Below are 96802 nucleotides of genomic sequence, written 5' to 3' on the forward strand. Positions count from 1 at the left end.
CAAAACATCCCGACAACCACGATCCCGGAAATCCGAAAATGTTGCGGACTTTCGGGATCGTCGCTTTCGGCCAAGTTGGTATTCGGCCCGTTTTTTCGTACCTTTGCAGTTTACGATTGAACGAACAGACAAAGCCTATGAATCATAAACCATTGATATTTATCACCAACGACGACGGAGTCCGCGCCAAAGGACTCCAAAAGCTGATCGAAACGGTCCGACCGCTGGGCCGGATCGTAGCGGTGGCTCCGGAAGAGGGGCAAAGCGGCATGTCGCACGCCATCACGATGACGCGCCCGCTGTACCTGAAAAAGGTGACCGAGCAGGAAGGCTTGACCATATACGGTTGCAACGGCACTCCGGTCGATTGCGTGAAGATCGCTTTCGACTACCTGCTGCAAAACGGCGAAACTCCGGATCTGGTGCTGTCAGGCATCAACCACGGCGCCAACTCGGCCGTTAACGTCCTCTATTCCGGAACGATGGGAGCCGCCATCGAAGGCAGTTTCTACAACATTCCGTCGATCGGCTTCTCGCTGCTCGACCACGACGAGGACGCCGACTTCGGCACCGTGCAGCAGTACATCCTGCCGATCGTGCGAAAAGCCATGACCGAAAACCTCGGACGCCCGTTGTGCCTGAACGTCAACGTACCGAACCTGCCGGCCGAACAAATCCGCGGGATCATGCCCTGCCGCCAGAACCGGGGCTATTGGCGGGAAGTGTTCGAACGCCGCCAGGATCCGCGCGGACACGACTATTACTGGCTCTGCGGTTATTTCGAAAATACCGAGCCCGAAGCGACCGACACGGACGAATGGGCGCTCAAAAACGGGTACGTATCGGTCGTTCCGATCCAGGTGGATCTGACCAATTACGAACAACTGGGGCAGTTAAAAGAGCTGAAATTCGAGTAGAAACAGCTTCCTTACCGCCGTTTCGACCCGTTTTCGGATATCGAGACCCGGTTAAAAACCCGACTAAATTGACCGATCGGGTAAAAAACTTTCAAAAACTGGAAAACTATTTTTGTTTTTCCAGTTTTCTTATTTACATTTGCGACCTGTATAATGCGGTAAAATCGGATTGTGAAAAAATGCCGTAAAAATGGTCGAATCCACATAAAACCGGCATCATACGGGCAATTTATCCGGTGAAAACACGTTAAGAAAAACGAAATAACGTATTATCCGGAGTAAAAAGACTTTACCGAATGCACGGATTAGATTATCGAACGAATATTTGTACTTTTGTCTGTCGGATTTTCGTCGGCAATTCATCCGTTCGTTCGACGTAGGCAAGAAAACATGGTGAAAAATATGGATAGCGGAAAAAACGAAAAAACATGAGCAGAACACGAAACGGGTCGCACCTCATGCAGGCGCACGACAATGGGGAATGCGGTTCCCCCGCACACTACGACATTCGAAAAATAACAAACAAATAGTTAAAGAATATGAAAATTCGAAAATCAATGCTTATTCAGTCTCAACGGTTTTTCTTATTAACCGCATTGGGCGCGACTTTCTTTTCGTGCGGCACGAAACAGCAGGCCGGAATGATGGGCGGCGTACCGGAATACGCCACCATAACGCTCGAGCCGACTTCGATTGAACTGAACAATACCTACCCGGCAGCCGCTATCCGCGGACGCCAGGATATCGAAATCCGCCCGAACGTCAGCGGATTCATCACCAAACTGTGCGTAGACGAAGGCGCGACCGTTAAAAAAGGCCAAACGCTGTTCATCATCGACCCGGTACAATTCGAGGAGGCCGTCAAAGTGGCCGAAGCAAACGTAAACGTAGCCAAGGCAGCCGTAGCGACGGCCCAGTTGACCGCCGACAACAAACGCGAACTGGCCCGCAAAAATATCATCAGCGAGTACGACCTGCAAATGGCCGAAAATACCCTCGCATCGCAGAAAGCGGCCCTCGCACAAGCCGAAGCGCAATTGACCAACGCGAAGAATAACCTCTCCTATACGCAGGTGACCAGCCCGTCAAACGGAGTGGTCGGCGAAATTCCGTACCGTGTCGGAAGTCTCGTAAGTCCGAGCATGGCCACCCCGCTGACCACCGTAGCGGACAATTCGGAAATGTACGTCTACTTCTCGCTGAACGAAAAAGAACTGCTGAAGATGACGACCGACGGATCGCTGAAGAAGATGCCGGAAGTGCAACTGCAGCTCGTCGACGGCTCGATCTACCCGGAAAAGGGCACCGTCGAAACGCTGAGCGGCGTGATCGACCAGACCGCCGGCGGAGCCCGCGTACGCGCCACATTCAAAAATCCGAACCAGGTATTGCGCAGCGGCGGATCGGGCAACATCCTGATTCCGGAAAAACTCGATTCGACGATCGTGATTCCGCAGAGCGCAACGGTCGAAGCCCAGGATAAGATCTTCGCATTCGTCGTAACGGACAGTTCGACGGTAAACCAGACGATGATTCAGGTATTGCCGATCAATAACGGCCAGCAGTATGTCGTAACCGGAGGTCTGAACCCCGGCGACCGGATCGTCGTAGAGGGCGTAGGCTTTATCAAGAACGGTATGCCGATCAAACCGATCACCCCGGAAGAGGCAGCCGCCAAAATGCAACAGGCGACTCAACAGGCAGCCGCTGCCGCAGCAGCCAAAGGTGCAGCAAAATAAACGCCCGGGGAATGAATTTCGCATAAAAAAGCAGAATTATGAAATTAGACAGATTTATAAAACGCCCGGTACTATCCACGGTGATCTCGATTCTTATCGTGATATTGGGTGTGCTGGGATTGGTTTCGCTGCCGGTAACTCAATATCCGGATATCGCGCCGCCGACCGTGCACGTCAGCACGTCGTACACCGGCGCCAACGCCCAAACCGTACTGAACAGTGTGATCGCACCGCTCGAGGAGCAGATCAACGGCGTGGAGAACATGATGTACATGACCTCCACCGCTACCAATACCGGCGATGCGAGCATCGACGTATATTTTAAACAGGGAACCGACCCCGACATGGCCGCGGTGAACGTGCAGAACCGCGTCGCCAAAGCCCAGGGTCTGCTGCCGTCCGAAGTTACGCAGGTCGGCGTGATCACCAGCAAGCGGCAGACCAGTATGCTGCTGGTCGGCACGGTTTTCAGTCCGAACGACGAATACGACCAGAACTTTCTGAAAAACTATGCTCAGATCAACCTGGTTCCCCAGATTCAGCGCGTACCCGGCGTGGGCGACGTGATGATGATGGGCGCCGATTATTCAATGCGTATCTGGCTGAAACCGGATGTGATGGCGCAGTACATGCTGATGCCGACGGACGTTATCAGCGCACTCGCCGAACAGAACATCGAGGCCGCGCCCGGACAGTTCGGCGAAAGCGGCGACCAGTCTTTCCAATATATCATGCGGTACAAGGGACGCCTGGCTACGCCCGAAGAGTTCGAAGATATCGTAATCCGGGCGACCCCGGACGGCAAGGTACTGAGACTCGGCGAAATCGCCCGTGTCGAACTGGGCGGACTTTCGTATGCATTCTCGACCCGTTCGAACGCCCATCCGGGTACCTCGTTCATTATTTACCAGACCGCAGGCTCGAATGCTACGCAGATTATCAACGACGTTAAAAAAATCCTCGAGCAGTCCGCCAAGGATTTCCCTCCGGGAGTGGACTACGAAATCATGATGGATACGAACGATTTCCTGTTCGCCTCCATCAATGAAGTGCTCAAAACGCTGATCGAAGCATTTATTCTGGTGTTCCTCGTGGTGTTCATCTTCCTGCAGGACTTCCGCTCGACGCTGATCCCGGCGATCGCGATCCCGGTAGCTTTGATCGGTACGTTCTTCGTCCTGTACCTGATCGGATTCAGCGTGAACCTGTTGACGCTTTGCGCCCTCGTGCTGGCGATCGCCATCGTGGTCGATGATGCCATCGTGGTCGTCGAGGCGGTACATGCCAAACTGGATCAGGGTTATAAATCGCCGTTGAAAGCGTCTATCGACGCGATGAGCGAAATTTCGGGAGCTATCGTGTCGATCACCCTCGTGATGATGGCCGTGTTCATTCCGGTAAGCTTCATCACCGGTACGTCGGGTACGTTCTACCGCCAGTTCGGTCTGACGATGGCCATCGCCATCGGCCTGTCCGCCATCAACGCGCTGACGCTGAGTCCTGCACTGTGCGCCATGTTCCTGAAACCGCACCAGAAAGAGGAAGAGGGACAGAAAAAACTGAGCCCGATCAAACGGTTCCATAAAGCCTTCAACGTCGCTTACGACGTCACGCTGACCAAGTACAAAAAAGGCGTCAACCTGTTCATCAAACGGAAATGGCTCGCTTTCGGCCTGGTCATCGCTTCGGTGGTCGTTTTGCTCGGCCTGATGAAAATCACTCCGACGGGTATGGTGCCGAACGAAGATACCGGTACTTTCTTCGTCGCCGTGAGCATGCCGCCGGCAACTTCGCTGGAAAAGACACAAGCCGCCATGGCTCGGATAGACAGCCTGCTCGCAGCCACCCCGGGTCTGAAAAGCCGTACCGAAATCGCCGGATACAGTTTCATGGCCGGACAGGGTAGCGCCTACGGTACGTTTATCTGTAAACTCAAGCCGTGGGAAGAACGTACCAAGGAACAGAACGTCGATGCGATCATGGGTATGCTGACCATGCAGACGCGCAACCTGATCAAAGACGCCCAGGTATTTATCTTCGCTCCGCCGATGATCTCGGGTTACAGCGCCTCGAACGGTTTCGAAGTGAACCTGCAGGACAAAACGGGCGGCGACATCAACACGTTCTTCAACATCTCGCAGCAGTTCATCGGCAAGCTGAACCAACGTCCGGAGATCGCAATGGCCTACAGCGCGTTCAACCCGTTCTACCCGCAGTATATGGTCGATATCGACGTAGCCAAATGTAAACAGGCCGGCCTGAGTCCGCAAACGCTGCTCGCCGCCCTGCAAGGCTATTACGGTAGTATCTACGCGTCGAACTTCAACCGTTTCGGCCGCCTGTACCGCGTAATGATCCAGTCCGACGCCGAACTGCGCGTCAATCCGGAAACGCTGAACAGCATCAAGGTGCGCAACGGCAACGAAATGGCGCCGATCACCCAGTTCATTACGCTCAAACGGGTGTACGGCCCGGACAACATCTCGCGTTTCAACATGTTTACCTCGATCAAAGTGAACGGAAACCCGAAACCCGGATACAGTTCGGGACAGGCTATTCAGGCCATCCAGGAAGTCGCCAACGAAACGCTGCCTTCCGGTTACGGATTCGAGTATTCCGGTATGACGCGCGAGGAACAGCAGAGCAGCGGAAGCACCACGGCCATTATCTTTATCCTGTGTCTGGTCTTCGTCTACCTGCTGCTGAGCGCCCAGTACGAAAGTTACATCCTTCCGCTGGTCGTAATCCTTTCGATCCCGGCCGGTCTGATGGGTAGCTTCATCTTCGCGCAATTCATGGGCGTCGAGAACAACATCTACATGCAGATCGCCCTGATCATGCTGATCGGTCTGTTGGCCAAGAACGCCATCCTGATCACCGAGTTCGCCCTCGAACGACGCCAATCCGGCATGAGCATCGTCTCGGCAGCCGTACTCGGAGCGTCGGCCCGTCTGCGCCCGATCCTGATGACCTCGCTGGCCATGGTGATCGGCCTATTGCCGCTGATGTTCGCCAGCGGCGTAGGAGCCAACGGCAACAGCACGCTGGGAACCGGAGCCATCGGCGGTATGTTGATCGGTATGATCTGCCAGATCTTCGTCGTACCGGCGCTGTTCGTCGCCTTCCAGCATCTGCAGGAACGGTTCAAGCCGCTGCACTGGGACGATACCGACAACACCGAAATCGAAGCAGAAATCGAACAATACACGAAATAACGGAGATGAAAAAACAACAGTTCATATATATCGTATGCCTTGCAGCGCTGGTAAGCGGCTGCAACATATACAAGCCTTACAGCCGGCCCGAAATGGACACGAAAGGGTTGTACCGCGATCCCGTCTCGGCAACCGACACGCTGGTTTCGGATACGACCAACATGGGCGACCTGCCGTGGCGCGAAGTATTCACCGATCCGCAGCTCCAGTCCCTGATCCAATTGGGGCTGGAACAGAACACCGACCTGCAGACGGCCATCCTGAAAGTTCAGGAGGCCGAAGCGGGCCTGATGTCGGCGCGCCTGGCCTACACGCCTTCGCTGAACCTGGCCCCCCAGGGCGGCCTGAGCTGGTATGAAAATCACAGGCGGACGTGGACATGGAGCGCCCCGATCGCCGCCAGCTGGGAAATCGACATTTTCGGCAAACTGCTGAACGCCAAACGGGGAGCGAAAGCCGCCGTCCTGCAGAGTCAAGCCTACAAGCAAGCCGTCCAAACCCAGGTGATCGCCGCCGTAGCGAACTACTACTACACGCTGCTGATGCTCGACGAACAGCTCGCCATCACCGAAAATACTTCGGTACTGTGGAAGAAGACCGTCGAGACGATGCGGGCGATGAAAGAGGCCGGCATGGTGAACGAAGCGGCCATCGTGCAGAGCGAAGCGAACAGCTACATGATCGAAGCGTCGATCCCGGAACTCAAACAGCAGATCCGCGAGATCGAGAACGCGCTGTCGCTGATCCTCAAAGAGGCTCCGCAGCAGATCGAACGGGGCAGCCTGAAATCGCAATCGTTCCCCGCGATGATGAACGCCGGCGTTCCGGTACAATTGTTGTCGAACCGTCCGGACGTCAAGGCGGCCGAGATGGCGTTCGCCGGCACGTTCTACAACACGAACGCCGCCCGGTCGGCTTTCTACCCGTCGCTGTCGATCTCGGGAAACTTCGGATGGACGAACCAACTGGGTAGCATGGTGGCGAACCCGGGCAAAATGATCGCATCGGCCCTCGGCTCGCTGACGCAGCCTCTCTTCAACAAAGGCGCCAATACGGCCCGGCTGCGGATCGCAAAGGCCCAGCAGCAGGAAGCGCTGCTGAGTTTCCAGCAGGCAATCCTGAATGCCGGCAGCGAGGTCAGCAACGCGCTGTGCCAGTACCAGTCGGCCGAAGACAAAATCGTTCAGCGGAAAAAACAGATCAATTCCCTGGAAAAATCGGTCGAATATACGCAGGAATTATTAACTTTAGGAACTTCCACCTACCTGGAAGTGCTTACGGCGCAGCAATCGCTCCTCAGCGCTCAGCTGTCGAACGTATCCGACCAGTTCGATCGCATACAGGCCATCGTCAACCTGTACAACGCATTGGGCGGAGGACGCAACGAATAACGATAAAAACACAGCGATATGATCAGTCCATTAGCTCATGTAGACCCCAGTGCGAAAATCGGGAAGAACGTGACCGTCTACCCGTTCGCATACATCGATAAGAATGTCGAAATCGGCGACAACTGTACGATCATGCCTTACGCCAGCGTGCTGGACGGCACCCGGATGGGAACCGGCAACACCGTTTACCAAAGCGCCATCCTGGGCGCCGCCCCGCAGGACTTCAAGTTCAAGGGGGAGGATACCATCCTGGTAATCGGCAACGACAACACGATCCGTGAAAAAGCGATCGTCAACCGGGCTACCTATCCGGACGGCGTCACTTCGATCGGCGACGGGAACTTCCTGCTCGAAGGCGTTCACGTAGCGCACGATACGAAGATCGGCAACAAATGCATTCTCGGGAACGGAGCCAAGACCGCCGGCGAATGCGTCATCGACGACAAGGCGATCCTCGGCAGCGGCGTTATCCTCAAGCACGGCTGCCACATCGGCAGTTGGACGCTACTCCGGGACGGATGCCGGGCCAACAAGGACGTACCGCCCTTCATCGTAGCCGCGCACAACCCGATCGTTTATTATGGAGTGAACGCCGTACTGTTGTCTAAAGTCGGCGAAATTCAGGAAAATATCATCGACGACATCGCAAAGGCTTACCGCCAGATCTACCAATCCGGAACCAGCCTCGAAAACGCGCTGATCCAAATCAAGGAGACCATCCCGATGAGTCCCGAGATACAGTACATCATCGACTTCATCGAGAAATCGGATAAAGGAATCATTGGAATCGCCCAGTTGTAGGCTTCCTCCGTCATTCATAAAAAAGGCCCCTTTCGAGGGGCCTTTTTTATATTGCATCATTACATACTGATAAACAACCTACTACACAGGAGTCGGAACTTTATCCCGGAAAGCCTTGCTGTTTTTTGAAATCTTTTTATTAATTTTAAACTGTCGTATTAGGCTTCCCGTTTAACCGAAAATCCGCAACAAAAAAGGATTTGCATCCTGAATAAACAACAATACTAAAAGCTGCTATTATGGAAAAGACAAAAAGTTACCTGGTCGAATGCGCCCTGCTGGCGATCGGCCTGATCGTAGCGGGATGGATGCTGCGGAGCGGCATCGTACATTTCAAGGACAGCGAACGCGTCGTTTCCGTCAAAGGACTTTCGGAAAAAGAGGTAAAAGCCGACCGGGTGATCTGGCCGCTGGCCTACAAAGAAGTCGGAGACAATCTGATGACACTTTACAATACGCTCGAAACGAGCAATGCGAAAATCGTCGATTTCCTGAAGTCGAACGGCATCACGGACGACGAAATTACGATCGCCCCGGCGGAAATCATCGACATGGACGCCGAACGCTACGGCCCTCAAAGCGTCAAATACCGTTACAACGTAACCAGCGTGTTGACCGTTACGACCGATAAGGTGGATCTGGTGGTCAAACTGATGTCGCGCCAGAGCGACCTACTGAAACAGGGCGTAGCCATCACCGGCGGGGATTACCGTTTCACAACGCAGTTCCTGTACACTTCCACTGCGTTGAACGAGATCAAACCGAAAATGATCGAAGAAGCGACCGAGAACGCCCGCATCGCCGGCGAAAAATTCGCGCACGATTCGAAAAGCAAACTGGGAAAGATCAAATTTGCCAACCAGGGACAGTTCTCGATCTCCGACCGGGACGCCAATACGCCCTATATAAAGACGGTGCGCGTCGTAACGTCCGTCGATTATTACCTGAAAGACTAATAACGGGATGCGGAGGAAAAATCCCTCCGCATCGTTTACGCAATACTTAACTTAATCTTCAAAAAATACCAAACTTATGAAAAGAAGGGATTTCCTGAAAACGTTCGCAGGAATGGCCGCCCTGACCATCGTTCCCCGTCACGTACTCGGCGGAACGCGATACACGGCTCCGAGCGATCAGCTCACCAAGGGCATCATCGGCGTCGGCGGGATGGGACGCGGTCATTACGGCTACGCCGGCACCCGCCTGGTAGCCATTTGCGACGTGGACAAAAATCATCTGGCGGCCGGCGAGCAACTGGCCAGCGATAAACTGGCCACCTATTCCGACTACAGGAAACTGATCGAAGATCCGAACGTCGATATCGTACACATCGCCACCCCGCCGCACTGGCACGGGATCATGTCGGTCGACGCCGCCCGCGCCGGCAAGGACATCTGGTGCGAGAAACCGATGACGCGGACGATCGGCGAAGGCAAACGGGTGATGGAAGCGGTCAAACAGCACGGCAATATTTTCCGCCTCAACACATGGTTCCGCTTCACCGACACGTTCTACGGTATGAACACGACCGTCGACAAGATCAAAAAACTGGTCGACAGCGGTATGCTCGGATGGCCGTTGAAAGTGACGATCAGCAAGCATACCGGCTTCAACTGGAAATTTTTCTGGGTCGGCAACGAAAAACTCGAAGAACAGAAAGTCCCCGCCGAACTCGACTACGACATGTGGCTCGGCCCGGCTCCTTATAAACCCTACAACGCGCACCGCGTACACGAAACCTTCCGCGGATACTGGGACTACGACGCCGGCGGACTGGGCGATATGGGACAGCACTACATCGACCCGGTGCAATACCTGCTCGGTAAGGACGAAACCAGCCCGATCTCGGTCGAGATCGACGCGCCGCAGCAGCATCCCGACGCGGTGGGTACGTGGCGTAAAATCGAATATACTTACGACGACGGCTGCAAAATCATCCTGTACGGCGAAGACAACGGCAGTCCGAGCGATCCTTACATCGAGGGCCCGAACGGAAAAGTATACCCCAATTTCCAGTGCGACATTCCGGACTGGGAACGCAAACTGGCCGAATTTCCCGACCCGATGCCGCAGCAGACCGATTTCCTGCATTGCGTCAAGAACCGTCAGAAATTCGCCCTGAACGAACAGAACGGGTTCCGCTCGGCGACTATCGTCAATATGGGCGGCGTGGCGCTGCGTCTGGGACGTTCGCTGAAATTCGATCCCGAAAAGCTGCTGTTCGTCGATGACGATGCGGCCAACCGGCTGATCGACCAACCGATGCGCGCCCCCTGGGCCATTTAACGTCTAACCCGATTAACGATAATTATGATGAAAAAGATAGTTTTAGTTCTTTTTGCGTTGTTCGCGTTGGCCGGCAGCAACCTGTCTGCACAGACCAATCCGAACCGCACGTGGAAAACCAAAGTATCGGATGCGCTGGGTCTGATGCCGGCCCCGAACGAAGCCGAATACGACCGGTTGATGAACGATCTGGTTTCGACCGGAGCTGAGGGCGTGGACATGCTGGTATCCATGTTCGACGATACGAACAACGTTCCGGTCAGCTACGCGCTGTCCGGCTGGTCGGCCTTCGTTTCGGGCCCCGACCGTGAACAAGCGCGCAAAGAGTTCGTCAACGGGATTATCCGCGGACTGAAAAAAAGCAACGATGCCGAAATCAAGGCGTTCTACATCCGCCTGCTGCAACAATGCGGCAAAAAGGAGAGCGTCGACGTCCTGGCCGGTCTGATCGGCGATCAACGGCTGGGCGGCCCCGCGCTGACTGCGCTCGTTTCGAACGGAACGCCGGAAGCCGAAACGGCGATCGCCCAGGCGATCGTTGCCGGGACAGGCGATAAAAACGCGCTGGCTCAGGCCGCAGGCGACGCGGGCATCGACAACGAAGGCGTCGAAACGGCTCTGATCGCCTGGGTAGGCAACGATAAAAGCGCCGACAAGTCGATTTATTACGCCCTGTCGAAAATCGGTACGGCCGCATCGCTTCCCGTGCTGAGCGCCGCAGCCGCAAACGCTAACTACGACGGCGACGCGACGGACGCTTATATCTGCCTGATCGAAAAGCTGAAAGCAGACGGACAGGACAAACTGGCCGCTGCGGAAGCCGGTAAACTGTTGAAAAAAGCGGCAGCCGCCGGATCGGAACACGCCCGTATCGCAGCCACCGGAATCCTGCTGTCGCTACAGAAGAGTCCGGTCGCCTATGCGATGAAAGCGATGAAAGATCCCGCACGGGCTTACCGCAACAACGTGTTGCGATTCGCCGCTCCGTATGCGGACGACGCGTTCTACACCGAACTGGGCGCTACGCTCGGCAAACTGAAAGACAACGAAGCCAAAACCGACATTGTCAACTACCTCGGCAACCAGGGAGCGAAAACGGCGTTGCCGGCTATCCTGCCCTATCTGAAAGATGCGGATGCGGAACTTAGCGAAGCCGCTATGTGGGCAGCGACGCAGATCGGCGGATCGGAAGTTCCCGCCGCTCTGAGCGAAGTGATCCTGACGGCGACCGACAGCGAGCACGACCAGGCCCGAGCCAATACGGCTGCCCAATGCCTACTCGCCTATAAAGGGAACGTCAATCCGGTAGCGGCCGAGATCGTTCAAAAGAAAGGAGACGTCCGCGGAATCACGGTACTCGCCGCCCGCCGCGCGCAGGATCAGTCCGGCGTCGTTTTCGATGCGACCCGGAATGCCAATGCCGCCGTCGCACAGGCCGCTTATGCGGCGCTGCCCGCCGTAGCGTCGGCCAAAGACCTCCCCGCCCTGTACACGATGCTCGAAAAACAGCAGTCGGTCAACGACCAAAATACCGAAGCGATTCAGAACGCCATCGTCGCAGCGTTGCGCGAACTGACTCCCGACGAACAGGCCGGAGCGATCGGCGACCGCATCGCCAAAAGCGGAGCCAAGAAATCGCTGTACTACGCCGTTCTGGCGAAAGCAGGGCTGCCGGACGCAATGGAAACTATCTCGAAAGGCTTCGACAGCGGTTCGGCCGTCGACAAGGACAACGCGTTCTATGCGCTACTGAATATCAAGGGAATGGCCGCTGCCGACAAACTGGCCGAAATCGCGGCCGCCGACGATGCCGCCTATGCGGCCAAAGCGCTCGACGTGTACGTACAGCGGATCGCCGCATCGGACAAAACGCCCGAAAACAAGACGCTGCTGCTGTCCGACGTGCTGGATATAGCCGGATCGAACAAAGCCCTATCCGCCGCCGATGCGCGTAAGATCGAAACCAAAGCGCTTCAGGGACTCGAAAACAACAAGACGTTCCAGGGGATGATGCTTGCCGGAAAATACCTCGGCAACGCCGACGCGGACGTTTCTCAGGCCGCTGTGATGGCCGTAATCCGGACGGCTCTGGCCCACAAAGAATTCTACGGCCCGGCCGTTACCGAACTACTGAAAAAGGCTGTGGAACTGAACAAAGACAAGGACAGCAATTACCAGCGCGAAGAGGTGCAAAAACACTTGGCTTCGCTGCCGGCGACGGGCGGTTTCGTCTCGATGTTCAACGGCAAAGACCTGACCGGGTGGAAAGGGCTTGTCGAAAACCCGATCGCCCGCGCCAAGATGAAACCGGCGGAACTGGCCAAGAAACAGGCCGCCGCAGACGAAACGATGCGCAAGGACTGGGTAGTGAACAACGGACTGATGGAATACGTCGGACACGGATTCGACAACATCTGCACCGAAAAACAATACGGCGATTTCGAAATGTACGTCGATTGGAAACTCTATGCCGAAGGTAGCGAGGCCGATGCGGGCATTTACCTGCGCGGTACGCCGCAGGTGCAGATCTGGGATACGGCGCGCCGTAACGTGGGCGCCGAAGTCGGTTCCGGCGGACTCTACAACAACCAGGTCAATCCGAGCAAGCCGTCCAAAGTGGCCGACAATAAGTTGGGAACTTGGAATACATTCTACATCAAGATGGTAGGCGACCGCGTCACCGTACTGCTGAACGGCGAGAAGGTAGTCGACAACGTGATCCTCGAAAACTTCTGGGACCGCAGCCAGGCGATCTTCCCGATCGAACAGATCGAACTGCAGGCGCACGGCACCAAAACCGCTTTCCGCAACCTCTACATCAACGAACTGCCGCAGGTGAAACCGACCGAACTGTCCGCCGAAGAGAAAGCCGAAGGTTTCAAACTGCTGTACGACGGCACGAACATGCACGGTTGGACGGGTAATACGCGCGATTATGTCTCCGAAGACGGAGCGATCGTGCTCTATCCGGGCAACGGCGGCGGCGGCAACCTATATACGGTCGACGAGTACAAAGACTTCGTCTTCCGCTTCGACTTCATGCTGACCGAAGGCGCGAACAACGGGATCGGAATCCGGGCCCCGCTCGAAGGCGATGCCGCTTATGTCGGCATGGAGATTCAGGTGCTCGACAACGAATCCCCGATTTACAGCCAGCTCGAGAAATACCAGTATCACGGTTCGGTGTACGGCGTTATTCCGGCCAAACGCGGTTTCCTGAAACCGGTCGGCGAATGGAACAGCGAAGAGATCCGAATCAAGGGCAACGACATCCGCGTTACGCTGAACGGCGAAGTGATCCTCGAAGGCAACATCGCCGAAGCCAGCAAGAACGGAACGATCGACCACAAGGATCACCCGGGCCTGAAAAACGAAAAGGGCCATATCGGATTCCTCGGTCACGGCTCCCTGGTCAAATTCAAAAACATCCGGGTCAAGGAGTTGTAAAAAACCGTTCAGCGGAATGGCTTCGATCTATTTACGCTGAACGAATAAAAAACAGCGGTTCGCTTTCTCAAGCGAACCGCTGTTTTTTCTATCCGTTTACGAATTACTTCCGGAATACGCGCTCCAACTCCCGACGAGCGTCTTTCTCCTTGATGTACTCCCGCTTGTCGTAGCTCTTACGACCGCGTCCCAAGCCGATCTGCAATTTTGCCAGCCCTTTGTCGTTGATAAAAAGCTTCAATCCTACGATCGTCAGCCCCTTGTCCTGCAATGCGCGCTCCAACTTGGCCAGTTCTCGGCGTTGCAGCAACAATTTGCGGTCGCGTTTGGGCATGTGATTGTTGTAGCTGCCCCAATGGTATTCCGAAATGTTCATCCCCCGGACGAACAATTCATGGTCGTTGAAATAACAATAGCAGTCGGTCAGCGAAGCTTTTCCCAACCGCAGCGACTTGATCTCCGTACCCGACAAAACGATACCCGCAACATAGGTGTCGAGCATCTCGTAATCGTAAGTCGCCCGCTTATTTTTAATGGATATGTTTTTCCCGTCGTTCATGGCCGGTTATTTTCCGTATTGCGATTTTCCGGTACGGCGTTTGCCTCCCTGTTTATTGTTGCCCGCATGACCGTTCGTTTTCCCAGCGGAATGATTTCCCGTCTGAAAATTCTTGCGTGAACGATTGTTCATTCGGGGCTGTTTATAGTCGTTTCGGAGATTATTTAATGCAACTTCATCGATCGTTACCCCATTATCGGACATCGAGCGTATATCTTTCATGATGATCTCATTGCTCGGGTGTTCCTGGTTGTATTCGAACGACTTAGCCCGCATATACTTCGCTATATTATTTACTATCAAAGTCTTCGCCTCCTCGTCGTCGATCGCTTTCAGAGCGGCGAGCGTCCGTTCTATATTTTTGCCGTAGTGCTTGCGGGCAATCTTCCCGCCCGGGTAAGCCATATGATCCGGCCTGGGGTTCAATATCTTAGCCGACGGGATCGGATAGGGCGAATCGACATCCAGCTTAAAATCGGACATGATGAACAGGTGATCCCACAACTTATGTTTGAAATCAGCCGTATCGCGCAGAGTCGGATTCAGGTTTCCCATCACCTCGATCACCGCGTGCGCCTGCTGGTTACGCAGATCTCGGTCATGTATAGACATCAGATAATCAACCATTTGATGCACATGCCTACCATACTCGGGCAGCATGAGTTTCTTCCTTTCGAAATTATAATTTTTATCCATAAAGAATTTTGTGGTCTCCACGACGAGCCGTTCCCGCAAGGATCTACGCTGTAAAACGAAAAATCTAAGAAAAAGTCTGAAAAAATGGTGTTTTACGGTCGATATTCTCAGAATCCTGCTTCGGTCGATCCGGAATGCCGTGTTTTTTTTAAACGGGAGTATTTACTAACTTTCGGACAAAGCTACATGGTTTTTCCCAGAAAACCAAAACCACGCAGCAGAAAATATAGTAACACTCCCATCCTAGTATTTAATATTTTATAAAAAAGTTATGACAAACGTATTGGTAGTAGACAGCGAGCGGAGCATTCGCAACACGTTGAAAGAACGGCTCGAATATGAAGGCTTCCGCGTCGAAACCGCCGAAACGGGCAGCGAGGCGGCCGACAAAACCGAAAAATCAACCTATGACATCGTACTTTGCGACATCAATGTTCCCGACACGGGAGCGTTCGACCTGCTCGACAGCCTGCGGGCAAACGGAAAAAGCCTGCCTTTTATCATGCTGTCGTCGCAAAAAGGGACGGAACCCGTCGTCAATTCGATGCGTCACGGAGCATACGATTACATACTCAAACCGATCAATCTGAATAAATTACTCGAATCGATCCGATCGGCTACCGAACCTAAAAACCAAAATCATGCCACAACCGTCGCGGCGGCTTCTACGGAGACCGTAGCCCGGAAATCGTCAGCAGCTCCGGCATTGCGTGCGAACCGCGGCGCCACGGAACTGATCGGTTCCTCGCGCGCAATGGTTTCCGTCAAACGGCTGATCGAAAAAGTAGCTCCGTCCGATGCGCGGGTACTGATCAGCGGAGCCAACGGAACCGGCAAGGAGCTGGTCGCCCACCGGCTGCACGAACAGAGCCTGCGGGCCGGACAACCGTTCATCGAAGTCAACTGCGCCGCCATTCCGTCGGAGTTGATCGAAAGCGAACTTTTCGGGCACGAGAAGGGGTCGTTCACGTCGGCCAACAAACAGCACAAAGGCAAATTCGAACAGGCCGACGGAGGAACGCTTTTCCTCGACGAAATCGGCGACATGAGCCTTTCGGCGCAGGCCAAAGTATTGCGGGCCCTGCAGGAAAACCGGATCAGCCGGGTCGGAAGCGACAAGGACATCACCGTCAACGTGCGGGTCGTCGCGGCCACCAACAAAAACCTGTTGCACGAAATCGAAATGGGCAATTTCCGGGAAGACCTCTACCACCGGCTGAGCGTGATCATCATTCCGGTTCCGCCGTTGCGCGAACGCCGCGAGGACATTCCTTCGCTGGCCCATCACTTCGTCGAGAAAATATGCGCCGAATACGGCCAGAAACCCAAAGTCATCGAGAAAGATGCGCTCGCCGCACTGTCCCAGATGGAATGGAGCGGAAATATCCGGGAGCTCCGAAACGTGATCGAGCGACTGATCATCCTGTGCGACAACAACATAACGCTCGAAGACGTAAAGACCTACGCACAGGGAGTCCTTTAACCGATTTATTTCTTACAAAAAATTATTTATATCGTTTAAAAAAAGAAATAAATTCCGAAACCGAATCGAAAGCGGCGGCGCCATGTAATAATAAAAAGGCGCCGCCGCTTTTTTTGTACGGAACCGATAAAACCATTACCTTTATTCGAAAATAAAACCTTTTCATCCGTGAAAAAAATCTTCCTTTGCCTTCTGACAAGCCTATGCCTGTCGGGAGTCTCCGCCCAACGAGACTGGGCGCAATTCGCAAAATACGAAGCGGCGAACCGGCGGATCGACTATCCGGTCAAAGCCGTCTTCATGGGCAATTCGATTACCGACAACTGGGCGCTGATGGATTCCGTATTTTTCGCCGAACACCGTTTCGTCGGCCGCGGCATCAGCGGACAGACTTCCGCCGAAATGCTGGTGCGCTTCCGGCAGGACGTCATCGGACTGTCGCCCGAAGCCGTCGTCATCATGGCGGGCACGAACGACCTGGCCCAGAACAACGGTTACATCGCATTGGAAAATATCTTGGGCAACATCGCCTCGATGTGCGAACTGGCCAAGCTCCACAAAATCCGGCCGATCCTCTGTTCCGTACTGCCCGCTTACCGGTTCGGCTGGCGACAGGAAGTTCCGGCGGCCGACCGGATCATCGAGTTGAACGGAATGATCGAGCGGTACGCCCGGGAAAACGGCATCTCTTATGTAGACTACCACTCCGCCCTGAAGGACGGACGGAACGGCCTGCCGGAGAAATACAGCGGCGACGGCGTACACCCCAATCCGGAGTGCTACAAAATCATGGAAGCGATCGTTCTGCCCGTTATCGACAAAAAACCGGCAAAAAAAGTCGCCGTCCGTACCGGCGGCGCGAAAAAGCATAGCTGGGACCGATAACCGGTCGCAAATCCATCGCCCGATGACAACCCGATACATCGAAACGCCCCGGCTGATCCTGCGCGACTGGCAGGACAGCGATCTGCTCCCGTTCACCGAAATGAACGCCGACCCGAAAGTCATGGAATATTTCGTAAAACCGCTGACCGCCGAGGAATCTTCCGCTTTTTTCCTCCGCATCCGGAACGAACTCGCCGATTTCGGTTACGGAGCATATGCCGTCGAACGGAAAACGGACGGAAAGTTCCTTGGCTTTACCGGCCTCCACCGGATTCCGTTCGAAGCGGACTTCACTCCGGGAATCGAGATCGCCTGGAGGCTGATCCGCGAAGCATGGGGCAACGGATATGCGACCGAAGCGGCCGCCGCCTGCCTGGAATATGCGGACAAACGACTCGGTCTCCGGGAAATATACGCTTTCACGACCCTCCAGAACCGCCGGTCGGAGCGAGTCATGCAGAAGACAGGTATGCAACGGATCGGAATATTCGACCATCCGCTGCTCGATACCCGGCATCCGCTACGAAAACATGTGTTGTATAAAATAAACTTTCAGAGTTTACAAAAATAAAAGTTATGCCATCCGGGATAAAAGTACGTTTCCCGGAAACGCCCCCCGGCGAACCGGCCTCCCTGCAACGACATAGCAAATAAAACCCTCCCGATCCAAAACTCTTTCGAATAGATTTCCTATCTTTGCAGGCGGTCGATCCGGAGTAAAACCGTGTAAACCACGCCGAACCGGAATCGGCCGGCGACACGCGTCGCGACAGACCGCAGCATGTGCCGTCCACATCGTCATCCCGCAAAAACAATTTCTAAAAATATGTCTTGCAATAAAAAAGTCAGAGTCCGTTTTGCGCCGAGTCCTACCGGCCCCCTGCATATGGGAGGCGTCCGCACGGCGCTGTACAACTACCTTTTCGCGCGCCAGCACGGCGGCGACTTTATCCTTCGCATCGAAGACACCGATTCGCACCGATTCGTACCGGGAGCGGAGAGCTATATCATGGAGTCGCTCAAATGGTGCGGCATCACGATCGACGAAGGCATCAACGAGGGAGGCCCTCACGCCCCGTACCGCCAGAGCGAGCGCAAAGAGATCTACCTGAAATACGCCTTGCAACTGGTCGGATCGGGCGACGCTTATTACGCTTTCGACACGCCCGACGAACTGAACGCGATCCGCGCGGAAGCCGAAGCAGCCGGCAAAACGTTCGCGTACAATTACGAAGTGCGCACCCGGCTGGCCACGTCGCTGGCCCTGTCGGACGAAGAGGTCAAACGCCGCATCGCCGCGGGCGACCAGTGGGTGATCCGTTTCAAAATGCCCGAAAACGAGGAGGTGCGGATGCACGACCTGATTCGCGGCGACGTGACGGTACACACTTCGACGCTGGACGACAAGGTGCTCTACAAATCGGCCGATGCGCTGCCGACCTACCACCTGGCCAACATCGTCGACGATCACCTGATGGAGATTTCGCATGTGATTCGCGGCGAAGAGTGGCTGCCGTCGCTGCCGTTGCACTACTTGCTGTACCGCGCGCTCGGCTGGAGCGACACGCAGCCCGAATTCGCCCACCTGCCGCTGCTGCTGAAACCTACCGGCGGCGGCAAGCTGAGCAAGCGCGACGGCGACAAGATGGGATTCCCGGTATTCCCGCTGCAATGGACGTCGCCCGAAGGCGAGACCTCGCACGGCTACCGCGAAGACGGGTATTTTCCGGAAGCATTCGTCAACATGCTGGCACTGCTGGGCTGGAATCCGGGAACCGACCAGGAGATCTTCTCGATGGACGAACTGATCGGCGCCTTCTCGCTCGAACGCGTCAGCAAGAGCGGCGCCCGGTTCAACCCGGAAAAAGCGCACTGGTTCAACGCCCAGTACCTGCACGCCAAATCCGATGCGGAACTGGCCGCGCTGTACGCCCCGATCCTGAAGGCGAAAGGGGTGGACGCCCCGGCCGCCAAAACGGCCCGGGTGATCGCGCTGATCAAACAGCGCGCGACATTCGTCAGCGATTTCTGGAATCTAACCTCGTTCATGTTCGTCGCGCCGGAGCAATACGACCCCAAATCGACCGCCAAATTCTGGAAAGGCGAAAATCCGACGCGGATCGCAGCACTGCGGACGCTGCTGGCAGGGATCGACGACTTCTCGAAAGAGAACACCGAAAAAATCGTATTCGAATGGATCGCGCAAAACGAATATCCGATGGGACAGGTGATGAACTCGTTCCGACTGGCCATCGTAGGTACGAGCTCCGGCCCGAGCATCCTCGACATCTGCGAGATCATCGGCAAGGAAGAGACCCTGCGCCGTATCGACAAAGCGCTCGAAACGCTGCGATAACCGACCGTTTTTGATCGTACCGGCAGCGCGTTTCCGTCTCCGGACGATCGGCCGCGCTGCCGCGTAATCCGACCGAAAAATTCCGTTTTCCCAAAAATCGCCGTCCCAACGGACGGCGATTTTTATTTCGGCATCCGGACGATTATTCCCGTTTTATTCATTAAATTGCCGTAAATAACTGCCGAATACCATGAAATTTCCGAAATTTCTCCTGGCGATGACGATCGCTTCCTCGTCCGTTTTCGTTTCGGCGCAACCGCCGGACGAGAACGTCGCCGACCTGTTCAACCGTCAGGATTGGCTTACGCTCGAAAAAATATTTCCCGAAATAAAAGACAGCATCCGGGATCCGTGTCTGCGGTATATGACGCAGTCCTTACTGGACTGCTCTTTCAACCGCCCCCGACAGGCGCTGGGCGCACTCGACACGCTGATGGGCCCCCTGCTGGTAAACATGAGTTTCTCGAATATTCCGAACATGGTGCTTTTCCGCTGCGAAGCGATGCGGCTCAATAAGAAATACGCGGCGGCGGCGGACTATCTCGACAGCTTTTTGCGCTACCTGTCGGCTACGATGGATATCTCCCGATTCCCCGAGCACCTGCAAATGTCCAGAATCCTGAACGGGCTGCGCGACGCCCCGGCGCCGGAGATCGTTCGTCCCGAACGCGACGTACGGCTGCCGCTGGCGATTCGGCCCGTCGTCGTCAAAGGCCGTACTGAAGGAGCCCACTTGTCCGTTCCGGTCGCAATCAACGGCAAAACTTACCCGTTCACGCTCGACACAGGAACCGGGACGACGGCAATTTCGCAACGCCTGGCCGACGAACTCGGACTGCGAACGATCTGCGATTCGATCCGAATCGACGGAATAGGCTCCCGCCTGGGGAGCCTCGCAATCGCCGACAGCCTTTGTGTCGGGAACATCGTATACAAAAACCCCGTGGTCGCCGTACTTCCGCCGAATCCCGCAGTAGACACGCTGCTATACATAGACGCGATCCTGGGACGCGACCTTCTGATAGCGGTCGGAGAGGTGCAGATCTACCCGAAAAAGAAGAAAACCGTTTTCCCGGCCACGCCCACGCCCTCCCCTCTGCCGGAAAAGAACCTCGTATTGATGAACGGAGGAGACCCTTACCTCGAAGCCTGGTCGGGCGACGAGCGGCTGCTGATGCTCTTCGACACGGGAAACTCCACGGGCGGCATGTATCCTTCGTATTATAGGAAACACAAAGAGAGGATAGAGACAGAAGGCGCGCCGGACACCGTGCTGGTCGGCGGCATGGATCTGTACACCGCAACGGTTTACCGCCTGCCCGGATTTCCGTTACGGACGTGCGGTTCGGAGATCGGAATCGACAACATGATTGTGGAAACAGCCGAAAACGGCCCTTCCCGTACGGGACAAAGCGGGGACGGCGTACTCGGCATGGATTTTATCCGGCAATTCCGCAAAGTGACGATCAATTTCAGCCAAATGTACGTAGCCGCGGAGAAATAAGCCCGGTCGAAACCGGCACGCCGTCCGGACACTTCCGGAATCCCCGTCTACTCGTGATGATAAGGCTCGTTGCGGATGATCGTGAAAGCGCGGTAAAGCTGTTCGGCGAAAATCGCGCGGATGATCTGGTGCGAAAAGGTCATCCGCGACAACGATATGCTTTCGTCGGCCCGGTCGTAGACCGTTTTCGAAAAACCGTAAGGGCCGCCGATCACGAAACAAAGCCGACGGACGCCGCTGTTCATCCGCTTTTGCAACCACATCGAAAACTCGACCGATCGCATTTCGGCTCCCTTTTCGTCCAGCAACACCACGTAATCGCCGTCGGCGAACTGCCGCATCAGCAGCTCGCCTTCCTGCCGTTTCTGGCTTTCGGCCGAGATGTTGCGCGTATTTTTCAGGTCGGGCAGCGTGACGAGCGTCACCCGGGTATAAAAATTCAGCCGTTTCAGGTACGTCGCGACAAGGCTCTGTATTTCGGCGGAATCCGTCTTGCCGACCACCAGCAAATCGATGTTCATCGGCGAGCGGCGCTTTTGGGTTTAACGGCCGTTTTGGAACGGGCCGCCGGCGCCGGTGCGGCATCCAGCAGGGTTTTTGCATCCCGCACTTGCGGGAACGGAAAATCGCTGTTCCACTCGCCCTGCACGTCGCGGTAGGTGACATGATGCAACGAATCGGCCCCTTTGAGCCACTGGTAAGCCTTGTACATGTTATAACCGTTGCCGGACATTCCGCCCATCGACAGGGCGATCACCGACGTGTAGTTTTTACTGCGTCCCTGCATACCCGCCACCCGGTCGATGAACTGCGGCAGGAAAGCGGGATCGTTAGCCACCGAACCGCCCACGTTCCGGTCGTCTTTCCTGAACCCGGCGTTGATGTTGGCCTGGTCGATCACGTAAAATCCGATCCGGTCGCACAATTCGTAAAACCAGTGCGGCTGCGGGTAGCTGACGCAAAGCGTATTTACCCGCTGGTTTTTCAGTATCTTCAACTGCCGTTCGGTCGCGGCGGCATCGGCCGCAGCATCGTAATCGACCGCCGACAGTTCGGCCTTCTTATCGTTGATCCACAGTTCGCCGTCGCGCAGTTCCGCGTGATTGAACCCGAATTTCAACGGAATGTATTCGGTGATCCGGCCGTCCCGCCGGGTGTAGAGCATCAGCTTGTACAGGCTCGGCCGTTCGGGCGACCAGGCCGTGCTTTTCCAGATATTTTCGAGCACTTCGCGGCAGGCCAGCGTATCGGTGCTGTTGCCGGGAATCTCCGTATCGATCAGGTTGTAGGTAAGCAGCTTGCCGGTCGGCGAATAAATATCGTAGCCGAACGTGATTTTCTCGGCGCTGCGGTACGAGTTCGACATCACGACGGCGAAATCGACCCAGCCGTGCACTTTCGTCGTATCGCTCTGCGTCCGGATCACGAAATCCTCGATCCGCAGCTTGGGCTGCGAATAGACGTACACCCCGCCGAGACTCCCGGGTTGCAACTGCGGCAGCAGCGTCTCCATCCAGTTGCCGGTCGAATAACCGTAAACTTCGATCCCGATCGTGTTCACCCCGTCGGTAACGGCTTCCGAGATCGGAAATTCGGTCGGCGTACGGCTGTCGTCGCTGTATCCGATGCGCCGGTCGTTGACATACACCGTATAGGCTCCGCCGACCCCTTCCACATGGATGAACATATCCCGGTCGAGCCACAGGTACGGCACGTCGATTACCGCCCGGTACTGCACCAGCGGAATCTCGGCCGGCAGCTGCGGCGGCGTCAGCGCCTCCAGCGGGGAAAGCCCCTGCACGACCGACGTGTTGGGTACGTCGACCTCCTGCCAGGCCGTCGATGTAAAGGCGGGTTTGTAGAAACCGGGCTCGCCGCCCTGCCGCGTAGTCGAAACAATCGCCCGCCACTTGCCGGCGAGCGACACGTAGTGCGGCGCATTGGCCGGATCGCCGGTCTCGCCCGCTTCACGGGTCGGATAACTGATAAACTCGGGGCGCGAATCGGCTTTGCCTTCGCCGCCGACCGACGGATTGTTCCATACAGGCACCTGGGCGGCCAGCGAACAGGCCGCGCAGCAAACTGCCAACAAGCAAACTGATTTTTTCATGAATGCGAACGGTATCATTGGTGAAAATGCCCGCTTTATTTCTGGCGGAAAAAGATCTGGATCGGCACTCCCTCGAAGTCCCATCGTTCGCGGATCTTATTCTCCAGAAAACGGCGGTACCCCTCTTTGATGTACTGAGGCAGGTTGACGAAAAACGCAAACGACGGCGTGGGCGACGCCAACTGCGTAACGTATTTGATCCGGATATATTTCCCTTTGGTAGACGGCGGCGGCGTCTCCTCGATAATCGGCAGCAGGTATTCGTTCAGCGCCGAGGTCGGGATCTTGCGTATCCGCGAATAGTAAACCCGCATGGCCGTTTGCAGCACGTCGAGGATACGCTGTTTGTTCGGCACCGACGTGAAGACGATCGGCACGTCGCTGAACGGGGCGATCCGCCGGCGGATCGCTTCGGCGAACTCCTTCATCGTGTTGCTCTCCTTCTCGATCAGGTCCCACTTGTTGACCACGATCACGCACCCCTTCTTGTTACGGACGACCAGGTTGAAAATATTCAGATCCTGCGCCTCGATACCGGCCGTCGCGTCGAGCATCAAAATGCAGACGTCGGACGATTCGATCGAACGGATCGAACGCAGCACCGAGTAGAATTCGAGATCTTCGGTCACCTTCGCCTTTTTGCGCAGCCCGGCCGTGTCGATCAGGTAAAAATCCATACCGAACTTGTTGTAGCGCGACAAGATCGAATCGCGGGTCGTCCCGGCGACCGGCGTCACGATGTTGCGCTCGGTGTCGAGCAGGGCATTCGTCAGCGACGACTTGCCAACGTTCGGACGCCCGATCACGGCAAACTTCGGCAGGTCGTCCGCCTGCTCCGCCCCGGCATCCTCGGGCAGCGCCGCGATCACCGCATCCATCACTTCGCCGGTTCCGCTGCCGCTCATCGCCGAAATGCAGTACGGGTCGCCGAGTCCCAACGCGTAGAACTCGTGCGAGGAGTATATCTGGTCGTTGTTGTCGATCTTGTTGACCACGAGGATCACTTTTTTCGAAGAGCGCCGAAGCAGGTCGGCCATCACCATATCCAGGTCGGTAATCCCGGTAGACACCTCCACGAGAAACAGGATTACGTCGGCCTCCTCGATCGCCAACACCACCTGCTTGCGGATCTCGGCCTCGAAAATATCCTCTCCCCCCATGGCATACCCGCCGGTGTCGATTACGGAAAACTCGCGGCCGCACCAGTCGGTCGTACCGTAATGCCGGTCGCGCGTGGTGCCCGCCGAATCGTTGACGATCGCTTTGCGCATCCCGACCAAGCGGTTGAAAAGGGTGCTTTTCCCGACGTTGGGACGACCTACTATCGCTACTATACTCATATGCTTCGTAAAAAATTTCCGGATTTGGCCCGTTACCGGCAAAGATAGGTATTTTTTCGGAACTATACTTTCGGTTCGCCGCGCACGGCCCGGAAATCTTCGGCCCGGCGCTCCCCGTCGTCGATCCCGTAGCCGACCGACATGGCCGGGGCGAAATCGCGACCCGCATCCTGTGCGATGGCCGCAGCGAGCGCAGCGCGGTCCCTGGCGCCCTGTTCGACCAGCGACGCGATGTCGTCCGGCGTGATCCGGTCTTCCGACTTATCGAGGAAAACGGCCAGCGCATACAACGCCCACCGCCGCTCGTTCGATCCGTAATCCCGGTCGATACTTTCCAGTTCCCCGACGAAAGCGTCCGTATCGGCCACCGCTCCGGCATCAACCCGGTCGAGCAGCGCTTCGATCCGGCTTTTCGGCGCAATCATCCCCGCCAAATCAATCCATTCCCGCATCGACGGATCGGGCGGCACGTCGCCCCCTTCGGCAAACAGTTCGCCGAGATAGCCGCGCAACGCCTGAGTATAGAGCATCAGTCCCTTCTTCAGCGAATGCATCTTGATCTTCACCCGATTCCACGTCACCACTTCAGCGGTCGGATACCTCTCCATCAGCGCGCGGCACTCGCCGATCGCGTCGAGCACCCGGCCCGCAGTGTAGGGATTCATCAGCTCGTAACGGATGATGTCGTGCGCCACGCCCCGCCGCCGGTCGCGCGACGGCCATTTCCCGATATCCCGCGCAGTACCGTAGCTGCGCAGATTGACCCCCGGCAACAGAATCGAGTCGTCCGCCTCTTCGAGCAGGTACGAAAACGGCATTTTTTCGGTATCGTGATGATTGTAGTGTCGTCCGGTCACAATCGTAAAAACGCCGGTGCTGGCCGGCAGCAGCACATAGGCGTCGCTGCCGAACTTACACCCGCGCAGATGCACGCCCTGATGCACCGGCCCGGACTTATACATGTGGTTGCTCTGATTGGCCCCGCTGCCGGCGTTGAAAAACGAAAAATACCCGGCGATCAGCAGCGTCGCGCGGTGATGCGACACCGTATAAGGCCCGGCGAACACCGCGCACGCTTCGCCGTGATTACAATGGCTGTTGGCGAAAAACAGCGAATTCTCGGCCGAAAAACCGTTCTCGATCACAACCCCTTCGCCGACGAAACAACGGCGCAGCATCGAACCCGTATCGACCCGCGCCGAACACGCCAGGATGAAATCGGACGCCGTCACGCCAGCGCCCACCGTCGACGGCGACTGCGGCGTGCTGTTGACCGTCCCGTTGCGTAGGGACGACGCGCCGTCCACGACGGCGGACTCCCCGACCGCTACGTTGAACAGCGACAGCGTATTGACGATCCGGCTGTCCGCGCCGATCGTCCCGCGCCGCGAAACGCGCCGTTCGGCATAACCGGCGATCATCGCATTCATCCGCCGCACCGTCTGCGGACGGTGACGGTACATCGCGATCACATAGGCGATCTGCGCCGTCAGTCCGTCGAATATCGGCACTTCGCGCCCTCCCGCCTCGTTGACGGCCGCCACTTCCACGCCGTTGCCGAACGCCGTTGCCCCGTCGCAAATCATCTCGCCGACATTCTCGATCACCGCCCGGTCGCCGATATCGTAATTGGCGACGTAACGGCCCACATTGGAGATCAGCGCGTCGTCGCCGACCGTACAGTCGTGCAACGCGGCCCGGTAAACCCCGGAACGGCGCACCACGCCGCCGGGCAACGGGATCTCCGAACCGTTGCCTCCCAGCCGCACGCTTCCGCTGAAATGTACTGTACGAACGAATTCGGGCCGAAACCCGTCCGCCACTTCGACCAGCTCCCAACTCTCCGACGTACACCCCTGGGCCGACAAAACGGAGATTTCGGCCTCCGTCAATTTCCGATAGGATTTACCTTCCATGCAATCTCGTATGCTTTATCATTCGAACCGGACAAATGCCCGGCATTTACCAGAACGGACGGAACCGCTCCAAAAGTACGCAATCCTTTTTATTATTCACAAATTATGTCGTAGCTTTGTCTGCTGGCCGGCGAATGGCCGCCCCCCAAAGTCATGGAACAAAACTCATTCCGAATCCGCCTGCTGCGCGCCGTAAGCGAAGCCATGCGACCCGCCTGGCGGACAGCCGTATGGGTAATCAAAATGGTCGTCCCGATCACGCTGGCCATCTCGATACTGGAGCACCTCGGCGTAATCGGCCGGATCTCGGAATGGATCGCCCCGCTGTTCGGACTGGTCGGACTGCCCGGCGACAGCGGACTCGTATTCCTGACCGCCGCACTGTCGAACAACTACGCCGCGGTGGCCGTCATCGCCACGCTCGGCTTCGATTACCGGAGCGTAGTCATCCTGGCGGTCATGGCATTGGTCTGCCACTGCCTGATCATCGAATCGGCCATCCAGCACAAAACGGGAGCCTCCGGATTGAAGATGACCCTGCTGCGGATCGGCATGGCTTTCATCGCCGCGGCCCTGATGAACCTGATTCTGCCCAAACACATGACGGGCAGGTTGTTTCTGCCCCCGGCCGGAGTATCTCCCGAAACCTGGGCAGAAGCGGGACTGTTGTGGCTGAAAACCATCCTGCCGCTGTCGCTGAAAATCGGGATCATCATCGTCTCGCTGAACATCCTCCAACGCATCCTGCAGGAGTTCCGGCTGCTCGACCTACTGACCGTCCCGCTGCAACCGCTGATGGCCGTGTTCGGACTGCCCCGCTCGACTTCGTTCCTGTGGATCATCAGCAACGTCGTGGGACTGACCTACGGCGGCGCGGCTCTCGTCGACGAAATCCGGCGCGGCGCGATCAGCAGGGAAGATTCGCGGCTGCTGAACGCGCACGTCGCCATCTCGCACAGCCTGCTGGAAGATACCGCTATCTTCTACTCGATCGGGGTAGGGCTTTTCTGGCTGCTTGTGCCCCGTATCATACTGGCGATCTGCACGGTATGGATCATCCGCCTGTTCGTCCGCCTGCGGAACCCCCGCCGCAGCATAGCGCCCGGATAAAATTCGCAAACGCGTCGTGCAACTTTTAGAGAAACAATAACATCTTGTTAGAATACGTTATGTAATTTTGAAAATGAACATAAAACTACGTTAAAAGCACATGAAAAGACTTCTTTTACTCCTGGGATGCGTCGCGGCATTCTCTTCCTGCCTGAAAAACGATAAATTCGAACGCGACATGACCAGCACCGGTTACATCATCTACTCGTCGGCGGCCAAACAAACCCTCGTAGCGCTCGACCCGTTCAACGTCGCTTTCAGGCTGAACATCCTGATCGCCGAAGGAGACGGGGACTTCAACGCTGCGCCGGGCGAGATCCGGCAAAAAATGTTCAGCACGGGAACCGTCATCTCTTACGACGAAACCCGCGCCAACTACAAGCTGGTTTTCAACAGCGGTTCGATCTCCGGCGACTATCCCCGAAAAGGAACGATCACCATCTCGACAAACGGTTACGGCTCGCTGGCAGAAGCGGGTGCGCGCTGGGACATCTACCTTTCGGACTCTTACGCCATGTTCAGCGACAGCAAAGCGATCTACACCTCTTCGGGCACCTATTCGGTCACGAACTCGGGCGATAATACATGGCAGGTAAGCATCCAGCAACTCGTCTCGGTACTGCCCGACGCGGGTATCGTAGAGGGTTCGGACGGTTCCGAAATCGAATTCGAATCCGACTGGACCGCTTCTTACACGATCAAACAAGAGACAGGAACCCAGAAGTTAACGGACGTCCGGAACTCGATTTTCACCGTATCGACCAGCGTATTGAACGGTAAAACGATGTACCTGCCGGCCGATCAGTTGAACGTTTCGACGCCGAAGCCGTTCCAATTCAATCCGGCTTGCTCGGCTTCGGCCCCGGTAGGCAACGGACTGATGACGATCAGCCTCGCCAACGACGACGAAATGATGAGCAACTACACGACCGCCGAAGTGATGGGAGGAGACCAGTTGAACACCTGCTTCCCGAAAATCAAGATCTCGTACGGCGGATACACGACCGAATATTAGTATACGCGCAACTCCCTGAAATAAAACGCCCGCGAAAATCTCAGAATTTTCGCGGGCGTTTTCGTATCCGGGCTTCAATCGCACCGGGCCGACGAATGCCAGGCACAAAAGAACCGCGAACAAGAAACGACACCGTCCGGACACACATATAAGCCTCATAACAAACCTTTTACAATCATCCTCCCTATCCGAAAGCCAGACACAACGCCGGTCTTCTTCTTCACAAAATAATAAGATTCGCGGGAATAATGGTTAATTTTAGTTACTTTTGCACATTTTTCAAACCAAAATCAATCAATCGATTCGGGTCGATGAAAACATTTACGTTCCGTCCGAAACTTTTCAGTTCGCTGAAAGGTTACTCGAAAGAGACTTTTACCGCCGACCTAATGGCCGGCATCATCGTCGGCATCGTCGCGCTGCCGCTGGCTATCGCATTCGGCATCGCGTCGGGCGTCTCTCCCGAAAAAGGGATTATCACGGCCATCATCGCCGGGTTCGTCATCTCGCTGCTGGGCGGCAGCAAAGTACAGATCGGCGGCCCCACCGGAGCCTTTATCGTGATCGTCTACGGTATCATCGCCCGTTACGGCGAAACCGGACTGATCGTAGCGACGATCATGGCCGGCGCGATCCTGGTCATGCTCGGCGTCTTCAAGCTGGGCACGGTCATCAAATTCATCCCCTACCCGATCGTCGTCGGATTCACCAGCGGCATCGCGGTTACGATCTTCACCACGCAGATCAAAGACCTGCTCGGACTGAGCGCGGACTCCGTCCCGGCCGATTTCCTACCCAAATGGCAGTGCTATTTCGAAAATATCGGCACGGCCGACCCGCTTTCGGTCGTCGTCGGAATAGGCAGCATCGCCATCATCGCCCTATGGCCTCGCATCTCGAAAAAAATTCCCGGTTCGCTGGTCGCCATCTTCGCAATGACGCTTCTTACTTACCTGCTCAGACGGTACGCCGGAGTCACCTCGATCGAAACGATCGGCGACCGTTTCCAGATCAGCGCATCGCTTCCGGGAGTCGCCGTACCCGACATGAGCTGGGACGTAATCAAAGGCCTGTTCCCGGCGGCCGTCACCATCGCCGTACTCGGCGCGATCGAGTCGCTGCTGTCGGCCACCGTCGCCGACGGCGTAACCGGAGACAAACACGATTCGAATCAAGAGCTGATCGCACAGGGCGCCGCCAACATCGTCACGCCGCTTTTCGGCGGTATTCCGGCAACCGGAGCCATCGCCCGCACGATGACCAACATCAACAACGGCGGAAAAACGCCGGTCGCGGGACTGATCCACGCCGCGGTATTGCTGCTGATCTTGCTGTGTCTCGGCCCGCTGACCCGGCACATCCCGATGGCCTGCCTGGCCGGAGTCCTGGTGATCGTCGCCTACAACATGAGCGAATGGCGAACGTTCAGGGCGCTGATGTCGAACCCGAAAGCGGACGTAGCCGTGCTGCTGGTCACGTTCCTGCTGACCGTCCTGTTCGACCTGACCGTCGCCATCGAGGTCGGACTGGTGATCGCCTGCCTGCTGTTCATGCGCCGCGTGGCCGAAACGACGAACATCTCCGTACTGAAAGACGAGATCGATCCGAACGCCGACGCCGGCATCTCGCTGGGCGCGGAACACCTCGTCATCCCGGAAGGAGTCGAAGTTTACGAGATCGACGGGCCCTTCTTTTTCGGAATCGCCAACAAATTCGAAGAACAGATGGTCGCGCTCGGCAACCACCCGCAGATCCGCATTATCCGGATGCGGAAAGTCCCGTTCATCGACTCGACGGGGATTCATAACCTGACCAACCTGTGCCGGATGTCGAAACGGGAAGGCGTACAGATCATCCTCTCCGGCGTAAACCCGACCGTCCACCGCACGCTCGAACAGGCCCGGTTCTACGACCTGATCGGGAAAGAAAATATCTGCAGCCACATCGACCTGGCGCTCGAACAGGCCCGCAAGGAACTCGCCGCACGGCATCCGGGAAAAAGATAACCGGAGACGGCGCCTGCAAAAACCGTTCGCAACGGATAATCCGTTGCGGACACGGAAACCGTAACCGCCAAGAACAAAAGAAACGGCGCGGTTTTTCGGAATTTATTTTTTACATTTATCGGGTCAACCGAAACGTATGTTTTTCAATATTCTAAAAATCAACTCATGAAAAAATCGAATCTGCTTGTCGGCACTCTGACGGCAATCGCCGCCGGACTAACGGCCTGCGCACCGGAAACGCCGCAATCCATACACGGCATCGTAACGGACGCTTCAATGAACGATATCCTGGTAGTCACCGATCAGGGCGACACGGTAGCCATCAGCACGATGGATGCCGATCCGGCGAAAGTGCCGGGCGTACTGGTCGACGATTCGGTCACGGTAACCTGCATCGGAGAAAAAGTCGGCGGCAACCGGATCCTGAAAGCGACGGAACTTGTCGTAACCGCTCACTCGCCGTACTACTACATCCAAGGCAAATGGATCGAACCCAACCCGATCAACGCCGACGAGGTGCAGGGCTTCGAACTGAAACAGGACGGCACGGCCTCGTCGATCAACATGGCGACCCTCGCTTTCCAGCAATGGAACCTGGAAAACGGCGAACTGCTGCTCAAAAGCCAGAGCATCGGCAACGGACAGACGATCGAGGGAACCGACACCCTCCGGATCGACAAGCTAAACGCCGATTCGCTGGTGCTTTCCCGCGACGGCAACGTGCTGTGGCGCCTAGCAAGACAGAAATAGAGATTCGTTCATATCCGAAAAATCCCCGCGGCGAATCTTCCGCGGGGATTTTTCGTTTTCTCGGAGCGTGCCGCTTCCCCTTCGCAAAAACCGGAAACCGATCGGAAAATTTTTGGCAAACAAATTGCGCTGACAAACAGAATCAACCGTAATTCAGAACAAGCGATTTAAAAAAACAGAAATTATGGAAAATTACAAACTGATCGACAATGTCGCCCTGCACCAGTACGAATTTCGCATCGGCGACCTGATCCCGAGAATCGAATACATCAAAACGAAAAACGGAGAGATTTACCTGACGCACACCGAAGTCCCGTCCGCACTGGAAGGCAAGGGCGTCGGCAGCAGCCTGGTCAGGCTGGCGCTGGAAGACATCGAGCGACAGCAGTTGCGCCTGGTGCCGCTGTGCCCCTTCGTCGCGGGATACGTCCAGAAGCATCCGGAATGGAAACGCCTCGTCATGGAAGGAGTCAACATCGCATAAAACACCGGACTATGAAAAACACGATCGAGTATTCGAACGGTGAAATCACCGTTTTCTGGCAACCGGCGCGCTGCCGGCACGCCGGAATCTGCGTAAAAACGCTTCCGGAAGTCTACCACCCGCAAGAAAAGCCGTGGATAAGACCCGAGAACGCCACGACGGAACAGCTCAAGGAGCAAATCCGGAAATGCCCGTCGGGCGCGCTGAGTTATAAGATACTGAAAAAACAATCGGTTTAAAAACCTTCCCGTCATCGAAAACCCTGCTTTCGCAGGGTTTTCTTTTTCCGATGCCGATAGCGTCTCTACTTCGAAACGTCCGTCCCCGTTCGGCCCGTTCTCCGCTTTACGAGCATCAGCAGGAACGGCAGCAGCGATGCGAGCGTAATCAGGCATACGACGCCGAAATCGTCGGTAATCCCCCCGACGAAAGTTTCGGCAGACGACAACGACTCCCGCGCGGCGTGATAGGATGTCCGGGAGGTCATGATCGCCGTCAGCATCGCGATCCCGATACTCCCGGAAAGCTGTTTGACGCTGTTGGCGATTCCGGATGCGGCGGCCATATCTTTCAGCGACAGATTTTTCAGCGAAAAAAGGTTCAGCGGCGCGAAGGTCAGTCCCATGCCGAACCCGCGCAGATAGAGCACCCACATGATGCTTCCGTGGGTCGTATGGATCGTGAAACGGCTGGCCAGGTAGAAACTGAGCGACATGACCAGCACGCCGGCGAAAACCAACGGCAGGATTTTCAAGTAGCGGGTCAGAAATCCCGACAGGGTCGACAGGATTCCCTGGATCAGCCCGACCGGCAGGAAAACGCTGCCGGCCATGATCGCCGTATATCCCAACCCCTTCTGCATGTACAACGGCAACAGGTAAGTGCCGCCCAGCATACCGATGCCGAAGATGAAAAGCACCGTCATCGCGACCCCGAAATGCCGGTCGCCGAGCAGCCGGATATTCAGGAGCGGGTGCGGATGCCGCAATTCCACCGCGATAAATACGGCCAGCGCGACGGCCGCAGCGACGAAACAGCCGATCACCTGCGGCGAAGCCCATCCGTCCGGGTTGGATGGGGAATTCCCTTTGGCGAGCCCGTAGACCGAAAGCGGCATGAACAACGCGATGCTGACGAAGCCCGCCCAGTCGAACCGTCCCCGCACCGGGCTTTTCCACTCTTTCTGAACGACCGCCGACAGCGCGATCGCCAGGATGCCGATCGGGACGTTGACGTCGAAGATCAAGTGCCAACTGAAATCGTCCACCAGGTAGCCGCCGATCAGCGGCCCGAACGAAATGGACGCGGCCGCGGCCACGGCCCACAGGCCGAGCGCCAATCCCCGTTGTTGCGGCGGAAACTCGCGGGTCACGATAGCCAGTCCGAGCGACTGGATGATCCCGCTGCCGACTCCCTGCAACGCACGAGCCCCGATCAGGAAAGCGTCGCTGTCGGCCTGCGCGCACAATCCCGAACCGAGCGTGAACAGCGCCAGTCCGACGATATAGAAACGCTTGTTGCCGAACCGGTCGGCAATCCACCCCGACGAAGGCAGCATGATGGTCATCGTAATCATATACGCGGTCACGATCCACTCGGCCGACGAAATGCCGATATGAAATGCGGACATGATGGTCGGAATGCCGACGTTGACGACCGTCACGTCGAGTACCGCCATGAAGGTACCGAGCATAACCAGGCCCAGCACCCACCATTTGTAGCCGCTGCCGGCGCGCAGACGTCGTTGAAGTTCTCCGAACCCTCCCATATCAGGCCTGTGCGGATTCCGTCCGAGGTTGCAGGATCGTCGGATCGTCCGGCGACTTTTTCAGAAAACCGTTATCGATCGTTTCCGCGCGCAGCAGGCCGTCGGGCAACGGCTCCAGCAGCGACCGGACGGCCTCCTCGTCCAGCGACGGATCGAGCCACCGCTGCTGCTGCCGTCCGGTCAGAATCACCGGCATCCGCCCGTTCACATTATCGATCGAACGCATCAGTGCGTCGGCCTCGGTCGTGATGATCGCAAAAGTCTCGACCTGTTCGCCGGTATCCGGGTTCCGCCACATGTCGTACACCCCGGCCAGCGAGCAGATGCCGCCTCCGGCCGGAGCGACGTAATAGGGAATCCGCCGGTCGTCCTCGTGCCGCCACTCGAAAAACCCGGTTACGGGCACCAGGCAGCGCGTTCGGCGGATCGGCTTGCGGAAAGCGGGTTTCGTAAAAACGGTTTCGGCGCGGGCATTGAACGTCCGATAGCGCAGTTCGAAAGCGTCTTCCAACTCGTCGGCCCAGAACGGGATCAGTCCCCAGCGGAACAGTTCGATCTCCAGATCGGACGTCACCACCGGATACTCCGGATAGCTGAATGCCGACACATGGTACAGGGGCTTGAACCGTTCGATCAAGTCGGCTTTACGACCGTAGCGCGCGGCGAGTTCCGCCGGGCCGGCCGCCAATGAGATATGATAACACATAGGCTCTGGTTTTACCGGAATACCTGCCAATTCGGTGCCAGAAAATCCGTATCATACCGAGTCATTATGAAACAAATTGGAACTTCCTGCTAAAAACAACTATGATTAAAGCGACAACAAGGATATAAACCTTTACCCGACCGTTTAATCCCTTACAACATCCGAATCCCAAATTATTTTACTATAAACTTTTACATATCAATTATTTTGTTTAAACTTACAATCTATTTGAAAAAATTAAAAGTTCAATCATTTGTTTCGTTGCAGCCATTGGCATTGCGGCATTTTTCACAGCCCGTTCGTCATGTTCGACGAATATCGACTCCGGATTATTTCTTGTAAATGTCGAAGTATTGGCACAAGATGAAAACAAAAACGGATCCGAGGTAAAGGTAACGGGAACCTGCGAGAATGAAAAAGGCCAAGAATACGATTGTGTCGTATGTATAGGGACAGGGAGCGTCAAATGCCCATAACATTTCGATTCATCTACCGGATAGACTTTATTTATCCGGTAGATATTTTTCACCATCCCCGAATATGAAATATGATAAAAAAGTTTTTAACTCTGCATGTTTGCTTGTTGCTCCTTATCAGTTGTTCTGACAAATCGGATCGTCTCGTCAAAGTCAATACCGTAAAAGTCGAACTAAAAAGAGATGACGGCTCTTCAAAAATCAATGAGTTCCTTGAATTTTCCCATTTTGTGCCGCTTCAAACCGGCAATGATATTTTGATCGGGGAGATCAATAAAATACAAATCATACATAACAAAATTTATATTCTTGATTGGAAACAAGGGGCGGTCTTTATATTCAATGCCGACGGATCTTTTGTTTCAAAGATCGACAAAAAAGGGCGTGCAGGAGGCGAATATTTATATCTTTCTGATTTTGAAGCAACATCCGACGGTTCAATATTTCTGAACGATCCCATACAAGGGAAAATATATGTTTACGACGAATCCGGCAATCTCAAATACCAGATGAAAAACGCGCGTAAAACATGGTCGTTTAAACTTCTGGACAATGGCTGTATAGCATACAATATGGCGAATGGATCGGGCGATGAAGACGGTAAGCGTGAAGAATACAACTACGTATGCATTTCTGACAGCGGCAAAGTAATACACAAAGGATTGCCGTTCAACAAAGCTTTAACGGGTAACAAATTTTTTTACGGATCGTGCCGTTCGTTTTTTTGCCAGTACGACGACACCATTTACATGTCTTCCATCCTGAACGATACTATTTACAAGGTATCACAAGCTACGGGAGCCGTGTCGCCTTATCTGGCATTCGACTTCAATACACGCAGACCAGCGGTGGACGACTCTCCGAAAACCGTTATGGATTATGTGAACTCTTTAAATGAAGAAAATCCTACGACTCCTCATAATTTTTACCATTTCAACAATGGAAACCTGATTATTTACCGCTATGAACACAAACCGTATATCATCATAACCTCTTCCGAAGGGCATATATTATATTCAGCACCCACAGAAGCGGATAAAAACGGCATAAAATTGTCCTATATACACCCGTACATCGATTCCGATAATACAGGATACATAATCAATCCCGTTACTTCTACACGAATAATTTCATGGATCGATGATTACAAAAAAAACGGAAAGGAGCGCACATTACTGAACGAAATAGAAACATGCATTGAAGAAAACAGTAATCCCGTATTGATATTTTACAAATGGATATTCCCCGATTATTGAATCTCGACAACAATTCACGCGTAAATAGACGACTTGAATAACTACTATACGGTCATAACACTCATAATTTTCACCAGATAATCTTGCAGGATCAGGGCATGATTCTGCAAAGCGTTCCGGGAGGCGTACACCAACGTAACGGTGTCGTTTCCGGCGATCTGACGGACGAATTCCGCCACGGCTGGCGACTGCCGCAATTCTGCGGTATAACGGCGGCCGAACTCTTCCCAACGCCCCGGCATATCTTCGTGATACCACCTTCGCAGAGCGGCCGAAGGGGCTATCTGCTTCGTCCACAAGTCGTAGCGGAAATCCTCTTTCCGCATTCCCCGGGGCCACAGCCGGTCGACGAACACCCGGAAACCGTCGTCCGGTTCCGGTTTTTCATAAGCGCGTTTGATCTTGATTCGTGTCATTTTTTCGGTTTAACGGATCGAATACGAAACCCTCCCGCAAGGAATGCGCCAAAACCGAATCTGCGGACACCGGATCGAAAGGTTTCCCGCCGATCGGATAAATATCCGGCGAATAATACTTCGGAAGGCCCGATTTAACCTATTTTTGCAAAAACGACGACTATGATAACCGACATCCGCCTGGCCGGACAACAACTGGCCGCCCCGCGTTTCGACACGCCGAAAAAACTGGTTTCATGGATGGGAGCCATTCAGGCTCAGGATTACGCCATGGCCCGCTGGGCCGTCGGCATACGGCTGAAATCGGCGACGGCACGATCGGTCGGGGAAGCCTTCTCTCGGGGAGAAATCTTGCGTACGCATGTGATGCGGCCGACCTGGCATCTGGTCGCCGCGGAAGACATCCGCTGGATGCTGAAACTCTCCGCCCGGCGCATCCGGTCGGCCAACGAATCGCTGGCAAAAGGCCGGCAACTGGAGCTTACGGAACAATTGCACTACCGGTGCGACCGGCTGCTCGAAAAAATGCTGGAGGGCAACAGAAACCTGACCAAACAACAGATCGGGGAGGAACTGAACCGGCAGGGGATCGCCGCAGACACGCCGCGGCTGACCCGCCTGCTGATGCGCGCCGAAACCGAAGCGGTCGTATGCAGCGGACCGTTCAGCGGCGGCAAGCAAACCTACGCCCTGCTCGAGGAACGCGTCCCGCCCGTCCCGGAGCTGCATCCGGACGAAGCCCTGGCAAAGCTGGCTACCGCTTATTTCAGAAGCCACTCACCGGCCAGTCTGCAGGATTTCGTCTGGTGGTCGGGACTGTCCGTCACCGAAGCCCGGCATTCGGTCGGCCTCATCGGAAGATCGCTGACCGCCGAACGTTTCGGACAACGGGAACTATTCGTGCACGAATCCTGCCGTGCGGCGGAGACCTCCGGCGTCCCGCTGTACCTGCTGCCCGCCTACGACGAGTACCTGATCGGTTACAAAGACCGTACGGACGTCCTGCGTCCGGAGCACCGCGCCAGGGCCTTCACGAATTACGGTATTTTCTATCCGGTCATCCTGTACGGCGGCCGGATCGCCGGAAACTGGAAACGCCCGGCACGGCCGGACGACTCTTGCGTCGAAACTTCGTTTTTCGAAACGGATACCGCCGTCGACCGGGACATCCTGGAGGAGGCCGTAAACCGATACCGGGCATTTTACCGCGCCGTCTGATATTTTTACCGCGAAAATGACGATTTTTCACCGCCGTCATTATCTTTTTCCCGGAAAAACATCAATCCAGGAAAATTATGGCAACAGTGAGAATCAAACTCCGCAATTCGTCGGTTCCGGGCCGCGCCGGCTCGGTTTACTACCAAATCACCCACCGTCAGAAATCCGTTCAGATCATGACCGGATACAAACTGCTCCCGGCAGAATGGGACGGCGTCAGGCAATGCGTCGCACCCGTCCTGCTGACCGGGGGCGACTATTACCTGCGAAAAGTACAACGCGCGATCGACTCCGACCTGTCCGTCCTGAAAAATGCGATCGGCGCGCTGGAACGCGCCGCCAGACACTATACGGCGCACGACGTAGCGCAGGCTTTCCGGGAATCGCACTCGGGCGAAACTTTTTTCGGATTCATGGAACGGCAGATCGAACAACTGCTCGCCCACGGCCGATTGGGAACGGCCCGGAATTACCGGAGAACCCGGCAAAGTTTCTCGCAGTTTCTGCACGGGGAAGACCTGTCGTTCGCCGGTTGCACCGCCGAACTGGTCGCCGACTACGAACAATGGCTCAAAAGACGGGGCGTTACGCGGAATACGGTTTCGTTTTACATGCGGATCCTGCGTTCCGTATACAACAAGGCGGTCGGCGAAGGAATCGCCTCGCAGCGCGCCCCTTTCGAAAAAGTCTATACGGGCGTAGACAAAACCCGCAAGAGGGCCGTCGACATGGCCACGATCGAAAGCCTGAGAAAACTGGATTTGCGCGGCTCCCGGTCTCTGGCTTACGCCCGGGATCTGTTCGTCTTCAGTTTCTACATGCGCGGAATGGCCTTCGTGGACATGGCCTACCTCCGCAAGTCGGACGTCCGGGATCAAACCGCGCAGTACATCCGCCGCAAAACGGGCCAGTCCCTATGCATCCGGCTGGAGCCCTGCATCACCGAAATTATCCGCCGCTACGCCCGTAAAACGAAAAACTCCCCTTACGTTTTCCCGATCATCGCCGCCACCGACGAGAACGAGGCTTATGCGCAGTATCAGAATGCACTGAGCTATTACAACAAGCTGCTGAAAAAACTGTCGAAACTGCTGCAGGCGGACACTCCTCTTTCGTCCTACGTTTCGCGCCACACCTGGGCGACGACGGCCCGCAACTGCGACATTCCGCTGTCGGTGATCAGCGCCGGACTGGGGCACCGTTCGCAGGCGACGACCCAGATCTACCTGGCCTCGCTGGAGGACTCCGTCATCGACGAGGCGAACCGCAAAATCATTTTCAGCCTGAACCGGCCGGGGAAAACGAGCAGCCTATAAAACCCGCACCCCGCCCAAAGGACGGAACCGGCCCCGGTTTCGCACATTCGGGGCCCTTTCCCGGTTTTTCGTTTCGCTTTTTCATAAAAATACAATCTTTAGTACGGTCGCACTAAAGATTGTATTCGTTTATTTACCGAACGGGAAAAGCAAGCCCCATCAAAGAATCTTTCCGGTCAGGAACAGCGCCGCGATCGAGAAATAGATAATCAACCCCGTTACGTCCACGAGCGTCGCGACGAAAGGCGCCGAGGCCGTGGCAGGGTCGAGTCCGCACTTTTTCAGGATAAAAGGAATCATCGAGCCCGACAGCGTACCCCACAGCACGATAAAAACGAGCGAAACCGACACGCTGGCGGCGATCCACGGCCAATGCGTCCCGTAGTCGTACAGTCCGGCCTCCTGCCAGATGAAAATCCGCACGAATCCGATGATCCCCAGAATCGCTCCGAGGATCAGCCCCGAGAAAATTTCTTTGCGCATCACGTACCACCAATTACGCAACTTCAACTCGCCAAGCGCCAACGAACGAATGATCAGGCTGGCCGCCTGCGAGCCCGAGTTCCCGCCGCTCGATATGATCAGTGGCACGAACAGTGCGAGCACGACGGCCCGCGCGATCTCGTCGTCGAAATAGCCCATCGCCGATGCCGTCAACATTTCGCCAAAAAAAAGAATAACGAGCCAGCCGGCGCGTTTGCGCACCATTTCGGCCAGCGGGGTCCGCGTATAAGAAAGATCCAGCCCCTCCGTACCGCCGAACTTCTGGAAGTCCTCGGTACTTTCCTGCTCGGCCACATTCATCACGTCGTCGACGGTCACGATACCCAGCAGGGTGCCGTCGCCGCCGATGACGGGCAATGCCGTGCGATTGTTGTCCTGAAAGGCGCGGACGGCCACTTCCTGATCGTCTTCGGCGCGAAGCGCGACAAAACGGTTGTCGGTAATCTCCGACACGTTACGAGCCGGCGACGCGAGAATGACCTCCTTGATCCGGATGTCGTCGATCAACTTCCAATGCTCGTCGACAACATAAATCACGTCGAGCGTCTCGGAATCGCGACCGTAACGGCGGATATGCTCCAATGCTTGAGCGACTGTGAAATACGGCCGGACGGCCACGTATTCGGGGGTCATCAGCCGACCGATGCTGTCTTCCGGATAGCCGAGCAGCCTCATGGCGACCTCGCGCTCTTCCTGCGACAACATCTGCACGAGCCGCTGGCTCACTTCGCCGGGCAACTCTTCGAAAAACGCCGTGCGGTCGTCGGGATCCAGGTCATTGAGCAGGTCGGTCATCTTATCGATGTGGGCGGCCAGTCCGTCGATAATCTCCTCGCGCTGATCGTGCGAGAGATGTTTGAAGGTCTCTTTCGCCGACTCGCGCGAAAGCAACCGGAACGGAATCGTCCGGTCGGATTTGGGAAGTTCGCCGATCGCTTCGGCGATCTGAAACGGCTCAAGATCGCTGAGCTCGCTTTTAAGGATTTTCCAGTTCTTGTCGGCAATCAATTGCCCGAACCGGTTTTTGATTTCATTGATCATACGGTCTCTCCTTGCGAATTTACACCGCAGGAGACTCGGAAGGCTTCTGCGGTCGGTTAAACAATCGGGGTCGTCTGTCGACAATAAGGGCCTTCGTCCATCGTAATGATTTTAGTTTATAAAGGATCGTCGCATACGGAACGCACACGGTATGCGGATGCAAAGGTACGATTAGTTTCCCAATATCCAATTTTAAAACGGAACGGGGCCGTGAAGCCGGAGAGGTTGCAGCGCGCCCGATTGCCGTTCGCGGTCTGTTTGTCAAACCGGTTCGGGATCGTATTCCCGGCTGTCCGGTCGCCGGCGCAAAATCGAAATACAGCGGATTCGGCGCCGTAAACCGCCCCCGACGCATAAAAAACACTTGCAGGGACTGCAAGTGTTCGGATTCGAAAGTGGGCCCAGAGGGGCATGATCCCCCGACCTTCAGATTATGAGTCTGCCGCTCTAACCAACTGAGCTATGGGCCCTGCTCTTCAATACAACGGACGCCCTTCCCCCGCAACGGAAACACTCCGCATACGCAGATCGGTTTCCGCAAGACAAACGCCCATTTTTTCGTTTGCAAAGGTAGAAAATCTTTCCAAATACGCAAAATTACAGCGCAAAACCGCCATCCCCGTAACTCCCGTCCATACCGAGCATTCGGACTACTCCGCTCCGACCGGGTAATTACGCAATCCCTGCCTCAAGAAAGCGACGAACTGATCCACATCCAGATTATACCCGCGCCCCGGAGCCAATTGTTCGCCGTCCGGGCCCAGAATCATGTAATAGGGCTGCGAATTGATCCCGAACCGCTTGTGTGCAAGGTAAGCGTTGATCTTGCCGATGCTTTTGAGCACGCGGCCCGTTTCGGCGGTCACCCATTCGTTTTCGGGCAGTTCCTTTTTGTCGTCCGAATAGAGCGCCACGATCACGAAATCGTTCCGCAGCAGTTGCAGCACCTGCGGATCGGCCCATACGCGCGCCTCCATTTCCCGGCAGTTGACGCACCCGTGACCCGTATAATCGACAAAAAGCGGCTTATGCACTTTGCGGGCATAGGCCAGCGCCTCGTCGTAGTCGAAAAAGCCGTTCAATCCGTGCGGTAGGTTCAGTATATCGCTGTGCCTGGCGACGGGGAAAGCGTCGCCGGCCTTTCCGCCGCCGGAATTTCCGGCAGGCGATTCGGCCGCATCCAGCACGAAATCCTGCGTATGCAACGGCGGCAAGTAACCCGACAATCCGCGCAACGGCGCTCCCCACATTCCGGGCAACAGGTAAACGACGAACGAAAAGGTAACGATCGCGAGCAACAGCCGCGTCACTCCGACCGACTGTACTTCGCTGTCGTGTTTGAACCGGATCTTGCCCAGCAGGTAAAACCCGAGCAGCGTAAAGATAACGATCCACAGCGCCAGATAAACCTCCCGGTCGAGGATGCCCCAATGGTAGGTCTGATCGGCCACGCTGAGAAATTTCAGCCCCAGCGCCAGTTCGAGAAACCCGAGCACCACCTTTACAGAGTTGAGCCATCCGCCGCTTTTGGGCAGGTTGTTCAGCACGGATGGGAACAGCGCGAACAGCGTGAACGGCAGCGCAAAAGCCACCGAAAAAGCGAACATCGTGATTACCGGCGCCCACACCTCTCCGGAAGTGGATTTGATCAGTACCGAACCGACGATCGGGCCGGTGCAGGAGAACGAAACCAACACGAGGGTCAGCGCCATGAAGAACAGACCGACCAAACCGCCTTTGTCGGCCTTGCTGTCGCTCTTATTGACCAGCCATCCGGGCAGCGTAATCTCGAACGCGCCGAAAAACGACGCCGCGAAAACCATGAATACGAGGAAGAAAATCACGTTCGGAATCCAGTGCGTCGCCAGCCAGTTGAAAATATCGGCCGTAATGGCATCTCCGCCTACCAGTTTCGTTATCAGAATGATAACTGCAATCGGCAGCGTATACAGCGCGACAATGCACACGCCGTACAAGGCTGCCATCAGGCGTCCGCGCGCACGGTTCCCGCTCCCTTTCAGGAAAAACGACACGGTCATCGGAATCATCGGAAACACGCAGGGCGTCAGCAGCGCGGCGAATCCCCACAGGATCGCTTCGATAATCGCGCTCCACAGCGTTCCGCCGCCGACCGGGGCGTCCGGCTGCAACAGCGGCTGCGACACCGCCGCCGAATCCGCGTCCGGAACCGCATTTACGGCCGTATCCGCTGCCGTGTCGGTCGTTGTCATATCCCCGGCTTGCGCAACCGCGGACGAATTACCCGTAGCGGAAACCGGTGCCGCAGGCGTCGCAGACGCCCCTCCTGCGGCCGTCTGTACGGCGGCTGCCTTCAGAGGAATCGAAAAAGTACGGTCGGCGGGCGGCAGGCAACTCTCGTCGTCGCAAGCCATCCATTCCACCACGGCTTTCAGCGTCGTTTCGCGGCCCGGGGCGACCCGCACTTTCTGAACGAATTCGGCGCTTTTCTCGAAATAACCGATCTCCATTGCGAACAGCGAATCGTACACTCGTACGGGCTTCGAAAGCTGTTCGATCTCCCCGAGCAACGTAACGTCCGCATTCGGTTCGAACGTAAAAGCCGTCGCATTCGGGCCGCCGTCGTAAGGGCCCGTATCGTACATGTGCCACGGTTCCGCGATCCGGGCCTTAAAAACAATCCTGGAAATCCCGTCGCCGGATTCGGAGACGGCAACCGACCAACTGACCGGATCGGCCGGCTGGGCGGTTCCATGCAGCGCCGCCAGCAGCAAGGCCGACAGGCAAACGATTTTTTTCAGAAGTGACAGGTTCATCATGCGATCTTAAATTTTAGGATCAACCGCTCCTTCCGACCGGGCGGACCCCGCTTGCTCATTCGCACCCGAAAATCAATACGCTCGCTCGTTCCGGTTCTCGTAGAAGTTGACAAATGCTTTGTTCGAGACGACGTTTCCGCCCGGAGTCGGATAGTCTCCCGTAAAATACCAGTCCCCATTATGGATCGGAATGGCTTTGTGCATATCGGCGACCGTCTGGTAGATCACCTCGACGCGAGCCTGTATCTCCGGAGCCGTAACGATCTCCGCGATTTTGGCCGATATCTCCTCATCGGTGAAACGATCGTAAATCTCGGTAACGCAGTTCACCGTCTCGGAGCGGTCGCCTTTTTGAAGCTCGGCGACGGCCTTGCGGTAAACGTCTTCGATCACATGCTCCATCCCGCGTTCGCGCAGCAGTTCGATTACGGCCCGGAACGCCACGAAGTCGCTCAGGCGCGACATGTCGATCCCGTAGCAGTCCGGATAACGGATCTGGGGCGCCGACGAACATACCACGATCTTTTTCGGTTTCAGCCGGTCGAGTATCCGAATGATGCTCTGCCGCAGCGTCGTCCCGCGCACGATCGAATCGTCGATGATCACCAGATTGTCCACCCCGGCACGGATCGTGCCATAGGTGATGTCGTAAACGTGCGCCACCAGGTCGTCGCGCTCGTTGTCCTGCGTGATGAACGTCCGCATCTTGACATCCTTGATCGCCACCTTTTCGATCCGGGGCTTGAAACGCAGGATCTCCTTGAGCCGGGCTTCGGTCAGCCTGCCGTTCTCTTCCAGAATATGTTGCGCACGGACGCCCTGGCAGTATTCGTCCAGTCCTTCGACCAGGCCGAAAAAAGCGCTCTCGGCCGTATTCGGAATATAGGAAAACACCGTATTTTCGATGTCGTAATCAATACTTTTCAAAATCTGCGGCACAAGCTGCCGTCCGAGCTGCTTGCGCTCGCGGTAAATATCTTGGTCGCTGCCCCGCGAGAAATAGATCCGCTCGAACGAACAGGGCCGGATCGGCCGCGGCGCGGTAAACGGATCGACCGATACATCTCCGTCGCGTCGCACGATCAAAGCGTGGCCCGGCGTCAGCTCCCGGATATCTTCGTACCCGAGGTTGAATGTCGTCTGAATCACCGCGCGCTCCGAAGCGGCGACGACGATCTCGTCGTCGCAATAATAGAACGCCGGACGGATTCCGGACGGGTCCCGCATGATAAACGCGTCGCCATGGCCGATCACCCCCGCCATCGCATATCCCCCGTCCCAACGGCGGGCCGACAGCGACAATACTTCCTTAAGGTCGATGTGCTTGGCCAGCATTTCGGTGACGTCGTGCTTCGAATAGCCTTTATCTTTAAAATAGCGGTACTTATCGTCGTTTTCACGATCGAGGAAATGACCGATGCGCTCGAGAATCGTCACCGTATCGGTTTTTGCGGGCGGATATTGCCCCAACTCGATCAGCCGGTCGAACAATTCGTCGATATTGGTCAGGTTAAAATTCCCGGCCAGCACCAGGCTCCGCGTCATCCAGTTGTTCTCGCGCGAGACCGGGTGCACGTTCTCGATGTCGTTTTTGCCGAAAGTCCCGTAACGCAGGTGTCCCAGAAAAATCTCGCCGGTAAACTCCACCTGTTTTTTCAGCAGCAGCGGATCTTGCAGCACCTGCGGGTTCTTCGCGACCGCTTCGTTGATCCGGACGTCGATCTGCTGAAAAATATCCTTGATCGGAGCGGCTCCGTTCGAACGCACCCGGTTGATATAAACGCATCCGGGTTCCGGGTACAGCTTGATGTTGGCCACTCCCGCGCCGTCCTGTCCCCGGTTGTGCTGCTTCTCCATCAGGATATGCATTTTGTTAAGTCCGTAGAACGAGGTGCCGTACTTTTTCAGGTAGTAATCGGCCGGCTTGAGCAGGCGGATAAAGGCAATGCCGCACTCGTGTTTGATCGAATCGCTCATAATGTCGTATAAATAAATCGGGTTCCTGTGGAAAACCCGCGAAATCCGCGGATAGACACGCGTCAAAGGTATTTATTTTTGACTTGACAAACAATACCCCGTTGTCGGATAAACGTTTCACGCCGGCCAAAAATTGCGGCGACTTTTCTCCCTGCGAACCGATTGCGTTTACACACACGTTTTGCAAACGCCGGAACCGGCTCTGTCCCGGAACAAAATTTCATTTTCCGCACAACGCTCCCCGTTTCCGGCACGGGGCCGTATCGCGCACCGGAACGGGCCGGGATACGGCGGAGACTTTGTTTTGAAAACAGCGAATAAAATATTAATTTTAGTCGGTCGGCTCCGATAAAACTGTTCGCATGAAAAAATTCCGGGTTTTATAGCTGGTTTGCTCCGTTCGTATTATGCGCTTGCGAAGATAAAGAGAAAAACATATTAAAAACCCGCCGAAAGATTACTTAGGAGGATATATTTTGATAGACGTTATTTCAAAAGAAAAATTCGGGAAATTTACCGTCCAAACCCGATTGGACGTCGTAATCCGCCGTTTTTCGAAGAAAAGCCGTACCTACAAAAAACTCTTTTTGCGGCATACGGCTGAAAACCGGCCGGGCGGCTCCGGCATATGCGATGTCTTCGGCCTCGCGACGGATCACATAAACTTATACGGTTATAAATATTTATGATCGCGGATCGTTTGCTATTTTTCCGATCTCCGCGTATCTTTGTACTGGAAAGCAGAGACATAACGAAATCATTTACTATAAAAGCTTAAAGAAATGGGAAAAAGTATCAAAGGCACGAAAACCGAACAGAACCTGTTGAAATCTTTCGCCGGGGAGTCGCAGGCACGGAACCGTTACGTATTTTTCGCAAGCGTAGCCAAAAAAGAGGGCTTCGAACAGATCGCCGGCGTATTCGCCGAAACGGCCGAACAGGAAAAGGAACACGCCAAGCGATTCTTCAAATTCCTGGAAGGAGGCATGGTCGAGATTACGGCGAGTTATCCGGCCGGCGTAATCGGAACAACTAAAGAGAATCTCGCAGCCGCGGCAGCCGGAGAAAACGAAGAGTGGACGGATCTCTACCCGACGTTCGCCGATGTGGCCGATCAGGAAGGATTCCCGGTGATCGCCGCCGTTTTCCGCTCAATCGCCACCGTCGAAGCCGAGCACGAAAAACGCTACCGCGCGCTGTTGGCCCGCGTCGAAGCCGACAAGGTTTTCGAACGCGACGAAGAGATCGAATGGCAGTGCCGCAACTGCGGTTACATCCACAAAGGCAAGAAAGCGCCCGCAAGCTGCCCTTCCTGCGCTCACCCGCAAGCCTACTTCGAACCGAAAAAGAACAATTATTAATCGACGGTTCGTACGAATCTCGTACAAAACGGCGGAGAATCCGAGGATTCTCCGCCGTTTTTATTCTTTTTCCCGAAGCATCCGTCACCGCGCTTCCAGCAACCCGACGATCCCGGCCGAACTGGTGAACAGGCAACGGTTCCGATCGAGCGGCACGACCGTACTGATCAGCGAGTTATCGACCTTATGCCGCCACAGCACGCTGCCGTCCGACGCGTCGAGCGCATAGACCTCCCCGTTCATCGTGCTTCCGAAGACGACCCCGTCTTTTTCCTGCGGCATCGACGGCGCGATTTCATAACCGAAACCCACGTATGACGCCCACAATTTTTCAGAACGGTCGCCGCGTGTGGAAAAGCATACGACGCTGTCCCGCATCGTTTTGCTGTACACTTTCGACGAATCTTCGGAGAGCCCTACGGTTTCGCGCACGGTCGATTCGGCGGTACGCCACAGCGTCCGGCCGGTCGAAGCGTCGATCGCCGACAACACCCGGTCGGGAGCCGCTATGAAAATCCGTCCGGCGGTTGCCACCGGCCAGACCGCGGCGGGCGAATAGTGCATCCCACGACGCCCGTCGCTCCATGACCACAGTAAGCGTCCGTCGGAACGGTCCAGCGCATACAGATGGTCGTCCCAGGCTCCGAAGATCACTTTGCCGTCGTAAACCAGCGGACGCGTTTCGACGTATCCGTTCGTCCCGGTAAACGTCCATACCTCCCGGCCCGTACGCACGTCGATCGCCCGGAACGTCCGGTCGCTGCAACCGACGTAGGCTACTCCGCCGTCGATCGTCACGGCGCCGAGCACCGCTTCCGAAGTTTCGACCTTCCAGCGCAATTTCCCCTTTTTCGCGTCTATTCCGTAAATATTGCCGTCGGCAGACCCGAACACGACCGTTCCGTCGGCTGCGGCCGGCGTTCCGATGATCCGATTTTTCGCGGCGAACCGCCACAGCAACCTGCCATCCGCGGCATCGAGGCAATTCAACAGTCCGAGGTCGTCGCCCACGTACACCCGCCCGTCGCAAAGCACCGGCGACGAATAGATCGCATTGCCGATCGGGGTCATCCACGTCTCTTTCACTCTGCCGTACCGCGCGTTGATCGAAAAGTCGGGGCGCACATATCCGGCGGTATCTGCGGTAAAATAGGTATCTTTCAACGAATACGCGCCCCATCGCTGGGGTCCGGCCCCGATCTTCCGCTCGTAAACGATCACCGAATCGGCCGTCACTTCGAATTCCGAATATCCGCCGAACGGCTCGCCGCCCCGTAGCGTCGAACGGCAGATGAAAGCCGGAATACCGTCGTAATCGGCCAGCCGGTTGGTATGGTAATGCCCGCCGATAAACGCCCGGATATCGTATTTGCGGACGGCATCGGTCACCGCGTACCAATTATCGACGTCGCCCTTCATCATCGGGTAATGCGTAACCAGAAAAACCGGCCGTTCGGTTCCGTAGTCCGCGAGCTCCTTTTCGAGCCAGCTAACGTCCTGCGGCGCGACGTGCCCTTCGGCCATCCGGATCACCGGCCCCGTATTGAACCCAAGAAACAGGTAATTCCCGTACTCGAACCGGAAACGGTCGGAACCGAAAATGCGCCCGAAAGCGGTCGCCCCGGACTCGCTCCACTTGGTTTCGTGATTCCCGGAAGTAACGTAATATTTCAGTTTCAGCCCGTCGAGGATCGCTTTGGCTTTCCGCAGCGAGGCATCGTCTCCGTAATCGGTGAAATCGCCCGAAACGATTACGAAGCTCAGTCCCGGCGTCGCATTGATCTGATCGACGGCATGTCGCAAGTCGTTGGCGGCCAGCGAATCGGCCGTGACGTGCAGATCGCTCATCAGCGCAAAACGGAATCCTTCCGCACGGGCCGACACAACGGCCAGCAACAAAACGGCAAACAACATTCTTTTCATAACCCGCAATATTTTAAACCTTCTACAAAGGTAACGGATTCCGGGCATTTTCGCCGGAGAAACGAACGAAAAAATACGGGATTCGCCGAATTAGGCTCATTCAGGCGCAAAAACACCGGAATACGATTCTTGGCATCTGCTTTGTACCTGTCTGTCAACAAATACAATCGAACCAAACTAAATCTGTTTCTATGAAAGTATTCGACTTTTTAAAACCGGTTAGGCTGATCGTGCTGTCAGCCCTAATTTTTTGCTGTTCCCTGGCGGCGTATGCGCAGGGCGACGCAAAACTGTTGACCGGCCGCGTAACGGATACCCAGGGGCAACCCCTGATCGGGGCCAGCGTTCTGATCAAGGGCGACATCAACCGGGGCACGTACGCCGGCGCGGACGGAACCTTCTCCCTCGACGTAAAACCGGGCGACGTCCTGGTATTTTCGTACATCGGGTACAAAGAGCAAGAAATCCCTTACACGGGACAAGCCTCGCTCAACGTGACACTCCAGGACAGCGCCACCGACCTGGACGCCGTGGTAGTCGTAGGATACGGCGTACAGCGCAAGCGAGACGTGACGGGTTCCATCGCGTCGATCAAAGGAAGCGAACTGGCGACGACCGTTGCGGCGGCCAACCCGCTGCAAGGCCTGCAGGGCAAGGTGGCCGGCGTCGAAGTGGTGCAGAACAGCGCGCCGGGCGGCGCGCCGCAAATCCGCGTGCGCGGCGTCAGTTCGTTCACCAACTCCGATCCGTGCTACGTCGTGGACGGTCTGATCATGGACAATATCTCGTTCCTCAACCCGAACGAGGTCGAGTCGATGGAGGTGCTCAAAGACGCTTCGGCAACGGCGATCTACGGTTCGCGCGGCGCCAACGGCGTGATCATCATCACCACCAAACAGGGCCGCAAGAACCAACCCGTGCAACTGACCGTGGACGCCAACGTCAGCGTATCGCAGATGGAACGCTACCTCGACTACGCCGACGCAGGGCAATACCTCTACCTGCAGAACCGCAGGGTGATGGCGCAGAACGCCGCCGACGGGACTTCGATCTCCCTGCCCTACACGCAGCAGCAAATCGACGCGGCCGGACGCGGAACGGACTGGCAGCGCGAAATCACGCAACTGGCCGTAACGCAGAACTACAACGTCAACTTGGTGGGCGGCGGCGAAAAAACGACCTACGGCCTCTCTTCGGGTTATTTCAATCAGGAAGGCGTGATGAAAAGCTCCGGGTACGAACGGGCCAACGTCAAGCTGTCGAACACTTACGACCTGACCAAATGGGCGACCATCGGAAGCAATATCTCCTACATCTACGAACGGCGCAACAGCCAGGGATCGAATCTCGCGAGCGCGCTGCGCGCCCTGCCGACGGCTCCGGTGATGGACCCGGACGACCCGTCGAAATTCTTCGGCCCGGTCGACGAGATCGGAAAATCGGGCAATCCGGTAGCCAACCTATACTACAACAGCGACAACTATACGAACTATTACAAGACGATCGCCAACTTTTTCGTCAAGCTGGAACCGGTCAAGAACCTCGTTTTCCAATCCTCTTATACGCTGAACAATTCCAACTCCGAGGGCAAAAGCTTCCTGCCGAAATACGAAGTCAACGTCGACCAACGGCGTACCGACAACGAACTGAGCGTCAACCAGAGCCGCACGTTCAACTGGTTGAACGAAAATACGCTCTCCTACTCGTTCGAAAAGAACAAACATGCGTTCAGCGCGCTGGTCGGCATCACCTTCCAGAAAACCACCTCGCAAGATCAGAGTCAGAAGATTCTGGGCATGCCCGACGTGGCATGGAAAAACCGCGACCTGTGGTACACCGGGCTCGGACAAGCCTCTACGCTGACCGGAACCACCGGCGGCGCGGTTTTCACCTACCTTTCGTATCTGGCTCGCGTCAATTACAACTATGACAACAAATACCTGATAACCGCCACGGTGCGTACCGACGGATCGTCGCGCTTTCCGGTCAACGGTCGCTACGGAACGTTCCCGGCCGTCGGCGTCGGCTGGGCGATGCACGAAGAGAACTGGCTGAAAAACGTCGGCTGGCTGAACCAGTTGAAACTGCGCTCCAGCTACGGCGTGGTAGGCTCCGACGCCGGTATCCCGAACAATATTCAGACGGCTTACGTGAACCGGGTCAACGGCGTATTCGGCCGCGATCCCGCGAGCGTGACCACTTCGGAAGTGCTCGATATGGTGATCGACTACGGCCTGCACTGGGAAGAGGCGCGGCAGTTCGACCTCGGGCTCGATTTCCGCGCGCTGAACAACCGCCTGACGCTGGAATTCGACTATTATATCAAAACGACGGCCAATATCCTGACCAACATCACGCTGCCGGGCATCAGCGGTTCGACCTACTCGCCGCTGTCGAACATCGCCAAGGCGCGTAACACCGGCATCGAATTCAACATCGGATGGCGCGAAAACCGGGGCGACTTCTCGTACGACCTGTCGCTGATCGGGACGACGCTGAAAAACAAGGTCGTTTCGGTGAACCAGAACCTGCCGCCGCTCGAAAACGGCGCGAACGTCACGAAGGTCGGCTACCCGATCGGCGGTTTCTGGGGCTACGAGGTGCTCGGCATCTACCAGAACAAGCAGATCATCGAAGAGACCGCGTCGATCGACGGCGCGACGCCCGGCGACCTGTGGTACAAGGATCAAAACGGCGACGGCGTGATCGACAAGGACGACCGTATCTACATGGGCAGCTACCTGCCGAAAGTGACTCTCGGGCTGAACATGCGCTTCGCCTACAAGGGCGTCGACCTCGAAATGGATCTCTATTCGAGCCTCGGGAACAAAATTTACAGCACCCGCCGTCAGACGCTCGGCGTCTCGCCGTACAACGTGACGACCGACTACCTGCACTCGTGGGTCGGCGAAGGATCGACCAACAAGACCACGCGCGTACTGCTCGACGGCCCCGGGACGAACAACCAATACAGCCAGTATTACGTAGAAAACGGCAGCTATTTCAAGATCCGGAACCTGACCCTCGGTTACACGTTCCCGCAGCGGATCTCGTCCAAAATGAAGATGCGCAACCTAAGAGTCTACTTCTCAGTGCACAACCTGTGGACGGCGACCAATGCAACCTCGTACTCGCCTGAAATATCGGGTCCGCCCAACGGTGCCGGTATCGACAGTTTCGACGGCACTTATCCGCCTTCGCGCATGTATTCGTTCGGTATCAGCATCGGTATTTAACCTCTTAAAAACAGGAAACAATGAAAAGGATTACCATCTATTTATCCATACTGGCCGCAGGGCTGAGCCTGAGTTCCTGCGACGGCTTCCTCGACCAACCGGCGCAGGGGCAGATGACCGAAGGCGACTTTCTCGGCAACAGCAATTCCGCTGCGAGCCTGACCAACAGCATCTATGCGACCTACCGCGAAGGAAGCACCTACGAGACGACCGGTTCGTGGATCGGCGACCTGTGCTCGGACAACGCGCTGCGCGGCAGTTCGATGTCCGACGGCGGCGGCACGATCTACAACAACGGCACCAACCAGTTCCAGAACCTGTCCGGACTCACCGGAAGTTCCGCCTTTCTGAACTGGCTGTGGCTGAACGCCTATACCGGCATCGGCCGGGCCAACACCGCGCTGAGAACCATCGACACGTTCGAAGGGCTCGCCCCACGACAGAAAGAGATCCTGCAGGGCGAAGCCTGCTTCAATCGCGCATGGTTCTACTTCGTCGTGCTGAAACTATGGGGTAAAGGCCCGATCGTTCCGCTCGAAACGCTCTCCGGCGCCGAACAGGCCGCTCTGAAAATTTCCGACCGCACGGCGCTGTACGACACCATCGTAGCCGATCTGCAAATCGCGCTGAAAATGCCCGACAAAGCCGAATCCGCCAAATGGTATCCGACCTCGTGGTACGGCCGCGCCCACAAGGGCTCGGCTCAGGGACTGCTGGCCAAAGTGCTGCTGTACCGCGCCGCCGACGATCCGGCCAACGCCATGCAATATTATCAACAGATCGTACAGATAGTCAAAGACATGGAATCTTCGACCGACGGATACGACCTGATCGCCGTCGATAACATCTTTACGAAAGCGGGCGAATACAGCGTCGAATCGGTATTCGAAATCGGGGCGGCCAGCTTCACGACCTCCGACGGAGCATACCAGGGCTGGCAGTTGCTCGGCACCCGCGGCGAACCGAACTGGGGTTGGGGATACATCGCGCCGTCGCTGAACCTCGTACAATCGTACGAACCGGGCGACAAACGCAAAGACAATGACATCATCTATGGCAAAACGACCATATACAGCGGCATGGTACAGACCCAAAGCGTGATCGACGGCACGACAATCATCGGCGCCTACAGCGAAAGCGACCCGAACTCGGTCAGCAACGGCTACCCGAACCGCTTCTGCCGCAAAGGCTACCAGCCGCGGCCGGTCGTAGGGGGTAACGAAAACTACGGCGGCAACATCCGAATGATGCGCTGGGCCGAAGTGCTGCTGATCGGCGCCGAAGCGGCCGTCCGTACCGGCGACGCGAAAGCGTCGACCTGGTACAACGCCGTCCGCACCCGCGCGGGACTCGCCTCGAAAGAGCCGACGCTCGAAAACATTTGGGAAGAGAAGCGGATCGAACTGTCGATGGAACGCGACCGTTACTTCGACCTGGTACGGATCGACAAGATGCAACCGGGCTATTTCGCCGCGAAGGTATGGGCCAAAATCCAGTCCGAACAACAGGGCCTCGAAGAGATGAAAGCGCAAGGCTTGGCCCCGGCATCGACCACGCTGCCGCTGCCGCCGGCTTCGCCCGTAGTCGTTCCGAAAAATTACGTAATGCCGGTGCCGAACGAACAGATCCTGCTGATGAACAACCTCAAACAGAATGACGGCTATTAATCGGACATCGATGAAAAAAACGGGACTCCTGCTGTCGTTGCTGACGCTGCTGTGGTACTGCGGCGCGGCGCAGACTCCGGTGCAGACCGACCTGCGCAGTTTCCTTCCGGCCGTCGGCCGGATCGAGGCCGCGGGGTACGACTCGCACGTGGAACTGCGCTGGCCGGCGGTATCCGGCGCGGAAAGCTACGCGGTATACCTGCTGCGCGACGGCAAAAAGTCGCTGCGCGGAGAGACCCCGAACCTCTATTACCTCGACTTCGTCGCCGGACTCGGCCGCAACGCAGTCTATACGTACCGTGTGGCGGCGCTCGGCGCCGACGGAAAACAGCTTTCGGAAACCCCGCAGATTTCAGCCGCGATCTCGGACTTTTCGGACGAACAGCTCCAACAAATGGTGCAGCGTTACACGTTCCGCTATTTCTGGGATTTCGCCGATCCGCTGACCGGCCTCGCCTACGAACGTTCGAACGACAAACGGGCGGACTGCATCACCACCGGCGGCTCCGGTTTCGGCGTCATGGGGATCGTAGCGGGCGTACGCAACGGGTTCGTAACACGTCCGGAGGCAGTCGCACGGCTTACGAAAATCGTCGGGGCGCTCGAAAAACTGCCGCGTTTCCACGGCGCATGGGCGCACTGGTATAACACACGCACCGGACAGCCGTACCATTTCAGCGAAAAGGACAACGGCGGCGACCTGGTCGAAACGGCGTTTCTCGTACAGGGATTGCTGGCCGCACAAGGCTATTTCGACGGCAACGACGCCGCAGAGAAAGCGTTGCGCGACCGGATCGAACAACTGTGGCGCGAGGTGGAATGGAGCCATTATACGCAGGGACAGAACGCCCTGTACTGGCATTGGTCGCCGGACTACGGCTTCGCAATGAACCATCCGATCAAAGGGTACGACGAAACGTTCGTCACCTACATCCTTGCAGCCGCATCGCCGACCTTTCCGATCGACAAGAAGGTCTACGACGACTGCTGGGTCAACCGCAAGGAGGGCGAGTTCTTCTGCGCGACCGATTTCTACGGCATCATGCTGCCGCTCGGCAAACGGGCGCAGATGGGCGGGCCGCTGTTCTGGGTGCACTACTCGTACACGGGACTCGACCCGCGCGGGCTGGCCGACCGGTTTGCAAACTACTGGGAACAGAACCGCCGCTATACGCTGGTCGACCGCGCCTACTGCATCGACAACCCGTACCGTTGGGTGGGATACGGCCCCGATTTCTGGGGCCTGACCGCATGCGACGCGCTGCCGGAAGGCTACCGGGCGCACACGCCCGGCGTCGGCGAGGACTTCGGGACGATCGCACCTACCGCCGCCTTGTCGTCGATGCCGTACACGCCCGAAGAGTCGATGGCCGTCCTCAAAAACCTCTACCGCAACCTCGGGTCCGTCGCGTTCGGAATCATGGGATTCTACGACGCGGTGAATCTGAGCCTCGGCGAACCCCGTTCGACGGAAAGCTACATCGCCATCGACCAGGGTCCGATCCTGGTGATGATCGAAAACCACCGCAACGCGACCGTTTGGAACGCCTTTATGAAAAAGAACGACATCCGGCGCGGACTCGACCGGCTCGGCTTTACGATCAACCACAAAACCATCGAATACACAAAATGAAACTTATGACCAACCTGAAAAACATCCTGTTTACCGCCTGCGCGGCGCTGCTGACGCAGGGCTGTCACATGACTGCCGATCGCGGCATATCGACCGACGGAGCGCGGCATTTCTTCGCCGACCGGCAGATCGACCGCCGGGTCGATTCGGTGATGCGCCTGATGACGCTCGACGAGAAGATCGGTCAGCTCGTACTCTATTCGAGCCATTTCACCACGACCGGCCCGACACTGCCCAAGAACGTCGAAGAGGCGATCCGCAACGGCACCTGCGGCAATATTTTCAACGCGCACGTTCCCGAATACAACCGGGAACTGCAACGGGTTGCCGTCGAGGAAACGCGGATGCACATTCCGCTGCTGTTCGGCTACGACGTGATCCACGGCATGAAAACGATCTTCCCGATCAACCTCGGCATGTCGTGCTCGTGGGATCTGCAAGGTATCGAAAACTCGGCCCGCGTAGCGGCGCGCGAGGCGATCGCATCGGGGCTGAACTGGACGTTCTCGCCGATGGTGGACATCACCCGCGATCCGCGCTGGGGACGCGTTTCGGAAGGGTCGGGCGAAGACACCTACCTCGGATCGTTGATCGCGATCGCGATGGTACAGGGCTACCAGGGAACGACTCCCGAGGCGCTCGCCTCCGACACGACGATCCTGGCCTGCGTAAAACATTTCGCCGCCTACGGAGCTCCGGAAGCGGGGCGCGATTACAATACGGTGGATCTCACCGACCGCACGCTGCGCGAAACCTACCTGCCTCCGTATAAGGCGGCCGTAGACGCAGGCGTAGGAACGGTGATGGCCGCATTCAACGATATCGACGCCGTGCCGGCCCACGCCAGCCAATACCTGATGCAGCAGATCCTGCGCAAAGAGTGGGGATTCAACGGTTTCGTGGTGTCGGACTTCACCGGGATCAACGAACTGGTTCCGCACGGCGTAGCGGCCGACAGCTCGCTGGCCGGCCAACTGGCGATCGAGGCCGGGATCAACATGGATCTGCAGGGCGACGTTTACCACCGTTTCCTGAAATGGCTCGTCGAAACGGGCATGGTTCCGCAGAAACAGGTCGACATCATGTGCGCCGAAGTGCTGCGCGTGAAATTCGCGCTCGGTCTTTTCGACGATCCGTACAAATACCACGACCTGCAAGCAGCCGAAAAAGAATTTTACAAACCGGCAAACCTCGCAGCGGCCCGCGACATGGCCTGCAAGTCGATGGTGCTGCTGAAAAACGACAAGGAAGCGCTGCCGATCGCCGCAGGGAAAAAGATCGCGTTGATCGGACCGTTCGCCGACGCCCGGCTCGACCTGCTCGGATCGTGGTACGGACAGGGACAAGCCGACAAGGTCGTTTCGATTCTTACCGGACTTAAAGAGCGTTTCGGGGCCGACAAGGTGATTTATACGAAAGGTTCCGAACCCGATAAGGACGACCGCAGCGGATTCGCCGCCGCGCTCAACGCCGCCCGTTCGGCCGATAAAGTCGTAATGGCGGTGGGCCATCCGGGCTTCTGGAGCGGCGAGGCGACGAGCCTGACTTCCATTCGGATCCCGGCTATCCAGCAGGAATTGATCCGGGAAGTCGCCCAAAGCGGCAAACCGCTGATCCTCGTCCTGCTGAACGGACGTCCGCTCGACCTGTCGTGGGAAAGCACCGTAGCCGACGCGATCGTCGAAGCGTGGTATCCGGGTACCGAAGGAGGACATGCCGTAGCCGACGTGCTGTCGGGCGACTTCAATCCCTGCGGCAAACTGACGATGACCTTCCCGCGCAACCTCGGTCAGGTGCCGATCCATTACGACGCGAAAAATACCGGCCGGCCGTACACGCCGGGACAGGGCGAACAACACTACGTTTCGCGCTACCTGAACGAACCGACCGCCACGCCGCTGTATCCGTTCGGCTACGGCCTCAGCTACACGACGTTCGAATACTCCGACCTGAAGGTCGCTCCGGAAAAAACCGACATGAAACAACCCGTCGCCGTAACCGTTACGGTCAAGAACACCGGCAAGGTACGCGGCACGGAGGTCGTACAGCTCTACGTGCGCGACCTGGTGGCCAGCGTAACCCGTCCGACACGGCAGTTGAAAGGGTTCGAACGGGTAACGCTGGAGCCGGGCGAAAGCCGCGAAGTCAGCTTCACGATTACGTCCGACGCGGTCGGCTTTTACCGGCAGGACATGAGCTTCGGCTACGAGCCCGGCGACTTCAAAGTATGGGCCGGCGGCAGCTCGGACGCTGCGCTCGAGGGCTCCTTCGAAATCACGAAATAAACAAACAATCCACTCCTATTTAAAATGAATATTATGAAAACATTCAGACTACTTGCGATCTGCGCGCTGGTTCTGGCGGCCGGCTGCGGCAAAGACCCCAAAATAGACAAGGTTTACAATACGGTCTATATCAACTCGGCCGCAAGCTCGTTCCAGGGCAGCTTGACACAAGGTCAGGCGGTCGCACAGGGCACCAAAATCACGCTGGCCTATACCAACGGTCTCGGTAAGAGCGCCCAAGTGCTGCTGCCGGAGGTCAACGGACTGTACTGCGATCCGATCGACGTGCGGCTGGCTTCGCCGACCTCTTCGGACAACGGGAACGGAACCGTCGAGATCCCCGTCTCGGGAACCCCGACTGCATCGGGCAGCATGAACCTGCGGCCGGTGATCCGCGTCGGCGAATACGAAGTGTTCATCTCGATCCCCGCGACCGTAACGCCGGCCATTGCGCTCGACGCCGCGGCAAGCGTCGTTACCGGCACGTTCCGCATCGGACAGGCCATCGCCAACGGCAACATCGCGCTGCACTATACGTCGTATGCGAACCAGGAAGTAACCGTTTCGGCAGACGAGGTATCCGGTATTTCAATCGCGGAGTTCACCGCATCGCTACCGGCTGCGCCTTCGGGCGGCACGCTCGACGTCCCGGTAACAGGAACGCCGTCCGACTACGGAACGAAGACCCTGAAAATAACTATGACGCAGGGAGATAACACCTATACGGCGGACATTCCGGTCGAAATCGCGGGCGATATCGCACTCGACGCCGCCGGCAGTACCGTAACCGGCACCCTGTCGAAAGGCGTCGAACTCTCCGACGTCAAAATCGCGCTGCATTACACGGCCGCCGAAGAGCAGCAGGCGACGATCAGCATCGACCTGACCAACGGCATCAGTTGCAGCGCATTCGACGCGACGCTGCCGGCTGCCGAAGACGGAATGGTGGACGTGCCGTTGTCCGGAACTCCGGTTTCGGACGGTGTAACGAACCTCGTGGTCATCGTTAAGATCGGCTCGACGAATTACACCGCGACCATTCCGGTCACCGTTCTGTCCGATGTTCCGGGCATTCCGTTCGAACCGGAGACCTTCACTTACCAGGGACTCGAATACACCACCATCTTCATCGACGTCAACGGTAACGGCTACGTCGATCCGGGCGACGTCTGGCTCGACCGCAACATCGGAGCCGCTTCGGCCGATCCGGGCGCTTACGGCGCCGACGGCATCAACGCCGCTTCGATCGGCCAGATGTTGCAATACGGCAAGCCGTACGGAGCCACCGCATTCGACGCTTCCTACCAGATCGATTACGACGCTATCGGCGAATGGACGGTCTGCCCGGAAGGGTACGCCGTACCGACACTGGATCAGTTCAACGCCGCCATCGCGAAAGTAACCGGAGGAACGATCAGCGGCAACGGGGTTTCGGGCAACGCAGGCATCACGCTGACGCTGATGAACTCCGTGATGAAGCTGCCGATTGGCGGTTGGCTGACCAACGGCGACACGCAGCCGCAGGCTTACGGCGAAGCGGCCGCTTACTGGACGTCGAGCAAGGGCAGCAACACCGCCCCGTGGAAAGTCGATATCAACAACAGTTCGGCGTCGAATACCGGAGCCAACTGGGCCGATGCGGCCTGGCAATTGCCGGTACGCTGCATCAAGAAATAAGCCTTACCGGAAAAATACAGCGAAGAGGGATGGCCCGCAAGGATCGTCTCTCTTCGTTTCAACCGCTAAAAAACACTGAAAAATGAATATTTTGCAAAAAACGGGGGTCGTCCTGTCGCTGCTGCTGGCCGCAGCCTGCTCGAAAGACGATTCGGAAGGATTTATCCCGCCCCCCACTCCGCCCGACATGGACGAAACGCTGCTGAACGATCTCCAGCGCACGCATTTCAACTTCTTCTGGAAACTGACCAACACGGCGAACGGACTGGTTCCCGACCGGGCCAGCGCGACGAACAACGAAGCGATGAGCAGCATCGCCGCCACCGGATTCGGCCTGACGGCCTACATCGTCGGCGTCGAACGCGGCTTCGTCACGCGCGACGAAGCGGCCCAACGGACGGTCGTCACGCTACGGACGTTCAACGATGCGCCGAAAGGCACCGACCCGGTATTTTCGGCCGGATACAAGGGATTCTTCTATCATTTTCTGAACCGGAACACCAGTCTCCGGGAAGGACAGAACGAACTCTCGACGATCGACACCGGACTGCTGATGGCCGGTATCCTGTCCGCCCAGACCTATTACGACCGGGACAATGCCGTAGAAAACGAAATCCGGCGGTTGGCCGACGAACTGTACCGCGCAGTGGACTGGAAATGGGCGATGAACGAGGGCGAACTGATGAGTCTCGGCTGGACTCCCGAATCCGGCTTCCAACCGTACACCTGGCAGGGTTACAACGAAGCCATGATCCTCTACATCCTCGCAATCGGCTCGCCCGAGACCGACAAAAAACTCGACGGCAGCGTATGGAACCGCTGGACGGCTACCTACAATTACAGCAGTTTCCAGAACTACGAGATGGTGAACTTCTCGCCGCTGTTCGGGCACCAGTATTCGCACATGTGGATCGATTTCGCAGGGATCAAGGACGCCTTCATGCGCTCCAAACCGGGTCTCGATTATTTCGAAAATTCCCGGCGAGCCACGCTGGCCAACCGTAGCTACTGCATCGAAAATCCGAGTAAATACGTCGGATACGGCGCCGATATCTGGGGACTCACCGCCTGCGACGGGCCGGGAGCCGGCACCTACGGCAAATGGGCGTACCACGCCCGCGGAGCTTCGGCCGCCGGCATCGCCGACGACGGCACGATCGCCCCGACGGCAGCCGGCGGATCGTTCCCGTTTACTCCGACGGAATCCTACGCCGCGCTGAAAGCGATGAAAAGCTACAAAAACGGGGCGCTCTACACCGACTACGGCTTTCTCGACTCGTTCAATCCGAGTGAAGATTGGATCGACGGATGGTGGCTCGGCATCGATCAGGGCCCGATCCTGGTCATGCTCGAAAACTACCGCACGCAACTGATCTGGAAACTGATGAAAAAGAACGCCTACATCGTAAACGGATTGAAAGGAGCCGGATTCACCGGCGGATGGTTGAACTGACGGCACGATCTCCCGCCGGGAAACGGTGCCCGTTTCCGTTCTCAAAAAATATCCGGGCCGATGGGCCCGGATATTTTTAACGGCATTCCGCCTACATCCGCCGGTACTGGGTCGGAGAGACTCCGGTATGCTGCTTGAAATATTTGCCGAAAAAAGACTGGTTCGCGAAATTCAGCGCTTCGGACACCTGCAGGATCGTCAAAGTGGTCGATTTCAGCAAGGCCTTGGCTTCGAGAATCACATAATCGTCGATCCACGCGCCGGCCGATTTTCCGGTAAGTCCCTTAACCACGTTTGACAGATGCTTTGGCGTCAGACAAAGTTTGTCGGCATAAAAGGTCACACTACGCTGGGCTTTATAATGATCCCGGACCAGATGAATGAACTGTTCGAACACTTCGTCCCGACGCGTTTTCACCTGCCGTCCGACGGCGGGAGCATGACGGTTCATGATATTGCCCAATTCGTAAAAAAGAGCATGGAACAGGCTCTTGGCGATCTCGCGACGGAAACAGTTGTCTCGCATGTTGACTCTCTGGCGCAAGAAAGAACAGTATTCCAGAACGGAAACCACCTCTTCGGGTTTCAGCGGAATCCGGGGATCTTCTTTGATCCGCAACAGGGTCGGCAGGAACTGCCGGTAAGACAGGATCGCTTCCTGGGCGAACTTGATCGAAACGGCGAACACGCAACACAAAAAATCGTCGCTCCGCTGGTGTTGCTGGACGATCTGGTCGGCCAGGACAATCACCATGTCGTTCGCTCCGAACGTATACTCTTTCAGGTCGATGCTCATCCGCGTAGTTCCCCGGAGGCAAATCGCCATCATTCCCATTTCGAGCCGGCTCGGATAATCGAGCACCGGCAGGTCGCTGGAATTTTCAAAAATGGCGAAATCGTTCTTGATCGATGTGATAAGATCGATTTCGGTCTCCAGTATCGACATATTGACTTTCTTTACACCCTCTTCTTTCATACCGCGCCTTCATTTATATTTTGCAAAATTATAATTATATTCCGTACGCCTGTTCGAAAACGACTTTCAGAACAATTATTCGGCGAAAACGAACTTTTCAAACCGGGCCGTTTATCCACATTTGCAAAATGTTTTATACGCATTTTTTTTACTGACAGGCATATAATGCAGCCGACACGATTACAAACGCCGTATTACCGCATCCGAAGCGGTGTAAAAAAAGGATAATTTCATGCAGGAAAAGACTCCAGACAAACCTATTTCACGGTACCGGCAATTCTCACAATACGGCACCGCCTTTGCCCATATCAGGCGCAACGATCCCGAAAACGCTTCCGGACAGGAATATATCGCCGGCAAATCCGCAACCGAAACGACATGACCAATAAACTCCTGGCGCTGCTGCTGCCCGCCGCGCTGACGATCGCGCAGATCGCCGAAGCCAAGAAACCGCGGCAAATACCCGATTGGTACCCCGACAAAGACAGCCTTTACCGGGCTGTGGAATCGATCCCGCCGTTCGGCATCTACAAAGACAACTACATCGTCACCGGAACCAGTTTTTCGGGAGGCCGCGTCACGAAAGACAATTCGGACGCCAAATTCCAGATCAGCCTGCGGCACCGGCTGATCAAAAGCATCCTCCCGCTGCACACCTACCTGTTTCTGACCTATACGCAAAAATCGTTCTGGGAGATCTACAAGGATTCGAAACCGTTTTACGAAAACAATTATAACCCGACACTCGGTTTCGGGATGCCGATCACCCGGGGCGACAAAGTGGTCGGAGTAGGTTTCCTACAGTTCGAACACGAATCGAACGGGCGCGACAGCATTTGGTCGCGCAGCTGGAACCGAATCACCCTTCAGGCGATTTACGAGATCGATCCGCATTTCACGGTACAGGCCAAATTCTGGATCCCGTTCGCGCTGTCGGACAATCCGCACATCGTCCGCTACGCCGGCTACGGACAGGTCGCCGGAACCTATAAGACCCGTAACGAGCGGTTTCGCTTTTCGATGCTCGTCGTTAAACGGGGCGGCTGGAATCTGAATGCGAACTTCCAGATGGACGCCGCTTTCCGGCTGTCGAAAATCAGTAACCAGTATATCTACCTGCAATACTACAACGGCTACGCCGAGAGCATGATCGATTACGACCGGTTTCACAGCTACCTGCGCATCGGGTTCGCCATCAAACCGAAACATTTTTCGATCTTCTGACCTTTCGATCCCGCGGCGGGGCGGACGCAACGAATCGTCCCGCGAAAATTACTCCGCGGCGGACGAGAGCGCGTCCACCTGCTTCAGCGCATAATTCGGCCCCGGTTTCAGACGCGCCTGGTGCCGGTTCAGCAAAACCAGACTGTCAGGGTAATAGAGGAAGTTAATCTGTTCGAGGGTCGTATCCCCGAAATTAAGCTGGTACACGGTCGCATCGGGATTTTCGGCCGAACCGCGCAACGTTCCCCACCGTCCTATCATCCGGAACTTCTTATCCTTTCCCTTATCAGCCTTCGGATAAATCATCGTCAGATCGTACGAACCGTCGCCGCTGAACTCTTCGTTTTTAAGTTCCAGCTCGTAATTGATCGGAGTGCCGTCGGCCGTAGGCAGCGTGCCTTCGTAATAGCGCACCTGCATTCCCGAATCCGCGGCAATTGTCGCCGTATCCTGCCCGGCGGCGGCCTGCCTACCCGTCTGGCCGCCGCATGCTGCAACCAGTACGGAGATTCCTAAAATCAATCCTGTTTTCATGCTGTCTCTGTTTTAGTTTATTTCTCGAAAGACGGAACGGCCTCGACCGGCGTCTGTCCGTCCAGCACATATTTCCGCGCTCGAATCAACTCTGGCAGCGCCTGCGGATCGGCGGACAATACCTGGCAGACGTTGTCCATAAAATTGTTCGAACTGCGGATATTCTCGGTAAAATCTCCGAGACGCAAGTAATTCAACGTACTGTTGTTGACCGATATGCGGCGACACTTCCGATTGGCGTCGGCTCCCTGCAAACGGATGTTGCAAACGCCCGAAGTCAGCCCCGTAATGTTGACCAGGTCGACGTCCCCGTCGAAGATAAAATCCCCGTTGATCACGAACATGCCGGAAAACAGGAAATTATACCCCACTCCGAACCGGAAGTCGGGATTCAGGTGTCCGACCCCCTGGTCGGAAAACTTGACTGCGAAACCGTCGCTCTGGTTGGCTTCCTGCATCGACACGTTGATCGCATTGCCCCACTCCAGATCATGCACCCGGTATTCGGCCGGCTGGCGGAATGTCACGTAGTAAACGCTGCCGGCAGCCGGTCGGTCGCCGCCTTTCCAGACTATCCGCGAGGCCGCGTCGCAGTCGCCGCCCTCGACCCGTACCACGTCGAAATCTTTGCCCGCAACCCACTCCCGGCCGCCGACGGCCGGTTCGCTGCCGATCCGCACCACTTCGGCATAACGCGGCAGTCCGTACCACTCGGTACGCTGCGCCGGATTCGGATCGTCGACGACCGAGTGGCCGTGCAACGTCAGCCAGTCCCAATCGCGCCCCGGCCGTCTGACCACTTCGGCTTCCGGATACGGATTCAGCCGGTCGCCGAACTTGCCGCGCGGACCGGCGAAGATTCCGCTGGTAAACGAACAGGAACTGTTGTGGATCGACGGAGCCTGCCCGCCTACCCAATCGAAGAACACCCCGTCGCGGAACACGGCCGGATTACCCATACAATAGATCGACTCGAACTGGTACTCGCCTTGTCCGCAATGGTTGCCGTTATCGAGCCGGATCCCGGTGCGGGCGTCCAGTCGATTAACGTCCGATACCCGCACATGACCGCCGGAACCTATGATATCGATCCCTACCTCAAAAAACTTATCGGAAAGGATACCCGAGCCGAGCTGCTCCCCGACGTTAACCCGCGAAACGATCACGTGGTCCAGCAAAAAGTCTGCGCCGCGGCCGGTCGTTTCGATGATTCCGACATTGTTATCGGGATGATAAGCAATGTGGGCGATCTGGATCGCGGCGGTTCCGGCGATCGTCTTCGACGGCGTCTGCCGGTCGAGCGCTACGGTCATCCCGTCGATCACGCACCCTTTATGCCGGATGCGGATCGTCGCGGCGGGAACCCGCTTCAGATCCTCGCGGCAGACAAAGCCGAAATCCCGGCGCGCATCGGTCTGGAAAATACGGGTCGTCCCCGCGCCCTCTCCGCGAAATACCTGTCCGGTCGCCGTAGACTCGATCGTTCCGCGATTCGGCGCCGCCGAACCGGCGAAATAGTAATCTCCGCCCGGAAAAAACAGCGTCGCCCCCTGCGGGGCCCGCTGCATAATGGCTGCAATGCGTTTGGTATTGGACTGCGCCGCGCCGCGGTCGTTTTTGACCAGCGGTTCGACAACATACTGCGGATCGACGCGATCCACATAAATCATCTGTCCCGCAGCGAAACACGGGAAACAAAATGACAAGAGAACACCGGTTCGGAGCGCTCTGAATAAATTGGTCATAGCTATATCGGGTTTTAGTCGGTATGCATTAAACGGAAAGCCCCTTGCGCAACAGCACTTGCAGGTGGGCCGGGGAGATATCTCGGCTGATGTGTCCTTTGCGGGCGATGGAGATCGTTCCGCGCTCTTCGGATACGACGATCACCAGCGCATCGGTTATCTCGGAAGCGCCGAGCGCCGCGCGGTGACGCATCCCGAACTCCATGGGAACCTCGCGCTCGGTGGACGGCAATACGCACCGCGCCGCCGCGATCCGATCGTCGGCGATCACCATCGCCCCGTCGTGCAACGGCGAATTCTTGAAAAAGATATTTTTGATCAGCGAGGCGGAAATCAGCGCATCGATACGCTCTCCCTGCTCGATAAAAGGCAACAGGTTCACTTTACGGGCAATCACGATCAACGCGCCGGTCTTGGTCTTCGCCATATCGGCGCAAGCTCCGACCACCGTATCGATCCATTCCTGCCCGACGACCTTCACTTTCCGTCCGCGCGGACGGAACAACCGGGCCATAAACGACACCCGTCGGTTCGTATACTGCGTGCCGAGCAGGATCAAAAAACGCCGGATCTCCTGCTGGAACACGATAATCAGCGCGATTACCCCCACGCCGATGATCTGCCCGAGTATCATACTGAGCAGTTCCATATTCAACACGCGGGTCACGATCCACAGCAGGTAGATAATCAGGATGCCGACAACGATGCGCAACGCATTCGTCCCCCGTGTCAGCCGATACACCTGAAACATAATCAGCGCCACCACGAAGATATCGATAATATCGACCAGCGTAATATCCAGAAATCCGAAGCCCATAGCAGAAACAAAGGTAATAAAAGAATGACAAAACGGCAACTGTTTTCACAGCCGCCGTTTTATCATGCTCCAAAAGATCTGCGCACGCTTACTTCGCAGCAGGCTCTTTGCGGCGAATCAGGTCGTATGCGATCGGGGTCGCGGTGAATACCGTCGAGTAAGTACTGATCAGCACGCCGAACAGCAGCGCGAAGACGAACCCGCGGATCACTTCGCCGCCAAACAGGAAGATGGCCAGCAACACGACCAACGTCGTACCGGAAGTATTGATCGTGCGGGTCAGCGTCGAGTTGATCGCATTATTGATGTTGTCCTTGATGTTGCGTTTCGGATAGAGCGTCTGGTACTCGCGGATACGGTCGAAAATCACCACCTTGTCGTTGATCGAGTAACCGATGATCGTCAGGATCGCGGCGATGAACGACTGGTCGACTTCGAGGTTGAACGGCAGCAGGCCGTGCAGCAACGAGAACAGACCGATCGTGAACAGGGCGTCCAGGGTCAGCGAAATCACGCTGCCGACACCCCACTGCCAGCGTTTGAACCGGATAATAATATAAAGCGCGATAGCGACCAGACTGAACAGCACGGCGATAACCGAATCGACCTTGATGTCGTGCGCCACGCTCGGCCCCACTTTGTCGGAACTGATGATCCCGTACGGATTCTGCGCCGTCGTCAGGAATTCGGCTTCGGTAAGCTGCGCGGTCATCAGCGGCGAGAGCGCCTTGTACAACATGTCTTCGATTTCGGCGGTCACGTTGTCCCCCTCGTCGTCGTATTTATACTGCGTAACGATACGCATCTGGTTGTCCTGACCGAACTGTTTCACTTCGTAACCGGTGCCCGTGAAGACATCGCCCAGCGCTTCACGCACTTCGTTCGCGGTGACCGGCTGGTCGAAACGCACCACGAAAGCGCGGCCGCCGGAGAAATCCACGCCGTAACTCATCCCGCGCACGCCCAGCGAAACGAGCGTTATCAACAGCATGATACCCGAAATGACATAAGTGATCTTGCGCTTGTCGATAAAGTTGAACTTGGTGTTGGCCAGGAAATTTTCGGTGAATTTGTTCGAGAAGGTAATCTTGCGTTCGCGGTTCAGCATACCCACGAAAATCAACCGGGTGATCAGGATCGCGGTGAACAGCGAAGTGATGATACCGATGATCAGCGTCGTGGCGAATCCCTGCACCGGGCCGGTGCCGAAGATGAACAGCACGATACCGGTAATCAGCGTAGTAACGTTACCGTCGATAATGGCGGACATGGCATTCTTGTACCCCTCGGCCACGGACATGGCGAGCGTCTTGCCCATGCGGAGTTCCTCCTTGATACGCTCGTAAATAATCACGTTGGCGTCCACCGCCATACCCATCGTCAGCACGATACCAGCGATACCGGGCAGCGTCAGCACGGCTCCGAACGAAACCAGCACGCCGAACAGGAAGAACAAATTGCATATCAGCGCGACGCTTGCCACCCAACCGGCTTTGTTATAGTAGAAGATCATATAGATCAGCACGAGCACGAATGCCAGGATAAACGACATCATACCGGCGTTGATCGACTCCTGACCGAGCGACGGGCCGACGACGGTATCCTGCGTAATCCGCGCCGGAGCGGGCAGCTTACCCGACTTCAACACATTGGCCAGGTCGCGCGCTTCGTTGATCGTAAATTGTCCGGAAATCGACGATTGTCCGCCGGAAATCTCCCCGTGAACCACGGGAGCCGAATAAACGTAACCGTCGAGCACGATCGCAATGCACCGATCGACGTTGTCGGCCGTCAGACGGGCCCATGTCCGCGCTCCGGAAGCGTTCATCGTCATCGACACTTCGGCGCTCGATCCGTGCTGCGCATATCCTTCGCGCGCCTCGACGACCGATCCGCCGTCCAACGGGGCTTTGCCGTCGCGCGTATTGGCCTTGATAGCATAGAGCGCGAACGTCGTCTCCTGCGGATCGATGGCTTTGACGCCCCACATCAGCTTGATATCGCGGGGCAGCAGCGCTTTCACCTGCGGAAGACTCATATAACGGTTCACGGCGGCCGTATCGAACGACTTGGCCCATCCGATCACCGGCCCCCTGCCGATCTGTCCCTGCTCGTCGGCCACCGGACGCAGCTTCGCGAACAGCGGGAATTTGGAAATCATCGCCTGTTCGTCGGTTTCCACATGAGAAGCATCGGTGCTATCGAGCTGCGAAATCAGCGTCGAATTGCCCGCTGCGGCGGCGCTGTCGGCATTCGCCAGCATCGTGCTGTCCGCAGCGACGGTAGCGGCGACCAGGCTGTCCGCAGCGGCGGCAACAGTCGACGCGTCGCCGGTTTCCGCAACGATTTCGCCCGCATCCTGCAATTCTTTGATCACGTCATTGGCCTGCACCAGCGCCGGATAGATCTCCTGGTTTTCGTAAGTGGCCCAGAATTCGAGGCTGGCCGTCCCCTGCAACAGTTTGCGGACGCGTTCCGGCTCCTTGACGCCCGGCAGTTCCACCAGGATCCGTCCCGAATTTTCAAGACGCTGGATATTGGGCTGCGTCACGCCGAACTTGTCGATACGGTTGCGAAGCACGTTGAACGAGTTTTCGATCGCGCCTTCGGCCGACGACCGGAGCACTTTGATCACTTCGGCGTTCGTACTGTTCGGGGTGATCTGTTCGCGCAGTTCCGGCGTATTGAAAATATAGCTCAGCCGACCGCCGTTCGAAATCTTTTCGTAGGCTTCGGCAAAAAGCGTGATATAATCCTTCGTACTGTTTTTCTGCTCTTCGCGGGCCTGCACCAGCGCCTGGTTGAAACCGGGATCCTTGCTGTCGTTCGAAAGCGCCCGGATCACATCCTCGATCGAGATCTCCAGCATGACGTTCATACCGCCGCGCAGGTCGAGACCGAGGTTGATCTCTTTCTCCTTGCACTGCTTGTAATTGAACTTTATGAACCCGAGGTTGTAGACAGTCTGCGATTTGATCGAATCCAAATAATTTTGCTCCTTGACCGCGTCTCCGGCAGCGTACTGGGCCGCCTTGTTCTCCACGTGCCGCGTAACAAAAGTAAATGAGAGTTGATACGCACAGGCGACCGCGAGCGCGATAGCCAAAAATTTCAGTGCACCTTTATTCTGCATTTGTTCAAAAGTTTTATATATTTTCGTTTTTACTGACCCGCTGATATTCCCTGCGTTCGGCTATGATAACCGCATTTGGATTGCAAAGCTACATATTTTTTTGCGAAATACAACAAACGGCCGTTTTAAACCGTTAATTTATCCTTTAGTATCTTACGACAGCTGCGCGTCAACGCGATACGGAGCCGCCCGACATGCACGGAAACACGTTTCGCCCCGCTCGCAAAACGGCAGGGAGACCGTTTTCGATCTCCCTGCCGCCCGATTTCCGCCACGTTACTGCTGATCCTTCTGCTCGGCGATAATACGCATCGCGCACTCCAGGATCGAAGCATCGTCTAAAGTCACCACTCCCCCGTCAGGACCTTTCTCGAGATGAATGCCCACCGGGCCGCCTTCCTTGAAATGCGTCCCGCCGAAATAATTCCGCACAACGTTAACGTCTATGTTCAATTCATCCGCAATACGCTGCGAACTGCCGCTGGGCAGTTTGTCCTTGATTCGGCGCAGCTCGTTAAATGTAATTACCATAATCCTTAAGGTTTAGTTTAAGTTATGCAAGATCTGTCAATAAATTCCATACAACGATCAATCCAGTTTTAAAGGTATAAAAAATAAAATTCAATTCAAAAGGAATCCCTCCGTTTTTTTCCGATTCACCGCATAACGAATCAACAAACAACATATTAATGTTTTTTTACGCTTTCCGGAACGGTTGTCCCGGCCCCTGTCCGGATTTGCAAAAAACGTTTACGTCTCCCCTTTTTCCGAATTCGTACGGGAAATTTTTCGAAAAACAAAAATTTTCCATAATTTTAGTCCGGAATGATACGTCCGTCCGCACGATCCGGCAGGCGCCGGCAACGCGGCGGGACGAAATCCTTCCCGTTTCCGCCGGACAACCGTTTTCGATATGAACCCAAAACCGACCGTATGCCCAAAAAAATCTCCCCTTTTCGCAGCCTGCTGCTTTGCGCCGCCTTGTCGCTGACCGGACAGGCCCCGGCCCAGCCGGGCCCGACTCCCGGGCTGACTTTCGAACAACCCGGCTCTGCCGAACGGTTTACCGCCGTAAACGGCAGCGTGGCGACCCGAGACGGAGCGTTGGAATACACGTTCCGCAAAGGTTCTTCGCTCAGCTCGCCGCCGCTGGCGGGCAGCCGGCACCTGCTCTACAATCCGACGCTCGAAAAACGCAACACGGTACTCCTGCTGATGGAGAACCGGAGTTCCGCGACCCGGCTGCGACTCCGTTTCATCACCGACCGGGACAGCACCTATGACGAAGCGAAATCCAAGATTTTCGAAATCGAACCGAATTCGCCGAAAAAAACCTGCTACCTCAACCTGTCGGACAACCCGCACGCCAAAGGCCGCCTGAAGGGTTTCCGGATCGAACCGCTCGGCGGCAAGGGCATGCTCCGAATCGACCGGATCACGTTCGAGCAGGAGGCCGCGCTCGAACCGCAGGCCGGCCGGATCGACGGCTGCACCGCCACGCCGCATGAGATCGCGGTCACCGGCAGCATCGACCCGAAATACCGCAATCGATACTCCCGAATCGCGATTTACGAAACTTCGATGCTACAACCCGAAGACGATATCGACCGGATGACCGAATTGTACGAAGGCGAACTGACTCCGGAATTCCGCATCGCAGGCATCCCGATGCGCAATGGCGACATGACGCGGCTGAGCAGCCAGTTCCTGGCGGTCGTCAAAGACGACAAAGGCAATTTTCTAAAGATCGGGCCGCGCTTCTACATCGACAACTGGAACGATTTCGAAGAGAATCCCTACGCTTTCGCATTGCCTTCGCTCACGGTTCACGCTACCGACTACGGAGCCAAGGGAGACGGATTCACCGACGATACCGACGCCATCCAGGCGGCGATCGACGACGCTGCCGCGAAGGGGGGCGGACGGGTCGTGCTCGACGGCGACGGCTCGTTTTACGGCAAACGCTATGTCGCGACCAACATCCTGCTGAAAAGCAACATCGAACTGCACATCGCCGAAGGCGCGATCCTTTGGCAGTCGCAGGACGCGCGCGATTACAAGTATAAACCGGCCTACGGGCACGAAGGGTCGATCCCCGGCATCAACTGGACGCACAACATGCACGTTTCGAACCTGCCGCTGCTCCAGGGCAAAAGCATCGAAAACATCAAGATCACCGGCCCCGGCAAGATCCGTTCGATGGATCCCGAATGCCAGGACGAGCGCTACGCCGAGGAAGATTACCAGCGTTACTGCGCCGACCGCATCCACGTCATTCCGATCGGGCTGTGGAACGTGCGCAACATCGAAGTGTCGAACCTCGACATCGTCCGTTCGAACAACTACCACACAGCGTTTTACGCCTGCGAGAACGTCTTCATCGGCAATCTGAAGATGCACGAGGTTCAGTGCGTCAGCGGCGACGGCCTGGGACTCGGCGTCGGAACGCACAACGTCAAGATCGTCCGCGCGTTCCTCGAATCGAACGACGACGGCGTGGTGCTGTGGACCGCTTACGACGACCCGCGCGGCATCCTGTGGTGGTGGGCGCGGCCGGACGCCGACAATTCGATCCGCAACGTAACCGCCTGCCACAGCTACATCAATTCGGGCGGCGGCAAGGCGATCGCCTTCATCCCGTGGGGAACCGACAACCCGGACTGGGGCGGCACCGAAATCGACAGCATCACGGTCTACGATTGCGTCCTCAAAGGGGGATATGCGGTCGGCACCTGGCCCGACAATCCCTATTTCGGCAAACAACCGTTCGACAACACCGAGCAGGACGACTACTCGCCGATCAAAAACGTCCGCATCTACCGCAACAGCTACCTCAGTCCTTGCGACTTGCTCTGCATCCGGCCGACCAATTTCATCTCCGACTGCGGCATCCGCAGCAGCGGCACGTTCCAGAACGGAAACTTCGAACACGGCCGCGCCTACTGGACGATGCGGGGCGACGCGGGCGTCCGGGACGGCTGCGGCTACGCCGACGGAGGACGTCTGTACGAAGGGCTTTATCTGACCCGCGGCAGGCACACCTTCACGGCGGAAGTACAGGGCGACGGATCGCTTTACGCCGACAGACTAAGCCTGTTCGAAGAGAGCGTGCCGATCGCACGAGCGGATTTCAGTTCCGAAACATGGACGCAACGGACGTTGACGGTCGATATTCCCGAAGACGGCACTTACGCCCTGGGGATCGACGGAAACGGTGCGCGGATCCGAAAAGCCGCCGTCGACTGATCTTTCCGAAGGAAATGATTTTTTTGTTGGAAATTTCAGACAACCTGCTTATCTTTACCCCCATAAGTCCGTATTTGCAGACCGGATTTACGGCAATAAACCCGAACAAAAAATGAAAAAAAGCGTAAAAGTCATTCTGGCGCTGGCGGTAATCGCTATCGCGCTGACGATCACCTATCATGCGGTGAACCGGATTCCGGCTCCCGAACTGACGGCCGAAATGCGGGTAAAAGCGATCTTCGACGACGGCGGCTGTCTGGACTGCCACAGCGCGACACCGAACCTGCCCTTCTATGCCAGCCTGCCGGTCGCAGGCGATATCGTCAAGAAAGACGTATCCGAGGCGCTCAAACACACCGACCTGACGGAAGCGTACCGGGCGCTTTCGGACGGCAGGCCGGTCGGCGAAGTCACCCTGTCGAAAATCGAAAAATCGGTTGCCGACGGCTCGATGCCGATGGCCAAATACTACCTCGTGCACTGGGGATCGTCGCTTACCGACGCCAAAAAGGAGATCCTGCTCGATTGGGTGAAAAAACACCGGGCGGAACACTATCCGAATAACCTGTCGGCGACCGTTTTCGCCAACGAACCCATCCAACCGATCGCCGATTCGATCCCGGTGGACATCCGCAAAGTCGCACTCGGCGAAATGCTGTACAACGATCCGCGGCTGTCGTCGGACAACACGGTTTCGTGCGCGTCGTGCCATAACCTGCAAACCGGCGGCGTCGACAACAAAGCGTACTCGGAAGGAGTGGGCAAGCAACTCGGCGGCGTCAACGCCCCGACCGTGTTCAATGCCGTCTACAACTTCGTGCAGTTCTGGGACGGCCGGGCGGCGGATCTTGCCGAACAGGCCGGCGGCCCGCCGTTGAACCCGGTCGAAATGGCCAGCGCGTCGTGGGACGAAATCATCGGGAAATTGAAAGCGGACAAAATCTTTACGAACGCTTTCACCGCCGTTTACCCGGAAGGCTACTCGGGCGAAACCATCACGGACGCCATCGCCGAATACGAAAAAACGCTGCTCACGCCCGATTCGCGGTTCGACCTCTACCTGAAAGGCGATTCGACGGCGTTGAGCGCGGAGGAGCTTCACGGATACGAACTTTTCAAAGAGAACCGCTGCGCGACCTGTCACGTCGGCCCGACGCTCGGCGGACAGTCCTACGAACTGATGGGACTCTACGGCGACTACTTCGCCGACCGCGGAACGGAAATGACCGAAGAAGACAACGGCCGCCACAAGCAAACCAAAACGGACTACGACCTGCACCGATTCAAAGTTCCCGGACTGCGGAACGTAGCGTTGACGGCTCCCTACTATCACGATGGGACGCGCCAGACGCTGGACGAGGCGGTCAGCGACATGGCGAAATACCAGGTCGGGAAAACGCTGCCCGAAAGCGACGTGAACGACCTGACCGCATTCCTCGAAACCCTGACCGGAAAGCTCAACGGGCTGCCGCTCACGGACGGCAACGCCCTGAACTGATTCTTCGACGGAGAAATACCTTGAAAAATTCCGCCGGCAGCGGAATTTTTCATTTCCCGGAATACGGAACGCGCCACACGACCGTCGTTCGACCCGGCAAAACACACTCCGCACCAAACAAAAAAACGACGAAACATGAAAAGCAGAACCGAAAGCGAAATCAAACAACGGGTACAACGGCGGATCATCGCCTGTTCGGTACTGCTGATGGGCGGCAAATTTCTGGCGTTCGCCCTGACCAATTCGGTGGGTATCCTGACCGACGCGATGGAAAGCATCGTCAACGTAATCGCCGGATTTATCAGTCTGTACAGCCTGTACCGGGCCGCCAAACCGAAAGACGAAAACCACCCGTTCGGACACGGGAAAATCGAACTGATCTCGGCATCGGTCGAAGGACTGCTGATCGCCGTGGCGGGCGGGATCATCATTTTCGAAGGCGTCAGGCGGCTTTTCGAACCGGCCGCGATCGAAAAACTGGATATCGGTATCGTATTGGTAGCCGCGGCCGGAGCGGTCAACTACCTGCTCGGCCGGTACAGCATCCGCACGGGCCGCCGATACGATTCGATCGCGCTGGTGGCCGGGGGCCGGCACTTGCAATCGGACACCTATTCGTCGATCGGCCTGGTCGCAGGCCTGTTGCTGCTGTACGTAACCCGCATCGGCTGGATCGACAGCGCGCTGGCGCTGATCTTCGGCGGCATTATCGTCTGGACGGGCTTTTCGATCCTGCGTAAAACCGTGGCCAATCTGACCGACGAAGCCGACCGCGAATACCTCGAAAAAATGCGGACGACCATCGCGGAAAACCCGCACCCGGACTGGATCGACATCCATAACTTGAAAATGATCCAATACGGCAGTTACTTCTACATCGACTGCGACCTGACGCTGCCGTGGTATTACAACATCCGTCAGGGACACGCGGCCTGCACCGAACTGCGGGAAACCATCCAAAAAGGATTCTCCGACCGGGTGCTGCTGTCGATTCACACCGATTCGTGCGACGAAAAACACTGTAGCCACTGCGCCGTCGGCGACTGCCCGTACCGCCGCGAACGGTTTGCGGCTCCATTGATCTACACGCTGCGGGAACTGACCGAAACGGACGAAGACCGCGACGAGTAACCGTTTCGGCTCCCCCACCTCTCCGCAACGACGCCGGCCGTCGCTCACAAAACCGGTCCGGAAACATCCCCGCAAAACTCTTTTTCGAAAACGACAGCCGTTTTCAAAAATTCCGTACATTTGCCGCGGAAATTTCGAGGGAAAATTTTTACGATGGGAACATTGTCACTGAGCGCTACGAAATACTACCGGATCTCGGTCAGCGCTTTTTTCTTTATTCAGGGCCTGGTATTTTCGAGCTGGGCCAGCCGCATCCCCGACATCAAAGACGCCCTGCACCTGAACGAAGCGGTGCTCGGATCGGTGCTGTTCGCACTACCGGTCGGACAACTCTCCGCAATGGCGCTGTCGGGCTACCTGGTCAGCCGCTACGGCAGCAAGCTGGTACTGACCGTAGCAGCGTTGCTCTACCCGGCCGCGCTGGTCGGACTCGGAGCGGCCTCGTCGATTGGACAGCTCACGCTGGGACTCTTCCTGTTCGGCATCACGGCCAACCTGTGCAACATCGCCGTCAACACGCAGGGAGTCGGCGTCGAACGGCTCTACAACCGCAGTATCATGGCGTCGTTCCACGGCTTGTGGTCGCTGGCCGGATTCTGCGGAGGGCTGGTCAGCACGCTGATGGTTGGTTACGACATTCCGCCGCTGATGCATTTCTGCATCATTTATGCGGTTACATTCGCGGTGCTCGTCACGATGCGCGGCTCGATGCTGCCGCGCGACGCCAAGCCGGTCGACGAAAAAAAAACGAAAAAGGTTTTCGTCCGTCCCGACCGTTACATCCTGCTGCTCGGACTGATCGCTTTCGGCAGCATGGCCTGCGAGGGAACCATGTTCGACTGGAGCGGCGTCTATTTCGAAACGGTCATCCGACCTCCGAAAGAGCTGATCCGGCTCGGCTACATCGCCTTCATGTGCACGATGGCCTGCGGCCGGTTCACCGCCGACCGGCTCGTAACGCGGTTCGGGGCGATCCGGGTGATCCGCGCCAGCGGCATCGTCATCGCGACCGGGTTGCTGCTGTCGGTGCTGTTCCCGCACCTGACTACCGCCACGCTGGGATTTTTGCTGGTCGGATTCGGGACGTCGTCGGTCGTGCCGTTGTGTTACAGCTTGGCCGGGCGGTCGAAAACGATGCTGCCGGGGGTGGCGCTGGCGACCGTCTCGACGATCGGATTTTTCGGGTTTCTGCTCGGCCCGCCGGTAATCGGCTTCATCGCCCACGCGTTGAATCTGCGTTGGTCGTTCGCGCTGATCGCCCTGATTGGCCTCACGACGACCGTCGCCGCCCCGATGCTGCGACAGAAATAGTTCCGGGCTTCCGCTCCGCCGGAACAGGCGGCCGAAATCCCCTTCCGAGAAGTATCGCATACGATTTTTTTCGCTATATTTGAACGAAACGTATCAAACGATACCGATATGAAAAAAATCAACCGACGCACTTTTTTGCAGCAGGCGGGACTCGTAACCGCCGCCCTCGCCGCGGGAATGTACGATCAGGTCGCAGCGCGGCCGTCGAGCGGCACGGCCGCCGGAAGCCTACCCTCAGCGGCAACCGACGACATCACTTCCGAAAACGGCCGGTTCACCGCCGCGCTTCGGGATCACGGCCGGGCGCTGACCAACCCGGGCATGGGCTGGACGATGCATTTTTACTCGAACATCCTCTCCAACTACGGATCGCAGCTCGAACCGTCCGATACGCTGGACGATTTTCCGGGGCTGAGCACCGTCTACCTGCGGGTTCCGTGGGCCTTTCTCGAACCCGAGGAAGGCAAATTCGTCTGGGAACTGCTCGACACCCCGGCGCAGCGCTGGATCGACAAAGGCAAATACGTCGCCTTCCGCGTCAGCGCGACCGAAAGCTGGCTGTACCACGCCACGCCGAAATGGGTATTCGACGCCGGAGCGACGGGATACGACGTCGAAGGTCATTACCTCGAACCCGACTACGAAGACCCGGTATTCATAGAGAAGGTGGAAAACTTTTTGCGGGCGATGGCCGAACGCTACGACCGCAACCCGCACGTCGCCTTCGTGGACGTCGGACACTTCGGGATGTGGGGCGAGGGCCATACGGTCATGAGCACGCCGAAGCACGGCCGTTCATGGGGCCTGGAAACCCAGAAAAAACACATCGACCTGTACTGCAAGCATTTCAAAAACACCCAACTTTGCATCTCGGACGACTTTGCCGGGCACGACGCGCCGGGCAGCCGTTTCCCGATCACCGACTACGCCTTCTCGCGCGGCGTGACCATCCGCGACGACAGCATCCTGGTGCAACCGCCGCCTCATTCGTGGTACCACAGCGAAATGGCTCAGCTCTTCTGGCCGACGCTGCCGGTAATCCTCGAACACGAACACTACGGCGGATCGAAAGAGCGCGGCAGTTGGGACAAAAATCTGCTGGTCAAGTCCGTCGAGGATTACCACGCCTCGTTCATGTCGATTCACTGGTGGCCGCGCATCCTGCTCGAAGAGAACCGCGACGCGATCGACCGGATCAACCGCCGGATAGGTTACCGCCTGCAGGTATCCGGAATATCGTGGCCCGAAAGCGTAAAAATGGGCGAACCGTTGGAAATCCGTTCCGCATGGAGCAATGCGGGCGTAGCCCCCTGCTACCGCGGCGGCCACCCGTGTTTCACGTTGAAAGACGACAAAGGGGGAATCGTATCGGCGCTGGTGGTCGACGATTTCGACCTGCGCTCGCTTCCGGTTTGCGAAGCGGGAAAAACCGAAGAACGGCAAATCGTTTCGACGTTCCGGATCGCTCCGCGCTATGCCGACAAAGCGGGCACTTTTTTCCGCGCGTGCAAACCGGGCGTTTACGACCTGTACGTCTCGGCCGGTATGCGCGACGGCACCCCGGTCTACGAACTGCCCTACGACGGCAATGACGGACGGCGACGCTATAAACTGGGACGGATTACGGTTAGCGAATAAACCGACGGACACGACGAAGGGGTTCCGCTTTTCAAAGCGGAACCCCTTCGTCGTGTCATAGATGCTTTTACAGAACTTCGGCCTTGTATCCGGCCTGCTCCACCGTCCGGACGATCTCCCCGTCGGACAGGTCGGACGTTACGGTCAATATTCTCTCGGGCGTGCTCAAATCGATCGACCAGCTTTCGGCCGGCACGATCTTGTTCAGCGCCTCCCCGATGCGGGCGACGCATCCGCCGCACTTGGCGTTAGTTTTGAATCTTGCTGTTTTCATATCTTCTTCATTCTATATTCTATTCGAGACAAACTGTCGCGGTATCCATTTTCACGGTCACCATCCGGTGGTAATTCGCTCCGGACGAAACGGCCGGGTCAAGCAGATGGTACAGCGGCGTAAGCCGGAACTCCGTACCTTCAATCCGGAAAGCATCCGGCCCGTCGGCGACGATCGGGAATTCTTTCCCGGCCAGTTCCAGCGGAGCGTCCGCTTCATAACCGAGCACCAACGGCCCATACATCGCCTTATAAAGCGTTTTATCGGCAATATCCCGGTTCTCGAGCGGCACCCAGCGGGGTTCGAAGCCGTAATTCAGCGCCACCGTATCGCCGGCGTCGAAATGCCCGCTCACCCGCAGGAATCCCTGCACGAAATGTGCCGAAACATCCGAATGCGACGGCAGTTGCACCGAATCGGGACGAAGGTAAGACGGCACCGCCAGCGCAAGGGTCACGGCGCGCTTCGGCGCTTCGGTCACGATGAACTCGACCCGGTTCCCGAACGGGTAACCTGTATGTTGCGAGAGCGCAATGTTTCGGTCGGGCAGCGCGAGCGTACTCTCGTGATAGAACGGAACGTACACCGTATCCGCCTCTACGAAATAGGCGTATTCCGCAGCGCGGCCCAATCCCTCTCCGCCGCGCATCGTGCAGCACCAGGTCGCCTCGTCGGCATGGATCGCCAAGTCGGGCGACACGACGCCCACCGGCCGGTCGCACCCGAATCCGCCGTTGGCACGCTGCGTAGCGGCTATCCCGTTCAGGTAGATCTTATCGGCGTCCTCGAGGTATTGCGGATTCCGCGTAACAGCCCACAACTGCGTGGCGACCAGATAAGAATCAATGATCGCGCAAGGCTCCGTCCAGGTATCGTAACGCTCGAACCAGTTGTAATTCTCGTAATTTTCGGTCATGCCGAACTCTTTATACAATTTCCAGCGTGTCTCGACCTTAGGAATCAGCGTCGTATCCCCGGTCAGGGCCGCATAGCGCAACATCCCGCGCATGGCGGTCAACGACGCATGAGTCTGCGCCTTGATTCCCACCAGATCCATTCTCTCAAAAAGAGCGATCAGCTTTTCTATCAATGCCTTGGACTGCTCCGACGGAACATACTGGTACGAATGGATCAATCCTTCCATCCCGATGAATACGCAGCCGATATCCGACGACAGCCGCCAGCCGCCAACCGTATTCTGCACGCTGCCGGACATGTCTCCCGTACCGGCAATTCGCTCCTTGTCGCTGAGCGGATATTTGTCGACGAACGGCGCGATCGGAATGAACAAGCTGTCCACGATCGTCCGCGCGATTTCCAGTGCCTGCGGATCCTGTTTCCACGCATAATATTCGCACAGCCCGCGCAACAGCCAGCCATGCCCGGACAACTGCTGTTCGTCGACCTCCCCTTCGTGGATCGAACCGAGATAGCCTTTGGCGTTCAGGTGTTCGGGCAGCAGGCGGATCAGTTCGCCGAGGTATTTCGGCTCGCGATGCGAAGCGCGTCCGTCGAGCACCAGGGCGAGAATCGTCCGCCCCTCCTTGTCGCCGGGCCATCCGCCCGACTCCTGTTCGGTCCAATAGACCTGTTCCGGCTGATACAGTTCGGTTTCCATCCGGTCGAAATTGCGGCTCAGGCGATCGCCCAATTCACCGCCGACCGTAACGTTCTCGAATCCGGCCGGAGCCAGCGTCCGATCCCCGTCCTGCAAGCAACCCGCCATAAAACCGGCTGAGCAGAACACTGCCAGATAACTCCAAAATTTTCCTTTCATCGGTTCTTCGATTTTGATTCAGTAGTTCTAATTCCCGCTGCCAAACATCCGTCACTCGGACTTGAACCTGCGGATCTCTTCCTTCAATATTTTCAAATATTTGTCGCCGTGCTCCACGGAGGGCTCGATATCCTTGCTGACCTCGACGCTCGGCTGTTCGCCGGTCGTCCATTCGTTCCACGACACGACCATCGCAAAACGGGTTCCGATCTCCCGGGCGCGGGCGAACTGCTCTCGGAGCGTTTGCCCGTCGCGGCGTCCTTTTTCCGGAATGTAACCGGCATCGCCCGGATCGCCCTGCTTGCGGGTCGCAGCGCAGACGACCATCGTCTCGGGTTTCCCGTCGTAGATCGGATAGGTCTGCTCGCCGCGGTCTTCCCATGCCCAGTAACCGTATTTGCTGACCCGGTCTTCGGTGCGCAGCGACGGCTGTTCCGAGACGTACCCGGTCATCCAGCGTACCGTGAAACGGTCGTCGTTCCACTCCGGGGTTCCGTTCTGCCACGGCGACGGCGTATCGACATACACCACCAACAGCGGCTTACCCAGGTATAGCTGCATCATGTCCTTGTATTTCGGATTGTTGGCGTACATGTCGTACACCTGGTCGGCCTTCTTCTGCAACCGGCCGTCGTCAGCGGCTTCCGGAGCCCCGGTCACCCCGATGAAAATACTGATCTTCGGATGTTTCATCCCTACTTTGCCCATCTTGTAGTACTCGTCGAACAGGATGGCCGTAGCGTCCTCGATCAAATCCTGCTTCCCGCCTACCCAAAATTCGTCGGGATCGTAAGTCACGTTGTTCGACCAGTCGAGCCAGATAAAGTCGACGCCCGCATCGGTCAGCCACTCGGCATGTTTACGCATGACGCGGCGGTCACGCGAATCGTACCGGCCCAGCGCCGGCATCCCCCACGTATTTCCCCAAATATCGTTATCCATCCAAGAAGTGTAGGCGATGCCCACCTCGCGCTCGGACGGCGGAACAGGAGTAACTTTCCGGTTGTCTTTTCCGCCGGAAACGTCCGCGCAGCAAAGCGTTCCGGCCGTCAGGATCAGGATTGCCGCAAGCGCTCCGAATCGAATCGTTCTTTTTTTCATCGTTTTGAATCAGTTAGTTAGGTTGGAAATGGTTTTTCGTTATTCCGGCTGCTCCGGTATGCGGGAAGGCAGCTTCATCCGCATACCGTTCTCGCGAGTCAGCCGCAGGTCGAAATCGCTCTGCGGCCGGCGCCAATAGCTCATCATATTGTCCGGAGCCGACGGATCGGACAAGTGGCCGCCCCCTTTCCAGGTCTGGAATTCGTCCCAGTCCTTACCGTTCCACATTTTCAGGACATAGATCATCGAAACGGCACATCCCTTCCAGGGAATCAGGTCTTCGATCAGCACCGTTTTGGCGCGTTTGCAGACTTTCACTTTGCGGGTAAACGACGAAGTCGTCAACAGTTCGATCTCTTCGGGCGTACAATATTTCCGCAGGTTCTCGTTCGAGAACAGGCATTTCTGCTCCGCGACAAAGCCGGAGGGCCGGTTCTGTACCGTATCAAGCAACGGATAAACCGAACAATTCCGGTGATGCTCCCAACTGAGCGGATGTTTTTTCGTCTCATTCAGGTAAGACGGACGCGAATAGCGAAGAACGCAGAACATCATCCCGCCGCCGAACAGAACCGTATCGGTTTTCGGGTCGATCTCGCAGGCAGCCAGCATACGGGCCGCCGCCCGATCCAGCGGGCAACTCCCGTGCTGCGTATAAAACTTACTGAAATAGAACGACAATCCCAACCGGTCGTTCCGGAAAGTGCCGGCGGTATCGACGACCCGGCTCGCGGAATCGACCCGATAACGCTGCACGCCGCAGGAAACGAAACTCCCGGCGCACAGAAACGCGCAGAAAACGAGCAACCATCTTTTCATCATTCGGTCAGTTTTAGGTCAGTTCTCTTAAAAACACAAATTCCCGGAAAGAAACCTGATTCTCTCCGGGCTTGTTTGCAGGCCCGATCGGGGCCGGGAAGAAACGCTACTTCTTCGGCTTCGGAGCCAGAATCAGGATCATCCGCTTCCCTTCGAGGCGCGGCATCTGCTCCACTTTGGCCAGCTCTTCCAGATCGGTCGCGAAACGCAGCAACAGGATTTCGCCCTGATCCTTGAACACGATCTGGCGTCCTCTGAAAAAGACGTAGGCTTTCACCTTGGCCCCCTCTTTCAGGAAGTTCTCGGCGTGTTTCAGTTTAAAATCGTAATCGTGGTCGTCGGTATTGGGCCCGAAACGGATCTCCTTGACCACCACCTTGACGATCTTCGATTTGATCTCTTTCGCCTTTTTCTTCTGCTGATAAAGGAATTTCGAATAATCGACGATCCGGCATACGGGCGGATCGGCCTTCGGAGAGATCTCCACCAGATCCAGGCCCATCTCGTCGGCTTTGTTCAGCGCATCGCGCAGCGACATCACCTCCGGCTGCTCGATATTGTCGCCGACCACCCTGACCTGCGGCGCCGTAATAAAATTATTGATCTTATGCGCGGCCTCTTTTTCCGGCATTCTTCCCCTCATGTAGGGTCTCGATTGTGGTTTCGTAATTATAGTTTTGTCCTCCTTACGTTAGTGAAACAAAATTTTATCTGTAAAAACGGGAGCCGTTTGCGGCTCCGGTTCCGGCGCGGCATCCGCCTCCCGTTTTCATCCTTTTCTATTTATTCAACTTCTGAATCTCGTCGGCGACCATCTTGCGGATCAGTCCGACGAAATCGTCCTTCGTCATCACGCCCTTGTCGCCTTCGCCCTGGGCGCGGACAGCCACCGTGCCTTCCTGTTCCTCCTTTTCCCCGACGATCAGCAGGAACGGAATCCGTTTCAGTTCGTTGTCCCGGATCTTCCGTCCGATCTTCTCGTTACGGTCGTCCACCTGAGCACGAATATCGGAATTATTTAGAAAATCTGAAACTTTTTTCGCATAATCGTTGAATTTTTCGCTGATCGGCAGCACGACCACCTGGTCGGGAGACAGCCACAACGGGAATTTTCCGCCGGTATGCTCAAGCAGGACGGCCACGAAACGCTCCATCGAGCCGAACGGCGCGCGGTGGATCATGATCGGGCGATGCTCCTTGTCGTCCGACCCTTTATAAGTCAGGTCGAAACGTTCGGGCAGGTTGTAATCCACCTGGATCGTTCCGAGCTGCCACTGACGACCGATCGCATCGCGCACCATGAAGTCCAGCTTCGGCCCGTAGAAGGCGGCCTCGCCGAGTTCGACGGTCGTATTCAGTCCCTTTTCGGCGGCCGCCTCGATGATCGCCTGTTCGGCCTTGTGCCAGTTTTCGTCCGAGCCGATGTACTTCTCCTTGTTGTTCGGATCGCGCAGCGACACCTGTGCGGTAAACTTATCGAAACTCAACGTCTTGAAAATATACAGCACGATGTCGATCACCTTCATGAACTCGTCCTTCAACTGGTCGGGACGGCAAAAGATGTGGGCGTCGTCCTGCGTAAACCCGCGTACCCGGGTCAGCCCGTGCAACTCGCCGCTCTGTTCGTAGCGGTACACGGTGCCGAATTCGGCGAAACGCAACGGCAGATCTTTGTAAGAACGCGGTTTGAATTTGTAGATTTCGCAATGGTGCGGGCAGTTCATCGGCTTGAGCAGAAACTCCTCGCTGTCATCCGGCGTATGGATCGGCTGGAACGAGTCTTTCCCGTACTTGGCGTAATGCCCCGAAGTAACGTACAGGTCTTTCATCCCGATGTGCGGCGTGATTACCTGCAGGTACCCGTACTGCTTCTGCACGTTCCTCAAAAAGTGTTCCAAACGATCCCTGAGCGCAGCGCCTTTCGGCAGCCACAACGGCAAGCCCGCTCCCACGCGCGGCGAGAAACAAAACAGTTCGAGCTCCTTGCCGAGCTTGCGGTGGTCGCGCTTCTTGGCCTCCTCGAGCATCGCCAGGTATTCGTCGAGCATCGATTTTTTCGGAAAGGTGATTCCGTAGATACGGGTCAGCATCTTGTTGTTCTCGTTGCCGCGCCAGTAGGCCCCGGCCACCGAAGTCAGCTTGATCGCCTTCACGTAGCCCATGTGCGGCAGGTGCGGCCCGCGGCACAAATCGGTAAAATTACCGTTCGTATAGAAACTGATCGTCCCGTCTTCGAGCCCCTCGATCAATTCCACTTTATACTGGTCGCCTTTTTCGGTATAGGTCTTCATCGCCTCGGACTTGCTGACCTCGCGGCGACAGATCGCCTCCTTCGTGCGCGCCAGTTCTTCCATCTTTTTCTCGATCTTCGGCAGATCGCCTTCGGTGATCGGCGTCGGACTGTCCACATCGTAGTAAAAGCCGTTCTCGATGCTCGGCCCAATCCCGAACTTGATCCCCGGATAGAGCGCTTCGAGCGCCTCGGCCAACAGATGCGACGAAGAGTGCCAGAACGCTTTCTTGCCTTCGGGATCTTCCCATTTGTGCAATTTGACCGACGAATCTTCGTTGATCGGGCGGTTCAGATCGACGATCTCGCCGTTGACCGAAGCCGACAACACCTCCTGCGCCAGGCGCGGGCTGATGCTCTCCGCAATTTGCATTGCGGTCGTTCCCTGGGCGTACTCACGAATGCCGCCGTCGGGAAAAGTTACTTTTATCATCATGAATCTATTCGTTTATCCGGCGCAATACGAGCTGCGCCGGCTGGTATTCGTTATGCTTTTTCCGGTTCATCGGGCAGCTCGGATGCCGACACGTCGGCGCCGCTGTCCCGTTTGTATTTCTGCAACGGGTTCGCCGTAATCGCCGCGTATACGCGGCGGCTGCGCACTACGTCGAGCGCGAGGTAGATCGCATCGCGCATTGCGCTCTCGTCGGCCCGGTTCTCCCCGGCGATGTCGAAGCCCACGCCGTGCGCCGGACTGGTACGGACGACCGGCAACCCCGCCGTAAAGTTCACCCCGCCGCAACTGAGCGCCTTGAATGGAGCGAGTCCCTGATCGTGGTACATCGCCAGCACGGCGTCGTATTTCATATAACCGGCCGAAGCGAAAAAGCCGTCGGCGGCAAACGGTCCGAAAGCCAGTATTTTCTGCTGGGAAGCAGCCTGAATGGCCGGAACGATGATCTCCTTCTCCTCGCTGCCGATCAATCCTCCGTCGCCGGCATGCGGATTGAGACTCAGTACGGCGATGCGCGGTTCGCGCACCGAGAAATCCTGGATCAGCGACTGCCGGAGCTCGCGCAACTTGGTCACGATCCGCTGTTTGGTAACCGATGCGCTGACCTCCGAAACCGGGATATGAATGGTTACCAGCCCCACCTTCAGCAGATCGCTGCACATCAGCATCAGCGGATCGCCGCCGAATTCGTGCGCGAAAAATTCGGTATGCCCGGTAAAGCCGAACTGTTCGCCCTGCACGTTCTCCTTGCAGATCGGAGCCGTAACCACCGCGTCGATCAGGCCGGCTTTTAGGTCGGCGGCCGCAGCCCGGAGCGCAGCGACGGAAGCCTCGCCGGCCGCCGCGCTCAGCACGCCCGGTTCGACGCGCAAGTCGCCGGACACGCAATCGACCAGGCTGATCCGTTTCGGAGCGGCCTCGCGGGCCGACACAACCGTACTGAATCCGAAGTTTTCCGCCGCGTCGATCTGTTTTTTATAAAAAGAAGCCGCCTTGGCCGAACCGTAAACGATCGGCGTGCACAATTCGCACATTCGCGGATCGCAAAGCGTCTTGATAATCACCTCGTATCCGATGCCGTTCACATCGCCCTGCGTAATACCGATCCGTATTTTGGAATCACTCATACGTCATTTATTTGAAATTCCGGCGTCTCCGGCTAAAACCCGCAGACAACCGCCGTTCGAAAATAGAATATGCAAAGATATAAAACTATCTCGAATAAATATCGCACTGCAACTGTAACTTTTACACCTCTTTCCCGTTGTATAAATAATTTCACAGGATTCCGTTCCGGATAATCACGACCCGTTATGAGAAAAATACTCTTTTTGTTCGCATTGCTCGTCCCGGGAATCGCTCTGGCAGCCCAGACCCAGATGGTACGGCTGACCCGTTTCGAAGGGAAACCGATCGTCGGCGTAGCGGCCTCCGGCTCTTTCAACGTGGAGTTGATCCGCTCCGACCGGACGTATGCCGTCGTAGAGGTCAACGCCGAATACGAGGATATCTTGCTGTTCGAGTTGGACGGTCGGGGCGTAGTCACGGTCGGATTCAGGACGAACGCTCCGCTCCGTTTCGAAAACAACCTGGTTTGCCGCGCCAGAATCTATCTGCCGCACCCCGAATTCATTCACGGGTCGGGAGCGGCCAGCATCGCTTGCAGCGGCGGTTTCGAAAGCAACGCCCTGCAGATCGAACTGAACGGAGCGGCCAAACTCAACGGGCCGGAGATCGCGGTCACCGGAGAGGTAAACCTGCAATGCAGCGGAGCCAGCCGGATGACCGACGCCGCGATCAACTGCCGGGAATTGAACGGCATCCTGAACGGGGCCTCGAAAGCCGATATCCGGGAGTTCAGCGGCAACCTGTTCTGCGATATCTCCGGGGCCTCGCGCATCCGCATGGCCGGCAACGCCGGGATCGCCGACATCAAGGCCAGCGGAGCTTCGAATTTCGACGGGCAGCAACTCAGTTCGCGGGATTGCCGGATCGAAGCGTCCTCGGCGTCGAAAGTAAACACCGGAACCGTACTGGGAGACCTGACGGCCAACGGAAACAGCGCCTCCAGCATCACTTACAAAGGAGACCCGACGATCCGGAGCATCACCATCTCTTCCGCATCGTCGATAAAAAAAGCACTCTGACAAGTCAACTGCATAATTAGATTAGGATTAGTTTTGTTTTGTTGGACGGGCCGCCCCTTGAGTTGGGCGGCTTCGTCTTTTTTGCATTTAGACATCGTATATTTACAATTTATTTTGACGGAACACGTCATAAATAAATTATATTTGCGACGTAATTCTAAACCTGAATGAATGAAATCCTTTAAAATCGGAGATCTTACCATCAAACTGCCTATCATCCAAGGCGGTATGGGAGTAGGCATTTCCCTTTCGGGACTGGCCTCGGCCGTAGCCAACGAAGGAGGCGTCGGAGTGATCTCGTGCGCCGGAATGGGGCTGCTGTACCCGAAATTCTCGAAAGACTATCTGACGAACAGCATAATGGGTCTCAAAGAAGAGATCCGCAAGGCGCGCGCAAAAACGCGCGGCGTGATCGGGGTCAACGTCATGGTCGCGCTGAGCAACTTCTCGGACATGGTCAAAACATCGATCGCGGAGAAGGCCGATATCATCTTCTCCGGCGCGGGACTGCCGCTCGACCTGCCGTCCTACTTACAGCGGGAGAGCACCACGAAACTGGTGCCCATCGTCTCTTCGGCCCGCGCGGCGAAGATCATCTGCGAAAAATGGAAAGCGAACTACGACTACCTGCCCGACGCCATCGTCGTCGAAGGTCCGAAAGCGGGCGGTCACCTCGGCTATAAAAACAACCAGATCGACGACGCCAACTACTCGCTGGAACACATCGTTCCGGAAGTGGTCGCCGAAGCGCGGCATTTCGAAAAGCTCTACGGCCGCCGCATCCCGGTGATCGCCGCCGGAGGACTCTATACCGGCGAAGACATCTACCGGATCATGGAACTCGGCGCCGACGGGGTGCAGCTCGGCAGCAAGTTCGTGACGACCGAAGAATGCGACGCGTCGCAGGCGTTCAAGGACACTTATATCAATTCCCGCGAGGAAGACATCGAAATCATCGCCAGCCCGGTAGGAATGCCGGGGCGCGCGATCGCCGGGGAATTCATCCGCCGGGTGCGCGAAGGGCTGACCCGTCCGAAAAAGTGCCCGTTCCACTGCATCAAGACCTGCGACTACACCAAGAGTCCCTACTGCATTATCATGGCGCTGTACAATGCGGCCAAAGGCAACCTGTCCCGCGGATACGCTTTCGCAGGAGCCAATGCGTTCCTGTCCAAAAAGATCACGAGCGTCCGCGAAACGATCGCTTCGCTACAGGCCGAGTTCCGCGCAGCGGAACTGCGCCGCAAACGCGGCCCGCTGTCGGTATAACGCCAGACAGGGACGGGCGGCCGCCTGTTTTCAAAACGGTATTCGGAGATATTTCCTATCTTTGGGTATCGTTTTTGTTTGATACCTGTCGATTAATCGAAATTTAAGTTATGAAGGAAACCGTTCGCAAAAATTACCCGGTACTGGAAATGAGCTGCGCGTCCTGCGCCATGAGCGTCGAACAAACCGTGCGGAAACTGCCCGGAGTCACCGACGCATCGGTGAATTTCGCATCCAACCGGCTGTCGGTCGGATTCGACGAATCGCAGATCACGCCGCAGCAAATCCGCGCCGCCGTCCAGGCCTCGGGATACGACCTGATCATCGACGAGCAGGACGGAGAGATCAAGCAGCAGCAGGCCGAACGCAACCGCTACCTGCGCCTGCGGTACGACACGATCGGAGCGTGGCTGTTCTCGCTGCCGATCGTCGTGATCGCCATGCTGTTCATGCACATGCCTTACGGCAACTGGATCATGCTCATACTGTCGCTGCCGGTATTGTTTTTTTTCGGGCGCGGCTTTTTCGTCAACGGATGGAAACAACTGCGCCACCGGCAGGCCAACATGGATACGCTGGTGGCCCTCAGCACGTCGATCGCTTTCCTGTTCAGCCTGTTCAACACCGTTTACCCGCAGTTCTGGCTCCGGCGCGGACTCGAACCGCACGTCTATTACGAAGCCGCCTGCGTAATCATCGCATTCGTGCTGGTCGGCAAACTGCTCGAGGAACGCGCCAAAAGCAACACATCGTCCGCCATTAAAAGACTGATCGGCCTGCAGCCGACCACCGCCCGGCTCGTGAGGGGCGATCACGAAGAGGACGTTCCGATCTCCGCATTGCAGGTGGGCGACCGGGTTTCGGTACGCCCGGGCGAAAAAATCCCGGTGGACGGCGTCGTTCGCGACGGATCGTCGTACGTAGACGAAAGCATGATCACCGGCGAACCGCTGCCCGTCGGCAAAGAGGCCGGGGACAAAGTGGTGGCCGGCACGATCAATTCGCGCGGGACGTTCGTTCTCGAAACCACCGGAGTCGGCAGCGACACGCTGCTGGCCCGGATCATCCGCATGGTACAGCAGGCCCAGGGCAGCAAAGCCCCCGTGCAGCGCATCGCCGACCGGATCGCGGCAATTTTCGTACCGACGGTCATCGGCATCGCGCTGCTGACCTTCGCGCTGTGGCTGGCCATCGGCGGCATGGACTATTTTTCGTATGCCCTGCTATCGGCCGTCTCGGTGCTGGTCATCGCCTGTCCCTGCGCGCTGGGACTGGCTACGCCGACCGCGCTGATGGTCGGCATCGGCAAAGGAGCCGAGAACCAGATCCTAATCAAGGACGCGACGGCCCTCGAACAACTGTGCCGGATCGATACCGTCGTCATGGACAAGACCGGTACGCTGACCGAAGGGCGCCCTTCGGTCGTCGACTGGATCGCCGCAGGCCCCGACCTGCCGGAGTACCGAAACATGATCTGCGCCGCCGAAATGAAATCCGAACATCCGCTGGCCAGCGCCATCGTAAACTACCTGTCGGCACACGAAGCGCAACCCTGCGAAGTGACCTCGTTCGTCAGTCTGACCGGGCGTGGAATCCGTTTTACGGCCGGCAACGCGGACTACTGGCTCGGCAGCCGCAACCTGATGGCCGAACAAGGCGCCGCGCCGGCCGAAGAAACGGACGTGCGGATCGAAACGGCCCAGCAGACTGGCGCAAGCATCGTCTATTTCGGCACGGCCGACCGACTGCTGGCCGTCATCGTTATCAACGATACGCTGAAAGCGACCACGCCGCCCGCCCTCGACCAACTGCGCAGGCTGCACATCGACATCGCCATGCTGACCGGAGACAGCCGTAAGACAGCGGCCGCGCTGGCCGAACGGCTCGGCATCCGCCATTACCGGGCCGAAGTGTTGCCCGACGACAAAGACAAATACATCCAGCAATTGCAGCGGGAAGGTAAGCGCGTAGCGATGGTCGGCGACGGCATCAACGACTCGCAAGCGCTGGCTCGCGCCGACGTCAGCATCGCAATGGGGCACGGCACCGACATCGCAATGGACGTCGCGATGGTCACGCTGATGAATTCCGACTTGCTGCTGCTGCCGAAAGCCTACGTTCTGTCGCGCAAAACCGTCCGGCTGATCCGGCAGAACCTGTTCTGGGCGTTTATTTACAACCTGATCGGCATCCCGATCGCGGCCGGCGTGCTCTACCCGCTGTACGGCATCCTGATGAATCCGATGCTGGCCGGAGCCGCCATGGCGTTCAGTTCCGTATCGGTAGTCGCCAACAGCCTGCGTCTGAAATGGATGTCCACAGGAACGCCGCCTCTTTCGTCCGGCCGCCCGAACAACGTTCGCGCCGATTAAAACACAGAACGCTCTCCCCGGTCGGGGAGAGCGTTCTGCATATCGGATAAAATCCGCAGGTACTATTTCAGCCGCATCAACGCTGCGATTTCTTTCGGCAGGTCGGTGTTGTCCATGATCCCGTTGATCCGGTCGGCGCACGCGCCGTACAGGTAAACGGGCACCAACGTACCGGTATGTCCGGTCGTGCCGAACTGGTATCCGATCCCGCTTTCGGAGAGCGTGAAATCAGTCTTGTTGCTCGTGATCGACAGTCCGGAAGTTTCGTGATCGGCCGTCACGACGACCAGCGTGCCGGGATGGGTGTCGGCAAAATCCATCGCAGCGCCGACAGCCCGTTCGAAATCGCGCGTCTCGGCCAGGATGCCTTCCGCATTGTTGGCGTGCCCTTCCGAATCGATCTGCGATCCTTCGATCATCACCATGAAACCCTTTTTGGAGCCGGCCGCATTGTTCGACAGGATTTCGAGCGCCTTTTTGGTCGCATTGCACAGGTAGTTTTCGTCGCGGCCCTTCATCACCGTCGGCATGTACTCGTCGGCGAACAGTCCGACCACCTTGCCGCGGTCCACCCCGTTCAGTTCGTTCATATCGTACACGACGCGGTAGTCCTTCGTTTTCAGCGCGTCGATCAGCGGCTTGCCGTCCTTCTGTCCTTCCTGCAGGAACTTCTTGCCGCCGCCCAACGCAACGTCCACGCCGCTTTCGACGAACTGCTCGGAAATTACGTCCAGATCGCCGCGGCTGGGCACGTGTGCGAAGAAAGCGCCCGGAGTCGCATGTTGTAGGTAGACGGTTACGACCAAACCGGTCTGGTATCCCTCCTCTTTGGCCCGCTCCATAATCGATTTGAAAATCTGCCCGTCGGGCCCCATTCCGAGCATACCGTTATCGGTTTTGTTCCCCGATGCCAGAGCGGTCCCGGCAGCGGCCGAATCGGTTACGCGGTTGTTCGCCGAATAGGTCTTAATCAGGGCGATGTTCCCGCTGCGGTCGAACGCCGTGGGCCGGTAGCCGTTCTCAAGCATCATCATCGACACTTGCGACAATCCCATCCCGTCGCCAATCATGTAAATCACATTCTTTACCGCGCATTTTCCGCTTTTTTTCGGGCCCGGTCCGGATTTGGCCGACAAATCCGCCGTCAATGCGGCCATCCATACGACAAGCAGTCCCAAGACAATTTTTTTCATCTTCTTCTATTTTTAAGTTGACAAAATCTGTTTTTCGCTTAACAAAGATACGATTTTTACCCGAAGGTAGCGGTTAAGTTCCCGTTAAAATGATTTTCGAGCAAAAAATGCGGACGGATAATTTGTGCGAAACGAAATATTTGCTACTTTTGCACTCGCAAACGCCGAATGACGGCGGGATAGCTCAGCTGGTTAGAGCGCATGATTCATAATCATGAGGTCCGGGGTTCAAGTCCCCGTCCCGCTACTATAAAAGGTTATGACTTCCGTCATAACCTTTTTCGTTTATCAACTTAGTAAAATCGCGAGTTACACACATACCCATAAAGCGATGCGACATCCGCTTCGCTTTATCGACGGATATCGATGCTATCAAATCAAACAGTCACACCTAATCGCTCCGCTTATTCAATTTCTCCAGAATTTCTTTAAAATCATATTTATACATCTCCTCCATATTATAATTCAGCGCATACAAATCCCCGTTGATCAAATCGACGGCATACGCAGAAACAAACCGATCCAATTTCACTTCGGCCAATGGATTCCCATCCCAGTCGAAAAACTGAATCACCGGCTTTTTCGACATCTCCTTTCCGATATTTTCTCTTTTCTCACCCAGGTACAAAGCGCCGAAAAAATCAGGGAACGCGACCAGATCCATATAAGTGCGCTTTCTGCTTTGGGGATCGAGATCTTGCACGTCGCCGATACGATCCAACTGTCTGCCGACACAAATCGTTTTCCCGAAAGAGCCGTCCGGAGAATATACGTTAATCTGATTTAATCTGTTAGGAGCTTCGACAATCCGGCTACCGTCGGCATTGCATTTCGTTGCCGTCGACAGAATATTAAAATCTTCTCCCGCACGCACGGAAGAAAAATTTAACTTTTCGAGATTCTCCGGAATCGTTTTTTCTCCTTTATGCAGAATGTATCTTATTTGTCGGGTATGCTCTTCATTAATCTCTTTACATAAAAAAGTCGTACTGTCCAATACGATAAACGCCGTCAGATTCCGAGGAAAAGAATCTTGCATCATTCTCATACGAAGCGCCTTGTTTTTTATCGTTTCAGATAAGTCCATTTTATAGGATTTCCCTGTCGGAAAACTGTATATAATAGCTTTGAGCCGGCCTTGCTCTTTCAGAAAATTTTGCTGCTTCACCCAAGGCGAAGACAACAGTTCGTTGGGTCCGTTTCCCTTCATCAAATATTTCCCCAAATGCTTATATTCGGGCAATGAGACAAGCGACCAGTACCCCTTATTATCGGATGTGGAAATAAGCAGCAATGAATCCCGAATAACAATACTCGATACCCCGATTACATCCGGATCGAAAAGCGTCCCCTGGCCGATCGTAAAAGTTTGCGGAAACGTATCGACATATGCGACCTCGTCCAGAATCATGTAATCCGCCGAAGGAACGACAGCCTGTCGGCAGGCTGAAACAAAAAAAGAAAACGCTACGACCGAAACAACACATCGTTTATTCATACCCAATCCTATTAAAACTCCGCTCTTATTTACAAATCAACAATTATTTGGAACACTTACCCCGACCGTACCATGTGCATTTGGAACGACATATTCCACAAAACTACGTGATCCGCAACGGAACACCGGCTCAACCTAATTTTTTCCTATATTAAATCCTCATCAGCGAAGATATTTTATCCAAATTTACTATTTAAAGTTCAATTCTCATCGCATTTTTATTCTTTTCATACTCCTAATTCAGCATGACTATCGACTAGATCGCCGATTCCGAAATCGAAACCGAATTCATTTTCCTTATATAAAATGGATTCGATTCCCGAATGAATCGTTATATTTGTATCAAACACGGAAGATGACACTCCGAAAAAAGTCTCAAAAAACTCGCTGAATCGAACGTACCGACAACCATTTACAAAACTCGTATCATTACCAACTAACCCCAAATTATTATGAAACGTTTCTTGACATGCTGCCTTCTGGCGGCAACCCTGGCCTGGTTCGGATGCGCCGAAAACCCGTCCAAAGGCAATGTCGGTTCTAATTCCGGCACCGACTCGACCTCCGTAACCGAAGGCCCCGTCCCGATGACCCATATCCTGATTTGCTGCCGCAGCGCGAACGAAGGAGTCATCAAGTTCAAGGTAGGCGACAAATGGATCACCGATCACGATTACAAAAACATCGACCAGGCCCGCGCGATCCTTTCCACGATCCAACAGGCCGGCATCAACAACGTGATCATCGACCTGACCAATCCCAGCCAATGGGCGACCGTTCCCGCGAGCTGGCCAGGATGCCAGCCCAACGAAAACGCCCTGTGGGACGTGGATACCAAGTACCAGCTCGAAACCATCGAGACGGTGTGCAACGAACTGGGGATGCAGTTCATCATGTTCATCGGCAACCCGGCAGCCCACACGTTGGCCTACTGGAACGGCATCGCCAAACGCATCTGGGAAAACTGGGCCCAGAAGGATGTTTACCGCAAATACGGCTACGGAGACGACCGGCCGATGCTGGTGGTTTTCTACATGGGCGAAAACTTCCGGGAAATGTACGACGCCGCGCCGGACAACGAGAAAGACTACCTGGCTAAATTCCGGATCGGCACCTGCCAGGTCAACTCCCCGATGGATTTCGTCGCTTCGGACGGATGGGGTTACCGCAACCGCTCTTCGAGTTCGGATAACACGGTGCGGTTCGTCTGCCCGAACGAAGGAGTGGCTCCCGCAGACTGGAAACGCAGCACGCTGGATCAATGGAAAGAGAAAGTAGCCTGGGCAGGCGAAGCGTCCGAATACTGCATCTTCGGCTCATACGACGACACGTGCGATGCGATCTTCTGGGGAATTGCCGACACCAAAGAGAGCAAAACGGCCCACAAACGCTATCCCAACGGAGAAAAACCGGACGATTATTACAATGTAGTAAAAGAATATCTTTCGAACCGGGACAAATAACAATAAGAAGTTACATCCGCTTTCGAACATCCATACCGGCAAGCGGCCCGTATCCCGATTTTTCACCGTCGGGAGATATACATAAAAAGGTTCGGAGAATTTCCGAACCTTTTTATATGCTAAAATAAATTCGGAAACGCTCTTTCGGAGCGTTTCCAAAAGCGTGGAGCAGCCGCAAACAATTGCAGCCGTTCTACGCTTATTTTCTTCCGGCAGATTTCCGGTCAGGAGTCGTTTTCAGTCTCCCCGGAATTTTTACCGGAGCGTTCGGCATTCATGGCTTTGTACTTGTCGATCATCGAATGGACGAAGTTATACCCGGACATACTCCATTGCACGATGTTATAGATCAGGTTGGCCTTCCCGGTGATCTGCTCCATCAGGTAGCCCACCGAGAACATCTTCGAGATCCCGCGGTAATCGTCCCGCAACCTCCGTTCGACCGCGTCCAATTCATTTTCCACGCGCAAGCGTTCGATCTTGACGTCCTGCAGCGAACGGATCCGCTGATAATGTACTTTACTCATCGTCCGAATGTTTTTTACGCATGTCATACACCATTTTGCCGAACATCCTGGCCATCTGATCGACGATCAGCCTGCGGCGTACCGCATATACGATCGCCGCCAGCACGACGAACAGCCCTCCCATCAACAGTATGGCGCCGAGCATCGACCCGATTAACATGCCGATCACCCACGTCAGGGCCACGGCAAAGAACATCGCGGCGATCCACAGCAAAACAATCAGGACGACCACGCCGAACAGCGCGTTGAAAAAGGTCGAAAGATTCTCGATCAGGCCGAGCCGCAGACGATCCGCATAGAGCGCCGCATAATCCTTCACATCCCGAGTCGCCTGTCCGATCCGGCCCCTGTCGTTGTTTTCCATACCTACGGCGGATTTACTGTTGTTTGTGGGCGTACAATTCCTCCTCTACGGCATCCTTTACCTTCTGCTCGCCGTGTTTGATCTTATCGACGATTTTGTGACGCGTGTTCTGCCCCGAATCGGGAGCCAGCAGCAGGGCTACGACCGCACCGATGGCAGCTCCGCCCAGAAACGAAAAAAAGCATTGACCTTTCATGACTTTAATTTTTTAAGGTTTGAAAAATAATTTCTGAAATACCGGATTACAGTGTTCCGTATTCGGTTTTAACAAAAAACAAACCACAATTCCCATTTCACGGAAAAATTGCGGACTTTCCGGCAATCCGGCCAAAAATAAAAACGGAGCTTTTTCAGAAATACCGCTCCCCTGCCATAAGGAAATTTACAAATCCGGGCCCCAGACACGCATCATCCGCACAACTCCTTCCCCCTAAAAAAACAGAGCCGATATTGCTATTTTAATGATATTATAATTTTCGTATAAATTACGAATCCCCCAAAGCAAACCTAAAGACAATCGACCATGCTAAAAAAACTGAACCTTGAAAAATTTGCCATGGTAGCTACATGGAAGAAGACGAGAAAAGCACGGTAATCGGCGGAGACTGGTATTACGTCGCATCTACCAACCGGCTCGAAAGCATAGGACCGGGGATAATGCACGAATCATCGAAGACAAAACGACATTAATGAATAACAGATATTCGTCTTTAAGCTTGCGACAAAATTCCACGAGTCTGAACACGGCAGAGTCGGGACAACAAAATGCGGTTCTTAGGGCGATGGGACGATGGTCGGTATCAATTCAAATGTACCCATAAGTGCTGCAAACTATGGAAGTACAGGCAGAGGAACAAGTTTTGCACAAACTTTACAAACATTAGATTCAATTACGAACCAACCGGTTACTGCCATTGCCATAAATTCCGGAACTAACTTTTTTAACGCAGCCAATTTCTACGATTAAATGTGCGTTCTTATTTAATGAGAACGTCCATTCCGACCAATATGCAAATAACCAATGATTTATAGTATTTGTTTGTTCGCCGAAATAAATTCAGCTATTGGAAACCTGCAAGCCCGGGATTCCGTACAACACTCCGATCCTCAAACCATTTTTCGTTCGAACGAGACGAAGCGCCCGTTATACGAGTAACCTTCAAAAACGGACAAATAGTATCGGTCACCGATGGCCCCTTGATTCAACCCTTTTGCCGCATAAAAAAAGAGTCCCCCGAATGCTCGGAGGACTCTAAGGAGGCGGCTACCTACTCTCCCAC

The 96802-nt window shown here is 56.1% G+C and carries 70 protein-coding genes and 2 tRNA genes; 40 read left to right on the forward strand and 32 right to left on the reverse strand.

The genetic code is table 11. The annotated features are described in order from the left end of the window. Positions 1-137 precede the first annotated feature (137 nt). From surE to PGR91_RS09690, 8 genes are all read left to right on the forward strand, one after another. Positions 138-917, forward strand: coding sequence for a 5'/3'-nucleotidase SurE (gene surE, locus PGR91_RS09655; protein ID WP_055205814.1), 780 nt, complete (start codon positions 138-140; stop codon positions 915-917). 539 nt (positions 918-1456) lie between these two features. Further along, positions 1457-2656, forward strand: coding sequence for an efflux RND transporter periplasmic adaptor subunit (locus tag PGR91_RS09660; protein WP_081032653.1), 1200 nt, complete (start codon positions 1457-1459; stop codon positions 2654-2656). 38 nt (positions 2657-2694) lie between these two features. Next, positions 2695-5871: an efflux RND transporter permease subunit gene (locus PGR91_RS09665; RefSeq protein ID WP_101572176.1), complete on the forward strand. Its 3177-nt coding sequence runs from the start codon at positions 2695-2697 to the stop codon at positions 5869-5871. 5 nt (positions 5872-5876) lie between these two features. Beyond that, positions 5877-7262 (forward strand): TolC family protein, encoded by a 1386-nt coding sequence (locus tag PGR91_RS09670; protein ID WP_101572174.1) that lies wholly within the window; start codon positions 5877-5879, stop codon positions 7260-7262. Between the two features lie 18 nt (positions 7263-7280). Continuing rightward, positions 7281-8063: an acyl-ACP--UDP-N-acetylglucosamine O-acyltransferase gene (lpxA, locus tag PGR91_RS09675; protein WP_101572172.1), complete on the forward strand. Its 783-nt coding sequence runs from the start codon at positions 7281-7283 to the stop codon at positions 8061-8063. A 239-nt stretch (positions 8064-8302) separates the two neighbouring features. After that, a complete protein-coding gene (locus PGR91_RS09680) occupies positions 8303-9019 on the forward strand; it encodes an SIMPL domain-containing protein (protein WP_055205724.1) in 717 nt (238 codons plus the stop codon). A gap of 76 nt (positions 9020-9095) precedes the next feature. Next, positions 9096-10349 (forward strand): Gfo/Idh/MocA family oxidoreductase, encoded by a 1254-nt coding sequence (locus PGR91_RS09685; RefSeq protein WP_055205723.1) that lies wholly within the window; start codon positions 9096-9098, stop codon positions 10347-10349. Positions 10350-10376: 27 nt separating this feature from the next. Beyond that, positions 10377-13796, forward strand: coding sequence for a DUF1080 domain-containing protein (locus tag PGR91_RS09690; RefSeq protein WP_118456970.1), 3420 nt, complete (start codon positions 10377-10379; stop codon positions 13794-13796). 103 nt (positions 13797-13899) lie between these two features. Here the strand turns inward: PGR91_RS09690 and smpB are convergent, their stop codons facing one another. Beyond that, entirely contained in the window at positions 13900-14355 is a 456-nt protein-coding gene (gene smpB, locus PGR91_RS09695) for an SsrA-binding protein SmpB (RefSeq protein ID WP_055205722.1), read from the reverse strand. Between the two features lie 6 nt (positions 14356-14361). After that, on the reverse strand, positions 14362-15051 hold the full coding sequence (locus PGR91_RS09700; protein WP_101572170.1) for a DUF4290 domain-containing protein: 690 nt from the start codon (positions 15049-15051) through the stop codon (positions 14362-14364). Positions 15052-15322: 271 nt separating this feature from the next. Here PGR91_RS09700 and PGR91_RS09705 point away from each other — a divergent pair, with 271 nt between their 5' ends. From PGR91_RS09705 to PGR91_RS09725, 5 genes are all read left to right on the forward strand, one after another. Continuing rightward, a complete protein-coding gene (locus PGR91_RS09705; RefSeq protein WP_101572168.1) occupies positions 15323-16534 on the forward strand; it encodes a sigma-54-dependent transcriptional regulator in 1212 nt (403 codons plus the stop codon). 168 nt (positions 16535-16702) lie between these two features. After that, positions 16703-17419 (forward strand): GDSL-type esterase/lipase family protein, encoded by a 717-nt coding sequence (locus PGR91_RS09710; protein ID WP_259336734.1) that lies wholly within the window; start codon positions 16703-16705, stop codon positions 17417-17419. Positions 17420-17441: 22 nt separating this feature from the next. Then, positions 17442-17990 carry a GNAT family N-acetyltransferase gene (locus PGR91_RS09715; RefSeq protein ID WP_118656733.1) on the forward strand — a complete coding sequence of 183 codons (549 nt, stop codon included), beginning with the start codon at positions 17442-17444 and terminating at the stop codon, positions 17988-17990. Positions 17991-18245: 255 nt separating this feature from the next. Beyond that, the gene (gltX, locus tag PGR91_RS09720; protein WP_118656731.1) at positions 18246-19775 is read left to right on the forward strand and encodes a glutamate--tRNA ligase; all 1530 of its coding nucleotides are present in this window, start codon (positions 18246-18248) and stop codon (positions 19773-19775) included. A 190-nt stretch (positions 19776-19965) separates the two neighbouring features. Beyond that, positions 19966-21279 (forward strand): retropepsin-like aspartic protease, encoded by a 1314-nt coding sequence (locus tag PGR91_RS09725; RefSeq protein WP_101572162.1) that lies wholly within the window; start codon positions 19966-19968, stop codon positions 21277-21279. 47 nt (positions 21280-21326) lie between these two features. Here the strand turns inward: PGR91_RS09725 and rlmH are convergent, their stop codons facing one another. From rlmH to PGR91_RS09745, 4 genes are all read right to left on the reverse strand, one after another. Next, the gene (rlmH, locus tag PGR91_RS09730; protein WP_101572160.1) at positions 21327-21800 is read right to left on the reverse strand and encodes a 23S rRNA (pseudouridine(1915)-N(3))-methyltransferase RlmH; all 474 of its coding nucleotides are present in this window, start codon (positions 21798-21800) and stop codon (positions 21327-21329) included. After that, complete coding sequence (locus PGR91_RS09735) at positions 21797-23389, reverse strand: glycoside hydrolase family 2 TIM barrel-domain containing protein (RefSeq protein WP_118456974.1); 1593 nt, start codon at positions 23387-23389, stop codon at positions 21797-21799. Before PGR91_RS09735 ends, rlmH begins: the two co-directional genes overlap by 4 nt. 35 nt (positions 23390-23424) lie before the next feature. Next, positions 23425-24729 (reverse strand): ribosome biogenesis GTPase Der, encoded by a 1305-nt coding sequence (gene der / locus PGR91_RS09740; protein WP_101572158.1) that lies wholly within the window; start codon positions 24727-24729, stop codon positions 23425-23427. 62 nt (positions 24730-24791) lie between these two features. Further along, a complete protein-coding gene (locus tag PGR91_RS09745; protein ID WP_101572156.1) occupies positions 24792-26645 on the reverse strand; it encodes a DUF4954 family protein in 1854 nt (617 codons plus the stop codon). A 153-nt stretch (positions 26646-26798) separates the two neighbouring features. Between PGR91_RS09745 and PGR91_RS09750 the strand changes: the two genes are divergently transcribed. From PGR91_RS09750 to PGR91_RS09775, 6 genes are all read left to right on the forward strand, one after another. Next, positions 26799-27755, forward strand: a complete 957-nt coding sequence (locus tag PGR91_RS09750) for a nucleoside recognition domain-containing protein (protein ID WP_101572154.1) — start codon at positions 26799-26801, stop codon at positions 27753-27755. Between the two features lie 100 nt (positions 27756-27855). Further along, positions 27856-28770 carry a hypothetical protein gene (locus PGR91_RS09755; protein ID WP_101572152.1) on the forward strand — a complete coding sequence of 305 codons (915 nt, stop codon included), beginning with the start codon at positions 27856-27858 and terminating at the stop codon, positions 28768-28770. A 311-nt stretch (positions 28771-29081) separates the two neighbouring features. Then, positions 29082-30776 carry a SulP family inorganic anion transporter gene (locus PGR91_RS09760; protein WP_101572150.1) on the forward strand — a complete coding sequence of 565 codons (1695 nt, stop codon included), beginning with the start codon at positions 29082-29084 and terminating at the stop codon, positions 30774-30776. Positions 30777-31106: 330 nt separating this feature from the next. After that, positions 31107-31526 (forward strand): lipocalin family protein, encoded by a 420-nt coding sequence (locus tag PGR91_RS09765; protein WP_409049066.1) that lies wholly within the window; start codon positions 31107-31109, stop codon positions 31524-31526. 181 nt (positions 31527-31707) lie between these two features. After that, positions 31708-32010, forward strand: coding sequence for a GNAT family N-acetyltransferase (locus PGR91_RS09770; RefSeq protein WP_182424055.1), 303 nt, complete (start codon positions 31708-31710; stop codon positions 32008-32010). Positions 32011-32021: 11 nt separating this feature from the next. Beyond that, the gene (locus tag PGR91_RS09775; RefSeq protein WP_118456926.1) at positions 32022-32249 is read left to right on the forward strand and encodes a (4Fe-4S)-binding protein; all 228 of its coding nucleotides are present in this window, start codon (positions 32022-32024) and stop codon (positions 32247-32249) included. A 65-nt stretch (positions 32250-32314) separates the two neighbouring features. On the opposite strand, the gene PGR91_RS09780 is transcribed toward PGR91_RS09775, so the two are convergent. Continuing rightward, positions 32315-33778: a DHA2 family efflux MFS transporter permease subunit gene (locus tag PGR91_RS09780; protein ID WP_101572145.1), complete on the reverse strand. Its 1464-nt coding sequence runs from the start codon at positions 33776-33778 to the stop codon at positions 32315-32317. A 1-nt stretch (position 33779) separates the two neighbouring features. Beyond that, entirely contained in the window at positions 33780-34484 is a 705-nt protein-coding gene (locus PGR91_RS09785) for an SOS response-associated peptidase (protein ID WP_153498335.1), read from the reverse strand. A 547-nt stretch (positions 34485-35031) separates the two neighbouring features. Between PGR91_RS09785 and PGR91_RS09790 the strand changes: the two genes are divergently transcribed. Further along, positions 35032-36216 carry a 6-bladed beta-propeller gene (locus PGR91_RS09790; protein ID WP_270399335.1) on the forward strand — a complete coding sequence of 395 codons (1185 nt, stop codon included), beginning with the start codon at positions 35032-35034 and terminating at the stop codon, positions 36214-36216. 44 nt (positions 36217-36260) lie between these two features. Here the strand turns inward: PGR91_RS09790 and PGR91_RS09795 are convergent, their stop codons facing one another. Then, a complete protein-coding gene (locus PGR91_RS09795) occupies positions 36261-36632 on the reverse strand; it encodes a DUF488 domain-containing protein (RefSeq protein ID WP_270399336.1) in 372 nt (123 codons plus the stop codon). Between the two features lie 162 nt (positions 36633-36794). Between PGR91_RS09795 and PGR91_RS09800 the strand changes: the two genes are divergently transcribed. Further along, positions 36795-37850, forward strand: a complete 1056-nt coding sequence (locus PGR91_RS09800; RefSeq protein WP_270399337.1) for a winged helix DNA-binding domain-containing protein — start codon at positions 36795-36797, stop codon at positions 37848-37850. Positions 37851-37927: 77 nt separating this feature from the next. Beyond that, positions 37928-39166: a tyrosine-type recombinase/integrase gene (locus PGR91_RS09805; protein WP_270399338.1), complete on the forward strand. Its 1239-nt coding sequence runs from the start codon at positions 37928-37930 to the stop codon at positions 39164-39166. Between the two features lie 159 nt (positions 39167-39325). On the opposite strand, the gene mgtE is transcribed toward PGR91_RS09805, so the two are convergent. The 4 genes from mgtE to PGR91_RS09825 form a co-directional block, all read right to left on the reverse strand. Continuing rightward, entirely contained in the window at positions 39326-40711 is a 1386-nt protein-coding gene (gene mgtE / locus PGR91_RS09810) for a magnesium transporter (protein WP_153498338.1), read from the reverse strand. A 396-nt stretch (positions 40712-41107) separates the two neighbouring features. Beyond that, positions 41108-41181, reverse strand: a tRNA-Ile gene (locus PGR91_RS09815). A gap of 180 nt (positions 41182-41361) precedes the next feature. Further along, positions 41362-43509 carry a protein-disulfide reductase DsbD family protein gene (locus tag PGR91_RS09820; protein ID WP_409049101.1) on the reverse strand — a complete coding sequence of 716 codons (2148 nt, stop codon included), beginning with the start codon at positions 43507-43509 and terminating at the stop codon, positions 41362-41364. Between the two features lie 72 nt (positions 43510-43581). Continuing rightward, a complete protein-coding gene (locus PGR91_RS09825; protein ID WP_118656725.1) occupies positions 43582-45486 on the reverse strand; it encodes a class II glutamine amidotransferase in 1905 nt (634 codons plus the stop codon). Between the two features lie 782 nt (positions 45487-46268). Between PGR91_RS09825 and rbr the strand changes: the two genes are divergently transcribed. Then, positions 46269-46847: a rubrerythrin gene (rbr, locus tag PGR91_RS09830; RefSeq protein ID WP_101572130.1), complete on the forward strand. Its 579-nt coding sequence runs from the start codon at positions 46269-46271 to the stop codon at positions 46845-46847. A gap of 84 nt (positions 46848-46931) precedes the next feature. Here the strand turns inward: rbr and PGR91_RS09835 are convergent, their stop codons facing one another. Next, complete coding sequence (locus tag PGR91_RS09835) at positions 46932-48770, reverse strand: PQQ-binding-like beta-propeller repeat protein (RefSeq protein ID WP_118656721.1); 1839 nt, start codon at positions 48768-48770, stop codon at positions 46932-46934. 191 nt (positions 48771-48961) lie between these two features. On the opposite strand from PGR91_RS09835, the gene PGR91_RS09840 reads away from it, so the two are divergent. The 6 genes from PGR91_RS09840 to PGR91_RS09865 all read left to right on the forward strand — a co-directional run bounded on the left by PGR91_RS09840 (position 48962) and on the right by PGR91_RS09865 (position 60721). Then, positions 48962-52006, forward strand: a complete 3045-nt coding sequence (locus tag PGR91_RS09840) for a SusC/RagA family TonB-linked outer membrane protein (protein ID WP_118456934.1) — start codon at positions 48962-48964, stop codon at positions 52004-52006. A 20-nt stretch (positions 52007-52026) separates the two neighbouring features. Further along, positions 52027-53673, forward strand: a complete 1647-nt coding sequence (locus tag PGR91_RS09845; protein WP_055205698.1) for a RagB/SusD family nutrient uptake outer membrane protein — start codon at positions 52027-52029, stop codon at positions 53671-53673. 10 nt (positions 53674-53683) lie between these two features. Further along, positions 53684-55306, forward strand: a complete 1623-nt coding sequence (locus PGR91_RS09850; protein WP_118656719.1) for a glucoamylase family protein — start codon at positions 53684-53686, stop codon at positions 55304-55306. A gap of 5 nt (positions 55307-55311) precedes the next feature. Beyond that, entirely contained in the window at positions 55312-57591 is a 2280-nt protein-coding gene (locus PGR91_RS09855; protein ID WP_228385815.1) for a glycoside hydrolase family 3 N-terminal domain-containing protein, read from the forward strand. 33 nt (positions 57592-57624) lie between these two features. Then, entirely contained in the window at positions 57625-59268 is a 1644-nt protein-coding gene (locus PGR91_RS09860; protein ID WP_182424246.1) for a hypothetical protein, read from the forward strand. Positions 59269-59350: 82 nt separating this feature from the next. Continuing rightward, on the forward strand, positions 59351-60721 hold the full coding sequence (locus tag PGR91_RS09865; protein WP_216645976.1) for a glucoamylase family protein: 1371 nt from the start codon (positions 59351-59353) through the stop codon (positions 60719-60721). Between the two features lie 91 nt (positions 60722-60812). Here PGR91_RS09865 and PGR91_RS09870 read toward each other — a convergent pair whose 3' ends face one another. Further along, on the reverse strand, positions 60813-61697 hold the full coding sequence (locus PGR91_RS09870; protein WP_101572120.1) for a helix-turn-helix domain-containing protein: 885 nt from the start codon (positions 61695-61697) through the stop codon (positions 60813-60815). A 378-nt stretch (positions 61698-62075) separates the two neighbouring features. On the opposite strand from PGR91_RS09870, the gene PGR91_RS09875 reads away from it, so the two are divergent. Next, positions 62076-62921 carry a phospholipase A gene (locus PGR91_RS09875; RefSeq protein WP_055205795.1) on the forward strand — a complete coding sequence of 282 codons (846 nt, stop codon included), beginning with the start codon at positions 62076-62078 and terminating at the stop codon, positions 62919-62921. 48 nt (positions 62922-62969) lie between these two features. Here PGR91_RS09875 and PGR91_RS09880 read toward each other — a convergent pair whose 3' ends face one another. The 5 genes from PGR91_RS09880 to PGR91_RS09900 form a co-directional block, all read right to left on the reverse strand. Then, complete coding sequence (locus PGR91_RS09880) at positions 62970-63455, reverse strand: copper resistance protein NlpE N-terminal domain-containing protein (RefSeq protein ID WP_101572116.1); 486 nt, start codon at positions 63453-63455, stop codon at positions 62970-62972. 17 nt (positions 63456-63472) lie between these two features. Continuing rightward, complete coding sequence (locus PGR91_RS09885; protein ID WP_055205693.1) at positions 63473-65200, reverse strand: hypothetical protein; 1728 nt, start codon at positions 65198-65200, stop codon at positions 63473-63475. Between the two features lie 28 nt (positions 65201-65228). Then, positions 65229-66017: a diadenylate cyclase CdaA gene (cdaA, locus tag PGR91_RS09890; protein ID WP_055205792.1), complete on the reverse strand. Its 789-nt coding sequence runs from the start codon at positions 66015-66017 to the stop codon at positions 65229-65231. Between the two features lie 88 nt (positions 66018-66105). Next, on the reverse strand, positions 66106-69150 hold the full coding sequence (gene secDF, locus PGR91_RS09895; RefSeq protein ID WP_118656713.1) for a protein translocase subunit SecDF: 3045 nt from the start codon (positions 69148-69150) through the stop codon (positions 66106-66108). 276 nt (positions 69151-69426) lie between these two features. Continuing rightward, positions 69427-69681, reverse strand: coding sequence for a hypothetical protein (locus PGR91_RS09900; protein WP_055205691.1), 255 nt, complete (start codon positions 69679-69681; stop codon positions 69427-69429). A gap of 402 nt (positions 69682-70083) precedes the next feature. Here PGR91_RS09900 and PGR91_RS09905 point away from each other — a divergent pair, with 402 nt between their 5' ends. The 5 genes from PGR91_RS09905 to PGR91_RS09925 all read left to right on the forward strand — a co-directional run bounded on the left by PGR91_RS09905 (position 70084) and on the right by PGR91_RS09925 (position 77974). Then, positions 70084-72396 (forward strand): glycosyl hydrolase family 28-related protein, encoded by a 2313-nt coding sequence (locus PGR91_RS09905; RefSeq protein WP_182424245.1) that lies wholly within the window; start codon positions 70084-70086, stop codon positions 72394-72396. A gap of 112 nt (positions 72397-72508) precedes the next feature. After that, positions 72509-73894: a cytochrome-c peroxidase gene (locus PGR91_RS09910; protein WP_118656709.1), complete on the forward strand. Its 1386-nt coding sequence runs from the start codon at positions 72509-72511 to the stop codon at positions 73892-73894. Between the two features lie 135 nt (positions 73895-74029). Further along, complete coding sequence (locus PGR91_RS09915; protein ID WP_118456941.1) at positions 74030-75025, forward strand: cation diffusion facilitator family transporter; 996 nt, start codon at positions 74030-74032, stop codon at positions 75023-75025. Positions 75026-75178: 153 nt separating this feature from the next. Next, entirely contained in the window at positions 75179-76336 is a 1158-nt protein-coding gene (locus tag PGR91_RS09920) for an MFS transporter (RefSeq protein WP_118656832.1), read from the forward strand. A gap of 108 nt (positions 76337-76444) precedes the next feature. Further along, positions 76445-77974, forward strand: coding sequence for a DUF4832 domain-containing protein (locus PGR91_RS09925; RefSeq protein WP_118656707.1), 1530 nt, complete (start codon positions 76445-76447; stop codon positions 77972-77974). A gap of 67 nt (positions 77975-78041) precedes the next feature. Here PGR91_RS09925 and PGR91_RS09930 read toward each other — a convergent pair whose 3' ends face one another. From PGR91_RS09930 to pdxA, 7 genes are all read right to left on the reverse strand, one after another. Continuing rightward, positions 78042-78248 carry a heavy-metal-associated domain-containing protein gene (locus PGR91_RS09930; protein ID WP_055205686.1) on the reverse strand — a complete coding sequence of 69 codons (207 nt, stop codon included), beginning with the start codon at positions 78246-78248 and terminating at the stop codon, positions 78042-78044. Positions 78249-78267: 19 nt separating this feature from the next. Further along, the gene (locus PGR91_RS09935; RefSeq protein ID WP_118656705.1) at positions 78268-80025 is read right to left on the reverse strand and encodes a beta-L-arabinofuranosidase domain-containing protein; all 1758 of its coding nucleotides are present in this window, start codon (positions 80023-80025) and stop codon (positions 78268-78270) included. A gap of 51 nt (positions 80026-80076) precedes the next feature. Beyond that, complete coding sequence (locus tag PGR91_RS09940) at positions 80077-81126, reverse strand: hypothetical protein (RefSeq protein WP_055205684.1); 1050 nt, start codon at positions 81124-81126, stop codon at positions 80077-80079. A 39-nt stretch (positions 81127-81165) separates the two neighbouring features. After that, positions 81166-81948 (reverse strand): hypothetical protein, encoded by a 783-nt coding sequence (locus PGR91_RS09945; RefSeq protein ID WP_147387401.1) that lies wholly within the window; start codon positions 81946-81948, stop codon positions 81166-81168. A gap of 103 nt (positions 81949-82051) precedes the next feature. Further along, complete coding sequence (infC, locus tag PGR91_RS09950) at positions 82052-82588, reverse strand: translation initiation factor IF-3 (RefSeq protein ID WP_055205682.1); 537 nt, start codon at positions 82586-82588, stop codon at positions 82052-82054. A 136-nt stretch (positions 82589-82724) separates the two neighbouring features. Next, complete coding sequence (gene thrS, locus PGR91_RS09955; protein WP_101572393.1) at positions 82725-84668, reverse strand: threonine--tRNA ligase; 1944 nt, start codon at positions 84666-84668, stop codon at positions 82725-82727. A gap of 53 nt (positions 84669-84721) precedes the next feature. Then, positions 84722-85816 (reverse strand): 4-hydroxythreonine-4-phosphate dehydrogenase PdxA, encoded by a 1095-nt coding sequence (pdxA, locus tag PGR91_RS09960; RefSeq protein ID WP_118656702.1) that lies wholly within the window; start codon positions 85814-85816, stop codon positions 84722-84724. 186 nt (positions 85817-86002) lie between these two features. On the opposite strand from pdxA, the gene PGR91_RS09965 reads away from it, so the two are divergent. From PGR91_RS09965 to PGR91_RS09975, 3 genes are all read left to right on the forward strand, one after another. After that, complete coding sequence (locus PGR91_RS09965; RefSeq protein WP_118656700.1) at positions 86003-86836, forward strand: GIN domain-containing protein; 834 nt, start codon at positions 86003-86005, stop codon at positions 86834-86836. 171 nt (positions 86837-87007) lie between these two features. Further along, positions 87008-88105, forward strand: a complete 1098-nt coding sequence (locus PGR91_RS09970; protein WP_055205679.1) for an NAD(P)H-dependent flavin oxidoreductase — start codon at positions 87008-87010, stop codon at positions 88103-88105. 110 nt (positions 88106-88215) lie between these two features. Continuing rightward, a complete protein-coding gene (locus PGR91_RS09975) occupies positions 88216-90477 on the forward strand; it encodes a heavy metal translocating P-type ATPase (RefSeq protein ID WP_118656698.1) in 2262 nt (753 codons plus the stop codon). Positions 90478-90539: 62 nt separating this feature from the next. Here the strand turns inward: PGR91_RS09975 and PGR91_RS09980 are convergent, their stop codons facing one another. After that, the gene (locus PGR91_RS09980; RefSeq protein WP_101572092.1) at positions 90540-91670 is read right to left on the reverse strand and encodes an alkaline phosphatase; all 1131 of its coding nucleotides are present in this window, start codon (positions 91668-91670) and stop codon (positions 90540-90542) included. A gap of 173 nt (positions 91671-91843) precedes the next feature. Here PGR91_RS09980 and PGR91_RS09985 point away from each other — a divergent pair. Next, positions 91844-91917: transfer RNA gene (locus tag PGR91_RS09985), tRNA-Met, on the forward strand. Positions 91918-92061: 144 nt separating this feature from the next. Here PGR91_RS09985 and PGR91_RS09990 read toward each other — a convergent pair. Continuing rightward, positions 92062-93168, reverse strand: coding sequence for a BF3164 family lipoprotein (locus PGR91_RS09990; RefSeq protein ID WP_147387431.1), 1107 nt, complete (start codon positions 93166-93168; stop codon positions 92062-92064). A 452-nt stretch (positions 93169-93620) separates the two neighbouring features. Here PGR91_RS09990 and PGR91_RS09995 point away from each other — a divergent pair, with 452 nt between their 5' ends. Continuing rightward, positions 93621-94631: a hypothetical protein gene (locus tag PGR91_RS09995; RefSeq protein ID WP_118657302.1), complete on the forward strand. Its 1011-nt coding sequence runs from the start codon at positions 93621-93623 to the stop codon at positions 94629-94631. Between the two features lie 224 nt (positions 94632-94855). On the opposite strand, the gene PGR91_RS10000 is transcribed toward PGR91_RS09995, so the two are convergent. The 3 genes from PGR91_RS10000 to PGR91_RS10010 are packed head-to-tail and all read right to left on the reverse strand — an operon-like array spanning position 94856 to position 95718. Further along, a complete protein-coding gene (locus PGR91_RS10000; RefSeq protein ID WP_101572086.1) occupies positions 94856-95158 on the reverse strand; it encodes a hypothetical protein in 303 nt (100 codons plus the stop codon). After that, positions 95151-95522: a hypothetical protein gene (locus tag PGR91_RS10005; protein ID WP_055205673.1), complete on the reverse strand. Its 372-nt coding sequence runs from the start codon at positions 95520-95522 to the stop codon at positions 95151-95153. The genes PGR91_RS10000 and PGR91_RS10005 overlap by 8 nt, the downstream gene beginning before the upstream one ends. A gap of 13 nt (positions 95523-95535) precedes the next feature. After that, entirely contained in the window at positions 95536-95718 is a 183-nt protein-coding gene (locus tag PGR91_RS10010; RefSeq protein ID WP_055205672.1) for a YtxH domain-containing protein, read from the reverse strand. Between the last annotated feature and the right edge of the window lie 1084 nt (positions 95719-96802).

The organism is Candidatus Alistipes pullistercoris (genome assembly GCF_027665465.1).
Classification (GTDB): domain Bacteria; phylum Bacteroidota; class Bacteroidia; order Bacteroidales; family Rikenellaceae; genus Alistipes_A; species Alistipes_A hominis.

What these genes read in the sequence shown, in the direction of transcription:
- PGR91_RS09755 (WP_101572152.1), top strand. Translation starts at nt 27,856, where the DNA reads ATGAAAAGACTTCTTTTACTCCTGGGATGCGTCGCGGCATTCTCTTCC.
- PGR91_RS09875 (WP_055205795.1), top strand. Translation starts at nt 62,076, where the DNA reads ATGACCAATAAACTCCTGGCGCTGCTGCTGCCCGCCGCGCTGACGATC.
- PGR91_RS09880 (WP_101572116.1), bottom strand. Translation starts at nt 63,455, where the DNA reads ATGAAAACAGGATTGATTTTAGGAATCTCCGTACTGGTTGCAGCATGC.
- PGR91_RS09920 (WP_118656832.1), top strand. Translation starts at nt 75,179, where the DNA reads ATGGGAACATTGTCACTGAGCGCTACGAAATACTACCGGATCTCGGTC.
- PGR91_RS09670 (WP_101572174.1), top strand. Translation starts at nt 5,877, where the DNA reads ATGAAAAAACAACAGTTCATATATATCGTATGCCTTGCAGCGCTGGTA.
- PGR91_RS09680 (WP_055205724.1), top strand. Translation starts at nt 8,303, where the DNA reads ATGGAAAAGACAAAAAGTTACCTGGTCGAATGCGCCCTGCTGGCGATC.
- PGR91_RS09870 (WP_101572120.1), bottom strand. Translation starts at nt 61,697, where the DNA reads ATGAAAGAAGAGGGTGTAAAGAAAGTCAATATGTCGATACTGGAGACC.
- PGR91_RS09700 (WP_101572170.1), bottom strand. Translation starts at nt 15,051, where the DNA reads ATGGATAAAAATTATAATTTCGAAAGGAAGAAACTCATGCTGCCCGAG.
- PGR91_RS09910 (WP_118656709.1), top strand. Translation starts at nt 72,509, where the DNA reads ATGAAAAAAAGCGTAAAAGTCATTCTGGCGCTGGCGGTAATCGCTATC.
- PGR91_RS09980 (WP_101572092.1), bottom strand. Translation starts at nt 91,670, where the DNA reads ATGAAAAAAATTGTCTTGGGACTGCTTGTCGTATGGATGGCCGCATTG.
- PGR91_RS09800 (WP_270399337.1), top strand. Translation starts at nt 36,795, where the DNA reads ATGATAACCGACATCCGCCTGGCCGGACAACAACTGGCCGCCCCGCGT.
- lpxA (WP_101572172.1), top strand. Translation starts at nt 7,281, where the DNA reads ATGATCAGTCCATTAGCTCATGTAGACCCCAGTGCGAAAATCGGGAAG.
- PGR91_RS09775 (WP_118456926.1), top strand. Translation starts at nt 32,022, where the DNA reads ATGAAAAACACGATCGAGTATTCGAACGGTGAAATCACCGTTTTCTGG.
- PGR91_RS09805 (WP_270399338.1), top strand. Translation starts at nt 37,928, where the DNA reads ATGGCAACAGTGAGAATCAAACTCCGCAATTCGTCGGTTCCGGGCCGC.
- PGR91_RS09785 (WP_153498335.1), bottom strand. Translation starts at nt 34,484, where the DNA reads ATGTGTTATCATATCTCATTGGCGGCCGGCCCGGCGGAACTCGCCGCG.
- PGR91_RS09835 (WP_118656721.1), bottom strand. Translation starts at nt 48,770, where the DNA reads ATGAAAAGAATGTTGTTTGCCGTTTTGTTGCTGGCCGTTGTGTCGGCC.
- rlmH (WP_101572160.1), bottom strand. Translation starts at nt 21,800, where the DNA reads ATGAACATCGATTTGCTGGTGGTCGGCAAGACGGATTCCGCCGAAATA.
- PGR91_RS09725 (WP_101572162.1), top strand. Translation starts at nt 19,966, where the DNA reads ATGAAATTTCCGAAATTTCTCCTGGCGATGACGATCGCTTCCTCGTCC.
- PGR91_RS09750 (WP_101572154.1), top strand. Translation starts at nt 26,799, where the DNA reads ATGGAACAAAACTCATTCCGAATCCGCCTGCTGCGCGCCGTAAGCGAA.
- PGR91_RS09760 (WP_101572150.1), top strand. Translation starts at nt 29,082, where the DNA reads ATGAAAACATTTACGTTCCGTCCGAAACTTTTCAGTTCGCTGAAAGGT.
- PGR91_RS10000 (WP_101572086.1), bottom strand. Translation starts at nt 95,158, where the DNA reads ATGAGTAAAGTACATTATCAGCGGATCCGTTCGCTGCAGGACGTCAAG.
- rbr (WP_101572130.1), top strand. Translation starts at nt 46,269, where the DNA reads ATGGGAAAAAGTATCAAAGGCACGAAAACCGAACAGAACCTGTTGAAA.
- der (WP_101572158.1), bottom strand. Translation starts at nt 24,729, where the DNA reads ATGAGTATAGTAGCGATAGTAGGTCGTCCCAACGTCGGGAAAAGCACC.
- PGR91_RS09825 (WP_118656725.1), bottom strand. Translation starts at nt 45,486, where the DNA reads ATGAGCGATTCGATCAAACACGAGTGCGGCATTGCCTTTATCCGCCTG.
- PGR91_RS09940 (WP_055205684.1), bottom strand. Translation starts at nt 81,126, where the DNA reads ATGAAAAAAAGAACGATTCGATTCGGAGCGCTTGCGGCAATCCTGATC.
- smpB (WP_055205722.1), bottom strand. Translation starts at nt 14,355, where the DNA reads ATGAACGACGGGAAAAACATATCCATTAAAAATAAGCGGGCGACTTAC.
- mgtE (WP_153498338.1), bottom strand. Translation starts at nt 40,711, where the DNA reads ATGATCAATGAAATCAAAAACCGGTTCGGGCAATTGATTGCCGACAAG.
- PGR91_RS09935 (WP_118656705.1), bottom strand. Translation starts at nt 80,025, where the DNA reads ATGAAAGGAAAATTTTGGAGTTATCTGGCAGTGTTCTGCTCAGCCGGT.
- PGR91_RS09795 (WP_270399336.1), bottom strand. Translation starts at nt 36,632, where the DNA reads ATGACACGAATCAAGATCAAACGCGCTTATGAAAAACCGGAACCGGAC.
- gltX (WP_118656731.1), top strand. Translation starts at nt 18,246, where the DNA reads ATGTCTTGCAATAAAAAAGTCAGAGTCCGTTTTGCGCCGAGTCCTACC.
- PGR91_RS09690 (WP_118456970.1), top strand. Translation starts at nt 10,377, where the DNA reads ATGAAAAAGATAGTTTTAGTTCTTTTTGCGTTGTTCGCGTTGGCCGGC.
- PGR91_RS09705 (WP_101572168.1), top strand. Translation starts at nt 15,323, where the DNA reads ATGACAAACGTATTGGTAGTAGACAGCGAGCGGAGCATTCGCAACACG.
- PGR91_RS09945 (WP_147387401.1), bottom strand. Translation starts at nt 81,948, where the DNA reads ATGATGAAAAGATGGTTGCTCGTTTTCTGCGCGTTTCTGTGCGCCGGG.
- PGR91_RS10005 (WP_055205673.1), bottom strand. Translation starts at nt 95,522, where the DNA reads ATGGAAAACAACGACAGGGGCCGGATCGGACAGGCGACTCGGGATGTG.
- PGR91_RS09970 (WP_055205679.1), top strand. Translation starts at nt 87,008, where the DNA reads ATGAAATCCTTTAAAATCGGAGATCTTACCATCAAACTGCCTATCATC.
- PGR91_RS09790 (WP_270399335.1), top strand. Translation starts at nt 35,032, where the DNA reads ATGATAAAAAAGTTTTTAACTCTGCATGTTTGCTTGTTGCTCCTTATC.
- PGR91_RS09765 (WP_409049066.1), top strand. Translation starts at nt 31,107, where the DNA reads ATGGATGCCGATCCGGCGAAAGTGCCGGGCGTACTGGTCGACGATTCG.
- PGR91_RS09845 (WP_055205698.1), top strand. Translation starts at nt 52,027, where the DNA reads ATGAAAAGGATTACCATCTATTTATCCATACTGGCCGCAGGGCTGAGC.
- PGR91_RS09905 (WP_182424245.1), top strand. Translation starts at nt 70,084, where the DNA reads ATGCCCAAAAAAATCTCCCCTTTTCGCAGCCTGCTGCTTTGCGCCGCC.
- PGR91_RS09840 (WP_118456934.1), top strand. Translation starts at nt 48,962, where the DNA reads ATGAAAGTATTCGACTTTTTAAAACCGGTTAGGCTGATCGTGCTGTCA.
- PGR91_RS09990 (WP_147387431.1), bottom strand. Translation starts at nt 93,168, where the DNA reads ATGAATAAACGATGTGTTGTTTCGGTCGTAGCGTTTTCTTTTTTTGTT.
- PGR91_RS09900 (WP_055205691.1), bottom strand. Translation starts at nt 69,681, where the DNA reads ATGGTAATTACATTTAACGAGCTGCGCCGAATCAAGGACAAACTGCCC.
- cdaA (WP_055205792.1), bottom strand. Translation starts at nt 66,017, where the DNA reads ATGGGCTTCGGATTTCTGGATATTACGCTGGTCGATATTATCGATATC.
- PGR91_RS09975 (WP_118656698.1), top strand. Translation starts at nt 88,216, where the DNA reads ATGAAGGAAACCGTTCGCAAAAATTACCCGGTACTGGAAATGAGCTGC.
- PGR91_RS09995 (WP_118657302.1), top strand. Translation starts at nt 93,621, where the DNA reads ATGAAACGTTTCTTGACATGCTGCCTTCTGGCGGCAACCCTGGCCTGG.
- PGR91_RS09665 (WP_101572176.1), top strand. Translation starts at nt 2,695, where the DNA reads ATGAAATTAGACAGATTTATAAAACGCCCGGTACTATCCACGGTGATC.
- pdxA (WP_118656702.1), bottom strand. Translation starts at nt 85,816, where the DNA reads ATGAGTGATTCCAAAATACGGATCGGTATTACGCAGGGCGATGTGAAC.
- PGR91_RS09715 (WP_118656733.1), top strand. Translation starts at nt 17,442, where the DNA reads ATGACAACCCGATACATCGAAACGCCCCGGCTGATCCTGCGCGACTGG.
- PGR91_RS09850 (WP_118656719.1), top strand. Translation starts at nt 53,684, where the DNA reads ATGAAAAAAACGGGACTCCTGCTGTCGTTGCTGACGCTGCTGTGGTAC.
- PGR91_RS09865 (WP_216645976.1), top strand. Translation starts at nt 59,351, where the DNA reads ATGAATATTTTGCAAAAAACGGGGGTCGTCCTGTCGCTGCTGCTGGCC.
- PGR91_RS09685 (WP_055205723.1), top strand. Translation starts at nt 9,096, where the DNA reads ATGAAAAGAAGGGATTTCCTGAAAACGTTCGCAGGAATGGCCGCCCTG.
- PGR91_RS09745 (WP_101572156.1), bottom strand. Translation starts at nt 26,645, where the DNA reads ATGGAAGGTAAATCCTATCGGAAATTGACGGAGGCCGAAATCTCCGTT.
- PGR91_RS09860 (WP_182424246.1), top strand. Translation starts at nt 57,625, where the DNA reads ATGAAAACATTCAGACTACTTGCGATCTGCGCGCTGGTTCTGGCGGCC.
- surE (WP_055205814.1), top strand. Translation starts at nt 138, where the DNA reads ATGAATCATAAACCATTGATATTTATCACCAACGACGACGGAGTCCGC.
- PGR91_RS09855 (WP_228385815.1), top strand. Translation starts at nt 55,312, where the DNA reads ATGACCAACCTGAAAAACATCCTGTTTACCGCCTGCGCGGCGCTGCTG.
- secDF (WP_118656713.1), bottom strand. Translation starts at nt 69,150, where the DNA reads ATGCAGAATAAAGGTGCACTGAAATTTTTGGCTATCGCGCTCGCGGTC.
- PGR91_RS09915 (WP_118456941.1), top strand. Translation starts at nt 74,030, where the DNA reads ATGAAAAGCAGAACCGAAAGCGAAATCAAACAACGGGTACAACGGCGG.
- PGR91_RS09965 (WP_118656700.1), top strand. Translation starts at nt 86,003, where the DNA reads ATGAGAAAAATACTCTTTTTGTTCGCATTGCTCGTCCCGGGAATCGCT.
- PGR91_RS09925 (WP_118656707.1), top strand. Translation starts at nt 76,445, where the DNA reads ATGAAAAAAATCAACCGACGCACTTTTTTGCAGCAGGCGGGACTCGTA.
- PGR91_RS09735 (WP_118456974.1), bottom strand. Translation starts at nt 23,389, where the DNA reads ATGAAAAAATCAGTTTGCTTGTTGGCAGTTTGCTGCGCGGCCTGTTCG.
- PGR91_RS09780 (WP_101572145.1), bottom strand. Translation starts at nt 33,778, where the DNA reads ATGGGAGGGTTCGGAGAACTTCAACGACGTCTGCGCGCCGGCAGCGGC.
- thrS (WP_101572393.1), bottom strand. Translation starts at nt 84,668, where the DNA reads ATGATAAAAGTAACTTTTCCCGACGGCGGCATTCGTGAGTACGCCCAG.
- PGR91_RS09885 (WP_055205693.1), bottom strand. Translation starts at nt 65,200, where the DNA reads ATGACCAATTTATTCAGAGCGCTCCGAACCGGTGTTCTCTTGTCATTT.
- PGR91_RS10010 (WP_055205672.1), bottom strand. Translation starts at nt 95,718, where the DNA reads ATGAAAGGTCAATGCTTTTTTTCGTTTCTGGGCGGAGCTGCCATCGGT.
- PGR91_RS09930 (WP_055205686.1), bottom strand. Translation starts at nt 78,248, where the DNA reads ATGAAAACAGCAAGATTCAAAACTAACGCCAAGTGCGGCGGATGCGTC.
- PGR91_RS09660 (WP_081032653.1), top strand. Translation starts at nt 1,457, where the DNA reads ATGAAAATTCGAAAATCAATGCTTATTCAGTCTCAACGGTTTTTCTTA.
- infC (WP_055205682.1), bottom strand. Translation starts at nt 82,588, where the DNA reads ATGAGGGGAAGAATGCCGGAAAAAGAGGCCGCGCATAAGATCAATAAT.
- PGR91_RS09820 (WP_409049101.1), bottom strand. Translation starts at nt 43,509, where the DNA reads ATGATGAACCTGTCACTTCTGAAAAAAATCGTTTGCCTGTCGGCCTTG.